Source organism: Klebsiella sp. B345, from assembly GCF_051131735.1.
Lineage (GTDB): Bacteria > Pseudomonadota > Gammaproteobacteria > Enterobacterales > Enterobacteriaceae > Klebsiella.
In genome coordinates this window covers 4,814,251-4,929,593 of record NZ_CP180443.1, presented here as the reverse complement: position 1 = coordinate 4,929,593, position 115,343 = coordinate 4,814,251, and the positions used below count along the sequence as shown (strand labels likewise).

Genomic DNA, 115,343 nt, shown 5'->3' with positions numbered 1-115,343 from the left:
CCACCGCCGGCTACAGTCCACGGCTTTGTAATGAGGATCTGGCGCCGACCCGCGACCAGAACTGGAGCTGGTACAACATATTTTCGTTCTGGATGTCGGACGTCCATAGCATGGGAGGCTACGTCGTGGCGGCGAGCTTCTTTACGCTCGGTCTGGCGAGCTGGCAGGTGCTACTGTGCCTGCTGGTAGGGATTTGTATTGTACAGTTGTGCGCCAACCTGGTGGCAAAGCCGAGCCAGATGGCCGGCGTCCCTTATGCGGTGATCTGCCGTCAGGCTTTTGGCGTCTTTGGCGCTAATATTCCGGCGGTGATCCGCGGCCTGATCGCCTTTGCCTGGTACGGCATTCAGACCTATCTGGCGGCCAACGCGCTGATGCTGGTCATGCTCAAGTTCTGGCCCGCGCTGGCGAGCTTAACCGAGGCTTCCTTCCTTGGCCTGTCGCACCTCGGCTGGCTCTGCTTCGCCACCATGTGGCTGCTGCAGGCGATGGTGTTCTGGCACGGAATGAGCGCCATCAAGCGCTTTATTGATATTGCCGGGCCGGCGGTCTACGTGGTGATGCTGGCGCTGGCGGGATGGATTGTATACAAGACCGGTTTTGACGGTATCTCCTTTACCCTCGCCAGTAAATCGCTGACCACCGGCGAGCAGACCTGGCAGATGATCACCGCCACCGCGCTGGTGGTCTCCTACTTCTCCGGCCCGCTGCTGAACTTCGGCGACTTCTCGCGCTACGGCAAAAGCATGGGCGAGATCCGCCGCGGTAACCGCTGGGGCCTGCCGTTTAACTTCCTGCTGTTCTCTATCGTCACCGTGGTGATTGTCTCCGGCACCCAATCGCTGTTTGGCCGCATGATCACCGACCCGATTGAAACCGTCAGCCGCGTCGGCAACGATCTGGCAGTGGCTATTGGCCTGCTGACGATGATTACCGCCACCATCGGCATTAATATTGTCGCTAACTTCGTCTCTCCGGCGTTCGATTTCTCCAACTGCTCGCCGCAGAAAATCAGCTTCCGTACCGGGGGGATGATCGCGGCGGTCGGCTCGGTTCTGCTGACGCCGTGGAACCTGTTCAACTCGCCGGAGCTGATCCACTACACCCTGGATGTCTTAGGGGCGTTTATTGGCCCGCTGTTCGGCATCCTGATTGTCGACTTCTATTTGATCAAACGCGGGCAGGTTTCCGTCGACGATCTGTTCAACGCGACGCCGAGCGGTCGCTACTGGTATCGCAACGGTTTTAACCCCAAGGCCATTGCCGCGCTGCTGCCGTCCGTGGCGATCGGTCTGGTGATAAGCTTTATCCCGGCGCTGCATGAAGTGGCCAACTTCAGCTGGTTTATCGGCGTGCTGCTGAGCGGTTCGGCCTATCGCTGGATTGCCCGCGACGATCGCGTGAATGTGGCCTCGCACATGACTTCCCTCCCGCTGGCCCAGAAAGAGTAATCCTCCGCCGTTGCCGCGGCTGCACGCCGCGGCGCTTCCTGTCGGGAAAACTGGCATCAATTTTGCTCAACAATTCTGCCCCCTCTATTGTGGATAAAGGAAACGTTGTCTTTATGATTGAATACCACTCCGCCGTGCGCGGCGCTTTTTTCGACATCGCCCAACCCGCCGACAGCGCCGACGATATCGCGCGCCATGGGCGTTATCTTGATGACGGTGTCCTGTTTATCCATGAGGGCAAAATTCAGGCCCTGCTGCCCTGGCAGGAGGGAGAAGCCCACCTCGACGGGCAAAAAGGCTACCTCGACCTCCGTGGACAGCTGCTGCTGCCCGGCTTTGTCGATGCCCACGTGCACTACCCGCAAACCGAGATGATTGGCGCCTTCGGCGAACAGCTGCTGGAGTGGCTGACCACCTACACCTTCCCGGTCGAGAGCCAGTTCAGCGATGAGGAGTACGCCACCGACATCGCGCAGTTTTTTATCAACCAGCTGCTGAGCCACGGCACCACCACCGCGCTGGTGTTTTGTACGCTGCATCCTGAATCGGTCGATGCGCTGTTCACTGAAGCGCTGCGACTGAATATGCGCCTGCTCGCCGGGAAAGTGATGATGGACCGCCACGCGCCGGATTATCTGAGCGAAACGGCGGAACAGAGTTACCAGCAAACCCGTGAGTTGATCCAGCGTTGGCACCATCGCGGCCGCCTCGGTTACGCCATCACCCCGCGCTTTGCGCCAACCTCAACCCCGGAACTGCTGGCGGCGGTTCAGCAACTGCGCGAGGAGTTCCCGGATACCTGGCTGCATACCCACCTCAGCGAAAATCTCACGGAAGTGGCATGGGTGAACAACCTGTGGCCGGAGCACGAGCACTATCTGGACGTCTATCATCACTACGGGCTGACCGGTGAGCGCAGCGTCTTTGCCCACGGGATCCATCTGGCGGAAAAAGAGTGGCAGTGCCTGCACGACACCGGCTCAGCAGTGGCCTTTTGCCCGACCTCCAATCTATTTCTCGGCAGCGGCCTGTTCCGCTTACCCGCCAGCTGGCAACACAAGGTACGTATCGGTATTGGCAGCGACGTGGGTGCCGGCACCACCTTCAGCATGCTGCGTACTCTGGGCGAAGCCTACAAAGTGGCGCAGTTGCAAAGCTATCGCCTGCGCTCGTGCGAAGCCTTTTATCACGCGACGCTGGGAGGCGCTCGCGCGCTGCGTCTCGACGACAAGATTGGCAATTTCCAGCCGGGCAAAGAGGCAGATTTTGTGGCGATAGACCTGACGGTGACCCCGCTGCAGCGGCTGAGAATGTCGCGCTGCCAGGATATTTACGAGCGGCTGTTCGTGCTGATGACGTTGGGCGATGAGCGCAACATTCGCCAGACCTGGGTCAATGGCGAGTGCGTCTGGCACAGCGAGGCGTAGCGAGATAACCAGCCCGGCGGCGCTGCCGGGCCGTGCCGGCTTAACTTCCCCGGTAGGTTGACCAACCGCCCGGGGCAATCACGAACGGTAAATGAAAATGTGTATCCGCCTCGGCGCTAATCGCAAAGTCAATCTGCGCGCGCAGGTACAGCGTTTCGCGGCCGCTGTGGGTAAACCAGTCGCCGATTTCCGCTACCAGACGATAGCGTCCGGCCACCAGCATACCGGGAGCCAGCGTCGCAATGCGGCCATTTTCGTCGGTTATCCCGCTGGCAATAGATTGCCCACCGAGCATCAGATGCACCGCCACCCCTTGTGCCGGCTGGCCGGTAGAAATATCCAGAATATGGGTACTTAACGTATTCATTCGCCAATGACTCCCGTCAGTCTTAAAAGTGTAATCTCGCGCAACTGCGCCAGCGCAACCTGTACTTCCTCTGCCTCGCTGTGGGTCAGGCGCTGCGTGAGCGCCTGCAGGATAGCCTCGCCGCTGCGGCCCTTCGCGCGGATCAGGAAGACCCGACCGAAGCGCGCTTCGTAGCGGGCATTGCCGGCTTTCAAGGCCTCGGCCAGCGTGGCGTCGTTGTCGTTCACCGCCGCCTGCTCCTGCCGGGACAGCGCGGCATGGGCACGCTCCCCGGGGGGCTTCTCACCGATGCGCGGATGGGCGCTCAGCGCCTGATCCAGTTCTGCTTCCCCCCACTGCCCGGCCTGCTGTTCGGCCGCCGCCAGCAGCGCCTGGAGATCGGAATAGGGTCGGGCCTGTACTAGCGCCGCTACCCAGGCGTCGAGGGCAACGCAGGGGGCCAGCAGGTTCGCGGCCTCCTGCGGAGAAAGTTGATTAAATTGGTGAAGCGCAATCATCGTGACTCCTTAACCGCCGCCACAGCGGTCATTATTATTATCGGACATGATCATTCCCGCGGGTTGTTTAAAACGCCGTCTGCACAGTGCACAAAGCAGGCCAGAGTCGCGCTCTCGCCGTCGCCCCGCCTCCCGCACCGCATTACATTTTAATTATCAACACAATAGCGATAAATGTAGCGCAAAAGTCGCTCACACCACCATGGTTGACCGTGAAACATTCGATACCTACAGCGACAATCAGAAATTTTTGATTCAAAAAATGGCAATTGCCACGCAATAACGCACCAGATAAGTGCACTCCCCGGCACAATGCCCCGTCTGCCCCGGCCAGCGTGGGGCTCGTCAAGCTGGTACGCAATTTGCTCAACGCCTTTACGACGCAATAAATGGAGAAGAGCATGAAAGCATTAGTCATCGGCGCCGGTATTGGCGGCCTGAGCGCGGCCGTCGCGCTGAAGAACGCGGGAATTGAGTGCGAAGTGTTTGAGGCGGTCAAAGAGATTAAACCGGTCGGCGCGGCAATCTCTATCTGGCCCAACGGCGTGAAGTGCATGCGAAGCCTGGGGATGGGTGACATCATCGATACCTACGGCGGCCCGATGCACTATCTGGCCTATAACGCCAGTCACGACGGCGAAACCCTGACCCGCTTTAGCCTGGCGCCGCTGGTGGAGCGCACCGGCGGTCGCCCCAGCCCAATTTCCCGCAGCGAATTGCAAGGGGAGATGCTCGACTTCTGGGGCCGCGACGCCGTGCAGTTTGGTAAACGGGTCACCCGGGCCGAAGAACACGCCAGCGGGGTAACGGTCTGGTTTACCGACGGGAGCACGGCCCACGGGGATTTCCTGATCGCCGCCGATGGCAGCCACTCAGCGCTGCGTCCGTACGTGCTGGGCTTTACCCCCGAGCGCCGCTATGCCGGCTACGTGAACTGGAATGGTCTGGTGACGATAGATGAGCAGATTGCCCCGGCCAACCAGTGGACCACCTTCGTCGGCGACGGCAAACGCGTGTCGTTGATGCCGGTGGCAAACGGCCGCTTCTATTTCTTCTTCGATGTGCCGTTGCCGCTGGGGCTGGCCGAAGACCGCGACACCCTGCGAGACGACCTCTCCCGCTACTTCGACGGCTGGGCGCCGCCGGTGCAACGGCTGATTGCGGCACTGGATCCGCACACCACCAACCGTATTGAAATCCATGATATTGAGCCTTTCGACAGCCTGGTGCGCGGCAAGGTGGCGCTGCTCGGCGATGCCGCTCACAGCACGACGCCGGATATTGGTCAGGGCGGTTGCGCGGCGATGGAGGATGCGGTGGTGCTTGGCGACATGTTCCGCACGCACCGCGATATTACCGTGGCGCTTCAGCAGTACGAGGCCCTGCGCTGCGAGCGGGTGCGCGACCTGGTGCTTAAGGCGCGCAAGCGCTGTGATATCACCCACGGCAAAGATATGGCCCTGACCCAGGCATGGTATCAGGAGCTGAAAGAGGAGACCGGCGAGCGGATCATCAACGGTCTGTGCGACACCATTCAGGGCGGTCCGCTGGGCTAGACGGTCTGCATCTCTTCCATCACCGCCGTCAATTTTTGAATCGCCATTTGTGCCGGACGCGACAGCTGGCGCGATGGCGCCGAACACAGCGCCAGCGTCAGGGGACGCAGCAACTTATTGCGCAGCGGGATAAACTGCAGCAGGCCGTTTCTCACCTCGTCCAGCACATCCAGCCGGCTCAGCACCGTCACTCCGCTGCCTTTAAGGACCAGCGACTTAATCAGCCGGATGTCATTACAGCTGATGCTGTTCGCCGGGATAAAATCGTAGTGGCGATACAGCATCCCGACGCGTTCGTGCACAATCAGCGGCGCGCCGGGTACAATATGGCGCTGCTGGCTAAGTTCACCTAATGACAACGCCGCCGCCCCGGCCAGCGGATGGTCCGGGCGCATCACGATCCCCATCTCCAGTTCAACAAACGCCAGGACACTGAGTCCCGCCTGCCCTTCCGGGTCCAGGATCAGGCCAAAATCGAGGTCGGCCTGGCGTATCTTCTCGCTGACCGTATGGCTGTCTGCCACCTGCAGCACCAGCTCCAGCCACTCCCAGTTGCCGATGATATCGGCCAGCGCCGCGGCAAAGCTCCCCTCGGCCAGCGCCTGTACCATGCCGACGCTGACCGTGCCACGCTTAAGCCCCTGTAGCTCATCAAACTTTTGCCGGGTCAGGCGAAACTCTTTTTGCCAGCGCAGCAGATTGTCATACAGCAGTTCGCCGGCGGTGGTCATCCGCAGCCCTTCCGGCAAACGTTCAAACAGCGGAGTGCCGAAGGCCTCCTCGGCCTGCAGGATCTGGCGATTAATCGCCGATGCCGAGATGTGTAGCTTTTCAGCCGCCCGACGCAGGCTTCCGCTGCGGGCCACCTCGGCAAAATAGAGTGCAAAACGCGAAAATGGACTCATGCTTCACCTGTACACTTTTTTGCAACGCATTAGTGAATTAATGCTGATGGATGTCAACACCCTAATATGACAACAATTAACTCACAACAATTAAACAATTCTATTTTTGTGAGCAGGAAGGACAACCATGAACAGACCCACGCCGACCCCACCCGCCCATTGCACGTTTGACCCGCAAGACTGGCTGCGCCTTGCCCGATGCTGGCACCCGGTGGCCCGTGCCGAGGATATTGGCGCCGCGCCGGTAAAAGCCATCCTGCTGGACGAACAATTAGTTATCTACCGCATCAAGGGCCAGGTCGTGGTCGCCCGCGATGTCTGTCCGCATCGCGGCGTGCCGCTGACCCTCGGCTTCCATGATGAAGAAGGGATTGTCTGCCCCTACCACGGTCTGCGCTTTGGCGAGGACGGGCGCTGCAACCGCATTCCCTCCAGCCCCGACCAGCCGATTCCGGCCAAGCTTCATCTCACCAGCTACGCGGTGGAAGAGCGCTATGGCCTTATCTGGACCTGCCTGGCCTTCGACCCGGAAAACCCGATGCCGCTGCCGACGATGCCCCACTGGCACGATGAGGGCTTTCAGCAGATCACCTGCCCGGCCTTCGAGGTCAACGGCTTCGCCGGGCGCCAGGTCGAGGGGTTTCTTGACGTTGCCCACTTCGCCTGGATCCATACCGACACCTTTGCGGATCCGGATAATCAGGTGGTACCAACCTACAACCCGCAGGAGACGCCGTTTGGCTTTATTGCCGATTACTGGAGTTCCGTCGGCAACTACCCGGCCAGCTCTGAGTTTCGCGCACCGGATGGCTTCCAGTGGCTGCGCCATTTCGAGATGCATCTGCCGTTTACCGCCACCCTGACGATCCACTTCCCCGGCGATGCCCGGCTGGTGATCATGAATGCCGCCTCGCCGGTGTCGTCGCGGGTAACCCGGATGTTTGCGCCGATTGCACGCAATTTTGACCTGCACGTGCCGGTGGCCGATGTCCATGCCTTCAACCTGCGGGTGTTCGAAGAGGACCGACTGATGGTCGAGACCCAGCGCCCGGAAAGACTGCCGCTGGACCTGACGCTGGAGGCGCATATTCCTGCCGACCGTAGTTCCATCGCCTATCGCCGCGGCCTGAAGAAAATGGGCTTTGGTGAGTTTTTCCTGGTGTAAGTGGAGGATCATTATGAGTGACGTACTGAAGATGGTGGTGGATGGCCTGTGGCGCCAGGGGGACAAAAGCCTCGCCATCAGGCTGGTGGCGCAGAACCGCCAGCCGCTTCCCGGCTGGCAGCCTGGGGCGCATATCGATGTGCACCTGCCCTGCGGGATTATCCGCCAGTACTCGCTGACCGGTGCGCATAGCGATGGCGTATGCGACAGCTATCTGATCTGCGTGGCGCAGGATAGCGCCTCTCGCGGTGGGTCGCGCTATATCCATGAGACGCTGCGTCCAGGCCAGACGCTGCTGATCTCGCCGCCGCGCAACCTGTTTGCCCTGCAGCCCGCGGGCCGGGTGACGCTGCTGGCGGCGGGGATTGGCATCACCCCGCTGTATACCATGGCGCTGCATCTGCACGCGGCGGGTATCCCTTTTGCACTGCATTACTTTGTGAAAAGTCGCGATCATGCTGCATTTACGACGGAAATGATGGCGACTTTTGGCGATGAACGCTGCACGATCCACTGCTCAGACGAAAGCGAGAGCCCGCGGACCCGCCTCAGCAATATCCTCGGCGAAGGGCACGCCGACCACCATCTGTATCTCTGTGGCCCGGCGGGCTTTATGGCAGCCGCCCGCCAGCATGCGACGGAAAAAAACTGGCCCGAGGCGCAGATCCACAGCGAAGCCTTCCAGCCGCCAGCGCCCGTCGCCGGAGCCGACGGCGACGATACCTTCACCATCACCCTGGCCTCCTCCGGGGAAACATGGCCAGTGCCGGGCCATAAAACTATCGCCCAGGTATTGCAGGACAACGGCGTGGCCGTCCCGCTTTCGTGCGAGATGGGCCTGTGTGGCGCCTGCCTGACGCCGGTGGTGGCGGGCCAGGCCGATCATCGCGATACGGTACAGTCGGACGCCGAGAAATCCGCCAGCGCGCAGCAGATTGCCCTGTGCTGCTCCCGCAGTCGTTCGGCAAATTTAGTGATTGATTTATAACCGACGTTACCGCCCCTGCTTCCCCGCTGCCTGATGACACCGCAGAAAAGTGTCTCAGGCAGCGCCCTGTCTGCGTATCAATCCTTGTAAAATCAAGGTTCTGCAAAATCATTCCATTTATTCATGATTAACATAAAAATTATTCATTTCATTTCTAATCCTGTTACCATCATATTTGTATGATAAATTAACCCTCACTACACAGGCCGGTGTCATCATGATGATAAGTCAAGCACAAGAGATGCAGGTTCAGGCTCAGCGCCTGCAGGAACAGGGATTATTACGGCGCGCGCTGGCGTTGTGGGCCGACATGGCGCGATGCGATGACCACGAGGTCGCCCGCCAGGCCAGGCAAAAGCAGCAGGAGATCGTCGCCTTATTGCAGCAGAAAAAAGACCAGCAAGCGGCCTCGCGCTATAACTGCCGGGCTCATGTTGCGGCCGACCGGGAATTGATCATTGCCTATTTACGCAATGGCATGAAACCGCGGGAGATTGAGGCACTGACCCAGCGTTCCAGCGCCTTTATTTACCACTGTAAAAAGCTATTGCCCGAAGACTAATGGCGGCAATGCCGCATCGCTGACCAGCTTTCTGGATATTGCCGTGCGTGCCGCAGTATCCAGAAAGGTGTTCAGGCACAACGCTGAACATCAAACATAAATGTGTATCTGCACCCTAAATAATTCAGGTTGCATAAAGGCGGCAAAGCCGTGAGTCCCCAGGAGCTTACTGAAGTAAGTGACTGGGGTGAGCGGGTGTAGCCAACGCATATGCAGCTTGAAGTATGACGGGTATATCCGAGTATTTGCCAGCCAGGAATTGGCTGGCTTTTTTTGGTTTATCGCACTGCTCACTTGCGGGGCAGTTTGTCATTCAGCAACGCTTCGATTCTGGCGCGGTTCTCTTCGAGTATAGCTTTAAAATCAACGCGGCTCTGAGGATCCATTTTCGCCAGGGTCGCATCCAGTTCCTGCTGACGGCGAATACTCTCCTGCACCCCTTTCATGGCCGCTTCCATCGCAATCAACTCCGATGACAGCTCTCGTTCCAGCATCGAGCGATACAGAAACTCCCGGGCGATGATCCCAAGGGCGTTGTTGGCCTGATTGACCGCGTTGTGCGTCTGCTTAAGTGACTCGGCCACGGCGGCCAGAATTTTATTTTCACTCATTGGCCATATCCCCTTTCCCCACCAGCGCCAGGCTTTCCGCCAGGCTGCGGTGGAACATCTCGCGCTGTGCCACGGTCATGGCATCCAGCTGTTTTTTTACCGCCGCAACACGTTTAAAGTAGTCCTGCATCACCTCGTCACGGATCGCCCGTTTACGTTCATCGGGGATGTCGGCAAAGGTATCCGCCGCAGTCGTTGCCGGCAGGTTGCTGTCGCCAGTGGGTAGTCGCCTTACCATAATCTCTCCCGCTCTTAGAAAAGACGCATATTGCGCAGATCGCCGTCGCTGGTGTTGTGGATCGTGAACTGTTCGAGCAGCTCGATAAACGCATCGCGCGCCGGGATCGTGGTGGCCAACATCTTGCGTTGCTGCAGCGCACACCAGAGCGCGACAGAATAGGCCTGGCAGTTCACCGACTTCTCTGGATTAAATTCGATATCGGTAAAAGCCGCATATTCCAGCACCTGTTCTTTGCAGGGGGAATGCTGCAGCGCGTTGAGATACAGCCAATCGTAAAAAGCAGTTTTCGGCTCTAGCGGCCAGATGATAGCCTCCCGCGCTTCATTCGGCTGAAATGAAAAGTGGTCCAGCCGGCCCGATGTTTTTAGCACGTCCGCGCGCTTGGCCTCTTTCGGCGACAGGCGCATCAGCTCGCGAAACGGCCCGCGCAGCGTGCCGTTATCGGTAAACACTTTTGATGACTGGAACAGCGATTCGACGCTGATGAACTGCCCGCCGTTGCTTTGAACACCCATATTAAAGGCGCTGAGCTGCACGCCCAGCGTCTCTGGCGATTTGCTGGAGACCTCAAGGATTCTGGCCTCCGGATGATCCATGCGATAGCTTTCGTGCAGCGCAGCGATGGATTTTTGTTTTTGGCTGACCGCAAGGCCTGGCGACCAGCTGAAATCCACATTGACGATCTCCACCAGGGCCGCCCCTGTTGAGGTCGGGATAAATACGGGGCGCACGGCCATAAAGTCACCTAAAAAGCAAAATGTGAAGGGTCAACCACGATCTTCACCGGACAATCGCGTAACCATGAGGGAACATTCTCCGCAGAGTAGAAAATTACCTCGCTAATAAACCACACCGGGATCGCCCCACAATACAAAATTTCCGCCTGGATATCATAGGGCCGATCGCCAGAATCGTCGTTATTGTTGCCGCTAAACATCGCCTGAAAGGCCTGATGTTTCTGACGCTGCTCCACGCTTATCGACCTCACCCCGGTGGAAGCTGCATTACTGTGGCAAAAAACGGTTTGGTTAAGCAACATCTGATGATCGAAAGAAGGTTGGGTTGGCCCGCTAATTAACTCTTTTTTGATTTTCAGGATGACCCAGTTATGGTCCCGCAGTGCCTGGGAATATTTGTAGAGCATTTTTTTATTCACCTGACCTAATGACAGGGAAATAGAATTGCGCATCCCTTCCAGCCGTAATTCGTCGTTATAATGAAAAGTATTTTGGCCTTCATCAAGCTGCTGGCGGGTCATTATTCCTGACTGAAATATATTTTTCAGATTCGTCAGATGACTAAAGTGATAAAGCGCGGCAATATTCCGCCGTTTCACCCCGCTGAAATCAATCGCCCTCGCCCAGTTAAACGCTTGAATCGCATAGAACGGTTTATTCGCCACCAGTTGCATAAATGCATTATGCAGATCTGAGGTATAGGCTGGCGCCAGATGGGTTTCACCGGTTATCGCATAGCGCGTTAGCATATATTCTTTAAAGCCGTTGATATGCATAAGCATATTCAACGCGTCGGTCATCGTAATACAGGGGCCGGCATGATTAACGCCGCTGATTAACGGGCGTGGCGGCTGCGGTTCCCGGGGGTGTTTATCAAACAACGACGGCGTCGCGACCGGCGGCATGACGCGTTCCACCTGACGGCTATGGGCTTTTCTCTTTTCAACATCAACGATCGGTTCTGCCGTCCGGCTACCTGATTTAGTAGCTGGCGTTTCTTTTTTCTTGATTAAATTACCGATAAACGCGAGGACTAAAAAAATGCCAATCACAGTCCACATATGAACCCCTACATTAGAGCCTGTTCCATTAGGCTATTTATTGTGTGTAATAGCATCACACCCCTCAGTTATGAGGGTAAATGAGTATGGTCTTATTGGTTTTGTTGTTATTCAGCAGTCCGAACGGACTGGGCGGCAAATGAATAGCCGGTTCCCCACGATAATCTATCCCCCCAGGGAACTCAAGCAACAGCGCCTGTCACAGACGCCCTGACACAGGATGAGAATCGCGCTTTTTAATCCATAAATAGCGCCTTTCGGTGCCATTGCAACATAAAACAATATCAATCATTTAACCGATGAGCATCGGCAGAATAATTAACCTAAGAAAAATCCTAACGCTATCTGTTGATGAATACCCGGCCTTTACCGGTCACATCAATGCGTACCCGGCAGCCCGGTATCCATTCGGCACGACTGACGGTTTTCAGCTGTAGCGTCTCAGACTGCTGCGCGACCGCCAGCGTCAGTATCGACAGTTGTCCGGAAAAATCGACGTCGAGAATGCGGATGTCGCTGTCATTCATCTGGCAAGGCGTCATGACCAGCTGTTCCGGACGTAGCATGACCCGCCCCGGCCCTCTGGCTATATCATTATCGGTACGCAGTTCACCAATGACGCACTGCGCCCGCCCGTTGTAAAGCTCCGCCGGCAGTATCACCGCATCACCGAGAAACAGCGCTGTGGCTTCATCGGCGGGCCGGGAATAAACCTCAAACGGGCTGCCAACCTGGGTAAAGCGCCCCTGGCGCATCACCGCCACCTGGCTGGCAAATGACAGAGCTTCATTCTGATCGTGCGTCACCAGGATCGCGGCGACGCCTGCTTCGGCGAGCAAATCGGCCGTTGCCTTGCGGGTGGTGGCGCGCAGCCCGGTATCCAGCGCGGAAAAAGGTTCATCCAATAACATCAACGATGGCTGCTGTGCCAGCGCCCTGGCCAGCGCAACGCGCTGCTGCTGGCCACCGGAGATGTGATGCGGCCAGTGCGTTGCCAGCTGTGCGTCCAGCGACACCATCTCCATCAGTGCCGCCACCCGACGGCGCTTTTCCTGCCGGCCGCAATCTAAACCCCAGGCAATGTTGTCCGCGACATTGAGATGGGGAAACAGCGCCCCTTCCTGCGGTACAAACCCAATCCCACGTTGGTGCGCGGGCACAAAGACCCCGTCGCCAGAGAGCGTTCTCCCCTGCATCACGATGCGCCCGGCATCGGGTGTTTCAAACCCGGCCAGGATCCGCAGTAGCGTGGTTTTTCCAGAACCCGACGGGCCCACGATGGCCGTGCGGCTGCCGGCGGCCACCGTCAGAAAAAGGTTATCCAGCACCTGCGCATCGGCAAAAGATTTTGAGACAGCGGTTAATTCCAGCATGTTACAGACCTGCCATTTTTTTCGACTGGTGGTAAAGGAGAGCGGTCAACGGCAGCGAAATCGCAATCATCAGCAGGGCATAGGGTGCCGCCGCGACATAATCGATCTCGCTGGTTAACGCCCAAAACCCGGTGGAGAGCGTGCGGGTTCCCAGCGGGGAAAGCAGCAGCGTGGCGGTCAGTTCATTACTGACGCCAAGGAATACCAACGCTGCACCGGCCGTCGCCCCCGGCGCGGCGAGACGCAGCGTGATGCTCCACAGCGCCCGGGCGGGACTTCTTCCGAGGCTGCGCGCCACATTTTCCAACTCCACCGGCGCCTGGGCGATCCCGGCACGGAGGTTAATCAACGCCCGGGGCATAAACATCAGCAGGTAGGCCAGAAACAGCGTGACCTCGGTTTGATAGATCGGCCGCGCGTAGTGGATAGTGATGGTCACCAGCGCCAGGGCGGTGACAATGCCGGGTAGCGAGCTGGTCAGGTAATTGCAGCCTTCCAGCAGGCGAAACACCCGGCGTGGATAGCGGATCCCCAGCCAGGCAATCGGGATCCCGCAGGCGGTGGTCAAAAGCGCCCCGCTGGCGCCGAGCATCAGCGTCTGGCGGAAGGAAGACCACAGGTCGGCACTCATCCAGTTGGCAATGCCTCCCAGCCACAGCCAACGTCCCAGCACAATCAGCGGCACGCCGAGCGCCAGCAGGACCAGCGCCAGCAGCAGCGCCTGTGCCGCAACGGTGGCCACCAGGTTCAGTTTTTTGCGTTTCTGCTCCCGCGCCGCGCCGGCGCCAATCCGGGCATAACGCGCTTTTCCTCTGGCGGCACTTTCCAGCACCAAAAACGCCAGGCAGCACAGCGCCAACACGCCGGCCAGCATATTCGCCGCCGGACCGCTGAAGGTGGACTGGAACTGGTCATAAATTGCGGTCGTAAAGGTATCGAAGCGGATCATTGCATAAAGGCCGTATTCCGCCAGCAGATGCAGCGCCACCAGCAGCGCGCCGCCACAAATCGCCAGCTTAAGCTGGGGTAATACCACCCGGAAGAAAACCTTCCACGGCGGCGTGCCCAGCGAGGCAGCGACATCTTCAAGGGTCGGGTCCAGGCGACGAAGCACCGCCGCCACCGGCATATAAATAAAAGGATAGTAGGCCAGCACCGAGAGGAATACGCCGGAGGAAAGACCGTGCAGCGATGGCACCGCGCTGATCCAGGCGTAGCTCTGGACAAACGCCGGGATCGCCAACGGCGCAACCGCCAGCGCCGACCATATCTGCCGCCCTGCCAGGGTCGTGCGCTCCGTCAGCCAGGCCAGCGTAACGCCAAGCGCAATGCAGGTCGGGACGGTTAAGACACTTAGCCACAGCGTATTGCCAAGCAGTTCCCCCACGCGCGGACGAAAGACCAGCGCCTTAATGGTGTCCCAGCCGGTATCTATGCCCACAGCGATAACAAAACCTAACGGCAGGAGCGACAACAATGAAATCAGGATTGCTAATGCAACCATCGGAAATGCAGGACGCCTGCGCTCAGGCAGGCGTCGAACTTTATTTCCGAGTGTAAGACTCAGACCAGACATAAGGTATTCACTTCACCGGGGATTACAGCAGGCCAGCTTGCGTCATCAGGTCGATAACTTTTTTACTGTTCAGCGAAGAAGGTTCAACTTTCGGTGCATCCAGCGCGTTCAGCGGCGTCAGTTTCGGGTTCGATGCGGCATTGACGCCCACGGCATATTCAAATGCATTATTGGTTCTCAGCTCATCCTGACCCTGCTTACCGGTGATCCATTTGATAAAGGCCTGAGCCTGCTCTTTGTGTTTGCTGGACGCCAGAACACCACCGCCGGAGATGCTGACAAAGGCACCCGGGTCCTGATGTTTGAAGTAATACAGTTTGGTATTTTTGCTGTTTTCACCGGTTTTTGCCTGATCGACAAAGCGGTAGTAGTGGTAAATCACGCCGCCATCAATCTGCCCGGCGTTCACGGCTTTCATGACCGTGCTGTTGCCTTTATAGGCCACGAAATTCGCTTTCATCGCTTTGAGCCAGTCGAGCGTGGCTTGCTCGCCTTTCAGCGCGAGCATCGCGCTGACGATAGCCTGGAAGTCGGCACCTGATGGAGATGCGGCCCAGCGCCCTTTCCATTCTGGCTTCGCCAGGTCCATCAGCGAATGAGGCAGCTGAGACTCACTGATTTTTTCCGGGTTATAGACAAAAACGGTACTGCGTGCTGCAATGCCAATCCAGCGGCCGTGGGCAGGACGATATTCCGGCGCCACCTGTTTTAAGGTGTCAGCATCAAGAGGGGCAAATAATTTCGCGTTATCGACCAGCACCATCGACGGGGAGTTTTCCGTCAGGAAGACATCGGCCGGCGACGCGCTCCCTTCTTGCACCAGCTGATTTCCCAGCTCGCTGTCGCCACCGTTACGCAGGGTCACTTTAATGCCGGTTTCTTTGGTGAAACCGTCTACCCACGACTTCACCAGGTTTTCATGCTGGGCGTTATACACCACGATGCCTTCAGCGCTGTCAGCCGCCATGGCCTGAGGGGCAAGATATAACGATGAGGCGACAAGCGCGACGGAGCAGTAGGACGACAGGCGAAAATTCATATGCTAATCCTTAGTATGTTTGAATAAATGGCCGCCGATAGCCTGGCCGAAAAGGATTAAAACACAGTGAAATGGGAATGATAATGAAAACAATTCCCATAAAAAGAAAACAGTTAAATATACCGCGCTTAATAATTTGATTATCTGAAAATGCTTTATTTCAAAATAAGAAAAAGGAAAGGTTAAAATAACCTTAAGACGATATTATTTATTATCAGCAGAATGAAAAAATATGATCGCGATAACAATTATGCCGTCCACGCGCGATTCTGCATCGTCCTGTTCCCCTGGAACACGGTGGCGATCGACAGGCCTGGCAGGCAGCCACAGCGCAGGTTCGTTGGCTGGAACCTGTTACAGCTGTCAAAATTGCAGGTATAATCCCCTGCATTATTCAACGGGTTCAGAAGCGACGATGACAAAACTTACCTTACAAGAACAGATGCTCAAAGCAGGATTAGTCACCAGCAAGAAGGCGGCTAAGGTCCAGAGAACGGCGAAAAAATCACGCGTTCAGGCCCGTGAGGCCCGTGCGGCGGTCGCTGAAAATAAGCAGTCGCAACTTGAGCGCGACAAGCTGCTGAGTGAACAACAAAAGCAGGCGACGTTATCGAAAGAGTATAAAGCGCAGGTAAAACAGCTTATTGAAATGAACCGCATCACCGTTTCAAAGGGCAATATTACGTTTAACTTCACCGACGGTAACTTAATCAAGCAGATGATGGTGGACAAACTGACCCAGGCGCAGCTCACCAATGGCCGGCTTGCCATCGCGCGCCTGACCACTGACGCCAATGGCGAGAGCGCATACGCGATTATCCCTGCCAGCGTGGCCGATAAGATTGCCCAGCGTGACGCCAACAGCATTGTGTTCAATAGCGACCTGACTCAGGAAGCACAGGATGAAGACGATCCGTACGCTGATTTTAAAATTCCTGATGATTTGATGTGGTAACAAGCGATGGCTGTGCGCTCTGCCAGCCATATAGCGAGTCCAGCGGGGTAAAATCCACAAAACAACGGCTGGCGGCCCACTCTTCGCCGTTAGCCACTCGCGCAGCACAAATTTATCGTCCAGACTTAAGCCAAAGGCGTGGTCTGCGCAGGCATTGTGCTTTACACTGCGCGCTGCAAAAACTGAGTAGATAAACGATTAAGTAGGCAATAATGGCGATGAATGGCACGATCACAACCTGGTTTAAAGATAAAGGTTTTGGATTTATCAAAGATGAAAACGGTGATAACCGTTATTTTCATGTGATTAAGGTCGCCAACCCTGACCTGATTAAGAAAGATGCGGCGGTGACCTTTGAACCCACCACCAATAATAAAGGCTTGTCCGCTTATGCGGTGAAGGTCGTCCCGGAGAGCAAAAATCTCTATATTGCCGGCGAGCGCCTGAAGATCACCTCGATCAAGTCTTATCTCGTGTACAGCGAAGAAGTCCCGGCCGATGCCTCTGTTGATAAAGAGAATGCGGTACTGTCGGTGGGGATGCTGATGGGGAATATCAGGCCCAAATCCGCCGCGAAGCCGGGCGAGATGCGTTCGCTGAAAAAGCTGGCGATCACCACCTTCCAGAGCACGACCCTTATCTTCTCGGAAGATGAAATTGACATCGAAGAGACGGTCAAACTGCTCAAAAACTTAAACCGTTAATGGTTTCTGTGCCGCCATCCCGGGTGCGTCCTGCACCGGATGGCGACATCACCCGCCCGCAGACACTATGTGTATCTCCACCGCCATGACGGCATGGCCCTTTAGCGCACCTGCAGCAGATCGCTATAGCGAGTAGTGTAGCGCGGGGAAAGCATGTCACGTTTCATCTGCCATCCGGTCTGTATCCCCTGCCCGGCAAAATAGAGCGCACTTCTCCCGTTTTTCGCATTCAGAGCGTCCAGTACCGCCATCAGTTTCTCGCTGTTCTTGCGCGGCGCGTTGTCGTCGAAAAGATTGAGCTGAGCGACCCCCTGGCTGTAAAAATCCCCCAGCATCACCCCGGCTTTCTGATAGCGATGTCCCTCTTTCCAGACCGAGTCCAGCGCGCGAATGGCCGCCGCAATAATATCCCGGCTGTCCTGCGTCGGCGTGAGCAGCTTTACCGACGCGCTGTTACTGTAATGGGGGCTGTTCTGCGCAAAGGGGCTGGTTTTGATAAACATCGAAATAAACCGGCAGTACTGATGCTCGGCGCGGAGTTTCTCTGCGGCACGCGACGCGTAGCTGCATATCGCCTGATGCATCTCGGGATACGCCGTGATATAGCTGCCGAACGATCGGCTGCAGATAATCTCCTGTTTCAGTGGCACAAACTCTTCCAGCGCCAGACAAGGTTCGCCGCACAACTCTCTCACCGTTCGCTCAAGGATCACGTTGAAATGTTTGCGGATAAAACGGATATCGGTATCCGCAAGTTGCAGGACGGTTTTGATCCCCATAGTCTCGAGCTTTGTACTGATGCGGCGGCCGACGCCCCACACATCCCCGACGGGCAGGCGGGCCATCAGCTTTCTCTGCCGCTCCCGGTTCGATAGATCCACCACGCCGCCCGTTTGCTGCTGCCACTGCTTTGCCGCATGGTTGGCCAGCTTGGCCAGGGTTTTCGTCTGGGCGATACCGACGCCGACGGTGAGATGGGTCCTGCGCCCTATCGTTTCACGAATTTCCCGGCCAAAGTCACTCAGCTCGCGGCAGTTACGTACCCCGGTAAGATCGCAGAAGGCCTCATCGATGCTGTAAATTTCACAGCGCGGAGATAGCTCTTCCAGCGTCGTCATGACCCGGTTCGACATGTCCGCGTAGAGCTCATAATTGCTGCTAAAGCAGATAACGCCGTGTCGGCGGAGCTGATCTTTTTGTTTAAAGTACGGCTCGCCCATCTTCACAAATGGCTTCGCTTCGGCAGAGCGGGCGATCACGCAGCCGTCGTTATTCGACAGCACCACCACCGGTCGGCCGCTTAAGTCCGGCCTGAAAACCGTCTCGCAACTGGCATAAAACGCGTTAACATCACAGAGCGCAAACATATTCAGCCTGCGGATTTAATGATGTAGGTGACAACGCCAAAGACATTAAGAGTCTCTTCACTACCCACGAGGATCGGGGAATAAGCGCTGTTCATCGGATTCAGCTGTACCAGCGGCCAGAGCTGCAATTTCTTGACCGTAAACTCTCCGTCCACCGCAGCGATCACTATATCGCCATGTGCGGCCTTGCGTGAGCTGTCGACGATCAGCAGATCGCCCTCTCCGATGCCCCCGTCAATCATGCTGTCCCCTGCGGCTTTCACAAAATAGGTCGCGCTGGGGTGGCTAATCAACAGATCGTTTAAGTCGATGCGTTTTTCGACATAATCCTGCGCCGGGCTGGGAAAGCCGCACTGCACAACGTCACTGAATAAAGGGAGCGGAGCTATCTGGTGCAACTCGGCTGGCGTGTAAAACTTCATGATAAACCCACCATATAAATACTGATTATATATACAGTAGTTTTATCAGGTCGGCAGGTCAATATAGGCTACGGCTATCAATTTCCCAGACAGACGTAACATATTGATGCTATTGGCGAGAAAAATCTTACTGCTGCGCGGATGCCTGTCTGACTGCTGAGGAAGTAAGCGACGAGGGCCGCCAACGCGAATAATCCTGCTAACCGGGTTAGCAGGATTATCGTTATGGTCACGACCAGAAATGATCCCGGGATTCCTGATCTGCCGTCGGCCGCGTCAGCCATGCCAGAAAACCGATCGCCGCCCCCAAAATAAATAGCACCACCGTAATTACCAGCACAATAGAAAGCTCGGTTGAAAACATTTCAATTGACACACCATTATTCATTTCACTAAAAAGGAATACCCCTTCATCCAGGGTGAAATAGATAAACCAGATACAAAATGCAATAAACAGCCATAGAAATATTTTCCCGAGAAGCGTTCTTTTTATCTTCACTTCCTCAGACATGATATTTTCTCAATATACTGGTGATCGTTCGAGTATAAACACTCACGTTAAATACACAGCCGGGATATCACATCCCTGTGTCACCATTCACGGCCACATTTTTTATTGTACCGTGACTCCGGCTAATCTCCCGGAGGTGGTCATATCAAACGCCACCGTGAAGCCTGATTTTTTCCAGCGGGTATGCTCATCATTGACAGAATGCCAGCCTTCCTCTTGCATAAAATCGACGGCCTGCCCCTGATACATCCCGGCAATATTGGCATCGAGATCGTGTGCAATATCTTCAGCCGCCTCGCGTCTGGCGTTGCGCTTAGGGTTGTCCGCGTCCTGATACTGGTGCGAGGCGTGCCCGACATGGCATGTACCATTTGCGTCACTCACTTGTGTACATCCTGAACGTTCCAGCTGTGCGCGATAAGCTTCGCTGATCGCAAATACCGGCTGAAACAATGAGCCAGCAATCAGCGCCACACTAATAATATATTTCACTTTCATTTACTGACCCTTTCAACGGTACCAACAACGCGAGCCATTATCGGCCTGACTGGCATCAGGTAAGGTTTCGCAGTCCGGCAAAGAAACCCCGTCGCGCGTAATCATCTTGTCAGCATGATGGTGACGATGCCCCTCCTTTGCGGGCGCGATGACACACCCCGAAAGAAATAACGAACTGACCATCATCCCCATCACTGCTATTGCTCTCTTTTTCATTTTTAACCCTGTCTTATTTTATTTTTAATCTGACCAGTGCCGTTGCAAACCCGGCAAATTTATTCAACAGACTATGTTGGACAACCGCATCTTATTTGACATAGCAAAACAAGAAAAGAGGTCAGACCTGGCTGAAAACTCTGTTTTAACTCATTGTTTTAAAAGTAGTTAAACCGCACCTCGCATTTTTGTTATTAACTTGATAATATTACATCGATTATTTTGTTATTTTTATTTTAATGCTTTAAATATCTTTCCACGCTGGCGGCCAAAATCATTACATTTTCTTAATAATCCCCGTTAAAAAAGCTCCTCCCTGTATTTGTTTAAGACGAATCCTATGAACGCATGATATTTACCACGCTAATTAAATGCAGCCTATTATTATTCACTGCCACGACCGCTGCTTGGGGTTATTGATATAAGACGATTAAAAACAGGCCAGCACCGCCTACGGCAGTGTGGCCAAAACCGGACAGGTCTGTCCGGAATGAGGGATAAAGATGAAAGGCTAAGGATGAAGCATGAAGGCTAAAATAAATGCAGGCAGATTCACGCCGCCGTTAATAGCTGACGAGGCAACATTTCCCCTCCAGGGACAATTGATATCCCTGTGCCAAAAACGGAATAAAAGCAGACTGCCCGGCAGAGAGCGTGAGCGTTTCACCGCAAGGGTGACACAGGGTCGCCGTGCCTTGTAATACCAGCAGTATTTGCGCGCTGGTGACCGGGATGATTTTTTGCTGGCAGCGGTCGATAATGCTGAACTGAAAATCCTCCACAGGGATCGGGTAGCGATGCGTCACGTCGACGCTCTCGGCGCCCATTTTAAGTCTGTCGGCCTGCGTCTGCGTAAATACCGTGCATTTTACCAGCTCTGCCAGATTGATATTTTTGGGCGTCAACCCGGCCCGGAGCACGTTATCGGAGCAGGCCATCACTTCAACCGCAGTACCGCTCACGTAGGCGTGCAACGTGCCGGCCCACAGGAACATCGCTTCGCCGGGGTTAAGCGTAATGCAGTGCAAAAACAGCGGAGCCAGGGTGCCGATATCGCCTGGATAGTCGCTCTGAAGCCGGGTAATAAACGGAGTCAGATGACTGAGGCCTCCGTTATCAATACATTCGGATAAGCGCGCCAGTACGCTTTCGCGCTGCGCCGGATCCAGCTGCATCAGGCTGAGGAAAAAATGCATCAAGCCGTCAGCGGTCATATTGCTACGCAGTTCGGTCAGCGCGCCGGTCAGCTCGGGCGCATTGAGCCGCAGAAAATGGTTCACAATCTCCTGATACGGGCGAAAGCCATTCATGGCCATAAATGGCGTCAGGGCATACACCAGCTCAGGTTTATGATTGTCGTCATTATAGGCTTCTCCCGGTTGATTCCCCTGCCGGGCAAAACCGGCTTCCGCCTGCCTTTTATTGGGATGCACCTGAATAGACAGCGCGCTGTCGGCGGCAAGGAATTTCAACAAAAAAGGAAGCTGCCCGAAGCGCGTGGCAGCGCGTTCGCCCAGCATAGCGGCCAAATCCTCTGCAATTAAGGTCTGCAGCGACCTGGCGCTTTGCCCACACTCCACCTCAGAGCATCCCGCCGGATGCGTTCCCATCCACATTTCGGCCTGCGGCTGATCGTCAGGGTTCGGCACATGAAACAGTGTATTCAGGGCGGTCCGGCTACCCCAGGCATAGTTCTTAATGTTGTTGCGCAGACGGTAAAATACCTGAGTCATAAGGCCACCTTGAACAATACACCGGGGGTGAAGCGAGGACGGGATGCCCGTTCTGAAAACCAGAACGGGGCGTTATCGTGCAATGGGTACCGGGTCATAGCCCCTCCTGATAAAAAAATGCTGCGCCCAATGGACGCAGCCAAAGCCATTACTCAGCAGTCACGGCAATAGACTGAATAAACATATAGCCCCAGTCGCCCGAAAACTTACCGAAGCTCACCACGTTTTCACCGGCCTTCAGGGTGACAGGCACGACGAGCTGCTGGCCTTTTTCATCCGTCTGCGGGAACTCAATGCCGATCGGCGATCCATCGTTAACCACGAAGGAGTTTTTCTTACCTCCCCACTTCGCATTAAACTTCACATGCAGGGCGTATTTGCCTTCCCAGGGGGCGTTCACCTTCCACGTCACCTTATCGCCATCATTGGCAAAAGGTCCCAGGAAGCCATCGTCAGCAATAGTCAGCTGGTTTTCACTGCTTTTCACGACGTTCAGCTCACCCTGTTTAACATCCAGGACCTCGCTGCCAAATTTGCAATAATCCGCAGGCAGCTTGCCAACAGGTTCACTGACCGACACCTTCACCGTTTTGCTCGCCTTCAGCAGACCATCGTTGGCGGTAAAGGTCAGGTCGTACTCGCCAGGAGCGGAGAACCAGGCCCGGGTTTCGGCTTTGCTGCTGTCACACACATGCGCCTTGTCGTTACCACCGGTACTCCACGCCACCGTGACGTGACGCGCAGGGAGATCGTCGTCAGTCCACGTGGCAACGAGCGGAACGCCTTTATCCTGAGTGGTGGTCAGGGCGTCACTCAACGTCACCACCGGCGCCAGGTTTTGCTGGGTGTGTTTAACGCTGATAACGTTAGAAGGCGCTGATGCACCGCTTTCGTTCTTCGCAATGACGCGGTAGTAGTAGGTTTTCCCTAATTGCAGGCTGCTGTAGTCATCACGGAAGAGCGCCATTTTTGACGGATCCCACTCATTGACCCCATCAGAGACATCCTTCCCGACCACCTTCCACGGCCCTTTGGCGCTGGTGGCTCGCTCGATATCGTAATAACGACCGACCGGCGCCCCCATCCAGTTGATGGCAAAAGGTGAATCCGTCGCTCTCAGCTTCGGTGCTTCCGGTACGGGAAGCGCAGGCGCTGCGCTCAGGCCGGCCATCTGCGCAGACGCATTGCGAACCAGATTGACCACGTCCATTTCCTGGTTAGCGTTACCTTCTACCGGGAAGCCCGGCAGATGGTAGCTATAGTGGCCGGTATACTCTTTGTGCCAGTAGAATCCGCCGTCATGACGATGGCCACGGAATCCCCAGATAAAGCCACCAGCCGCCTGCGCCCCATTAACATCGGTATGCACGATAGACTGCATGATGTTGTTAAGCTCTTTGTGGTCCAGCAGACCAAACTCGCCGACCAGGTAAACCTTTTTACCGCCGATGGCCTCCAGATCTTTGCGTACCTGATCGGGATGGTTGTTGCCCGCGTTGGTGTAATAGTGGTTACTGACAATGTCGACGTTAGGATCGTTGATGGAAAAATCATTAATCTTTTTATAGGTTCCGTCGACAATCAGCTGATGCGGAGCCCATTTGCGGATCCAGGCGGCGGTTTCTTTAAGGAAGCTCGCATTGGTGTCTTCCAGTTCGTTACCCGTCTCCCAGGCCATAATGGCCTTTTCATCGTAATAGTGACGACCCGTAACGCTGTTAACACGCGTAATCACCTGACGAATAATGTCCTGATACGCTTTATAGGTTTTGCTGTCTGTACGATAAAAATCTTCTGGTTTTTCATGGTAAAACGCCGCCAGCTGTTCACGCCCGCCCCACCACCACCAGTGGTCGATAAACGGCAGAATCAGCCTTAAGCCCTGCTTGTCCGCTTCGGCAATCATGTTGTCGTACACTTTCATCGCCGTTTCGTTCAGCCGTGGCATACCGTCAGGCGTTTCGGGGGCAAGGATATGCGTTTCACGACCACAGGCTTTGTCATTTTCCTGCTGCACGGAGAGCACATAAACACGCTGTGCCTTCGCACCCGTTTTTACCATCGCCTTGATCCAGTTTTCCTGCTCGTCAGCGGTGGGCCACTTAAAGTACTGCCCCCATCCCCGGGGGTCAGCTTTACAGGTTCCGCGCGCATCATCTTCGATGCGATGCAGTTCCGGGGCATGGATCCCGGCGAAACGAAAGAGGCTATTACCATCTTTCAGTTGCGCACCATCACGGGTAATAAAGTGCTCAAAATGAGACTGTTCCGCCGCCATTGCGCCAGCACATCCCAGTGCTGACAGCAGTGAAACCAACAGGATTTTTTTTACGGGGATAAACATCGTTCTTCTCCTTAGAACCAGACTTCAGCCTGAATACCAAAATTCAGGGTGTCAGAACTCCCCGAGCGGGTATAACTGCCCGAGGTGATGCTGCCGGTGCTCCAGTCATAGCTACCATCAAGTGCATCAGATACGCCCTTATCCCACTTGGCATAAGTGACGAAGAAGCGCAGCTGCGGACGAGCCCAGAACCCGGAATCAAAGGTCAGCGTTGGCGCGATGGTCACTTTGGTCAGCCCGCCCTTACCTTTACCATCGACCCCCATGTAGTTTTTATCGTCGAGATACTCATAACCCAGCTCGTACTGCATGGCGAAGTTCTTGGTAATCTGGTGATAAGGTCGAATACCGGCGACCCACATGGAGCGCCCCCAGCCATTTTCATCACTGGTCCACCAGCGGTAATTTTTGTCTTTCTGGTAGAACGCGAAGGTGGAGATTTCCAGATCGCCCATCGTCGCCAGGTTATCGAGGACCACACGCCAGGATTGAGTATCTTCAAGGTTCGCCCAGCCCCAGCCGTTTTTACCCAGCGAGTCAGCGGCGGCCAGCCCTTTACCGTACTGGAAGGCAATGCGGGAATACCCGCCGGTCAGGCCATAAAAACCATCAAAGTTGTACACCCCGGTAAAGCCGTAGCCTTTTTCTGCCGCCGTCGGATGGTTTTCGTTGCGGTTCATATGGTGACCGATAAATTCGAGGTCCAGACCGGTGCCACCAATTTTCTTGAACCACAGGTTGAGGGAATAATCGTCCGGGTAGCCCTTGTCGCCCTGATCAACCGGGTAGGCATCCGTTTCATCGGTTGGCGAGAAGGCATAAACCCCGGCATCAAAACGGGCGAACCCGAGGTCCATATTGTCAAAACCACCGCCGGTCCCGTTGTACTGGATGTACTCCCAGTCAAACTGGTGGCTGGAGGTGTTAGAGCTGCTGTAGCGCTTACCGGCCCAAAAGGTGACATCCGGAGCAAAATCGAGGTTGCTGAGTTCAGCAAAACCTTCACGGAACTGAACATCATGACCGTCGTCATCGCGACAGTTCCAGTCGGCGGTACATTTGGTCTGGTGCGTCAGGTTGGCCTGAATACGGGCCACTGCACCGGTATCTGATTTCAGCGTCACCGTTGGAATCAGTTCAATTTTGGTGTCCTCTTCGTTACCAAGACGCCATTTGCCATCCGGCATTAACCCCACGGAGTTGGCACGGTTTCCGTCGCTGTTAGCCAGAATCCCGGAACGCATGTACCCGTGCAGTTGAAAATCGTATTTATCATCTGCGCTGGCGTAGCTGCTCATTACCGTTACGGCGATCAAGGACAGAGGTATTGATTTAATTAGCTTTCTCATATGATCCCTTTGTTTATTATTTGCACTGCTTAACGTTGCAGTGGAAATGTACGGCTCAAAAAAGGAAATGTATATCCCCAAACGGAAAGCGCTTTCCATATTTACCGGTTCAAATCACACATCTGAGATAAAAAAGAATATTTTCGTGATTAAAATCACATAAAAATGCTTACATTCGTTATTAATGGCAGCAAGATGGAATTTTTAAAGGCGCTGAGATGGCAAAACCAAGATGGGAACGGAAATAATATATCCAGGCAATGAAATTGCCGTCATCGCCCATCCACCATTACAAAAACGCTTTTTTATCAGGGACAACATCCCGGAGCACCCGTAAAAGCCAGGGCAGAAAGCCATGAGAGAAAACGACTCAAAGCACTAATAAATAACACAAAATATACCAATCATGACGCAATGGCGCGCTAATTTAAAAAAGAATACGGGCAGCGATAGCGGAAATCCAGCCAACGGAGAAAAGTGAGTAACAACAGAAAAAGGTCAAATAACACCGATGAGACTTCAAACTTTTTTTCGATAACTGCGCATCTTCACCCTGATATCTGCAGCAGACTGTACGCAATTCATTATTTCTGGTGATCTTAATCACAATTAATCCATCCATGAACGGAAAGCGCTTTCCGTTACATCTCGCAATAGCTATAGTCCAGACCAGCCAGTGAAGGCATTGTGATGGAAAAGATCCTGGGGGCTGCTCTACCGGGATACCTGCCAGGCTGCGGGTGAAAAAGGGGTGAAGACATAACGTGATTTGCCCAAACAGAACGATACACAGGGCATCACGGTAGATGCCCATCACATGATGGGTGCTGACAGTCAGAAACGAGGGGCAGTTCTCGGTGATGCCCTGTCCCTGATAGATAACAAATAACAAGGGAAAAGCGATGAGCGCTCTGTATTCGAAACTCATTAACGTCATTGAACAGAAAATTACCCCGATGGCCGGCGCGGTCGGGCAGCAGAAATATGTCACCTCGATCCGCGACGGCTTTATTACTGCCCTGCCGTTTATGATCGTCGGCTCATTTATGCTGGTTTTTATTTTTCCGCCGTTCTCACCGGATACCACCTGGGGATTTGCACAAGCGTGGCTGCAATTTTCTCTGGCCCATCGCGATGCGCTCATGCTGCCGTTTAATTTCAGCATGGGGGTCATGACCCTGTTCATTTCTGTCGGCATTGCCGCCAGCCTGGCAAAACATCATAATCTCGATTCACTGACCGCCGGCATGCTGTCGCTAATGGCCTTCCTGCTGGTGGCAGCCCCACTCAAGGATGGCCATATTTCCACGGCCTACTTTTCGGGCCAGGGGATCTTCACCGCCATCCTGGTGGCGATTTACTCCACCGAGCTGTATGCCTTCCTGAAACGGCATAACATCACCATTCGCCTGCCGCCTGAAGTCCCGGCCGGGGTGGCACGATCGTTCGAAATCCTGATCCCGGTGCTGGCAGTCGTGCTGACCCTGCACCCGCTGAACCTGTTTATCGAAGCACAGTTGGGGATGATTATTCCGGAAGCGATCATGTCGCTGGTGAAACCGCTGGTCGCCGCCTCCGATACGCTGCCGGCCGTTCTGCTCTCGGTGCTGGTCTGCCAGGTACTGTGGTTTGCCGGTATCCACGGTGCCTTAATTGTCACGGGGATCATGAACCCGTTCTGGATGGCGAACCTCTCCGCTAACCAGGCCGCGATGGCGGCAGGTACGGCGATCCCGCACATTTATGTGCAGGGTTTCTGGGATCACTATCTGTTGATTGGCGGAGTGGGATCCACCTTACCGTTAGCGTTCCTGCTGCTGCGCAGCAAGGCTATCCACCTGCGCACGATTGGCCGTATGGGAGTGGTACCGGGCTTATTTAATATCAACGAACCCATTCTGTTTGGTGCGCCGATCATTATGAACCCGCTGTTCTTTCTGCCTTTCGTACTGGTGCCGATGGTCAACGCCACGCTTGCCTGGTTTGCTCTGGACTTCGACTTAGTCAGCCGGGTGGTTTCCATGACGCCATGGACAACGCCAGCCCCAATTGGCGCCTCCTGGGCCGCGAACTGGAGCGTTAGCCCTGTCATTATGTGCCTGATATGTATGGCAACATCGGCCGTCATGTACCTGCCTTTCCTGAAGGCATACGAAAAACAGCTGCTGGCACAAGAGCACAAAAATGCGCTCGCCCAGGCTGAAGCGTCGGCTCAGCGCGCGTAACAAAAGCGGGGTGATGGATGCGACACACAATAGATACCGCCAGCAGCATCCGCTCATCCCGTTCGTCACCCCATTCAAAGAGAGGCATTTTCCTCTCTTTGTTGCAGAACGTGGTCACCCGTTCTGCTCAGCAGTCGTCACACCACCATAAAACCAGATATCCCCTTACACTATGATTATGCAGAAGATCTCAAGATGAGATTGACCTCAGGAGAAAACCGATGAAACCAACGTTAGCAGTGACAACCCTCGCGTTGATTGCAGCGATGTCATGCAATGCCATTGCTCAGGACGTTATTTTGCCACTCAAGGAAGAAGTCCAGACCGATGAGGGTAAAATTTGCATCTATGGTACCGGCGCGCAAAATGAAAAAGTCATTATGCAGGGCACCGACAGCTGTCCACCTACGAAGACGGCTAAACAGCAAAAATGAAAAACATGCCATGTCACAGAGACTGCGCCAGGGGTCACCCGCCCCGCCGCTGAATCGTGGAAACACTGCCCCGCCCGCCAGCATGCCCCCCGTGCCGGAGCGTGCGTCGGGGCAACTATAATTTATTGTCCGCCAGCCCCGCTGCACCGGCCTCACCATCCGACAAAGCAGCAGAACCGCTCTGCCGCTTTGGGGTGAATGCCGCTTAGCTAAGGTCTTCGCCGTGAGAGGCAATACATTTTTGGTACCAGAAGAACGAGTCTTTCTTATAGCGACGCAGGCTGCCGTTACCCTGGTCATCCAGATCGACATAGATGACGCCATAACGTTTTGACATCTCTATCGTGCCGCAGGAGACGATATCAATAATCCCCCACATGGTGTATCCGATCAGCTCGACGCCATCGATCACCGCCTCTTTCATCTGTTGCACGTGCTCGCGCAGATACGCGATACGATACGGGTCATGGATAGCCAGGTCCTGTTCCAGCACATCTTCCGCGCCAATGCCATTCTCGGCAATAAACAGCGGGATACGGTAGCGGTCGTAAAACTGGTTTAAGGTGATACGTAAGCCGATGGGGTCAATTTGCCAGCCCCAGTCGCTCGCCTTCAGGTACGGGTTTTTGTTGCCGCTGACCAGATTGCCGCCGGTGGTTTCCCAGTTTTTGTCGGTGGTTGCCACCATCGACATGTAATAGGAGAAACTGAGGAAATCAATGGTATATGCTTTCAACAGCGCATCATCCCCGGGCGCTTTCTGAATGACGATGCCGTTGTCGTGGAAATAGCGCGCCATATAGGCAGGGTACTCCCCTCGCACCATAATATCGGTGTAGAAATAGTTGGAGTATTGCTCTTTATGCAACGTCTCCAGCACATCTTCCGGTTTACAGGTGGCCGGATAGGTCGTAAAGCGGGCGATCATGCCGCCAATTTTGGCTTCCGGCAGGATCTCGCGGGCCAGTTTGATCGTCAGCGCGTTGGCAATAAACTGGTGATGCAGGCACTGGAAAATCGCCGACTCGTAATCCTCTTCCTGATCCTTAATCAGGCACACACCGTTATAGGGGTTAAATTTCCCAGCATTAATCTCATTGAACGGTAACCAGAAATCGACCCGATCCCCGAGGGATTCAAATAATACCCGGACAAACTTCAGATAGAAGTCCACCACCTTTCTGTTTTTCCAGCCGCCATATTCGGTCACCAGGTTCAGCGGGATATTGTAGTGCAGGATGGTGGCAAACACTTTCATGCCGCGCTGATGGCACTGGTCAAACAGGTCGATATAAAACTGAATCCCTTGGTGGTTAGGCGTTTCGTTATCACCGTCTGGAAAAATACGTGACCAGTCGATAGACGTGCGGAAAACTTTCATCCCCATCTCTTCCATCAACGCCAGATCATCCTGATAACGATGATAAAAATCGATACCGCGGGTAAAAGGATAGTGCCCGGGTTCAATCGCCTTCAGCGCCGCATTGAAACGCGCCGTGGTCATATTAATATTACGGTTATGATCGCGCTCTGCGCGGTTCCACGCGGGGTCAAAATAACGAATATTCTGTGTATCCAGGCCCTTCCCGTCTGCTGTAAATGCCCCATCGGCCTGCGCTGCTGAAATCGCACCACCAAATAAAAAATCCGCGTCAAAACCTGTTTTCACTTAATGTCTCCTGTTTTATGACTTAACTCATATTTCATTAATACGGTGGTTAATAAATACGCTGCGCAGAAGCTGATGGCGGCCCCCATAATGGCGTACACAATATTCATGCTATTGCCAGGGTCAATAAAGACCGGCAGCGTGGTGAGTCCTGTCGGCGCCAGCGTCATCCGCTTAACGCCCATGATGCCCACGAACAGCCCGCCAATTCCCCCGGCGAGTAAGACGGCATAGAAAGGCTTCTTCAGTTTCAAATTGACGCCGTACAGTGCCGGTTCCGTAATCCCTAGTAATGCGGTAAATCCGGCGCCGTTAGCCAGCGCTTTAAAATCTCGATCTGTCGCAAAGCGTGCAGCTGCCAGCGCTGCGGCACCTTGCGCAATATTTGAGACTAAGAAACCCGCGCCAATCATGTCGAAACCATTGGTCGCTAAGGACTGGAAGGTAATCGGCATGGTGACCGCATAGTGCATCCCGGTCATGATAAAAATCGGCGAGAACACCGCCATGATAAAGGGCAGCAGCCAGATGCAGTGGTCGTTGACGTAGGAGATCCCAACCCCCAGCGCTTTACCGATGTAATCACCAAAGGGGGCGATAACCGTTAACGCCAGGGGCACCATGATTAACAGGGTCAGGAACGGTTTCATAAAGAACAGGATCGCGCCCGGAGAGAGTTTTTCAGCCAGCTTTTCCGCCCACGAGGCAATCCATACCACCAGGATGATCGGGATAACCGTGGAGCCGTAATGCACCAGCGATACCGGCACATTGAGGAAACTGATGGGCGTATGCGAGGCCACCAGCGCGGTAAAGGTGGGATGCAGCAGCATGCCGCCCAGCGTCATCGCCACAAACGGGTTCATGCTGAATTTCATCGCTGCGGTATAGGCCAGCATAATCGGCAGAAAGTAGAATGTGGTATCCGCCGCGAAATTCAGCACCATACTGGTTTGTGATGTTTTATCCATCACCCCAAGCATCACCAGAACAATAAGCAATGTTTTTATCATTGCCGCCCCGCTGATGGCAGGGAGAATCGGCGTAAAAATTCCCGAAATAATCCCAAGGAGACTGGATATACCGTTTTCTTTTTTCTTCAGGGCGCTGCTATTAATCGCCACAGGGGGGCTGTCAACCGACAGTTCTGCGGGATTCAGCGTATCTTTTAATTGTGTAATGGCGGAAAAAACATGCCCCACCTGCTGCCCGAGGATCACCTGAAACTGACCGCTACTTTCGACCACACCAAGGACCTCAGGTAACGCCGAAAGCGTTGCTTTATCAACTGGATCCATCGTATTTAGCGTAAAACGCAAACGCGTTGCACAATGGGTTACATCTTTGATGTTATTTAGACCACCGATTCTTTCAATTATATCTTTAGCAAGCTGCTGATAATTCATCGTTGTCTTCCGAATAATATTGTGTTGATGGGCGATATATTTTTCTTATCACTGGCATCCGGCTGTGTTTTAAATTGCTTTTCCCTGAATTATCTTCGATTATATGAATTAACAGGACATAAACAATATTCAAACGGATTGATCATAGTGACAAAAGGTAAGGTAATGTGATGCACAACCACAATCTCGACGCTCAGCTGCGCGAAATCACGAAAAGTGAGCAGTTCTATCTTGATAATCCGGGTACCCTTAGCCACAAATACAAAACTATCAATAAGATAAATATCAATGACCAACAGGTTTACCGCTTTGAACATCCGCGGGTCAGCCAGACCGAGATAGAGATTAGCAAGGATTCACGCTTCACTCAGGTACCACCACACATCCATACCAATGTCAATATGAACTATATCTACTCCGGCTCCTGTACCTATGTGATCGACGGTAAAGAAATAACGCTTAATGAGAATGATGTTTGTATATTTGACACTGACGTAGTGCGCTGTAAAAAAATCACCGGAGAAAATGATATTGTCATCAACATCAGTTTGAGCAACAGTTTCTTTTCAAACTACTTTCTCAGTCGGCTGACTCAGCAGAGTATTCTGACGGGATTTATTCTTAATGCCATATCTAACACCACGACCCACGATAATTACCTTATTTTTAATACACAAAACAGCCAAAAAATTCATGAACTGTTCCTCTACACCATTGAGGAATATGGCAGCAACAGTCTGTATTCACGTGAACTTATCGACTCATACCTGTCGATTATCTTTATTGAGCTGTTACGTATCTTCCATGCCAACAAAGACCGGCAGCTGATTCAGCTTTCCATGGACAAGACCGGGGAAATTATCAGTATCATTAGCTATATCGAGAAGAACCACCTGACCTGCAGCCTGACCACGCTGGCCGAGCACTTCAACTACCACCCAAAATATCTCTCACACCTGATTAAAGAAAAAACTGGAAAAACCTTTAAAGAAATCCAGTTATTGCAGCGCATGAAAGTCGCGGCGACCTATCTGACCAACTCGGCCCATCCAATTCATGACATCGCCGAAATGGTGGGCTTCTACAATAAGAATGCTTTCTATAAAAAATTCAAAGAGCACTTCGCGACCACGCCAAAGCACTATCGTGATCAGCACACCAGCGATGCAAACGCCAAAAAGAGTAGCCAGTATCGCTAGCGGAGCCAACCTGAGCGTAAGGAGCCGACACCGCATGGCCAACGACAACGCCAAAAAGAACATCACCGCACCGCTAGCGAGGTGATGTTCGCACCGTGAACCGGCAGTCCTCATGGGAAAAGCGACGGAGAGAGACGACCTCGCCTGGCGGCGGTTACCAGGAGAGTTCGGTTTGCACCCCCACGCTAAACTGATTGTTTTTATCGTCGTCAAAGGTGTAGTCATCGAGCTGATTGTTGATCACCTTAAGCCAGGTCGCATAGAAGCGAATATCCATATTCGAACTGAAGGTGCTGGTGCCCAGTTTAAGTTCATGGAACAGCGTCACTTTTGCCCCTGACTCCGTCTTATCAACATTGTCGTTTTTATTGGTCTGGGTAAAATACCCCAGCTCAACGCCTGACTGATTATATTTATTAAAGATGTAGGCAGGCCGTACTACGGCACGCAGGCTACGAAATGCGGTATGCGCCCCGGTGTTATAGCTGTAAACATCACTCCCCGACGAGTACAGCAAGGTGTGGGCGACAATAACATCTGGCGTAGGATAAAACTCACCCTGCATCCCCACCCGCCAGGCGATACCATTGGTCTGTTCACCATAATAATAACGGCCGACGCCATAGTTGGCATTCGCGTCATACAACCGTGAAAAACTACTGGCAAACGAGTTATTTGCCACCTGGGCACTTAATTCGGTAAACGCCTTGCGCGGTTGTTGATGATTAATAATGCCGGTCAGGAGCCAGGCATCTTTCATCTTATAATACTCGCCGCTATTTTGGGACTCGCTCTGGCTGTCGCTTTTATTCGCCAGCGCATAGCGGCCATAAATATCATAGGTGGTATTCTGGTTAATCGGATAATTACGGAAGCGGACATCGAGGCTATTGGTATTGACCTCCTGAACGCTGCTCATATCCCTGGAATAATTATCCAGATCTTCCCTTCCCAGTCCCACCGCGAGGGTTCCTCCGCCGAGCGGAATATCTTCCACCCCCACCCCGGAGGCAATCGCCCCTTTGTGGTAGGAGAAGTCGAGCATTTTGTATTCCTGGGCCTTCAGCTTATGGCGCCCGACCCACAGCGTGGCCTCAGGAATAGCCGGAATAAACCCTTTGGTTGTCAGATAGATGTCAGAAAACTGCATCATGTTTTCGCTATCAGAATCAAAGGGTTCTTTCACATAGGCTTCCCCCACGTTGCCGTCCATCATCACCACCGCGCGGGCGCTACGACCATCCTGATCGTACAGCTTTTGCGCGAACATTAAGTCATACCAGCTGCCATGCTCATTGCCAAAGCGGCCTAATGCCCCGACCGCCCAACTCTGCGGGCTGCCGTTGCTCGCCGTCCCCCAACCGGTGCGGAAATAGCCGTGGAAAGAGAAGCCGATATCGTCCTGAATCGCTTTGGCAAGCTCGGCGATATCCATGTCGGCCACTGCTTTCTTGCCCTTATCCTGCGCCACAGGTTTCATAAGGTCGTCCTGGGTTTGCGCCATGCGTTTGGCGACCTGGGCATGACTGTCTACATTAGCGGTGTGAATCGCTTTTTCTTTGGGCATAAATGGCTCGAATGCCGCCTCCTTGCGTTTATATTCAGCCAGTTCTTTTAATGCGTTTTGCAACTCGGATTTAGTCTGTGAAATAACCTTCTGGGACTGCTGCTGGTTTTCTTCCAGAATAGCCAGGCGCTGCTCTACCGTTAATGTATCGGCAACGGCGTGCTCAGACAGCAATATAATAACAAAAGAAGAAAATAATAATTTATTGGTGTAAGACATATAGTTTCCACTGTCAGCTAAGTATGATTATATTTGCCAGCACTGAAAATCAGGCGTAAAAAGACCGCCGCGACAATAAAACCCCACGCGCTACCATCATTGCGGGAAGTTATTATCAGCGGGTAAATAGCAATAATTTGATAGCAATCATACCCGAACACCTTTCGTGTGAATAAAACGGGCCGGATGCGATGCCAGACAGAACAACAATCATCATCTATTCATATGCCATCCTCTTAATATCTGGCGCGCCCGCCATTGCAATAACTTATATTGCAATATTGCCGAGTAAAATTAGGGCGCGACCTTATAAGCCCGAGTATATCTATTGCAAAAGGCGAAACAATACTCAAAGGGCAGCTTTCAATAGCAAAAAGTAAGATCGCGTGATGAGGTATCGACTATTGAAAATGAATTATAAAGTTGCGGTATTGCAAACGCCGTTTATGAATATGATTAATGCAGCGATAACGATAATAAATGGCTGATGCGTGACGGAATGTAATAACAGCATCCGCTGTAGGACGAGGCTTGTCAGAGGATATCTCAGAGGAAATGACCGATAATGACCACCAATAATGGTCGATGAGGCGCGGCGACGTTGCACCGCCACGCCTCGCGGGCGGGTTACTCCCAGCTTCCGCCAAGGGCGGCGATCAGCTTCACGCTTGTGGTCCACTGGGTGCTTTGCAGCGACAACAAGCTTTGCTGCTCGGTCAGGCTGCTGTTCTCGGTAGTGGCAACATCGAGATAGTCGATCATCCCCGCGTCGTACTGGTTGCGGGTGACGCTGGCCGAGGTCTGGGCGGCGGCGGCGGCACGCTGCTGCGAGGCTACCTCCCCCTGCAGGGTATTGAGTTCAACCAAATAGTCTTCCACCTCCTGTAGCCCTTCCAGCACCGTTTGCCGGTAGCTGGCGACTTTTGCATCATAGGCGGCGCGGGCCTGCTCGACTTCCGACGACGTTGCACCGAAGTCCAGCAGCGTACCGCTGAGCGACGGGCCCAGCGACCAGACGCGGTTCGGCAACGACAGCAGGTTTTGCAGCGATGAAGCGCTGACGCCGCCGCTGGCGCTTAAGGAGAGGTCCGGATAATAACCGGCAATCGCCACCCCCACCGCGGCATTGGCTGCCGCGACGTTGCGTTCCGCTTCGGCGATATCCGGACGCCGCTGCAGCAGCTGCGCGGGCATTGCCGATGGGATCGCCGGCAAGGTGGCGTTGAGTTTTGCCACCGGCAGGCTGAACTGAGCCGGGGCAAGCCCCAGCAACAGCGCAATCGCATGTTCCAACTGGGCGCGCTGCCACTGATAATCCTGCATCGAGGCGCGGGCGCTTTCTAACTGCATCTGCGCTTGTGCCTGGGTGGCCCGAGATTCGCTGCCCACCTGGTACTTATTATTTATCACCGTCAGATAGCGTTCGTAGGCGGCGATGCTGCGCTGGCTGAGGGCGATTTTTTCGTCCATGAGCCGCAGCTGGAAATAGTCCTGCGCCAGTTCGGACTGGGCGCTGAGGGTCACGTTGTTAAGCTCAGCGGCGCTGGCCTCGGCGCTGGCACGGTTCTCTTCGACGGTGCGCCGCAGCTTGCCCCACAGATCCAGCTCCCAGCTGGCGCTGAGCTCTGCCTGATGGGTATTGCTGGTGGTTCGTCCCCCGCTGCTGTGGCTGCTGCTCCGGGTAGTGCTGGCATCATAACCGACGGTTGGCATCAGATCGGCCTGCGAGCCGGAAACCAGCGCGTTAGCCTGACGATACAGGGCGGCATAGTTCGCCACGTTCTGGTTAGAAATACTGACCTGACGCAGCAGGCGGTCCAGTTCAGGGTCGTGATATACCGCCCACCACGTGCCTTTGCTGAGATCGTCACGCGGCGTGGCCTGCTGCCAGTGGCGAGCTTCTTTGTAATGCAGCGGCACCGCCATAGTCGGTCGCTGATAATCCGGGCCAACGGTGCAGCCGCTCAGCACCAACAGGCAAAGGGTCGACGTTATCGATAACGACATTTTCATTGTTCAGGATCCTGCATGGCGCACGCGCTGCCACTGACGGCGGGTCGCGCGATTAAGAGTGTCGAGCCAGAGATAAACCACCGGCGTGGTGAACAGGGTCAGCAACTGGCTCAGGGCCAGACCCCCGGCGATCGCCAGGCCCAGCGGGCTGCGCAAGTCGGCATCGCCGCCGCTGCCTAGCGCCAGCGGTAACGCGCCAAAGAAGGCAGCGAGCGTGGTCATCATGATCGGGCGAAAGCGCATCAGGCAGGCCTGCACAATCGCCTGCTGCGGCGTCATGCCTAGTCGCCGCTCCGCATCGAGGGCAAAGTCGACCATCATGATGGCGTTCTTTTTGACGATACCGATCAACAGGATGATGCCGATTAGCGCGATGACCGTCAGTTGGGTATTGGTCAGCAGCAGCAACAGCAGCGCGCCAACGCCCGCCGAAGGCAGCGTGGAGAGAATAGTCAGCGGGTGAATATAGCTTTCATACAGCATTCCCAGCACGATATAAATCGCCGCCAGCGCCGCGACAATCAGCCACGGCATGGTCGCCGCCAGTTCCTCATAGGCTTTGGCGGTTCCCTGGAAGCCGGCCTGGATCGACGAAGGCAGGCCGATTTGGGCCATCGCATGTTTAATTAACGTCTGCGCCTGCTCAAGCGTGACGCCATCGTTGAGGTTAAACGCCACGGTACTGGTCGCCGACTGCCCCTGGTGCGTCACCGACAGCGGCGCATTGCCTCCGCTAAAATCGGCAAACGCCGACAGCGGCACCCGATCGCCATCGTCGTTGATGACGAACAGCTCCTGCAGGATAGCCGGATCGCGGGTGTAGCCGTCGGCCAGGGTCATCACCACGTGGTACTGGTTAAGCGTCTGATACAGCGTAGCGATTTGCCGCTGGCTGAAGGCGTTATTGAGCAGGGTGTCGAGCATGCTGACATTCACGCCCAGGCGGGTCGCGCGGTCGCGGTCAATCTGAATAACCACCTCCTGCCCCCCGGTTTGCGAGTCGGAGTCCACGCTGTTGAACTGCGGGATCGCCGCCAGCGCCGCCTGGACTTTCGGCGTCCACGTGCGCAGCAGGTCGAGATCGTCGGCCTGCAGGCTGTACTGGTAACTAGCGTTAGCGCTACGCCCACCGATGTGCAAATCCTGCGCAGCCATCAGAAACATCTGCGCTCCGGGGGTATGGCTGGCCCGCATGCTCAGTCGGTTGGCCACTTCGGTCGCGGTGGCGTCACGCTGGTTGAAATCCTTGAGCTTGACGAAGAAGTTCGCGGTGTTGCGCGAGCCGAACATGCCGCTGCCCATCGACGACATCACGCTCTCTACCGCCGGGTCGGCGGCGATGATGCTGGCAAACTTCTGCACCTTCGGCGCCATCGCCTGGAAGGAGATATTCTGGTCGGCACGCACCGCCCCCATCAGCAGGCCGGTATCCTGGTTGGGAAAGAACCCTTTTTGCACCACGCCGTAGAGAAAAACGTTGAGGATCACGGTCAGCAGCAGGCTCAGCATCACCAGCTTCTGGTGCCCCATCACCCAGTTCAGCCCGCGCGAATAGCTGCTTAACAGGCGGTTAAGCTGATGCTCACACCACTGGTACAGCGGGTGGCGGCGCTGGCTGACCGCCGGTTTTTTCTTCAGTAACCGCGAGCACAGCATTGGCGTCAGGCTCAGGGAGACGAACAGCGAGATCAGTAACGATACGCTGAGCGTGACCGCAAATTCGCGGAACAGACGCCCGACGATACCGCCCATCAGCAGAATCGGGATAAACACCGCCACCAGCGAGATGGTCATCGAGAAGACGGTGAAGCTCACCTCCCGCGCCCCCCGCAGCGCGGCGCGCACCGGGCTGAGTCCTGCTTCGATATGACGGGCGATATTCTCCAGCACCACGATGGCGTCATCGACCACAAAGCCGGTGGAGATAATCAGCGCCATCAGCGACAGGTTATCGAGGCTATAACCGAGGAGATACATTACCGCGCAGGTACCAATCAGCGACACCGGCAGCGCCAGCGCCGGGATCACCACCGCCTGCACGTTGCGCAAGAAGACGAACACCACCGCAATCACCAGCAGGACGGCAATCAGCAAGGTCTCTTCGGTGTCGTACAGCGAGGCGCGCACGGTCGTTGAACGATCCACAATCACTTCGAGCCGGGTATCGGCGGGCAGGTTCTTCTCCAGCCCCGGCAGCTGCGCTTTAATTGCATCGATGGTGTCGAGCATGTTGGCGCCGGCCTGGCGCATGATGCCGACCATCACCGCCGGACTGCCGTTGAGAAAGCCGGCCTGATACTTATCTTCGACCGAGTCGTAAACGGTGGCGACGTCGCTTAGCCGCAGCGTCTTACCGTCCTGGTAGGCGATTATCAGAGAACGATAGTCAGCGGCCTTGTTGAGCTGACCGTTACTGTCCACCACCCACGACTGGTTGCTGTTTTGCAGCATCCCTTTCGGCAGGTTAGTGGTGCTGTTCGCCACCGCGCTGCGGACGCTATCGAGCGAAATGCCGTAGTGGGTTAACTTCTGCGGCTGCAGGTCGATACGCACGGCGGGCAACGCGCTGCCCATCAATGAAACCTCGCCGACCCCTTTCACCTGCCCCAGCGACGGCTCGATTTTGCTCTCCGCCAGATCGTACAGTTCGCCCGGCGTGCGCGAGGACGAGGTCAGGGCCAGCATCACGATTGGCGCATCGGAGGGGTTGGCTTTGCGATAGGTTGGCAGCGACGCCATGCTGCTCGGCAACAGGCTGCGGGCGGCATTGATTGCCGCCTGCACGTCACGAGCGGCACCGTTAATATCGCGATCCAAATCGAACTGCAAAATAATGCTCGACGACCCTTGCGAGCTGCTGGAGGTCATCTCGGTGATCCCGGCGATCTGTCCAAGGGCGCGCTCCAGCGGCGTGGCGACGGTCGCCGCCATGGTTTCCGGACTGGCACCGGCCAGGCTGGCACTGACCATGATGGTCGGAAAATCGACCTGCGGCAGCGGCGCCACCGGCAGCAGCCGATAGCCCAGCGCCCCCAACAGCAGCACCGACAGGGTCAGAAGCAGCGTGGCTACCGGGCGGAAAATAAACAACCGGGTCATGTTCATCCCTTCATCTGCGCCTGTTGTTTACGTTTCACCCACGCCTGACTGCGGGCGGCGATACCGTCGAATAACAGGTAGATCACCGGGGTGGTAAACAGGGTCAGCAGTTGGCTGACCACCAGACCGCCGACGATAACCAACCCCAGCGGCTGGCGCAACTCCGCGCCGGAGCCGGAGGCCAGCATCAGCGGCAACGCGCCGAGCAGCGCGGCCATGGTGGTCATCATGATCGGCCGAAAGCGCAGCAGGCAGGCCTGGTGAATCGCCTCCCGTGGGCTGAGCCGTTGTTGATATTCCGCCTCCAGCGCGAAGTCGATCATCATGATGGCGTTCTTCTTCACGATCCCGATCAGCAGAATCACCCCGATCAACGCAATCAGACTGAAGTCAGACCCGGCCAGCATCAAGGCCAGCAGTCCCCCCACCGCCGCCGACGGCAGCGTGGACAAAATGGTGATTGGGTGGATAAAGCTTTCATACAAAATGCCCAGCACCACGTACATGGTCAGCAGCGCCGCGAGGATCAGCCACAGGGTATTGCCGCTGGCACTCTGGAACGCCGCGGTCTCCCCCTGATAGCGCAGGGTGATGCTGGACGGCAGTTTCAGTTGCTCGCTCACGTCAGCAATCGCTTTCTGCCCGTCCTCCAGCGAATAGCCGTCGTTGAGGTTGAATGAAACCATCACCGCCGGGAACTGGTTAAGACGCATATGCATCAGCGAACCGGTACGCTGATGAATGGTGGCGATGGCGGTTAATTTCACCATCCCGCTGCTGCCGGAGGCGTCAGAGGAAGACGATGTTGACGACGAAGACGATGAAGACGACGTTGATGATGAAGATGACGACGAGGATGTAGAAGAAGACGTACTGTCGCTGCTCGTCGACGACTGGAGCCAGACATCCTCAAAAGAAGCCGGTGATTGCTGGAACTGCGGCGCCACTTCCAGCACCACTCGGTACTGATTCGCCTGGGTGAAAATAGTCGAAACCAGACGCTGGCCGAAGGCGTTATACAACGCGGTATCGACATCAGACGCGGTGATCCCGAAGCGCGCGGCTTTATCGCGGTCGAGAGCAACATAGGCTACCCGCCCCTGCGATTGCAGATTGCTGACCACCCCATTAAATTCCGGACGCTTTTGCAGTGCGGCGATCAGCTGCGGCGTCCAGTTAAGCAGATTCTCGCTATCGGCATCGTCGAGGGTGAACTGATACTGGCTCGGCGTGACCTGATCGTTCACCGTCAAATCCTGCGCGGGCTGGAGATACAGCTGAATACCGACCACCTGCTTCGCCGCCTGTTGCAGCTGTTGAATAATCGCCGCGGCTTTATCCTCACGCTGGTCGAAAGGCTTCAGGTTGATTTGCAGCCGACCGCTGTTGAGGCTGGTGTTGCTGCCATCAATACCAATGGTTGAAGAGAGGCTCTCCACCGAGGGGTTCTGCAGCATCACCTGCGCCAGCGCCTGCTGGCGCTTCGCCATTTCATCAAATGAAACGTCCTGAGCGGCGAGAGTCACCCCCTGAATCAGACCGGTATCCTGAACCGGGAAGAAGCTTTTGGGGATAAACAGATAGAGGACGGCGGTCAGCACGAAAGTCGCCATCGCCACCAGCAACGTCAGCCGGCGGTGGTTCAGCACCACCGTCAACATACGGTCGTAATAGTGGATCAACGTATCAAACAATTCGCCGCCTTTGCGGGCGAAGCGGGACTGTTTTTCCCGCGGAATATGGTGCAACAAGTAGGCGCAGAGCATCGGCGTCAGGGTCAACGATACCACCATCGACACCAGAATCGACACCGCGAGGGTAATGGCAAATTCGCGGAACAACCGCCCGACGACGTCCCCCATAAACAGCAGCGGGATCAGCACCGCAATCAGCGATAAGGTCAGCGAAATGATGGTAAAGCCAATCTGCTGCGACCCTTTGAGCGCCGCCTGCATCGGAGTTTCACCCTCTTCCAGACGGCGGGAAATATTCTCCACCACCACAATGGCATCGTCGATCACAAAGCCGGTGGCGATGGTCAGCGCCATCAGCGACAGGTTATTGAGGCTGAAGCCGGCGAGATACATCACGCCGAAGGTGCCGACCAGCGACAGCGGCACGGCAATGCTGGGGATCAGCGTTGCCGCTACGCTGCGCAGAAACAGGAAGGTAACCATCACCACCAGCGCGACCGAAAGCATCAGTTCAAACTGTACATCGCTGATTGAATCACGAATGGTCTGGGTGCGATCCGACAGGATCGTCATTTTCACGCCGTCCGGCAGCGCCGCCTGCAGCTGCGGCAGTCGCGCTTTAATCGCGTCCACCACCTGGATAACGTTCGCGCCGGGCTGGCGCTGCACGCCGATCACAATCGCCGGGCTGCGATTGGCCCACGCAGACTGAAACTTGTTTTCCGGCCCCTGCTCGATATGGGCGATATCTTTCAGGCGCAGCGCCGCGCCGTTCTGCCAGGTCAGAATCAGGTTGCCGTACTCTTGCGCGGTGCGCAGCTGATCGTTGGCATCGATGGTGACCGAATGGTACTGACCGTCGAAGCCCCCCTTCGACCCGTTAACGTTGCTGTTACCGATCAGCGTGTTCACGTCTTCCAGCGTCAGACCGTGCGCGGCCAGCGCTTTCGGGTCCATCTGGACGCGGATCGCCGGTTGATGGCCACCCGCCAGGGTCACCATCCCGACGCCGGAAATTTGCGACAGCTTCAGCGCCACTCGGGTATTGACCAGATCCTGGACACGGGTTAACGGCAGGGTATCCGAGCTGACGGCGAGGGTGATCACGTCGTTGTCAGCCGGGTTGACCTTTTTATAGGTCGGGGGATTGGGCAGATCGCTCGGCAACAGACTGTCGGCGGCGTTGATCGCCGCCTGCACTTCCTGCTCGGCTACATCCAGCGACAGGTCGAGGGAAAACTTCAGGGTGATGATCGACGACCCGCCGGAGCTGGTGGAGGTCATCTGGCTCAGACCGGCCATCTGCCCCAGCTGGCGCTCCAGCGGCGAAGTGACCGAGGACGACATCACATCCGGACTGGCGCCGGGGTAAAGCGTGGTCACCTGAATCGTCGGGTAGTCGACCTGCGGTAGCGCCGAGGTCGAGAGAAAATGGTAGGCGAAAATACCGCTCATCAGTACGCCCACCATCAGCAGAATGGTCGCGACCGGACGTTGGATAAAAAGACGAGACGGGTTCATTTCGCGTTGACCGCCGTGTTGCTCTGGCCCTGATGCTCATCGACCACCGACACTTTGCTGCCGTTGTTCAGGCGGTCGATACCTTCAGTCACCAGGCGATCCCCCGGTGCCACGCCGGAGAGAACCACCTGCTGGTTGTTCTGCCAGGTTGGGCCTGGGGTCACCGCTTTGCGGGTTACCGTATTGTCTTTGTTGATCACGTAGACGAAGTTGCCGTCGCTGCTCAACTGCATAGCCTGAGACGGCACCACCGTGGCCTGCTTAAGCGTGCGCAACTGCAGGCGCAGATTAACAAACTGATTGGCATACAGCGTTTCTTGCAGATTAGGGAACATCGCTTTGAGGGTCACGGTGCCGGTGCTGGTATCAATCTGGTTGCTGATAAACTTCACCGTCCCTTCATCCAGCACGCTGCTGCCGTCCTGGTCAAACGCGGTGGCAGGCAGAGTCCGGTCGTTATGCAGCGCCGCCACCAGCTCCGGGATGTGGCTTTGCGGTACGCTGAAGGTCACCGCCGCCGGCTGCATCTGGGTGATCGTCACCAGACCGGTGCTGCTGGAGCTCAGAACCATGTTGCCCGGGTCAACCAGGCGCAGACCCACGCGCCCGGAGACCGGCGCAGTGATCCGCGAGTAGTCGAGATTCAGCTTCGCGCTGGCGATCTGCGCCTCGCTGGAGATCACCGCGCCACGATACTGACCGACGGTGGCAATTTGCGAATCCAGATCCTGGCGCGCCAGGGAGTTCTGCGCATACAGTTTGCGATAGCGCGCCAGCGTTAGCTCGGCGCTTTGCAGCAAGGCCTTATTTTCTGCCAGCGACCCCTGGTACTGGTTCAGCGTCGCCTGAAACGCTCGTGGGTCAATTTGCGCCAGCAGCTGTCCCGCGGTCACCTTTTGCCCTTCGATAAAGTTCACTTTCTCCAGCTGCCCGTCCACCCGACTGGTAACGGTCACCGTCATATTGGGGATAACCGTCCCCAGAACGTTGAGGTAAACCGCAACGTCGGCGACCTGGGCGGTGCCGCTGTGAACGAGGGTCGCCCCGCCGTTCATCATCCCGCCACCTGGGCCTCCCGGGCCACCGGGGAACGGAGGACGACCGCCCCCAGGCGGGCCACCGGCCTGCGGCAGCAAGCGCCATATCACGCCAGCTATCACCAGCGCCACCACCAACAGCAATGACCATTTAATCCAGTTGAAACCAGCCGCCCTGGAAGAGTTTTGTTGTGTCATATTTTTCATTTTTTAAGGGGAATCACCGCGCAACGGAGGCTACGGTCCTGCGACGTGGCGGTATTCGGTAGTGGATAGCGCGCTCGATATTTAACGCCACGGGCGTCAAATGGCTTTTATATTAAAAACAAACCCGGCTGATTTTATTCATCGCCATCTGCTGATGCTGAGTTCTGGTTATTAACCACAGAGATGATAAATCACCATTTCGCAGATATTCCTGGCGTTGAGCAAACAGCGTTCATTAAAAAAATGCCTGAGCATCATATTCAGCAATTATGAGGAGAATATGGCTACATTGTGAAGGTTAGAACTGCGCGGCGGAGCGCACGCGACCCACCGCCAGGCAATAACCACCCGAGCGATCGCAAAATAACCTGTTACGCACACGACAGTGGCACTTAATAGCGTGACAAATATCACGGACCGATAACTTTCATAACATTTTCTCCCACAACTGTGCCAGCATGGAAAGCGCTCTCCATAACGGATCATATTAAATCCAAACATTGATACATCGCCTCTCTGCTCCTGACAAGGAAACATTCATGAAAAAAAGATTAATTGCGTTTTCTGCCGGCGTCCTTGTGCTGAACAGCCTGTACAGCCCTGCCAGCATTGCCGCAGCGCCCGTCGATGTGACGACTACCGCTCAGGGGTTGAGCTATCACTTTGCCCACGGGACGTCGGGATGGAAACAGGAAGGCACCTGGCAAGCACAATGGGGAAGTCCGGCGCTCGAATCCAGCCAGGATACCGGTAAACCGACGCTGAAACTGAACGTTGAATGGGCCGGCCGGCACGACTGGGAAGAGGTGAAAATATACAATGCCGAGATCCCCGACTTTGCGCAGATGCGCAAACTGTCGTTTGATATTTTGCTCCCGGCAGAAAATATCAGCGCGGGCGGGCTTCGCCCGTATGCCGCCCTGCGTGACGGCTGGGTCAAATTAGATCTGGACAAAAATAATCGCGATATCACCGGAATGGAAAAAGTGAATTTATCCGGTAAAGCCTACCTCAAACAGCATGTGGTGATTAATCTCGGCGATGGTTCACACCGCCCGGATGTGGCCATCGGGATTGTCGGGAATAAATTAAAATATAGTGGCCCGGTGTATCTCGACAATATTACCTTTAGCAAATAAGCCTTTATTATTCCGTTGATTTGACCTGCAAAGTATCCCGGTACTTTGCAGGGTCGAGCGTCGCCACTCGCCAGAGAATAAACCGATGTGCCTGAAAAAATATAAAACCTGGTTATCCCTGCCCTGCCTTGCTTTGTCACTACTGCTTCCGCTCAGGGTATGCTCACAGAATCTGCCGATAAGTGAATTTGTTGAGCAGCATGGCAGCCAGTTTACCCTTGGCGGCAAGCCGTTTCGCTTTATGGGAACAAATAACTACTATCTGCACTATAAATCTGACCAGGCGATCGACGATGTGCTGGACAGCGCCGTGGCGATGGATCTGAAAGTCATCCGCATCTGGGGTTTTATGGATGGCGTTGACCGTTCTGCCGGCACACCTTATACCCTGCAGCCGACGTTAGGGGTCTATGCGCCGCCCGCGGGGGTCAACAGCGCGCTGGAAAGGCTCGACTACACCCTCAGCCAGGCAAAGAAAAAGGGCATCAGGATCGTGCTGGTGTTAACCAACAACTGGTCGGATTTTGGCGGGATCCCGCAATATACGGCGTGGATTGGCGCCACGGAACATGATGATTTTTACCGGGATCCGCGGCTGATTACCGCCTATAAGCAGTACGTCAAGTTTCTGCTCACCCACGTCAACCGCTATACCGGGATCCGCTATCAGCAAGAGCCGACTATCATGACGTTTCAGCTCGCCAATGAACCCCGGGCGGCCAGCGATCCCTCGGGTGACCTGCTGGTCAACTGGGCGCGGGAGATGAGTGATTATGTTCGTGAACTGGCGCCCCGCCATCTTATTTCGTTGGGTTCTGAAGGGTTCTTCAACCGTTCTGACACCACGGACTGGACCTATAACGGTAAAGAAGGCGTCGACTGGCAGCGGATCGTGCAGCTCCCCAATATCAACTATGAGCCGATGCATCTCTACACCGACCAGTGGGGCAAAACCAATGCAGAGCAGTGGGGAACGCAGTGGATCCTCGACCACATATCCGCGGCGAAAAAAGCCAATAAGCCGATGGTGCTGGAGGAGTACGGCATTAGCGCTACGTCCCCCTATAACCGGACCTTAATCTACGAGCGCTGGAATCGCATTGCCCTGACACACGGCATGGCGGGCACCATGTTCTGGATCCTCTCTGGAAAAGACCCGCAATCTTCCGGTGGCGTTTACCCGGATTACGATGGTTATCGGATACGCAACGACTACTCCGCCACCGCACAAGTGTTGCGGACCTATGCCAAAGCCTTCGCCGGCGAACACCCGGTGTTTCACGATAAGGTCTACTTCGCCTTTCCGCTGGCGGGGCGCGCCGTTACCACGCGCGAATTGGCCGTCAGCGTCTATCCGATGCTCTATGGCACCCAGCCTCAGAAGGTGGTGCTGACCGTCGATGGTAGGCCGTTCGCCTTAAGCGAGACGCAGCACGAAGGATATTTTACGGTGACTCTCAACACCGCACAGCTCGGCTATGGAGAGAAAACGTTCCATGTTGAGGTGCTGAAAAATGATGGTCAGACGATCGCCGAAACCCTCGAGGTCACCCTGCTCCCGCCCGGGCAGTCTGGTCGGCAGTAAAATACGCTATTGCGGCCCGGGCCATGCGCAGGGCTATAAAGTGGTGCGGTTGCCGCTATTATCCTGCTCGAAGATTTTATGCTGGATAAGGCGATCCCGAAGCCAGTGCAACGATTTGCCCACCCGCTTGTGCTTCGACCACAGTAAATCCACCCCGACCACCCAGTCGGTATGGGGGTACTCCTGCTGTCGCAGCTCAACCAACTGGCCTTCATGAAGCTCTTTTTCGACAAACAGCCGCGGGAGGGAGGCCCAGCCGAGCCCCGCGCTGGCGGCCGCAATCATCGCGTTATAGCTCTCGACGCGCCACAGCATCGGGCTGCCAAGATATTCGGTGGTGGCAATGTGCTGTTGCTGGGGGCCAAAGGTAATATGGCGCCAGCGATGCAGATCGGCGAAAGAGACCGGCCCCTGGCTTGCCAGTGGGTGTGAGGCGCTAACCACGTGCACCATAATGACCTTGCCTAGCTGGACGAACTGCAGCCGATCGCCGTCAATTCTGCGGGAAATCACGATCCCGGCATCCACCTCTCCTCTGCTCACCAGCCCCGTCACATCCCCCTGATGCGGCTCGCGGATATGGATATCAACCTGAGGGAAAGTCATAGCAAATTCATATAAAACCGGGGCGATGGTTGGGTAAGGCACCTCGATCGCCAGGGTGAGGCTGGCTTCCGTTTGCACATTGTACGCACCGACCCGCTGCTCCAGCATGTTGCACTGTTCGAGCACGGTTTTGATGTATTCACGCAATACCGTTCCCTCCCCGGTCAACGTGACCTGGCGCGGCGAGCGCTCGAACAGGCGGACATTAAACTCGTCTTCAAGATTGCTCATCGCCATATTCACCGACGACTGCGATCGCTTCAGTACCCGTGCGGCGGCAGAAAACGAGCCGGAGCGGGCAACCTGCTCGAAGACCATAAGCTGCTCCAATGAATAGCGCATTTTACTCCCCAGATTTCAATAAAACTGAAAACAGCTGACTAACTTATATCACGTTTACCCACATATAGTGGCGACCTCTTCCTTCGCGTAATTTCAGGGGATTACCATGGCTACCGTTGTAGAAAACCACAGCACCACCCAATCGCTTAGCGTAAAACGCATTGCCTCTCTTGGACTCCAGCACGTCCTGGTGATGTATGCCGGCACCGTCACCGTCCCGCTGATTCTGGCAGCCGTGTTGAAGTTGAGCAGCAGCGAAACCATTACCCTGATCAATGCCTGCCTGCTGACCTCGGGGCTGGCCACGCTTTTGCAAGCGATCGGGATTGGGCGTTTCGGCAGTCGCTTGCCGCTGATTCAGGGATGCTCTTTTATCGTACTGGCGCCGATGCTGATGATCGGGCAGCAGTACGGCATCGCCACTATCTTCGGTTCAGTCATCGCCTGCGGTCTGTTCACGCTGCTGGTGGCCCCCGTATTTAGCCGCCTGGTGCGCTTTTTCCCGCCGCTGGTGATTGGCTGCGTCATCGCCCTGATTGGTATTTCACTGATGCCAGCCGCGGCAATCTGGCTGGGAGGAGGGATCCCGGATGCGCCCGATTTTGCCCAGCCGCGTAATTTGTTGCTCGGTTTTGCCACCCTTGTCGTGACCCTGCTGTTTTACTGCAATACCCGCGGCGTGATGCGTAACTTCAGTATCCTGTTCGGGCTGCTGATCGGCACGCTGGGCGCCTGGCTGTGCGGTTTAACCCATTTCGACGCGGTAACGCAGGCCTCCTGGGTGGGCTTCAGCCTGCCGTTCGCCTTTGGGATGCCACAGTTTTCGCTCGCGCCGATTGTGGTGCTGTGCTTGTCGATGTTGATCGTCATGACCGAAACCACGGGCAACATTCTGTTGATAGATAAGCTGATTGGCCAGCCCACCACCTCCCGGCGTCTGGCTGACGCGATCCGCGCCGATGGGCTATCGACCCTGATCGGCGGATGCCTGAACAGTTTCCCCTACAACGCCTTCTCACAAAATGCCGGTCTGCTGATGCTGACCAAAGTCACCAGCCGCAGCGTCCTGATCGCCGCGGGACTGATTCTGGTGGCCCTGGGCCTGTTTCCCAAGCTCGGCGCCATCGTGGCGATCGTTCCCAGCCCGGTGCTTGGCGGCGTGGCGGTACTGATGTTTGGGATGACCCTGGCGGCCGGCGTACGGGAGTTAAAAACCGTCGATTTTGACGATGAGAAAAATATCCTGATCGTCTCGGTATCCATTGCGGTCGGCGTGCTGCCTGTAGCCTTCCCGGCCCTGTTCCAGCACCTTCCACCCTCGGTAAAACTGTTTATGGACAGCGGGATTTTTATCGGCGGCTTCACCGCCGTCCTGCTGAATGCCTTACTTCATCGCCGCCCATCTGACACGGAGACCGCACATTGATTACCCCTGGTGATATTCAGTTTCTCAGACTTTCCAACGAGGTGGGCCGCCGGGCGATTGCCCTCGGCAGACACCCTTTTGGCGCGGTGCTGGTGGCGCCGGATGGCCACACCGTGCTGCTCACCCAGTGCAACATTGATACCGTTAACCATGCGGAATCGACGCTGGCGCGCATCGCCGCCAGCAACTACCCGGCGGAGTATCTCTGGCAATGCACGCTCTACACGGCGGTCGAGCCTTGTTGCATGTGCGCGGGTACCATTTACTGGGCCAATATTGGCCGGGTAGTTTACGGGATGAGTGAAGAACAGCTGCTGGCCTGCACCGGCAGCCACCAGGAAAACCCGACGATGAGCGTTCCGGCGTCCTGGATCTTCAGCCACGGGCAGAAAGCGATTACGCTGCTCGGGCCGGTAGCGGAGATCGAAGAAGAGACCCTGGCCTTACAACGCGAGTTCTGGCTGACGCGCTAAAACACGCCGTCGCCGCAGGCTGCGGCGACGGTTTTGCTTGATGACCCGCTACTCTTCCCCGGCCAGCCGCTGATACTGCGCAAAACGGGCCTGGGCATCCTCTTCGGTTCGGCTAAACAAGGCATCCGCAAGATGCGGCGTGGTCTTGTGCAACGCGGCGTAGCGCACCTCCCCCAGTAGAAAATCACGGAAGCTCGCCTCCGGTGGTTCTGAATCCAGAATGAACGGCGTTTTGCCTTCCGCTTCGCGCTGCGGATGATAGCGCCACAGATGCCAGTACCCGGCCTCGACCGCGCGTTTTGCCTCACGCTGGCTACAGCGCATGCCCGCTTTCAGCCCATGGTTAATACAGGCGGCGTAGGCAATCACCAGCGACGGTCCCGGCCAGGCTTCGGCCTCGGCGATGGCGCGCAGGGTCTGATCTTTATCGGCCCCCATCGCTATCTGGGCCACGTAGACATTACCGTAGCTCATCGCCATCATTCCGAGGTCTTTCTTGCGCGTGCGTTTGCCCTGGGCGGCAAATTTGGCAATCGCCGCCACCGGGGTCGATTTCGACGACTGCCCGCCGGTATTGGAGTACACCTCGGTATCAAACACCAGGATATTGATATCCTCGCCGCTCGCCAGCACGTGATCCAGCCCGCCAAAGCCGATATCGTACGCCCAGCCGTCGCCGCCAAATATCCACTGGGAGCGCCGGGTAAAATAGTCGCGGTTGTGGTAGAGATGTTCCAGCAACGGCGAGGTTTCTTTTTCCAGCGCCAGCCGTTCCGTTAACTGGTCCGCTCTTTCGCGGGTCCCTTCACTCTGATCCTGCAGCGCCAGCCACTGGCGCATTGCGTCGCCGAGGGCGTCGCTGATTGGCAGCGCCAGCGCGGCGGCGATCTGGTCAGCGATTTGTTGGCGAATCGCCTGCCCGCCGAGCATCATGCCGAGGCCAAATTCCGCGTTATCTTCAAACAACGAGTTGGCCCACGCCGGGCCGTGGCCGCGATGGTTGGTTGTCCAGGGAATAGACGGCGCGCTGGCCCCCCAGATAGAAGAACAGCCGGTGGCGTTGGCAATCAGCATCCGGTCGCCGAACAGTTGGGTAACCAGGCGGGCGTAAGGGGTCTCCCCGCAGCCCGCACAGGCGCCGGAAAACTCCAGCAGCGGCGTCTCAAACTGGCTGCCTTTGACCGTCGTTTTACGAAACGGGTTCTGTTTTGGCGCCAACGCGAGCGCAAAGTCCCAAACCGGGGCCATATGGCGCTGGCTATCAAGGGGCTGCATCTTCAGCGCCTTGCCACGCGAAGGGCAAACATCCACGCAGTTACCACAGCCGGAGCAGTCCAGCGGCGACACCGCCAGGTGGTAGTGATAGGACTTTGCCCCCTGCGCGGGCTTGCTCAGCAGCGCGGCCGGAGCCGCCACCTGTTCGTCATTATCCAGCAACGCCGGGCGGATCGCCGCGTGCGGGCAGATAAAGGCGCACTGGTTACACTGGGTGCAGCCGTCGGGCTGCCAGACCGGCACCTCCAGGGCGATGCCGCGTTTTTCCCAGGCGGCGGTGCCCGACGGGAAAGTGCCATCTTCCATGCCAACAAAGGCGCTGACCGGCAGTTGGTCGCCGCACTGGCGGTTCATCGGCTGCAGAATATCGCGAATAAAATCCGGCATCATGGCGGACGATGGTGCCGCAGGGTCGTTCAGGGTAGCCCAATGGGGCGGCACCGTCACCTGATGCAGCGAGGTCATGCCCAGGGCGATCGCCCGCTGGTTCATCTCAATCACCGCCGCCCCTTTGCTGCCATAGCTTTTTTCGACCGCCTGTTTGAGGTACTCCGCGGCGGTGTGCGGGTCAATAATCCCCGCCAGCTTGAAGAACGCCGCCTGCATCAACATATTAAAGCGCCCACCCAGCCCAAGCTCCCGAGCAATATCCACGGCGTTGAGGGTATAGAACTGGATATGCTCCCGCGCCAGATAGCGCTTCACGCTGGCGGGCAGATGCTGCTCCAACTCGGCATCGGACCAGCAGCAGTTGAGCAAAAACGTCCCCCCATTCTTTAAGCCATCCAGCAGGTCGTAGCGCGCCACGTAGGATTGCTGCGAACAGGAGATAAAGTCCGCCCGATGAATCAGATAAGGCGAAGTAATAGGCCGGTCGCCGAAGCGCAGATGCGACACGGTAATCCCGCCGGATTTTTTCGAGTCATAGGAGAAATAGGCCTGAGCATACAGCGGGGTTTTATCGCCGATGATTTTAATCGCGCTTTTGTTCGCCCCCACGGTGCCATCCGAGCCCATCCCCCAAAATTTGCAGGCGGTGATCCCCGCGTGCGACACCGTCAGCGCCGCCTGGCGTGGCGGCAATGAGGTAAAGGTGACATCATCGACAATCCCCAGAGTGAAGCCATCCTTCGGCAGCGGCTGCTTCAGGTTATCAAATACTGCGGCGATATCATTGGGCAGCACATCTTTGCCACCGAGGGCGTAGCGGCCGCCAACAATCAACGGTGCATTGTCGTGATGATAGAAGGCATTTTTGACGTCCAGGCACAGCGGCTCCGCCTGAGCGCCAGGCTCTTTGGTGCGGTCAAGGACGGCAATGCGTTGCACGGTTTTCGGCAACCGGGCGAAAAAGTGCGCCAGCGAAAAGGGTCGAAACAGATGGACACTAAGCAACCCGACCTTCTCGCCCGCCGCATTCAGCGTCTCCACCACCTCCTGAATGGTGTCGCAGACCGACCCCATAGCAATAATCAGCCGTTCGGCATCCGCCGCGCCGGAATAGTTGAACAGATGATATTCCCGTCCGGTGAGGGCGCTGATTTGCGCCATATAGCTTTCCACCAGCTCAGGGAGCGCCTGGTAAAAACGGTTGCCCGCCTCACGCTCCTGAAAATAGATATCCGGGTTTTGCGCGGTGCCGCGAATAACCGGATGATCCGGATTCAGCGCCTGACGGCGAAACTGGTCCAGCGCCGGCCGGTCCAGCAGGGTCGCCAGTTGCTCATACTCCAGCACCTCGATTTTTTGAATTTCATGGGAGGTGCGAAACCCATCGAAAAAGTTAACAAACGGGATACGACCTTTGATCGCCGCCAGATGCGCAACGGCAGACAAATCCATCACCTGCTGGACGTTATTCTCCGCCAGCATGGCGCAGCCGGTCTGGCGCACCGCCATCACGTCCTGGTGATCGCCAAAAATATTCAGCGAATTGGTCGCCAGCGCCCGGGCGCTGACATGAAAAACCCCCGGCAGCAGCTCGCCGGCAATTTTATAGAGGTTAGGGATCATCAACAGCAGCCCCTGTGAGGCCGTATAGGTGGTGGTGAGCGCGCCGGTCTGGAGCGCGCCGTGTACCGCCCCTGCAGCCCCGGCTTCTGACTGCATCTCCATCAGACGCACCGGCTGGCCAAACAGGTTCTTTTTCCCCTGCGCGGCCCACTCATCAACGTTTTCCGCCATCGGCGTGGAAGGGGTAATCGGGTAGATGGCCGCCACATCGGTAAAGGCGTAGGAGATCCAGGCCGCTGCCGTGTTGCCATCCATTGTTTTCATTGTTCCGGACATCGTTCAATCCTCGAAGGTAAGAGGCCACTTCGCCGCGTCGTCAACGCACGGCAAACCCTGCCCCTGCCTCAAGCACAGCCTGTGCCAGCTCGCGGATGAAAAAATAGTTCGTGTTAATTCAATACGTTGTTCAGAAATGGCGCCGCTATAACCCAGATAAATTGCGCGGAATAAGACACAGAGGACGACAAGCTGTTGAACAGGCGACAATTCAGCCGCGACGCTGCCCGACGGCGCGAATTGTTCTGTTTCTCACATTTGGTCGCCTTATTGTGCCGTTTTGTTTTACCCCTGCGGCAACACTCCATCACTAATTCCATAAAAATCATGCAATTGAACACCCCGGCACGGCTGGTATGCTCCCTGCACTTCTCTGCTGGCAACCACTCAACAACAGGAGAAGTCACCATGACCATGCGTCAATGCGCTATCTACGGTAAAGGCGGTATCGGCAAATCCACCACCACGCAGAACCTCGTCGCCGCGCTGGCGGAGATGGGTAAGAAAGTGATGATCGTCGGCTGCGATCCCAAGGCGGACTCCACCCGACTGATTCTGCATGCCAAAGCACAGAACACCATTATGGAAATGGCCGCGGAAGTCGGCTCGGTTGAGGACCTTGAACTCGAAGATGTCCTGCAAATCGGCTACGGCGATGTGCGCTGTGCGGAATCCGGCGGCCCGGAGCCGGGCGTCGGCTGTGCCGGTCGGGGCGTGATCACCGCCATCAACTTCCTGGAGGAAGAAGGCGCCTACGAGGACGATCTCGATTTCGTGTTCTATGACGTGCTCGGCGACGTGGTCTGCGGAGGCTTCGCGATGCCGATCCGCGAAAACAAAGCCCAGGAGATCTACATCGTCTGCTCCGGCGAAATGATGGCGATGTACGCCGCCAACAATATCTCTAAGGGGATCGTCAAATACGCCAAATCTGGCAAGGTGCGCCTTGGCGGACTGATCTGTAACTCCCGCCAGACCGACCGCGAAGATGAGCTGATTATTGCGCTGGCGGAAAAGCTCGGTACCCAGATGATTCACTTTGTGCCACGCGACAACATCGTGCAGCGCGCGGAGATCCGCCGGATGACGGTTATCGAGTATGACCCTGCCTGCAAACAGGCCAATGAGTACCGCACCCTGGCGCAGAAAATCGTCAATAACACCATGAAGGTGGTGCCGACTCCCTGCACCATGGATGAGCTGGAATCGCTGCTGATGGAATTCGGCATCATGGAAGAAGAAGACACCAGCATCATTGGTAAAACCGCCGCTGAAGAAAACGCGGCCTGAACACAGGATACCGATCATGACCAACGCAACGGGTGAACGTAATCTGGCGCTGATCCAGGAAGTCCTGGAGGTATTTCCAGAAACCACGCGCAAAGAGCGCAGAAAGCACATGATGGTCAGCGATCCGCAGATGGAGAGCGTCGGCAAGTGCATTATCTCTAACCGTAAATCCCAGCCTGGGGTGATGACCGTGCGCGGCTGCGCCTACGCCGGCTCCAAAGGGGTGGTCTTTGGGCCGATCAAAGATATGGCCCATATCTCGCACGGGCCGGTCGGCTGCGGCCAGTACTCACGCGCCGGGCGCCGTAACTACTACACCGGGTTCAGCGGCATCGACAGCTTCGGCACGCTGAATTTCACCTCGGACTTTCAGGAGCGCGATATCGTCTTTGGCGGCGATAAAAAACTCAGCAAGCTGATTGAAGAGATGGAGCAGCTGTTTCCGCTCACTAAGGGGATAACGATTCAGTCGGAATGCCCGGTGGGGCTAATCGGCGATGATATCAGCGCGGTGGCGAACGCCAGCAGCAAAGCGCTGAATAAACCGGTGATCCCGGTGCGCTGTGAAGGCTTTCGCGGCGTATCGCAATCGCTGGGACACCATATCGCCAACGACGTGGTGCGCGACTGGGTTCTCAATAATCGCGAAGGGCAGCCGTTTGCCTCCACCCCTTACGACGTGGCGATCATCGGCGACTATAACATCGGCGGCGACGCCTGGGCTTCGCGGATCCTGCTCGAAGAGATGGGGCTGCGGGTGGTGGCGCAGTGGTCTGGCGACGGCACGCTGGTGGAGATGGAGAACACCCCATTCGTTAAACTGAACCTGGTTCACTGCTACCGCTCGATGAACTACATCGCCCGGCACATGGAGGAGAAACACCAGATCCCGTGGATGGAGTACAACTTCTTCGGCCCGACCAAAATTGCCGAATCACTGCGCAAAATAGCCGACCAGTTTGACGACACCATTCGCGCCAACGCCGAAGCGGTGATCGCCAAATATGAGGCGCAAATGGCGTCAATAATTGCCAAGTATCGCCCGCGGCTGGAGGGGCGCAAGGTTCTGCTCTACATGGGCGGCCTTCGACCACGCCACGTTATTGGCGCCTATGAGGATCTCGGCATGGAGATCATCGCCGCCGGGTATGAGTTTGCCCATAACGATGATTACGACCGCACCCTGCCGGACCTGAAAGAGGGAACCCTGCTGTTCGATGACGCCAGCAGCTATGAGCTGGAAGCATTCGTCAAAGCGCTGAAACCCGACCTGATCGGCTCCGGCATCAAGGAAAAATATATCTTCCAAAAGATGGGGGTCCCCTTCCGCCAGATGCACTCATGGGACTATTCCGGCCCGTACCACGGCTACGATGGTTTCGCCATTTTCGCCCGCGATATGGATATGACCCTTAACAACCCGGCGTGGAACGAGCTGACCGCCCCGTGGCTGAAGTCTGCGTGATTGCCCACTCACTGTCCCGCTTGTTCACCGATTTGTGGCGCGGGAGGAGAACACCATGAGCCAAACGATTGATAAGATTAATAGCTGTTATCCGCTGTTCGAACAGGATGAGTACCAGGCGCTGTTTCGCAGCAAGCGAGAACGGGAAGAGGCCCACGATGCGCAGCGCGTGCAGGAGGTCTTTACCTGGACCACCACCGCCGAATACGAAGCGCTGAATTTCCAACGTGAGGCGCTGACGGTTGACCCGGCGAAAGCCTGCCAGCCACTGGGGGCGGTGCTTTGCGCACTAGGGTTTGCCAACACCCTGCCCTACGTGCACGGCTCTCAGGGGTGCGTGGCCTATTTTCGCACCTATTTTAACCGCCATTTCAAAGAGCCAATTGCCTGTGTCTCAGATTCGATGACCGAAGATGCGGCGGTGTTCGGCGGCAACAACAATATGAATCTCGGCCTGCAGAACGCCAGCACGCTCTACAAACCAGAGATCATTGCGGTCTCCACCACCTGTATGGCGGAAGTCATCGGCGATGACCTGCAGGCGTTTATTGCCAACGCCAAAAAAGATGGTTTTGTCGACAGCAATATCGCCGTGCCCCATGCCCACACGCCGAGCTTTATCGGCAGCCACGTTACCGGCTGGGACAACATGTTCGAAGGGTTCGCCAAAACCTTTACCGCGGACTACGAGGGACAGCCCGGCAAACGACAGAAACTCAATCTGGTCACCGGCTTTGAAACCTATCTCGGCAACTTCCGCGTCTTAAAACGGATGATGGCGCAGATGGCGGTACCGTGCAGCCTGCTCTCCGATCCGTCGGAGGTCCTCGATACCCCCGCCGATGGGCACTATCGGATGTATGCTGGCGGCACCACCCAGCAGGAGATGAAAGAGGCACCGGACGCCATCGATACGTTGCTCCTGCAACCGTGGCAGCTGCTGAAAAGCAAAAAAGTGGTCCAGGAGATGTGGCATCAGCCCGCCAGCGAGGTCGCTATCCCGTTGGGACTGGCCGCCACCGACGCACTGCTGATGACCGTCAGCCAGCTGAGCGGCCAGCCAATCGGCGATGAGCTGACCCTCGAGCGCGGACGGCTGGTGGACATGATGCTCGACTCCCACACCTGGCTGCATGGCAAGAAGTTTGGCCTGTATGGCGACCCGGATTTCGTGATGGGGCTGACCCGCTTCCTGCTGGAGCTGGGCTGCGAGCCGACGGTGATCCTGAGCCATAACGCCAATAAACGCTGGCTGAAGGCGATGAAGAAAATGCTGGATGCCTCGCCATACGGGCGCGACAGCGAAGTGTTTATCAACTGCGATTTATGGCACTTCCGTTCGCTGATGTTTACCCGTCAGCCGGACTTTATGATCGGCAACTCCTACGGCAAATTTATCCAGCGCGATACCCTGGCGAAGGGTAAAGCCTTTGAAGTGCCGCTGATCCGTCTCGGTTTTCCGCTGTTCGACCGCCACCACCTGCACCGCCAGACCACCTGGGGCTATGAAGGCGCGATGAATATCGTCACCACCCTGGTCAACGCCGTGCTGGAGAAACTGGATAGCGATACCAGTCAGGCAGGCAAAACCGACTACAGCTTCGACCTCGTTCGTTAACCATCAGGAGCCCCGCGTAACGCGGGGTCAGGAGCGACTATGCCCATCGTGATTTTTCGTGAACGCGGCCCGGACCTGTACGCCTATATCGCCAAACAGGATCTGGAAGCGCGAGTAATACAGATTGAGCATGACAATGCGGAGCGCTGGGGTGGCGCAATTTCACTGGAGGGAGGCCGCCGCTACTACGTTAATCCGCAGCCGGGGCGTCCCGCCTTTCCGATTAGCCTGCGCGCGACACGTAACACGTTGATATAAGGAGCGGGAGATGAGCGATAGCGATACCCTTTTCTGGCGCCTGCTGGCGCTGTTTCAGACCCTGCCGGACCTGCAACCGGCACAAATCCTCGACTGGCTGGCGCAGGAGAGCGGCGAGACGCTGACCCCCACGCGGCTGGCCAGCCTGACCCAACCGCAACTGGTCGCCAGCTTTCCTTCGGTGACCGCCGTGATGTCCCCTGCACGCTGGTCGCGGGTGATGGCGAGCCTGCAGGGCGCCCTGCCCGCCCATTTGCGCATTACCCGTCCCGCCGCGCGCACGCCGCAGCTGCTGGCGGCATTCTGCTCCCAGGATGGGCTGGTGATTAACGGGCATTTCGGTCAAGGGCGGCTGTTTTTTATCTATGCCTTCGATGATCAAGGCGGCTGGCTGTACGATCTGCGCCGCTATTCGTCGGCTCCCCATCAACTGGAGGCCAACGAGGTGCGCGCCCGGCTGCTGGATGATTGTCAGTTGCTGTTTTGTCAGGAGATTGGCGGGCCCGCCGCCGCGCGCCTGATTCGCCACCAGATCCACCCGATGAAAGCGCAGCCCGGTACCACTATTCAGGCCCAGTGCGAGGCGATCGTGACGCTTCTCGCCGGGCGTTTGCCGCCATGGCTGGCGAAGCGTCTCAACCGGGAGAATCCTCTGGAGGAGCGCGTTTTTTAGCGCCTGTGGTATGCCTGTTGCCCGCTGACCCCGCGGGCTTTTTTCTTCCCCAGCTACACCCCACAATATTCCCGCCCGATTGTTGGCTTTGTCGTAAAACCAACAACACTTTTCCCTTAAAAATCAACGCTAATTATCTGGAGCGTGAATTGCATTACCCCTTCATCCCCTACCGTCAACGAGGTCACTATGAAGGGAAATGAAATTCTGGCACTGCTGGATGAACCCGCCTGCGAACACAACCACAAGCAGAAATCCGGTTGTAGCGCCCCCAAACCCGGCGCCACGGCGGGCGGCTGCGCCTTCGACGGCGCGCAGATAACCCTGCTGCCCATTGCCGATGTCGCGCATCTGGTCCATGGCCCCATCGGCTGCGCGGGTAGCTCATGGGATAACCGCGGCAGCATCAGCTCCGGCCCCGCCCTTAACCGGCTCGGCTTCACCACCGACCTCAACGAACAGGACGTGATCATGGGCCGTGGCGAACGTCGCCTGTTTCACGCGGTTCGCCATATCGTTACCCGTTACCATCCGGCGGCGGTCTTTATCTACAACACCTGCGTGCCGGCAATGGAGGGTGATGACCTGGAAGCGGTATGCCAGGCCGCACAAACCGCCACCGGTGTACCGGTCATCGCCATTGACGCCGCCGGATTCTACGGCAGCAAAAACCTCGGCAACCGGCTGGCGGGCGACGTCATGGTGAAACAGGTGATTGGTCAGCGTGAACCTGCACCCTGGCCTGCTGCCTCGCCGTTTGCCCCGGAGCACCGGCATGACATTGGCCTGATTGGCGAATTCAACATCGCCGGCGAGTTCTGGCATATTCAGCCGCTACTCGATGAGCTGGGTATCCGCGTGCTCGGCAGCCTCTCCGGCGACGGGCGCTTTACCGAAATCCAGACCATGCACCGGGCACAGGCCAATATGCTGGTCTGTTCCCGGGCATTAATTAATGTCGCCAGAGCGCTGGAGCGGCGCTACGGCACGCCGTGGTTCGAAGGCAGTTTTTACGGCATTCGCGCCACCTCCGACGCCCTGCGCCAGCTGGCGGCCCTGCTGAATGACGACGACCTATGCCGCCGCACCGACGCGCTGATAGCCCGCGAGGAACAGGCCGCCGAGCTTGCGCTCGCCCCGTGGCGCGAACAGCTGCGAGGTCGCAAAGTGCTGCTCTACACCGGCGGCGTCAAATCCTGGTCGGTGGTGTCGGCCCTGCAGGATTTGGGCATGACCGTGGTCGCCACCGGCACGCGTAAATCCACCGAAGAAGACAAACAGCGGATCCGTGAGCTAATGGGTGACGAGGCGGTGATGCTGGAAGAGGGCAACGCCCGTACCCTGCTGGACGTGGTCTATCGCTATCAGGCCGATCTGATGATTGCCGGCGGGCGCAATATGTACACCGCCTATAAGGCCCGGCTGCCGTTTCTCGATATCAATCAGGAACGCGAACATGCTTTCGCCGGCTATCGGGGCATCGTCACCCTCGCCCGCCAGCTCTGTCAGACCATCAACAGCCCCATCTGGCCGCAAACCCATGCCCGTGCCCCCTGGCACTAAGGAATCCACCATGGCAGACATTTTCCGCACTGATAAACCGCTGGCGGTCAGCCCGATCAAAACCGGCCAGCCGCTCGGCGCGATCCTCGCCAGCCTTGGGATCGCCCATAGCATCCCGTTGGTTCACGGCGCGCAAGGGTGCAGCGCCTTCGCCAAAGTCTTTTTTATTCAACACTTCCACGACCCGGTGCCTTTGCAGTCAACGGCGATGGACCCGACCTCCACGATCATGGGGGCGGATGGCAATATCTTTACCGCGCTGGATACCCTGTGCCAGCGTAACAATCCTCAAGCCATCGTACTGCTGAGCACCGGGCTGTCGGAGGCCCAGGGCAGCGATATTTCCCGCGTGGTCCGCCAGTTTCGCGAGGAGTATTCCCGCCACAAGGGGGTCGCTATCTTAACGGTCAACAGCCCCGATTTTTATGGTTCGATGGAAAACGGCTTTAGCGCAGTGCTGGAGAGCGTCATCGAGCAGTGGGTCGCCCCCACACCACGCCCCGGTCAGCGCAATCGTCGGGTCAACCTGCTGGTCAGCCACCTCTGTTCACCGGGGGATATCGAATGGCTACGCCGCTGCGTCGAGGCCTTTGGCCTGCAGCCGGTGATCCTGCCGGACCTCGGACAATCGATGGACGGACACCTCGCGCAGGGGGACTTCTCGCCGCTGACCCAAGGGGGAACGCCGCTGCGCCTGATTGAACAGATGGGACAAAGCCTGTGCAGCATCGCCATCGGCGTCTCCCTGCATCGGGCATCCTCGCTGCTGGCCCAGCGCAGCCGTGGCGAGGTCATCGCCCTGCCGCATCTGATGACGCTGGAGCGCTGCGACAGTTTTATTCATCAACTGGCGAAAATCTCCGGACGCGCTGTGCCGGAGTGGCTTGAACGCCAGCGCGGCCAGCTACAGGATGCGATGATCGACTGCCATATGTGGCTTCAGGACCAGCGTATGGCAATTGCAGCGGAAGGCGATCTACTGGCGGCATGGTGTGATTTCGCCCACAGCCAGGGAATGCAGCCCGGCCCGCTGGTTGCCCCTACCGGCCACCCCAGCCTGCGCCAGCTGCCGGTTGAACGCGTGGTTCCGGGCGATCTTGAAGATCTGCAAACCCTGCTGTGTTCACAGCCCGCTGACCTGCTGGTCGCCAATTCCCACGCCTGTGACCTGGCGGAGCAGTTTGCACTGCCGCTAGTGCGTGCCGGCTTTCCGATCTTTGACCGCCTTGGCGAGTTCCGCCGGGTGCGCCAGGGATACGTCGGGATGCGCGATACGCTGTTTGAACTGGCAAACCTGATGCGCGAACGGCATCACCACATCGCCCTCTATCGCTCTCCGCTTCGGCAAAACGCGCAAACCCCACTCGCCACAGGAGCCGCTTATGTCGCCCATTAACCGTCAGTTTGACATGGTCCATTCCGACGACTGGTCGATGAAGGTCGCCTTCGCCAGCTCCGACTATCGCCATGTCGATCAGCACTTCGGCGCCACGCCACGACTGGTGGTCTACGGGGTCAAGGCCGATCGGGTCACGCTCATCCGGGTGGTAGATTTCTCGGTAGAGGACGGGCACCAGGCGGAGAAAATTGCCCGACGGATCCACGCCCTCGAGGATTGCGTCACCCTGTTCTGCGTGGCGATTGGCGAGACGGTTTTTCGCCAGCTGTTGCAGGTTGGCGTCCGCGCCGAACGCGTGCCCACCGATACCCCGATAGTCGGCCTGCTGCAGGAGATCCAGCTCTACTGGTACGACAAAGAGCAGCGCAAAAGCGCACGCCAGCGCGACCCGGAGCGCTTTACCCACCTGCTACAGGAGCAGGAGTGGCGCGAGGAGCGAGACCCGCCGCGCTAAGCCTGTCGTTTCTGTGACAAACCCCACAATAAATCACGACACTGTCGGCCATTCATTGTCAGGGAAGGATGGCAAGCCTTTAAAAATTAACGACTTTATTGATTGGTACTGCATTTGCTTGTGGGTTATCACCACCGTTTTCTACGGTAAACCGCGCCCCGGCGTGTTCCGTCATCATCCCTGGAGCTGACAGCATGTGGAATTACTCCGAGAAAGTGAAAGACCATTTTTTTAATCCCCGCAACGCGCGCGTGGTGGACAACGCCAATGCCGTCGGCGATGTGGGCTCTTTAAGCTGCGGCGATGCGCTGCGCCTGATGCTGCGCGTGGACCCGCAAACCGAAATTATCGAGGAGGCCGGCTTCCAGACCTTCGGCTGCGGCAGCGCCATCGCCTCCTCATCGGCCCTGACGGAACTGATTATCGGCCACACCCTGACCGAGGCCGGGCAGGTCACCAACCAGCAGATCGCCGATTATCTCGACGGCCTGCCGCCGCAGAAAATGCACTGTTCGGTCATGGGCCAGGAGGCTCTGCGTGCGGCCATCGCCCACTTTCGCGGCGAAAGCCTTGAGGAGGAACATGAAGAGGGCAAGCTGATCTGTCAATGCTTCGGGGTCGATGAAGGGCAAATCCGCCGCGCGGTGGTCAATAACGGCCTGACCTCGCTGGAAGAGGTGATCAACTACACCAAAGCCGGCGGCGGCTGCACCTCCTGTCATGAAAAAATCGAGCTGGCGCTGGCGGAGATCCTCGCCGCGCAGCCGCAGCCCCTGCAACCAGCGGCCAGCGGCAAAGACCCGCACTGGCAGAGCGTCGTCGACACTATCGCCGAGCTGCGCCCGCACATTCAGGCGGACGGCGGCGATATGTCGCTGCTCAACGTGGCGAATCACCAGGTCACCGTCAGCCTTTCCGGCAGCTGCAGCGGCTGCATGATGACCGATATGACCCTCGCCTGGCTGCAGCAAAAACTGATGGAGCGTACCGGTTGTTATATGGAAGTGGTGGCGGCATAAGCCGCGGTTAACTGACCCAAGGGGAACACGATGAAACAGGTTTATCTCGATAACAACGCCACCACCCGCCTCGACCCAATGGTTCTGGAAGCGATGATGCCCTTTTTGACCGATTTTTACGGTAACCCGTCATCGATACATGATTTTGGCATTCCGGCTCAGGCGGCACTGGAACGCGCGCATCAGCAGGTGGCGGCACTGCTGGGGGCAGAGTATTCCAGCGAGATTATCTTTACCTCCTGCGCCACCGAGGCAACCGCCAGCGCCATCGCGTCGGCGGTCGCCCTGATGCCGGAGCGCCGGGAGATCGTCACCAGTGCGGTCGAGCATCCGGCCACGCTGGCAGCATGCGAACAGCTGGAGCGTCAGGGCTACCTGATCCACCGTATTGCAGTCGATGGCGATGGCGCACTGGATATGGTGCAGTTCCGGGCGGCGCTCAGCCCGCGCGTCGCGCTGGTTAGCATGATGTGGGCCAATAACGAAACCGGGGTGATCTTCCCGGTGGTCGAAATGGCGGAACTGGCCCACGAACAGGGGGCGTTGTTTCACTGTGATGCGGTACAGGTGGTGGGCAAAATGCCGATCGCGCTCGCCGGGACCCGCATTGATATGCTCTCCTGCTCGGCGCACAAGTTCCACGGGCCCAAAGGGGTCGGCTGCCTCTATCTACGACGCGGCACCCGCTATCGCCCGCTGCTGCGCGGCGGCCATCAGGAGTACGGCCGCCGGGCTGGAACGGAAAATATCACCGGAATCGTCGGCATGGGCGCCGCCTGCGAACTGGCGCAGATTCATCTGCCGGGGATGGTGCATATCGGCCAGCTGCGAGACCGGCTGGAGCAGCGCCTGCTGACCCGCGTTCCCTCAGTGATGGTAATGGGCGGCAGCCAGCCGCGCGTGCCCGGTACCGTCAATCTGGCCTTCGAGTTTATAGAAGGTGAAGCCATTTTACTGCTGTTAAACCAGGCCGGGATCGCCGCCTCCAGCGGCAGCGCCTGTACCTCAGGTTCGCTGGAGCCTTCCCACGTGATGCGGGCGATGCACATTCCCTACACCGCGGCCCACGGGACCATCCGCTTTTCCCTCTCTCGCTACACCCGGGAGAAAGAGATTGATGAGGTTATTGCCACGCTGCCGTCGATTATCAACCGGCTGCGCGCGCTGTCACCCTACTGGCAGAACGACAGGCCATGCGCCGGGGAAGCCACATTCACGCCGGTTTATGGCTAAGGGAGGCCGCGGTCATGGGACGGGTGCTGATTAACGATACCACCCTGCGCGATGGTGAACAGAGCCCCGGCGTCGCCTTTCGCGCCAGCGAAAAAGTGGCGATTGCCGAAGCGCTGTATGCCGCGGGGATCGCCGCGATAGAGGTGGGCACGCCGGCGATGGGGGATGAGGAGATCGCGCGCATTCAGCTGGTACGCCGCCAGCTTCCTCACGCGACGCTGATGACCTGGTGTCGGATGAACGCCCTGGAAATCCGCCAGAGCGCCGATCTGGGCATCGACTGGGTGGATATCTCGATACCGGCGTCGGATAAGCTGCGGCAGTACAAACTGCGCGAGCCGCTGGAGGTGCTGCTGGAGCGGCTGGCGACCTTTATCCAGCTCGCGCATACCCTCGGTCTGAAGGTATGCATCGGCTGCGAGGATGCCTCGCGGGCCAGCAGACAAACCCTGCACCAGATAGCCCAGGTGGCCCGGCAATCCGGCGCCAGCCGCCTGCGCTTTGCCGATACCGTCGGCCTGCTCGACCCGTTTACCACCGCCAGCCACATCACGGCCCTGCGCGAAGTCTGGCCCGGCGAAATCGAAATGCACGCCCACAACGATCTTGGCCTGGCCACCGCCAATACCCTTGCAGCGGTACGCGCCGGGGCAACCAGCGTCAACACCACGGTCCTCGGACTCGGCGAACGGGCGGGTAACGCCGCGCTGGAGACCGTGGCCCTTGCGCTGGAGCGCTGCCTGGGCGTCGATACCGGCGTGCAGTTTTCAGCACTCCCAGCCCTGTGCCAGAAGGTGGCGGAGGCCGCGCTGCGTCCCATTGATCCGCAGCAACCGCTGGTGGGCGACCGGGTCTTTACCCATGAGTCCGGGGTTCACGTCGCGGCGCTGCTGCGCGATAGCGAGAGCTACCAGTCCATTGATCCGGCGCTGCTGGGCCGCAGCTATCGGCTGGTGCTGGGAAAACACTCCGGACGCCAGGCGGTCAACGGCGTATTTGACCAGATGGGCTATCACCTGACGTCAGCACAAATTAATCAGCTACTGCCCGCTATCCGCCGCTTTGCCGAAAACTGGAAGCGCAGCCCGAAGGATTACGAGCTGGTGGCCATTTATGAAGAGTTATGTGGCGAAGCCGCGCTGCGAGCGAGGGGGTAAGCATGGAGTGGTTTTATGACATTCCCGGCGTGGACGAACTCAGCTCCGCCGAATCATTTTTTCAGTTTTTCGCAGTGCCCTATCAGCCTGAACAACTTGGTCGCTGCTGCCTACCGGTGCTGGCCGCGTTTCACCGCAAACTGCGCGCCGAAGTGCCGTTGCAAAACCGGCTGGAGGAGAACCCGCGGGCCCCGTGGCTGCTGGCGCGACGGCTGCTGGCGGAGAGCTATCAGCAACAGTTTATGGAGCACGACAGATGAGACCGATATTCACTTTTAGCGAAGAGGTCCGGGTGGTACGCGCGATTCGTAACGATGGAACCGTCGCGGGCTTCGCACCCGGCGCATTGCTGGTCAGGCGCGGCAGTACCGGGTTTGTGCGCGACTGGGGCGTCTTTTTGCAGGATCAGATTATCTACCAGATCCACTTTCCGGACAGCGATCGGATCATCGGCTGTCGCGAGCAGGAGCTGATCCCTATCGCCCACCCCTGGTTGGCCGGGAATTTGCAGTATGGCGATACCGTCACCAGCCAGATGGCGCTGTCGGTCAAGGGCGATGTGGTGGTCAACATCGGTCAACAGGGGCGCATTGAGGGCACCGGTCAGGGGGAATCAGGTGATTGCTACACCGTCGACTTCGCCGGCCGTTGGCTGGTGGTTCCGCAGCAGGTCCTGGCCTTATCAGAGGAGAAAGAATCATGAATGCATGGGAACGTTTTGGCCGGCAGCGGCTGGCGCGCAGCCGCTGGAACGGCGATCCGGCAACCCTCAGCGCGGCCGATGAGCAGGCTTTTGAGCAGGCCTGGCAGCACCAGTCACGGATGGAACAGGCAATCGTCGGGCAGGTCCCGGAAAGCGCTATTTCCGCCGCACTACAGGAGACCATCGCCGCCTCCCTGGCGCGCTGGCTTGATGACGGCGGGTTTACTCCAGCAGAACGCGCGGCCGTTGTGCAGCATCATGCCCGGCTGGAAATCGCCTTTGCCGATATTGCCTGCCAGGCGCCGCAGCCGGATATCTCGACGGTTCAGGCCTGGTATCTGCACCATCGGGCGCAGTTTATGCGCCCGGAACAGCGCCTGACCCGTCATCTGCTGCTGACCGTCGATAACGACCAGCAGGCGGTCCATCAGCAAATCCTGCAACTGCACCAGCAAATCGACGCCTCCCGCGACGCCTTTGCCACGCTGGCCCAGCGTTATTCCCAGTGCCCGAGCGCGTTGGAAGGTGGGCGTTTAGGCTGGATTAGCCGGGGATTGCTCTACCCACAGCTGGAAAGCGCGCTGTTTGCGCTGACGGAAAACGCGCTCACGCCTCCTGTCGCCAGCGAACTGGGATGGCATCTGTTGTGGTGTGAAGCGATTCGTCCCGCCGAACCCATGGCGCAGCAGCAGGCGCTGGAGAGTGCCCGTGAGTACCTCTGGCAGCAGAGCCAGCAGCGCCACCAGCGTCAGTGGCTGGCGCAGATGATCGCCAGGCAGCCGGGGTTATGCGGGTAGCCAGAGCGGCTACCCATCCACGTTTACAGTACGGTGCTTTTGATCTCCTCAAGCCAGGCCGTCAGCCGCGCTTCGGTCTGGTCGAACTGGTTATCCTGATCGAGTACCAGCCCCACAAAGCGCTCCCCTTCCAGCGCCGACGAGGCGCTGAATTCGTAGCCTTCATTCGGCCAACTGCCGATGATCTGCGCGCCGCGGGCGCGAAGTGCGTCGTACAGCGGGCGCATCCCGCTGACAAAATTGTCGGGGTAGCCCCGCTGGTCGCCCAGGCCAAACAGCGCCACGGTTTTGCCAATCAGGCTGGTATCGTCAAGGCCGCTGATAAATTCACTCCATGATTCACTTTCACAGCCGGCCTCAAGGCCCGGCAGTTGGCCGTCGCCCAGCGTCGGGGTCCCCAGCAGCAGGACCGGATAGGCCATAAAGTCATCGAGCGTGGTGCGATTGATGTTGACCGGGGCATCCGCGACCCCGTCCAACTGCTTGTGGATCATTTTCGCGATTTTGCGGGTTTTGCCGGTATCGGTGCCAAAGAAAATGCCAATGTTCGCCATGTTGCGCTCCTGTCAGGAAGAATGATTGAAAACCGGAGATATCGCAGGGGTATTGCGAAGGCTGTGCCAGGTTGCGATGCACTACGACGGTACACGCGTGCCCCATGACGATCGCTTTTGCCCCCTGCCGCCGCATGTGGCGGGCATGGCAAGGCGGGAAAAACGCCCAAAATGCCGGGTTTCCCCCTGCCGGATCAATGTTTATGCAGGTCGCGCCGAGAAAGGCTTACTGTTTGCATGGCTATAAGAGTCAGGATAATACCGCGGCTTCCGTGTCGCGGTGTCGGACAAATTGTCATAACTGCGACACAGGAGTTTGCGATGACCCTGAATATGATCCGCGATAACACCGTGCCGGAGGCGATTGCCGGCGCGCTGACGCAACAACATCCGGGGCTGTTTTTTACCATGGTGGAACAGGCATCGGTGGCGATATCTCTCACCGATGCCCGCGCGAATATCATTTACGCTAACCCAGCGTTTTGCCGTCAGACCGGCTATTCGCTGGCACAATTGTTAAACCAGAACCCACGATTGCTCGCCAGCAAACAGACGCCGCGCGAGATCTACCAGGACATGTGGCAAACCCTGCTCCAGCGCCGCCCGTGGCGCGGCCAACTGATCAACCAGCGCCGCTGCGGCGAGCTGTTCCTGGTGGACATCGACATCACACCGGTGCTGAGCCCGCAGGGGGAACTGGAGCATTATCTGGCGATGCAGCGGGATATCAGCGTCAGCTACACCATGGAGCAGCGGCTGCGCAACCATATGACCCTCGTGGAGGCGGTACTCAATAATATCCCCGCCGCCGTGGTGGTAGTGGACGAGCAGGATCGGGTGGTAATGGATAACCTTGCCTATAAAACCTTCTGCGCCGACTGCGGTGGGAAAGAGTTGCTGGTGGAACTGCAGGTTTCACCGCGCAGCATGGGGGCCGGCGTCGAGCAGGTCCTGCCGGTGGTAGTACGCGGTGCGGTGCGCTGGCTGTCGGTCACCTGCTGGGCGCTGCCTGGCGTTAGCGAAGAGGCCAGCCGCTATTTTGTCGACAGCGCCCCGGCGCGAACGCTGGTGGTGATAGCCGACTGTACCCAGCAGCGTCAGCAGCAGGAACAGGGGCGCCTCGACCGCCTGAAACAGCAGATGACCGCCGGTAAACTGTTGGCCGCCATCCGCGAGTCGCTGGATGCAGCGCTGATTCAGCTCAACTGCCCAATCAACATGCTGGCGGCCGCGCGTCGGCTGAATGGCGAGGGCAGCGGCAACGTGGCGCTGGAGTCGGCGTGGCGCGAAGGGGAAGAGGCCATGGCGCGCCTGCAACGTTGCCGCCCTTCCCTTGAGCTGGAGAGCAATGCCGCCTGGCCGCTTCAACCCTTCTTTGACGACCTGTGCGCCCTGTACCGTACCCGCTTTGACGACCGCGCGCTGCTGCAGATCGACATGGCATCACCGCATCTGATCGGCTTTGGACAACGTACCCAGTTGCTGGCGTGCTTAAGTTTATGGCTCGACCGCACGCTGGCCCTCGCCGCCGAGCTGCCCTCCGTGCCGCTGGAGATGCAGCTGTATGCCGAGGAGGAGGACGGCTGGCTGTCGTTGTATCTCAACGACAATGTGCCGCTGCTGCAGGTGCGTTACGCCCACTCTCCCGATGCCTTAAATGCCCCCGGCAAAGGGATGGAGCTGCGGTTGATCCAGACCCTGGTGGCCCACCACCGCGGCGCTATCGAACTTTCGTCCCGCCCGCAAGGGGGAACCTGTCTGACCCTGCGTTTTCCACTCTTCAATGCCCTGACCGGAGGTGAAAAATGATCCACAAATCCGACCCGGATACCACCGTCAGGCGTTTTGACCTTTCCCAGCAGTTCACCGCCATGCAGCGGATTAGCGTGATACTGAGCCGCGCCACCGAGGCGAGCAAAACGCTGCAGGAGGTGCTGAGCGTGTTGCACAACGATGCGTTTATGCAGCACGGGATGATCTGCCTGTACGACAGCCAACAGGAGATATTGAGTATCGAAGCGCTACAGCAAAACGGGCAGCAGACACTGCCCGGCAGTACCCAGATTCGCTACCGCCCCGGCGAAGGGCTGGTCGGCACCGTACTGGCGCAGGGTCAGTCGCTGGTGCTGCCGCGCGTCGCCGACGACCAGCGCTTTCTCGACCGTCTGAGCCTGTACGATTACGACCTGCCGTTTATCGCCGTGCCGCTGATGGGCCCCCACTCGCGACCCATTGGCGTGCTGGCAGCGCAGCCGATGGCGCGTCAGGAAGAGCGGCTGCCGGCCTGTACGCGGTTTCTCGAAACCGTCGCCAACCTGATAGCCCAGACCATACGGCTGATGATCCTGCCGGCCTCCGCCGCCCAGCCCCCGCAGCAGGCCCCCCGAGTGGAGCGACCGCGGAGCTGCGCGCCAGGCCGCGGTTTTGGTCTGGAGAATATGGTCGGCAAAAGCCCGGCGATGCGGCAGATCATGGAGATTATTCGCCAGGTCTCGCGCTGGGATACCACTGTGCTGGTGCGCGGCGAGAGCGGCACCGGCAAGGAACTGATCGCGAATGCTATCCACCATAATTCACCGCGCGCTGCCTCCGCCTTTGTGAAGTTCAACTGCGCGGCGCTGCCGGATACGCTGCTGGAGAGCGAGCTGTTTGGCCATGAAAAAGGGGCCTTCACCGGCGCGGTGCGCCAGCGTAAAGGCCGCTTTGAGCTGGCGGACGGCGGCACCCTGTTTCTCGATGAAATTGGCGAAAGCAGCGCCTCGTTTCAGGCCAAACTGCTGCGGATCCTGCAGGAAGGCGAAATGGAGCGCGTCGGCGGCGATGAAACCCTGCGCGTCAACGTGCGTATTATCGCGGCGACCAACCGCCATCTTGAGGAGGAAGTACGGCTGGGGAATTTCCGCGAGGATCTTTACTATCGTCTGAACGTGATGCCCATTGCCCTGCCCCCCCTACGCGAACGGCAGGAAGATATTGCCGAGCTAGCGCACTTTCTGGTGCGTAAAATCGCGCAGCATCAGGGAAGAGCGCTGCGCATCAGCGATGGCGCCATCCGTCTGCTGATGGAGTACAGCTGGCCGGGCAACGTTCGCGAGCTGGAAAACTGCCTTGAACGTTCGGCGGTGATGTCGGAGAGCGGGCTGATCGACCGGGATGTGATTCTGTTCAACCATCGCGATCATCCGCCTAAAGCTATCCCCACCGGCAGCCCGGCGGAAGATGGCTGGCTGGACAATAGCCTCGATGAACGCCAGCGGCTGATTGCGGCACTGGAAAAAGCGGGTTGGGTGCAGGCCAAAGCGGCACGGCTGCTCGGGATGACGCCGCGTCAGGTCGCCTATCGGATTCAGATCATGGACATCACCATGCCGCGGCTCTGAGGTGCTGTGTGAGGTTCAGGACATTGTCGCCGCGTCGGCGGGATTGCGACAATTCCCTCTGGCACCTCACTTTCTTAAACTGATACTTTTCAGTGAATTACAAAAATAGCGTCTGGTATAGCATTTGCAGCAGGAAGGTATCGCCCAACCATGAAGGTACGACCATGACTTCCTGCTCTTCTTTACCTGGCGCCTCCGCCTGCCACACGGCGGACGCTTCTCCGTTGACGCCGCTGGTGGCCGCTAAAGTCGCCGCCCACCCCTGCTATTCTCGTCATGGGCATCACCGTTTTGCGCGGATGCATCTGCCGGTCGCCCCCGCCTGCAATTTGCAGTGCAACTACTGTAATCGCAAATTTGATTGCAGCAATGAGTCCCGCCCCGGGGTGTCGTCGACGCTGCTGACCCCCGAGCAAGCGGTGTTAAAAGTACGCCAGGTTGCGCAGGCCATCCCGCAGCTATCGGTTGTCGGCATCGCCGGTCCCGGCGATCCGCTGGCGAACATCGCCCACACCTTCCGTACGCTGGAGCTGATCCGCGAGCAACTGCCGGACCTGAAATTGTGCCTGTCGACCAACGGCCTGATGCTGCCCGACGCAGTGGATCGCCTGCTGGAGGTCGGGGTTGACCACGTGACGGTCACCATCAATACGCTGGATGCCGATATTGCCGCGCAAATCTACGCCTGGCTGTGGCTGGACGGCGAGCGCTACAGCGGGCGTGAAGCCGGAGAGATATTGATCGCCCGGCAGCTGGAGGGGGTGCGCAGGCTGACCGCCAGCGGCGTACTGGTCAAGATCAATTCGGTGCTGATCCCTGGCATTAATGACGGCGGCATGGCCGACGTCAGCCGTCAGCTGCAGGCCAGCGGTGCCTTTATCCATAATATTATGCCGCTGATTGCCAGGCCGGAGCACGGTACGGTGTTTGGCCTTAACGGCCAGCCGGAGCCGGACGCCGATATGCTCGCCGCGATCCGTAGCCGCTGTGCAGAAGTGATGCCGCAGATGACCCACTGCCACCAGTGCCGCGCCGATGCTATCGGGATGCTCGGCGAGGACCGTAGCCAGCAGTTTACCCAACTGCCGGCCCCGGCGAGCCTGCCAGCCTGGTTGCCGATCCTCCACCAGCGTGCGCAGCTGCACGCCAGTATTGCCACTCACGGTGAATCCGACGCCGATGACGCCTGTCTGGTCGCCGTGGCGTCAGGCCGTGGGGAGGTGATTGATTGCCACTTTGGTCACACCGAGCGGTTTTATATTTACAGCCTGTCGGCCGCCGGTATGGTACTGGTTAACGAACGGTTTACCCCAAAATATTGCCAGGGACGCGATGAGTGCGCGCCGCAGGATAGCGAGGCCCGCTTCGCGGCGATCCTCGAACTGCTGGCGGACGTGAAAGCGGTATTCTGCGCGCGTATCGGCCATCTGCCGTGGCAAAAGCTGGAACAGGCAGGTATCGAGCCGTGCATTGACGGCGCGTGGCGGCCGGTGTCGGAGGTATTGCCTGACTGGTGGCAACAGCGTCGGGGGAACTGGTCCACGTCCCAGAGCCGTCAGGGGGTCGCCTGATGTCGCCGGACGACTGGTTAAGGCGGTTATGGCTGCTGTATCACGCGGGCCAGGGCAGCTTTGCGTTGCGGATGGGGCTTACCCCTCAGGCGTGGCAGGCATTGCAGCAGCGTCTCGGCGAGGCCGAAACGCTGCTGGATGGCGAGACGCTGGCCAGCCGCCGCCTGATGACTGAGCTAAACGCCACCCGCACGGAGGAGCGCCAGCAACTGAACCTGTGGCTGGCGAGCTGGATGGCGCCGGAGGCCGCACCGATGGCGCAGATTATTGCCGAGGTGTCGCTGGCGTTTAACCATCTCTGGCAGGATCTGGGGCTGGCGTCACGGGCCGAGCTGCGCCTGCTGATGGGCGACTGTTTTCCGCAGCTGGTAGTGATGAACGAGCACAATATGCGCTGGAAAAAGTTCTTTTATCGTCAACGCTGCTTGTTGCAGCAAGGGGAAGTCGTCTGCCGCTCGCCAAGCTGCGACGAGTGTTGGGAGCGGGCGGCGTGCTTTGAATGACAACCGGGGCATATCAGAAGGTGACGGGGGTATTGACCCACAGAACTTTCGCCACCACAGTGCCCACGTTACGGTATCCGTGGGGAACCTGGCTTGGAAAATAGAAGGAATCCCCCGGCGTCAGGCGCCATACGTCGTCGCCGAGCCGCAGCTCCACTTCGCCTTCCAGCACATAGCCCATCTCTTCACCATGGTGCTCAATCAGGCCATCGCTCTCCACGCCGGGCTCAATAATATGAATATTGCCCTGCAGCAGCCCACCTTTGTGGTGCCAGGTGAGGTTTTCCAGCTCAATTCCGCCCTTTTTATTCCGTTGCAGGAAGCGCTTACGCTGGCGCTGTTCGGGCTTCAGGATCGGCGCATCAGCCACCCAGTCTTCCGCCATCAGATCGGCAATGCTGGTGTCCAGCGCTTTGGCTAACCGATGCAGCATCGCCAGCGACGGGCTTGCTGCTTCATTCTCCAGCTTTGACAGCAAACTTTCCGAGCACCCCACCTTCTGCGCCAGCTGTTTAAGCGTCATTTCCTGCACCAGCCTGGCATGACGCAAGCGCATGCCGAGACGCGTTCCCGAAGATTTCAGTTCAGTCGTATTTTTCATGTATGAGTTTCATTCAATCCAGCAACAGGCCCGCACGCCGCGGGCCTGGACATTATCCATCACGCCATTACGATGAACTGGACCTCTTGTGGCGAACAGCCGTTAATCGGCACGATATCCTGAGGGCACGCGGACATCACCGCCACGCAATCCAGTTCAGCACGAATCTCTACATAATCACCCGCTTTACTGACCGTAGGCAACCAGGAAATGGTGTAGTCCGGATTGACCGGCGTATTCATCCACAGGTTCAGCGGCTGGGGTACTTCTCGGGCGCGTAACCCAATGGCCTGCAGCGCCATCCGCAGGTTGTCGGCGCAGCTATCGTGGTACTCCGTGATCCCCATATTGCTGTAACGGTAGAGATCGCAGGCGGCGATCATGGTGTCATGCACGCCCGGCGACGTATCGGTCAGCAGGGTGGCAATGGCCCGGCGGTGGTTGGTCGCCAGCACATCGCCAGGCTGGGGGATGATTTTGTCGATAAACGCACGGGTATGCTCCATCGAGGCGAACTCGCTCAGATCGGCGTGATTAAAAAACCAGGTATCGCACACCTGGCTCCCCGGGGTGTTGATGATGCGGATCACCTGACCTTTTTTCAGCAGCACCGCACGACCGCAGCGCGGTGGGATGGTGTAGAGCTCGTTAATAACCGGCGTGCCATCCGGCGAAATGGGGGATGTCGCCGTCGGGTTTACGCCAAGGGCGTCGCCATTGTCGTGGTCACAGCAAGCGGGGTAATGGGAAGTGATGGTCATGGATAAACTCCTTCAAAAGTAGCGGAAAGCTCGGTCAGGACGCAGGCTAATGTGCAAGCGCCAGCGGCCAACGAGCGTGGTTCGGTAAATTCAGCCGGGTTATGGCTAATGCCTTGATGGCTGGGGACAAATAACATGCTGGTGGGACAGTGTTCCGCCAGATACATCGCGTCATGAAAGGCCCCGGACAGCAGCGCCATATGGGCAATATCCAGCGCATTTGCAGCGTTCGTTAACACCTGATTGATTGACGGGTCAAAAACCACCGGCGCTTTGGCTAACAGCGTGTCGACGGTCACCCGTTCGCTTGCCAGCCCGGTCATCAGGGCATCAAGTCGGGCCAGGGTCTCATCCGCGGGATGGCGAAAATCCAGGGTAAAGCTCACCTGAGAGGGAATGGTGTTGATCGCGTTAGGGGTGACCTGCCAGCGGCCGAAGGTCATGCGCAGCTGCGCATCGTCGGTATCGCCCATCGTCCGTTCAATGTGGTTCACCAGCTCCCGCGCGAGGTTCATCGCGTCCTGACGCAGGCCCATCGGCGTCGTTCCCGCATGTGCCGATACGCCCTGACAGGTCACCTGATACCAGCGCACGCCCTGAATACCCTGCACCACCGCCAGCGACAAATCATGAGCTTCCAGAACCGGTCCCTGTTCGATATGCAGTTCCACAAAACAGGCCAGCTGACGATCTGGCCGCGGCGGTATCTCCGGGAAGCGCTGCCGATGGCGCGCTAACGCCTCGTTAAAGGGCACGCCGTCTTCCCCAATAGCCGCCAGATAGCCAGCAAGCCGCGCGGGTTCGACAAAAACACTGGATCCCATCGCGCCGGGCGCGAAGCGGGTTCCCTCTTCGTTGGTCCAGATAACCACCTCGACCGGGCGTTCGGTGACCACCTGAGCGTCATTCAGCGCTTTCAGACATGCCAGCCCGGCAATCACCCCGTAGCAACCATCGTAGTTGCCGCCGCAGGGCTGGGTATCGATATGGCTGCCGGTGCCGACCGGTGGCAACGCCCTGCGTCCTGGGCGGCGGAAAAACAGGTTTGCCGCCGCGTCGCAGTAGATCTCGCAGCCGAGTTCACGCGCGAGGCCGATAAGCCAGGCCCGCGCATCAAGTTCCACATCGCTCAGCGCCTGGCGGTCCACGCCGCCGTTGGCCAGTTTGCCAAACCCGGCGAGCTCCGCCAGCTGCTGTTGCAGCCACGCGTCATCGAGATGCTGAGCGACCTGTAAGCTGGCTTCCATCATGCTAATTTCTCCAGCTCTTCGGTTTGTAAGGGACGGCGAAACAGCGGCGCAAGGAAGCTACGCAACCGCTCGCTCTGGGGGCGAGTGAACATCTGCCGCGGCGTCCCGCTTTCAATAATCTGTCCGTCGGCCATAAACACCAGTCGCGAAGAGATATGCGCGGCAAAGGCCATTTCATGGGTCACCATCACCATGGTCATCCCCTGCCCGGCCAAATCGCGAATGACGTCGAGCACCTCTTCGACACGTTCCGGGTCGAGCGCCGAGGTAGGCTCATCCAGCAGCAGCAGTTCCGGGTTCAGCGCCAGCGCACGGGCGATGCCGACCCGCTGCTGCTGCCCGCCGGACAGGCGTACCGGCCAGTCGCCGGCTTTTTGCGCCATCCCCACCCGGGCAAGCGCGGCTAAGGCTGCCTGCTTTGCCTCATGGCGGGGCATTTTTTTCCCCAGCACTAACGGCGCGGTGACGTTTTCCAGCACCGTCATATGCGGCCAGAGATTGAACTGCTGAAAGACCATGGCCAGCGGCTTACGGACTTCCGCAATCAGGCTGGCGCTGTCAATGCAGGACGGGCCGCGCTGGGTGCCGGAATAACCAAGGAGCTGTCCTTTGATCAGCACCTCCCCGCGATCGTAGGCTTCGAGAAAATTCATGCAGCGCAGGGCAGTCGTCTTGCCGGAACCCGAGGGGCCGATCAGCGTGACGATCTCCCCGTGGTGGACGCTCAGGTTGAAATCATGCAGAACCACATGGTCGGCGAATGACTTGCCTACATGTCGCATTTCAAGTACAGGTGCGGATGTATTGCTCACGTTATTCTCCGGTTCTCAGGACGTGGCTTAACGTTCTGACGCTCAGGCTGACTCCCTGGGCCAGCAGCCAGTAACTGATAATCAGCAGGGTGTAAGGCAGAACGTAGCTATAGGTATTGGCGACAATCTGACTCGTGGTCATGGTCAATTCCGGTACCGTAATGACCGAGGCGATCGCGCTCTCTTTGATGGTCAAAATAAACTGATTACCGAGCAGCGGCAGGGCAAAGCGCAGGGCCTGCGGCGTCTGGATATGCCAGAAGCAGCGCAACGAAGAGATATTGTTCGCCAGCGCCGCTTCCCGCTGTCCGGGCGGGATGCTGTTCCACGCCGCCCGAAAGATTTCGCTAAAATAGGCTGCGCTATAGAGCAGCAGCGAGAGGATCGTCGCCTCGACGGCGCTAAGCATGATGCCGACTGACGGTAGCCCAAAATAGATAACCGCCAGCTGCGCCAGGAACGGCGTGCCGCGAATGACCCAGACGTAGGTGCGCCACAGGCGAAAGGCCAGCGCATGGTGACGGCACAGGCTGTGCATCATAAATCCGACCACCATGCCGCCGCAGGCGGCGCACAGGCTCAGCCACAACGTGACGCCGAGGGCCTGCAGATACGCGGGCAGATACTGCATCAATTCACTCATCGTTGTTCCCTCTGCCAGTGACGCTCCGCCTGACGCCCGAGCAGGGCCAGCAGGCTGGTAAGCAGCAGATAGACCAGCGCGACGGCGAGGTACACCTGCAGCGGCTGGTAGGTCGAAGAAGCCAGCTGCTGCCCCACGCGCATCAGGTCAGTCAAGGCAATCACCGACACCACCGCCGAGGCCTTCACCACATCAATCAGTTCAGAGATCAATGAAGGCAACGTGGTGCGCACCACCTGCGGTATCTGAATGCGCCATAGAATTTGCGCCGGCGTGAGGCCGCAGATAGCCGCCGCCTCCAGCTGGCCTGGGGCCAGGCTGGCAAAGCCGCTTTTCAGGATCTGCGACTGGTAGGCGGCCGTATTGAGCGTCAGAGCAAGCGCCGCCGCCACAAAACCAGGAATATCCAGCCCGAACCAGGAAGGCAGATAAAAGCACAGCAGCAGCTGAGCCAGCACCGGCGTGCCGCGGAACAAGCTGACCCAGCCATGGGCCACACAGCGATACAGCCGTGACGGACTTATCGACAGGCGCCAGACGCCCGTCCCCACTAAAAATCCGGCCGCCATCGCCGTCAGGCACAGCGTTGCCGTCGTTAATGCCCCCTCCAGCAGTACCGGGAGCCAGCGGACAAAGCTGGTGATGAAATCCGTCATCGTCAATGACTCACAGCGCCGGGGCCGGCATGTCGCTTGCCGGAATGGTCATGGTGAAACCGAACCATTTTTGTTGTAGCGCTTTCATCGTACCGTCTCGATTGGCCTCTATGATCCCGTCGCTGATCGCTTTCACCAGCGAGGCGCTATCCGCGTCTTTGCGCCCTACCCAGCCGAAGTAGGTCTGTGGGCCGATCATCTCCGGTAAGGTGGCGAAGACCCCAGGGCGCGTTTTGATCAGCGGCCCAAGGTTAGAGAGGGACTGAGCGACGCCGTCCAGACGATGAGATGCAAGGTCAGCGTAAGCTTCATCGAAAGCGACGTACTGTTTGATCTCTTTAATGCCTGGTTTGCCTTGCGCCCGCAGCGCGCTGTCGAAGGACTGCAATACCTGGAGCTGGCCCGAACCGGCCTGGGAGCCAATCACTTTGCCGCTGAGGTCTGCCGGGGTCTTAATGGCGCTATCATCGGCCCGTTTCAGCAGCGCAACCGTGGATTCCGCAATCGGGGCCGTAAAGGCAAAGTGCCCCATCCGCTGCTTGTTTACGGTTACCGCCGTGACGACAAAATCGAACTTCCCGGCATCCAGGCCCGGGAGAATGCCCTGGAAAGGCAGATCCAGCTGTTTAACCTTCACCCCAGGTAGCGACTTTTCAAGGATATGGTTCATCAAATCCACGTCGTACCCGACGATTTTGCCGTTATCAACATATTCAAACGGGGCATATCGCGCTTCGGTCGCCACGGTGATGACTTTCGCCTCCTTCACGCGTTGCAGAAGATCGGCGCTAAAGGCGGCAGACGAAAACAGGCTGGCGGATAGCAACATTGCCCCACAGGCAGATACGGAAAAACGGATCGGTTTCATGGTTCGCTCTCTGAAAGTTGTTTGAACGTTAGTCAAGTAACTTGAACAGAATGATAAGAGCATGAAACATGCCAATGAGGGACATTGGTCGGTTAAAAAAATAACAGTTTGATAACCAACAAGAAAAATGAGGATGGGCAGGAATGAAAAAACGGGCGCACAGCAACGCTCTGCACACATTCAATGCTGAGGTTGCACGCTAACAGTGCAGTTGCACAGGTCTAAGCCGCCGACGAGGATCGAACCAATGCCTCCAGAAAGCGCGCACGGCCTTAATCCCGAGCGCTTTTGATCCCTGGATGGGCTGATATCAGCGGTGCTGGCAGGCCGGGTTCGTGGCGGCGGCGGCCAGATTACGGCGCCAGACGCCCGGCGCCTGGCCGTACTGACGCTTGAAGCTGCGGTTGAAGGATTGCTGGGAGTCAAAGCCCAGCGCGATGGCCACGTTCAGGATTGGCTCGTCGCTGTCGGTTAAGCGCTCCAGCGATTTTTGTAGCTTGCGGGCGCGGATGTATTCGGCAATGGCGTGGCCGGTATGCGCTTTGAAGATCCGCTGCAGGTGCCATTTTGAGTACCCTGCCCGCCTGGAGACCGTGTCAATATCGAGACGGCTTTCAAGGTGGTTATCAATCCAGTCGAGTAAATCGTGCATAAAAGTGCCGGTGCTCATGTTGGGTCCCCCTGTGCACAGCATAAAAGTATTTCTATTTGTTGCATTTAAAAGTGGCTGTTTTTTGTATTAATTGCAAGTTTTATTGTTGCACTAAAATCCCCTTCCTGCCGATGTGTGACAAACCTGACAGCGTCGGCAAAAAAACAGCACTTAAAGTGAAACAATTATTATTGCACTTAGTCTGGCACCTTCCTACAATCGCCGTGATAGTGTATTCGTAACTGTTACAGTTTTGTGGCGATGAACGGCACAAATGACCTCAGGCCGACCGGACACAGGAAGTGGCGTAGCGTGCTTCACTACGTCTTGCCCGGCGGCAATAATCACCGGAATAAAAATAATGAGCCTGCAAAAAAACTGGGTTAACTTTCCTCTGCGTTTAACAGGGGGCGCACTCATCGCGCTGCTGCTTGCCAGCTGCGACAACAGCGTCGCACAGAACGCCGCCCCCGCGGCCCCTGTGGTCAGCGCCGCCGACGTGGTGGTGAAGTCCATTAGCCAATGGGATAGTTTTAACGGGCGGATTGAAGCGGTGGAGAGCGTGCAGCTTCGTCCGCGCGTCTCCGGCTACATCGAGAAAGTGAACTACACCGACGGCCAGGAAGTAAAAAAAGGCGAAGTGCTGTTCACTATCGATGACCGCACCTACCGCGCCGCGCTGGAGCAGGCCCAGGCCACGCTGGCCAGAGCCAAAACCCAGGCCAGCCTGGCACGCAGCGAGGCCAATCGTACCGACAAATTAATCAATACTAACGTGGTATCCCGCGAAGAGTGGGAGCAACGCCGTTCGGCCGCCACCCAGGCCCAGGCTGATATTCGCGCCGCACAGGCGGCAGTGGATGCTGCCCAGTTGAACCTGGACTTCACCAGGGTGACCGCCCCCATCGATGGCCGGGCCAGCCGGGCGCTGATTACCAGCGGTAACCTGGTGACGGCGGGCGACAGCGCCAGCGTACTCACGACCGTCGTCTCGCAGAAGACGGTCTACGTCTACTTTGACGTGGACGAGTCGACCTTTCTTCACTATCAAAACCTCGCCCGTAGCGGTCAGGGTGCCGCCAGCAACCATCTGGCGCTGCCGGTGGAGATTGGCCTGGTTGGCGAGGACGGTTACCCCCATCAGGGAAAAGTCGACTTTCTTGATAATCAGTTAACGCCGAGCACCGGCACGATCCGCATGCGCGCGCTGCTGGATAACGCCCAACGGCTTTTCACCCCGGGATTGTTTGCCCGCGTGCGTCTGCCGGGCAGCGCCGAATTCAAAGCCACGCTGATAGACGACAAAGCGGTGCTGACCGATCAGGATCGCAAATACGTTTACATCGTGGATAAAGAGGGCAAAGCACAGCGCCGCGATATTAAGCCAGGTCGCCTGGCTGCCGGGTTACGCATCGTCCAGCAGGGGCTGAACCCGGGCGATAAAGTCATCGTCGACGGCCTGCAAAAAGTGTTTATGCCGGGCATGCCGGTGGACGCAAAAACCGTGGCCATGACCACCAGCCCAGCCCTTAACTGATCCCTTACCAGAGAATCCAACGCATGGACTTTTCCCGCTTTTTTATCGACAGGCCGATTTTTGCCGCGGTGCTGTCGATTTTGATTTTTATTACCGGGCTCATTGCGATTCCACTGCTGCCGGTCAGTGAATACCCTGACGTCGTGCCGCCCAGCGTGCAGGTGCGCGCCGAATACCCCGGCGCCAACCCGAAAGTGATCGCCGAAACCGTGGCGACGCCGCTGGAAGAAGCAATCAACGGCGTCGAAAACATGATGTACATGAAATCCGTCGCCGGCTCCGATGGCGTGCTGGTCACCACCGTGACCTTCCGTCCGGGTACCGACCCTGACCAGGCGCAGGTTCAGGTGCAGAACCGGGTGTCGCAGGCCGAAGCGCGCCTGCCGGAAGATGTGCGCCGTCTGGGGATAACCACCCAGAAACAGTCGCCGACGCTGACCCTGGTGGTCCATCTGTTCTCGCCAAACGGCAAGTACGACTCGCTGTATATGCGCAACTACGCCACGCTGAAGGTGAAAGATGAGCTGGCGCGCCTGCCTGGCGTCGGGCAGATCCAGATTTTCGGCTCCGGCGAATACGCCATGCGCGTGTGGTTAGATCCCAATAAAGTGGCAGCCCGTGGGCTGACCGCCTCGGACGTGGTCACCGCGATGCAGGAACAAAACGTTCAGGTATCCGCCGGACAGTTGGGTGCCGAGCCGCTGCCGAAAGAGAGCGATTTCCTGATCTCTATTAATGCCCAGGGCCGTCTGCATACTGAAGAAGAGTTCGGCAACATTATTCTTAAAACGGCCCAGGACGGTTCGCTGGTGCGTCTGCGCGATGTCGCGCGCATCGAAATGGGATCGGGCAGCTACGCCCTGCGCTCCCAGCTGAATAATAAAGACGCGGTCGGGATCGGTATTTTCCAGTCGCCGGGGGCCAACGCCATCGACTTATCTAATGCGGTACGCGCCAAAATGGACGAGCTGTCCACGCGCTTCCCGGAGGATATGAAATGGGCCGCCCCGTATGACCCCACCGTGTTCGTCCGCGATTCAATTCGTGCAGTGGTGCAAACCCTGCTCGAAGCGGTGGTGCTGGTGGTACTGGTGGTGATCCTGTTCCTGCAAACCTGGCGGGCATCGATTATCCCGCTGATTGCGGTACCGGTGTCGGTGGTCGGGACGTTCAGCGTGCTCTATCTGCTTGGCTTCTCGCTTAACACGCTGAGTCTGTTCGGGCTGGTCCTCGCCATTGGGATCGTGGTGGACGATGCGATTGTGGTGGTGGAAAACGTCGAGCGTAATATCGAAGAGGGGCTGGCCCCGCTGCAGGCGGCGCACCAGGCGATGCGTGAGGTCTCCGGGCCGATTATCGCTATCGCGCTGGTGCTGTGCGCGGTGTTCGTGCCGATGGCGTTTCTCTCCGGCGTGACCGGGCAGTTCTATAAGCAGTTTGCGGTGACCATCGCCATTTCGACGGTGATCTCTGCCATCAACTCGCTGACGCTCTCCCCGGCGCTGGCCGCCCTGCTGCTGAAACCGCACGGGGCGCCGAAGGACCTCCCTACCCGGCTGATCGACCATCTGCTCGGCTGGCTGTTCCGCCCGTTCAACCGTTTCTTCCAGCGCAGTTCACACGGCTACCAGGCGCTGGTGGGTAAAACCCTGGGGCGTCGTGGCGCGGTGTTTGTCGTGTATGTGCTGCTGCTGTGCGCCGCCGGCGTGATGTTTAAAGCCGTCCCCGGCGGCTTTATTCCGACCCAGGATAAGCTCTACCTGATTGGCGGTGTCAAAATGCCGGAAGGATCGTCGCTGTCGCGCACCGACGCGGTGATCCGCCAGATGAGCGAAATCGGGATGAATACCGAAGGCGTGGATTACGCGGTGGCGTTTCCCGGGCTGAACGCGCTGCAGTTCACCAATACCCCGAACACCGGCACGGTATTTTTTGGCCTGAAGCCATTCGATCAGCGTAAACATACGGCGGCGGAGATTAACGCCGAGATCAATGCCAAAATCGCGCAGATCCAGCAGGGCTTTGGCTTCTCGATCCTGCCGCCGCCGATTCTGGGGCTGGGCCAGGGTTCCGGTTACTCGCTCTACATTCAGGATCGCGGCGGTTTAGGCTACGGTACCCTGCAAACGGCGGTGAACACTCTGTCCGGGGCGATCATGCAGACGCCGGGAATGCACTTCCCGATTTCAACCTATCAGGCCAACGTGCCGCAGCTAGAGGTGCAGGTCGATCGTGATAAAGCCAAAGCCCAGGGGGTGTCGCTGACCGATCTGTTCGGCACGCTGCAAACCTATCTGGGATCGTCCTATGTGAACGATTTTAACCAGTTTGGCCGCACCTGGCGCGTGATGGCTCAGGCCGACGGGCCGTTCCGCGACAGCGTGGAGGATATTGCAAACCTGCGCACGCGCAATAGCCAGGGCGAAATGGTGCCGATTGGCAGTATGGTCAATATCAGCACCACCTACGGACCAGACCCGGTGATCCGTTATAACGGCTATCCGGCGGCGGATCTGATTGGCGATGCCGACCCTCGCGTGCTCTCATCAGCCCAGGCGATGACGCAGGTAGCCGAGATGTCGAAACAGCTGCTGCCAAACGGGATGAACATTGAATGGACCGATCTGAGCTTCCAGCAGGCGACCCAGGGAAACACCGCGCTGATTGTCTTCCCGGTGGCGGTACTGCTGGCCTTCCTGGTTCTGGCGGCGCTGTATGAGAGCTGGACCCTGCCGCTGGCGGTGATCCTCATCGTGCCGATGACCCTGCTCTCTGCCCTGTTTGGCGTGTGGTTAACCGGGGGCGATAACAACGTCTTCGTGCAGGTCGGGCTGGTGGTGTTGATGGGGCTGGCCTGTAAAAACGCGATTCTGATCGTTGAGTTTGCGCGTGAGCTGGAAATCCAGGGGAAAGGCATTATGGAGTCGGCGCTGGAGGCCTGTCGCCTGCGTTTGCGCCCGATTGTAATGACCTCTATCGCCTTTATTGCCGGGACCATTCCGCTGATCCTCGGCCACGGCGCCGGAGCCGAGGTGCGCGGCGTGACCGGGATCACGGTGTTCTCCGGGATGCTTGGGGTAACGCTGTTTGGTCTGTTCCTGACCCCGGTATTTTACGTCGCGCTGCGCAAGCTCGTCGCGCGTAGAAAACCCGATGCCGGGATTTTGCCGGGTTAACCCCCGCAGGCAATAAAAAACCGCCTTCAGGCATGTGCTGAAGGCGGTTTTTTTACGCTAAAGCCACGCTAGCGGGCTTTTTTATCGCGGGTATCCAGTTCAGGCACCGCGAGGCATCCGCTGGTATCGCCCTTTTTGACTTTTGCCAGCGCGCTGGCCACGGTATGGCGGGCCAGCACATCCAGCGAGGCTTGCTCGGCTTCATCGGCAATAGATTTGAAATACCAGCAGGCGTTGGCGCTCACCACGCAACGTGCCGGCACATCGGGCCGGGATGCCCACAGTTTTTTATCTTCGATGACCGAGATGTAGATATCGCGCAGGGTAATGCTTTCTGCCGGGCGACCAAGATGGATGGAACCGTTACGGCCCAGCGTGGAGACAATAATTCCGTCACGGGTCAGCGGTACCATGAGTTTGCGGATTAAGCTCGGGTTGGCTTCCAGACCATAGGCCAGGATCGAACTTGTCGAACGTTCACCCATTTCCTCCGCCATCGCTACGCTAAGAACCATCTGCAACGCTGTCGGGAAGCGGTAATCTAACATGTTATCTTCCTGGGTCGCGGTGAATCTTGTTCTTTTTGGCACCGCAGAGGTGAATAATCAATAAGCAACAATATAACAAACATGGTCATTATTTTGAAGCTATCTACTGCGAGGATGCGGCGTAAAACAAGCTTTCCGTGCCATATTTGTGACCACTCAGGGTATTCCTTAGCCGCGATGGCGCGCTAAAGCTGCTTCCAGTCCGGCAGGTTGTTCGCACGTTTACGCCAGGCATGGAATAGCGCCATAAAAAAGCCGAATAACATCCCGGAACAGGCGCTGAGGAACAGGGCATAAGCCACGCTATGACCCTGATCTCGCCAGTTGCTAAACCACATCAGAAGTCCCCATAACGGGCCAAACCAGCCAGCAAAAAACACCATGTTCAGCCAGAACGGCGCAAACGGTGGCGGCGGCATTTTCCATCCGGCATTCCACAACAGACGCAACAGCGGCGGCGCATAGTTGCTGCGCCACATATTTTTCTCTTGCATCAACGTCATTGCTTTTTGCTTCTTCTCTTCAAAGGCCATGTTTTGCATCCTTTCCTGTCACCGGCAATGAAATGATCATCGCGGAATCATCATGAACGTTAGATATTAACGCTTAAGAAATTTCTTTTCCCTGTTTAACCAGGTGTTTAATCGTCGCGTAATCATATTCACCAACGACGGTAGTCTATACCGTCGCCTGAACGCGACGGCGGTGCTGATGGCAATGCACCGCGGCCAGAACCCCGCCCAGTAACAGCAGAATGGCGGCACTTTCCAGCAGGTCCGGAAAACGCCGAAGATAGATGAAACCATATAACAGCGCGAAAAGGGTTTCAAAGACCACCATCTGCCCTGTCAACGATACCGGAAGACGCCGGGAACAGAGATTCCACGCCAGATACCCCAGCCATGAAGAGACCACGGCCAGCACCACGTTCATCGCCCAGAAGAGCGTTTGTGCCTCCTTCGGTAACGATAAATCAACACTGGAAAACCCACAAATACTGACGATGAGCCACAGCAATAGCGAGAGGCTTCCGGTACACAAGCCAATCAGCAGCGACCACTGGTTGTTGTTGTAAGGGAGCGTTTTCAGACTGCGGGAGTTCTCGACTGCGTAACGGCTCCAGCACAGCAATGCGGCGAAGGCGCAAAGCATCCCCAGCATCGGCTGTTTCCCACCCGTTATTGGGTGTGCGGACGACAGTTGCGCATGCAGATTAATCAGCACCACTCCGGCGACGATCGCCGCCATTGGCAGCATTAATTGCCGGAATGGCGGCGCATGCTGGTCTCTGCGGCTAAGCAACGGAACCATCACCGGTATCAAGCCAATCACTAACGAGGTCGCAGCGATGCCAACCTGCTGTACGGCCGCCGCGACCAGCAGAAAATAAAGCACATTGCTCAGTAGTGAAAGACGGATCAGCGTCAGCAGATCGCGATGATGCCAGACGCGGGCAATGCTGCGCCATTGCGGAATAAGTAAAATTGCCGCCAGTACGCCGTAGGTTGCAAAACGTCCGCAGGTTAGCAGCAGCGGTGACACCTCGGGTAACAGCATCGGTGGCAGGAAAATGAATCCCCAGCATGCACCTGCCAGTGCGCCGCAAGCAATCCCCTGCTTCATGCTGACTCCTGCAACGCCGTTTCAGGCAATCTCGCCCCCGACTGGCGTTCACTCCACGACGACAAAAAATACTGCAGCCGCGGGCTTTTTGGCTGATGGAACAGTTGCGCTGGCGGTCCCTGCTCTTCAATGCAGCCATCGGCAAGAAACAGCACCCGATCGGAGACTTTAGCGGCAAACCCCATCTCATGGGTCACAATCATCATGGTCATACCATCATCGGCAAGATTGCGGATGACCTTTAGCACCTCCCCGACCAGCTCCGGATCAAGCGCTGAAGTCGGTTCATCGAACAGCATAATGGCGGGTTTCATGGTCAATGCCCGGGCGATGGCAACGCGCTGCTGCTGACCACCGGATAACATCGCGGGCCAGCTATCGGCTTTGTCTGCCAGACCAACCCGTGCCAGTTGCGTTTTCGCTTCGGCGTAGGCTGCTTCACGGGAGACCTTTTTAACCCGCCGCAACGGCGTGGCTACGTTATCGAGTACCGTCATATGCGGCCACAGATTAAACTGCTGAAAGACCATACAGACGTCGCGTAACGCCTGACGATTTTCCTTGTCGCTTAAACGCCGGCGTTTTTCGCCGCCGAGAGATTCATAGCCAACGCACTCGCCATTCACCACAATGCCGCCGGAGCTATAATCCTCCAAAAAGTTAATACAGCGTAACAGCGTAGATTTACCCGACCCTGAGCCGCCAATCACGCAAATGACTTCTCCGGGAGTAATGCTGACATCGATACCACGTAAAACATGGTTTTCGCCATAATGTTTATTGAGATTGTTAATCTCAATGGCGTAATCACGCATAGTATTAACCTCGGCTTAATTGAGAATAAGAATAATGGCGCTCTATTTTATTACCCAAACGGGAGATACCGACCGCGATCCCCCAATAGACAATGGCCATTAAGGCGTAGATTTCAACCATCGCATAGGTCTGGTTGGCAATGGTCATGGCGGTATTGGTAAGTTCACCGACCGTAATAATGGATAGCACCGACGACTCTTTTACCAGAATAACGCTCTGACCAATCAATGGCTGAATAATTCTCGCGAGCATTTGCGGCCAGATAATAAAATAAAATATCTGCCACGGACTTAAACCCAGGTCTGCTGCCGCTTCCACTTGCCCGCCAGAGACAGCATTACGGCCCGCACGGAATATTTCCGCAAAATAAGCGGAACCATAACATCCCAGGCACAGTACCCCGACCTGTTGCGCCTCGAGATTAATACCAATATAGGGGCCACCATAAAAGACTAAAAAGAGCTGAACCAGTAACGGCGTGCCGCGGAAAATATTAATCCATGCATGATATATCACATTGAATAACGCCGGTTTTTGTCTTTCGAGAAGAAAAAAACACAGCCCGATCGCCAGCCCCAGCAGGATGCCGCCGAGACTCATTTTTAGGGTCATTAAAATACCGGCGGCAATGGCATCTTTATAGGTAAAAAGTATTTCAACATTCATTGTGCTAATACCCTTTGAGCCGAAGATGAGCGTTTTTTCTCTAACCTGGCGCCAACAATACTCAGCCCCCACGAGGTCAGAAAATAAAGGAGCCCGCATGCCGTATAAAACTCCAGCGGCCGATAGGTGGTTGAGGCCAGCGTTTGAGTCACTCTCATCAACTCATGGACCGCCACCACCGAGACCAATGCCGAATTTTTGATAATATCGATGGTTTCATTAATCAAAGCCGGCATCATGGTGCGCAACACCTGCGGCATCTGAATATAAAACAGCGTTTGCGCCGCTGAAAAACCAAAATCTCGTGCCGCCTCCAGTTGGCCTTTGGGCAACATTTTAAAGCCGGCCCGAAGAATCTCTCCTTGAAAGGCAGCGGTATTTAATGAGAGAGCCACAACCGCTGCCAGCCATGGTGAAAGGGTGATCCCTACGGCGGGCAAAGCATAAAATATTAATATCAACTGAACCAATAGCGGTGTGCCACGATAAAAACTGACATAGGTTTTGCAAAAACAGCGCACGAGACGTCGCGGAGAGTTTAACCCCAGACAAATTAACCAACCGAGAATCAATCCTATGACAATCGCGCTCAGCGATACCGCCAGAGTACTGAGCACGCCGATTAATAGCTGAGGGAAATAGGGAAACACCACTGAAATATCAAACATATTGCCCTCCAGTATCCATCAAATTAATTTGCCGGGGTCGGCACTTGCTCAGGAACGGCCATAGAAAAACCCAGCCACTTCGTTTGTAGCTGCGCCAGTTTTCCCGATTTATTCAACTGCACAATGCCGTCGCTGATAAATTTGACCAGTGAGGCGCTATCCGCATCCTTTCTTCCAGCCCATGCATACCAGGTCGCCGGGCCAAACGGCGGACGTACAATTTCAAACGTATCACCACGGGTCTTCACCAACGGCGCGAGGTTCGGCAACGATTGTACAACCGCATCAACACGGTGCGCCGCTAATGCCGCGTAGGCTTCGTTATAATCAATAAAGGCTTTTATTTCTTTAACGCCGTGACCGGTGGTGGGTTTAAGTACCGATGTTTCATATTCTTTTAGCACCGCAATTTGCGGCGCCCCGGCCTGGCTGGCGACAATCATGCCCTGGAGATCTTTGGCGCTATTAATGCGGCTATCCCCTTTGCGTTTCAGAATGGCCACGCTGGCGTCAGAAAAGGGAGCGGTAAAGGCGAATTTTGCTTCACGATCGCGGGTGATGGTTAAAGAAGTTGCCACAAAATCGAATCGCTTGCTTTCCAGACCGGGTAAAATCCCCTGAAATGGAATATCCAGCTGAACCACTTTCACCCCGGGTAAGCCTTTCATCACTTCCGTGAGAATATCTTTTCCCAGACCGACTATTTTGCCATCTTCAAGCATTTCAAAAGGGGCATAGCGTGCTTCGGTGGCAATCACTATTTCTTTTTTTGCTTAATATCATCCAGTAAATCAGCCTGGGCCGTAGATATCAATAATGGCGAAAGTTGTAAGACAGACATTGAAAGTAACAGCCACAGTTTATTTTTCATCAGAGTTTCTCCGCGAGTTTGAATGACGCTGATAATATTTATTCATTCGTTTAGCGGCGACAAACGGTGGTTTCTAACTGATAACTATTAGCACGGCTAATGATGCTTTTGGCATGAATAGTGCTTATTGCAGGTTATTTAGCAACAGGGAAACCGATGATGCAACGTAAACCAGGTTTGCCGTCCCTCGACGGTTTGCGCTACTTTGATGCCGCAGCGCGTAATCTCAGTTTTACCCGTGCCGCACAGGATCTTTTTCTTACTCAGAGTGCAGTAAGCCAGAAAATTCAATCGCTTGAGCAACAGCTTGGCTACCTGGTCTTTCACCGCACGCCCTCAGGGCTACGCTTAACTCCGCAGGGTGAACAGCTGTTTATCGGGGTGCGCCAGGCCTTTGCCATCCTCGAAACTACGCTGCACCAAACCGGTGAAGAAACCCTTGAGGGCACCATAAAGATTCGGGTTATGCCGTCCTTTGCCACCAAATGGCTGCTTCCCCGATTGCATCAGTTTTATGAGCAATACCCTATCAGCCTGGAAATTGATGCCGATATGACGCCCGCCAATTTTAAATCTGACGCGGTCGATATCGCCATTACCCCTTTTTGGGTTGATGATAAAAATCTAATTCAACGGCATCTGTTCAACGATGTGATCTATCCCGTGATCAGCCCGGATTTGTTGAAAACCCGGCATCTGCACAGTTACAGCGAACTCTGTGGTTTGCGCTTACTGCATGATTCCATGCCGCAAAATGCCTATAGCACCCATTGGCGCTCCTATTTTGCCCGTCTCGGGCTGTATGACCTGAATGTCGAGGCAGGAACCGGCTTTTCCCGCGCCGACCTCGTGCTCCAGGCCGCCTGCGCCGGCCAAGGAATCGCCTTAAGCCGTCACTCTTTGTGTGCGACGGAAGTGAGCAATGGCGCACTGATTCGCCCTTTTACCGATATCGTCGAAGACGGGCAGGTGTGGTTAACCTGCCCGCGTAATAATGAGAAACGGCCACGCGTTCAGGCGTTGATTAACTGGCTGACAGAAGAAACCGCACATCATATTGCAGAGCGAACGCAAATTCTCGGTGAATATACGCTGCATAAGGCCGGCTAATGACGGCAAATTAATAATCTCCGTTTGTCGCAAGATATCGTTTTCCAGATGATGGCAACACGCCATTATCAACGACGGAGTTTATTATGAGCATGCCAGATATTATTGAATTAGCTAATGGACAAAAAGTTAAGGGAACCTTCAGCACCCATGAAATGCAGCGCCGACTATCGGGATTACGCGCCATCATGGAAGCAGACAGTATTGATGCAGTTATTTTAACCTCGATTCATAATATTAATTACTACGGCGACTTTTTATATTGTAGTTTTGGCCGCCAGTATGCCCTGGTGGTGACGCCGAGCCAGTCATTTTTAATTACCACCAATATTGACGGAGGTCAGGGATGGCGCCGTAGCTACGGTGCAAATATCGTTTACACAGACTGGCAACGTGATAATTATTACCGGGCAGTGCGTAAAGTGGTTCCTGAAGATAGCCGGAGGATTGCCCTTGAAGGCGATCATGTGACAATCGAACAGCGCGCTAAATTTTGCCATTACTTATCCCAGGCAGAGTTTATGGATATTGCCCCGGCGACGATGCGGATGCGGATGATTAAGTCCGCAGAAGAGATTGCACTGATTAAAATTGGTGCTCAGGTCGCCGACCTCGGCGGCGCAGCATGCGTCGCAGCGATTGCCGAGGACGTTCCGGAGTATGAAGTTGCCCTGGCGGCCACCTCGGCGATGACCCGGGAAATAGCGAAACGCCTGCCACATATTGAATTACGCGATACCTGGACGTGGTTTCAGTCTGGCCTGAATACCGACGGCGCCCACCATCCGGTGACTACCCGTCGCCTGAAGCAAGGAGATATTTTATCGCTGAACTGTTTTCCAATGATTGCCGGCTACTATACCGCGCTGGAGCGTACGCTGTTCCTCGGTCAGCCCAGCGATGAGCAATTGCGTCACTGGGAGATCAACTGCGAAGTACACCGCCGTGGTCAGGAACTTATCCGCCCAGGCGCCCGTTGTTGCGATATCGCCGCCTCGCTCAATGAGATTTATCGCGAGCATGACCTGCTGCAGTATCGGACTTTTGGCTATGGCCACTCCTTCGGCGTACTGAGCCACTATTATGGCCGCGAAGCCGGTTTAGAATTACGCGAGGATATTGAAACCATTTTGGCACCGGGGATGGTTGTCTCGATGGAACCGATGATCATGTTGCCAGAGAGCATGCCGGGACACGGCGGTTATCGTGAACACGATATCCTGGTTGTCACCGAAACAGCGGCAGATAACATCACCCAGTTCCCCTATGGCCCAGAGCACAACATTATCACCGTCAATCAATAAACATGCCGGATGACGCCTGCGCCGCCTCTTAATAAAAAAATTCAGGGGCGGCTGCTTCTTAATAATCCTTGCCAATCAATATTCACTATGTGCAGTCACGACAGGTGACTAGCGCCTGTGCGATAGTTCGCCCCGCCCTTCACTACAGACCATTACTCACTCTCTACCTTCATTCCAGACGGAATAGTTTCAGCAAACAATTAAGTTGACACGCTTATGCATGCGATCAAAACTAAACCGTACAGTTCACATAAGAGTGAACATGATGGTGTCTATTGCGGGCTTGTCGGTTCACGCGGCCCTTAACCACAACGAAAGGATCTGCACATGAAGACGTTAAGGCAAATCGGTGGGCTGGCGGCTGTCGCTGTCCCCCTGCTGTTGGTGGGGTGCGCTGGTAAGGAGCCCGTGCGTTACAGCGGCATCGATTCGGCGTCGAAGTTAACCGCAAACACCGATGATAATGCCGATCGCATGCCCTATCGTTATTCGCCTCTCGTCGACTGGCGCAAGTACGACAGCATTATTATTGACCCGGTAAAAATTTATCAGGGCCACGATGGACAGTTTGATGATATGGCGCAGGCCGATCGCCAGTTGCTCGCCACCCACATGCAGGAGCAGTTCCGCAAAGCATTAAGCCCTCGCTTTAAAGAGGTCTCCACCCCTGCTGCCAACACCCTGCGGCTAAAGTTGACTTTGACGGGCGCCGACACCACGCCGCAGGTGGTGGGCACCTTTACTAAATTCGATCTGGCGGGCGGGCCTTATAACATCGTGCAATCGATACGCGGAGGCCAGGGGCTAATGAGCGGTTCGGTGGATTATGCCGTCGAAATTTATGACGCGAACAGCCACGATCTGTTGAAAGCGTACGTCGCCCGGCAGTATCCGAATGCCATGAACGTCTCTGCCAGTATCGGCTCGCTGAGCGCTGCTGAAGTGGGGATTGAAAAAGGGGCGGAAGAGTTGGCGGAATTGCTCCAGTAGCCTCCCAGACCGTGCATGCAGCCGGAAACGCTCAGGTGAAACCGGCTGCCATTTTCCCTATGAATCCTCTCCTGGCGACCCGCTGCTATGAAGACATTCCTGCATCTGACTATCTGCCCGCATTGCGATAGCGTCTACCAGACATTGCCCTGCGTATCGGGCGAAATTGCGCTCTGCCAGCGTTGTCACGCCGTGTTATGGCGTGGTCGCCGGCGTGTGCCTGGCCATCTGCTGCCGCTGATGATAACGGCGGCCGTGTCTTTGGCGATCGCCGCCCTTTTCCCGGTGATCTCCGTCGGGTTTCACGGGATGGTGAACGATGCCACGCTGTGGAATGTGGCCTGGGCGCTGACTGTCGGTGACAGCCATCTCGTGATGGCAGTCGGCACCCTTTTTCTTCTGCTGGTCGCGCCCTTCTTACAGGTAATGCTGATGGCATGGCTGCTGAGCTTTGCGCATTTCTCCCGCCCGGCACCGGCGTTTGTCGGCACCATGCGGGTGCTCAAATGGCTGCATCCCTGGAGCATGGTGGAAGTTGGCATGCTGGGGTTTCTGATTGCCGGGATCAAGCTGTCATCACTGCTGGATGTCTCCGTAGGGCCGGGCGGTTGGGCACTGGCCCTCTCCTGTGTGCTGGTGGTCTTCATCAACAGCCACGATCTGCATCCACTGTGGGATCTGCTGTCGTTCGAGGAGCAAAACCATGACCATTAAGCCCCCTTTTGCCCGCCAGATGCAACTGTGTCGCTGCACGCTCTGTGGGCTGGTGTGTGCTGACGACATGGCCCCCGACGAGGACAAAAAATGTCCTCGCTGTCAGACGACGTTGCCCAACCACCGGCCAGCACGCCGACATCTGAGCTGGGCGCTGCTGTTAACCTCGGTGATCCTGTACCTGCCCGCCAATATTTTGCCGGTGATGTACACCACGCTGCTCGGCCATGGCAGCGAAAGCACCATCCTTTCCGGAATTATCGCCTTCTGGCACAGCGGATCATGGGGTATCGCGGCGATCATCTTTATTGCCAGCGTGATGGTGCCGTGTCTGAAATTTTTGTCATTGGGTGTCTTGTTGATCTCAGCGTCCCGCCGGAGTGGCTGGGCCAGACGCGAACGGACCTGGCTTTACCGGCTGACCGAGTGGATTGGCTGTTGGTCAATGCTGGATGTGGTTGTCGTTGCCGTGGTGTGTTGCCTGCTGCGGTTTCGTCCGCTGAGTGAAGCCGAACCTCGTGTCGGGATCCTGTTTTTCGCCCTGGTGGTCGTCCTGACCATGCTGTGTGCGCTGAGTTTTGAACCAAAAACGCTATGGGAAGACAAGCAATGAAGCGTCCTGTTTCGGGTACTCCTCTTTTTTATTACGGGCGCTGGCGCAATGCCCTGATCTGGTTGCTCCCCGTTGTCGCGTTTGTTGTCGCGATATCGATGGTTATCCAGGCGCGCTTAACCATCGGGCCTGATGTTGTGATTGCCTTTCGTAGCGCTGCCGGTCTCGAAGCCGGTAAAACTGCGGTGAAATATAAAGATGTCACCGTCGGGATAGTTAAGGAGATAACCCTCAGCCCCGATAACAGCCAGGTGCTGGTGCGGGTCACTCTCGCACGAAACGCGCTGAATCTGGCGCGCGCCGACACCCGATTCTGGGTGGTGAGGCCACGGGTCGGAATCAGCGGTGTTAGCGGCATTGATACCCTGTTGTCCGGGGCTTATATCGGCGCGGACAGAGGGAAATCCGCAGAGAGCAGATACCGGTTCACCGGCATGGAAACGCCTCCGGCTATCGTCAACGACATGGCGGGCAGCCAGTTTATGCTGGAAGCGGACGACCTTGGCTCGCTGGATATTAACGCGCCGGTCTACTATCGCCGCATTCCGGTCGGGCGGATAACCTCCTACCAGCTGCGTAAAGACGGTAAAGGGATCGATCTCAACGTCTTTATTGATGCTCCCTATGACCGCCTGGTCACCGCGGATTCGCGCTTCTGGAATGCCAGCGGCGTGGATCTGTCGGTTGGCAGCGACGGTTTTCAGCTTAAAACCCAGACCGTTGCCGCCATCATGGCCGGGGGCATCGCCTTCTCCAGTCCGGATAACCCCACCCAGGGCGTGCTCCACAAGCAAACCCGTTACAAACTGGCTGCGGATGAGCAAACCGCAATGGCACCTGCGGACGGGCCGCCAGTGCGTTTTCAGCTGCGTTTTGAGCACACCTTACATGGCCTGAACGTGGGGGCGCCGGTTGAGTTTTCCAGCGTGCGGATCGGACGCGTTACCTCCGTTGAACTCGACTATAACCCCGAGGGATACCGCTTTCCGACCATCGTGGATATTGAGGTCTATCCCTCGCGGATGGGCCATGTGCTCGAGAAGCTCCCCGAACCAACGGGCGACACTGACCTCAATACTGTCATTTTCACCCGCGAGATGATCGCGCATGGGCTGCGGGCGCAGGCCACCTCCAGCAGTCTGCTGACGGGGCAACTTTATATCTCACTCGATTTCATACCAGATGCACCGAAAGTGAAGTTTGACGCGACAAAGCGTCCGGTTGAACTGCCTACCGTCAATGGCGGGCTGACCATCCTGCAGGATCAGCTCACGGATATCGCCAGGAAGATCAACAAAATGCCGCTGGACCAAATCGGAAATAACATGAACAACACGCTGGTAGAACTGAATAAAACATTGCGCATGGTGAACAACCAGTCTCTTCCTGCCGCCAACCGCCTGATGCAACAAACACAGCGCACGACGCAAGGCGTGCAGAACCTGCTGGCGGAAGATTCGCCCTTGATGATTAACCTGCTGCAGTCCTTGCAGGAAACTACGCGCACGCTACGGGCGGTGCGCAGCCTGACAAACCAGCTGGACCGTCATCCAGAGTCGATATTGCAAGGCCGCGCGCCAGACGCGCCGCTGGACACTCGCCATTCACTCAAAGCAGGAGAGCAGCCATGAGAACGGTTTTATATCTGGTGATCGGCATCATCTGCGCGCTGGCTGGCTGTTCATCTCCCCAGGTGCGTTACCACACCCTGGTCAGCCCTGCCCCCGTTTCCCGCGTTGCCGCCCCGTCAGGGTTTGCGATTGCGGTGCTGCCCGTCGGCGTTCCGGCCCAGTTGGATAGCCAACAGGTAGTGGTCCGCCAGAGCGACAGTCGCGTGGTAGTGCTGGACAACGATCGCTGGTTAAGTCCGTTGGGCGATGAGCTACAGACGGCGCTGTCCCTCGCCATGACGCAGCAGCTCAACACCGAGGATGTGGCAGGGATCGCACGCGATAACAGCAAACCGGTGGTGCGGGTGCTGTTGCAGATTCGTCGTTTTGACAGCTGGCCCGGCAATGCCGTCAGTCTGGATGCTGACTGGAGCCTGTCGACATCGCAAGGGAGTGAAAATCGTCGGCTGGTATGCCGAAGCCATCTTTCGCAAAGCGTCTCCGGCGATCCAGCACAAATGTTTGCCGCATGGCAAGGTGTGGTTGAGCGCCTGGCAACTCAGACCGCAGAGACCGCAGCCCAATGGATGGCAACCGGCAGCGCCGCCTGTCGCCGTAGTTAGCGAGCGTCGACCGGGTTCGGGGCCGTGAACCCGGTCAACATATGCCGGTTACTCCGGCGTTTTAACGGCGCCATCAAGAAACAGCCGCACGCCATTCATGACCATATCACTGACTTTTTCTTGCGTGAAATCCGGCATCTGGCGCATGAAAAACAGGATCTCGCTTTCCGCTTTAATCAGTGAAGTAAACTGGACAGCGCGCAGCATCGGGTCCGATGGCGCCAGTTCACCTCGTTCCATTGCCGCTTTCATTTCCTGAGCCAGCGCCTCCATGCTTTGGCGGATACCGGATTCCAGAAACAGTTGTCCGATATCGGAATGCGCGGCTTCGCCCATCACGACACGATAGATTTGCAGGGCCTGGTTATCGCACGTCACCACCCGCAGCATATCTTCGCCAAAGCGGATGAGCTTCTGTTCCAGAGATAAGTGCTGGTTTTCCGGTTGAGTCAGCCCGTTTGCCGCTTCGGTAAGAAAACGGGCGCTGCAGTTGCGCACGACCGTTTCAAACAACGCCTCTTTTGAGGGGAAGTATTTATAGAGCGTGGCCTTGGAGCCACCGGCACGTCTGGCCACTTCATCCATGGAAGCGCGTTCGTAACCAATCTCCGTAAACACCTCCGCGGCGGCGGCCACGATCCCCTGGCGGCGCGCTTGCGTCAGTACCTTCATGTTGAACCCTTAGCTGGTTTTAAAGCGATGCGTAAACATAACTACACCGTACAGTATGGGTTTATTATGCCATGCCGGGACGTAAAATACCCCGCAGAGGGGCCGTAGTGTGACCTGTGGACAGGCAATGATGTATCAGGATATGAATCGGGCCTACGCCAGGCGGACAATCTGCTGGCAACCCATTGCCAACAATGAAGCACGGGGTTGCGATTTTAGTGTCTAGTTCTCGCTTACCGAACGGATCTTTAAAAGGTCTTCAACCAACCCTGGGCCCACAGGTTGCCATCCCAGGCGTTCTCTGGTCAGAGTACTGGCAGCAGACATATCATGTTCAATCAGCATGCTCATCCAGCCAAAATGCGCACTGGCGTCCTGAGCGGCGATACGCTTAACGGGCACATTAAGAATATAACCAATCACTTCCGCAATGGTGCGCATCGGGATCCCTTCTTCTGCCACCGCGTGATAACGCGCGTCAGGAATATTTTTCTCCAGCGCACGTACATAGACCTGCGCCACATCGCTGACGGATACCGCCGACCACCGGTTTTGCCCGTCTTCCACATACCCGGAAACCCCTTTCTGGCGGGCCAGTTCGATCAGTGGCGTGATTAAGCCTTGTTTCTTTGTGTCATGAACCTGCGGCAGACGTACCACCGAGACGCTGACACCACGTTGTGCAACGGCAAGCCCGGCTAACTCTGACGCCCGGCGCGGGTTAGGATTTTCTGGATTAAAGCACGCTTCTGTCGCCACGGCATGCTGGCCGGTCGACCCCATCGCCACGCCGGAGGTAATAACCAACGGTTTCTGCGTGCCTGCCAGCGCTGCGCCCATGGCCTCGATCGCCCGCTGGTCATTTTCGCAGTTGGCGACAAAGGTAGAAAAATCATGATTAAAGGCGGTATGAATCACGCCATCTGCCAGACTGGCTCCACGCTGCAGGCTAGCCAGATCGTCTATGTTGCCAAAATGCGCCTCGGCGCCGATGGCCGTCAGCTGTTTAGCCCCTTCAGCGCTTCGTGTTAAACCGAGCACCTGATGCCCTGCCGCCATAAGCGCGCGGGCAACGTTTGCGCCAATAAATCCGGTCGCGCCGGTAAGAAAAATACGCATAGGTAAACACCTCAGGTCAGATAAGGCTTCGCGCCCATTGACAACGACTATAGGGCCCGGCGTTAATACGATCTATGCTTGAAAGTCGCTATTAATCGTCCGATCGTCTCGAGGTAGTATGGACCCGCTCTCAGAACTCTTATCGTTGCTCAAGCCTCAGAGTTACGCTTCAGGCGGGCTTGCGCTAACCCAAAACATGGCCATTGCCTGGCCTTACCATGAGGGCATCAAGTGTTATACCGTGGTGTCCGGTCAGTGCTGGTTGTCCGTCGAGGGCGTCGCTGACAACGTGTTGCTCACCGCCGGCGATTGCTACCTTTTGCCTCCCGGTCCTTCGTTTACCCTTGCCACCAGCCTGTCGGTTGAGCCTGTAGACTTTGCCACTATTCTTGCTGAAAAGCGGCTGGGCAATCCGGCCGATTGCGGTGGGCAGGACGGCTGCTTTGTCGTTGGCGGCCATTTTGTTCTCGGCGGACATCATGCCAGTATGCTGTTAGGGGCGCTGCCGCCGATTGTGCATATTCAGAAAGAGGCCGATAAGGCAGCGATGCGCTGGTCGCTTGAGCAGATGGCAGCAGAAGTGCTTAACCCGCAGCCTGGTAGTGCGCTGATCGTCCAGCAGATGGCGTACACCATGTTGATACAGGCGCTGCGTTTGCATCTGTACGATGAAAACAGTCGCAAAGTGGGCTGGCTTTTTGTGCTGGCGGACAAGCCATTGAGCACCGCCATCAGCTGTATGCACAACGACCCGAGCCACCCCTGGACGCTGCAAATGCTTGCCGAAAAAGTCGGCATGTCGCGCTCAACCTTTGCCAGGCACTTCAAAGATAAAGTCGGCAGCGCACCGATGGAATACCTTACCCACTGGCGAATGTTGCTGGCCTGCGATCGCCTGAAAAATACCAAAGATTCGGTCACGCAGATTGCCAACGCGCTGGGCTACGAGTCTGAAAGCGCTTTTGGTAAAGCCTTTAAACGCGTGATGGGCTGCTCTCCCAGGCAGCATCGTTAAAAAAAATTATTTTCCCGACAATATTTCCGCACCTCATTCGTCTACCTCAGCAGAAGCTATTTTTTAGTGATTCACTGAGGAGTGAAAGCCATGAGAGATTTTGATATGCGTAGACAGGGTTGGGGGCACGGTCGCGGGTTTGGCGGTCGCCATATTGCGAAGCCGATAGTGATTGGCGTGGTGCTGGTGGTGGCACTGGGGTTACTGGTGATGTCCCTGTGGAACGCGGTGCTTCCTGCACTGATTGGCGTCAAAAGTATTGGTTTCTGGCAGGGGCTGGGTCTGCTGGTGCTGTGCCGGATCTTATTTGGCGGGCTGGGCATGCGCCCGGGAATGTTTGGCGCCCGTCGGCGGATGCATGAACGCTGGATGCAGATGACCCCGGAACAGCGCGAGCAGTTTATGCAGCATCGTCGCGCCGCTGGTTGTCATCATGAGCACCGCTGGCACGGCTTCGCGCGTCATCGCGACGGACAGTGCGCACGGGACGGCCAGCCTGAGTCTCAGGACGCTAAACCCACCGCTCAGCCGCAGCCGGAAGAGACAAACGCGCAGAAACCCGCAGGAACCGAGTAAGCGGCATGAGCGCTGAAAAAGCGAAAGACACTCCGCTGCTCTCGGCCCTTGCCGCCTGCAGAGCTAAGCTATCGGCGTTTATACGCGGCCGGACGGCGGTACGCGATGATGCGGACGATATTCTGCAGGAAGTCACGTATCAACTGATGAAAGTGGAACAGCCGGTGGAGAACGTCGCCGCCTGGCTATTCCGCGCCGCGCGCAATGAGATGACCGACCGATCGCGGAAAAAGCGTGAACTCCCGCTGTCGGCCTGGTTTACCGATGGCGAAGACGAGGCGTCGTTTCCCGAGGACGAACTGGCGGAGACCCTGTTTGGGGTCCCACAGTCGCCGGAAGAGGCCTGGCTGAGCGAAATGATTTGGGCAGAACTGAATAAGGCGCTGTCGGAACTGCCCGCAGCCCAACGAGAGGTATTCGAGAAAACCGAACTGGACGGCTACAGCTTTAAAGCACTGGCGGAGGAAACCGGCGTTAGCGTTCAGGCGCTGCTGTCGCGTAAACACAAAGCCGTGCTCTATCTGCGCACTCGCCTGCGTGCGCTTTATGATGAGCTCATCGGGGAGTAAACCCCGGATCACGCCGGCACGCGCTCTCAAGGAATAACCCGCGCGGCCCTCATCTGCGTAAACAGCGCAAAGAACATCTCATCGGTGGCCTGCATCCGGGTGAAGCCCGCCCGACGCAGTTTGCTGCCGTCGCCAAACATGTCGTAATGCCAGCCAAAGACAAAATCAGCAAACGTCCCGTCGCTCAGCCGCAGGATCTCCGCTTCCACCAGCCCCCTTTCCCCGGCAAGATCGCGCCATTCTGCCCGGTAGTCGTGAAACAACTGCTGAAAGGACAGCCTGACCGGCGGCGCACTCTCCAGCTCAAACCAGCGGGCAATGAGCGGCCACAGCTCGCTCCAGCGCCACAGATCGCCGTTATTGACGTTGAAGGCCTGATTCTCAGCGTTCTGCGCGGTAGCCGCCCACAGCGTCGCCTCGGCCAGCAACCCGCCATCCGTATAATCAACCATGCTGTGCCAGCTGTCTTCCGGGCCGGGAAAACGCAGCGGTAACCCCTGCGCTTTACACAGCGAGGCGTACAGGGCGATGCTCAGCGCGAGATTCATGGTATTGCCCGGCACCGCGCTGCCCACCACACCCGGCCTGATGGCATTCCAGTGCCACGGTTTTCCCCGCTGAAACTCGCTGAGCCAGCTGAGCTGGGCGGCGTTAAATTCCGCACCGGGGACCCCGGGATCGCTTTCACGCGCCGGCGTTTTGAACGGCCCCAGATGGGCGCCATAGACTTTGTAGCCCTGCATTAAGCTTACCGTCTGCAGCGGCGAGGTTTTCTCTATATTGCTGACCAGATTGCGCAGCATGGTGACGTTCGGTTCCACCATCTCGGTCCAGTTGGCGGCGTTCACCCAGGCACTGTAAAAAATATGGCTGACGTTATTCAGCGGTTGCAGCATCTGCGCGCTGTGCTGTGCATCCAGCAAATCGACGTTAACCAACGGAATATTATCGGGATGAGAGGCCCCCTGGCGGCTCAGGCCGATAACCTGCCACTGATGGCGCAGCAGCATGTTGACTAACTGTCGTCCGACAATACCGCTGGCACCGGCAACCAGCGCAACGTTTTGTGGCAGCATCTTATTCATGGTGACTCTCCAGAAAGGGTGACAGACACAGTGTGATCTATTATTTTTTCTACAGATATCCCATGAAACTGATGGCACTTATAAGCAGAATCATTAAATGAATAATAAGCTCAACGCCATTGCCACCTTCTTACGCGTTGCCGAAGCGGGCTCGTTTTCTGCCGCTGCCCGCCAGAGCGGTATCAAGCAGTCTGCCGTCAGTCAGCAAATCGCCGCGCTTGAGGAGGAACTGGGCGTGGTCCTGCTGCACCGGACCACGCGGGCGATGGCGCTGACGGCGCAAGGGGAAAGCTATCGCCGCGATATGACCCTGCTGCTGGACGCCATGCGGGAAGCAGAAAGGCGCCTGAACCCTGCCGACCCACAATGGCAAGGCACGGTTCACCTGCAGCTCCCCAGCGGCCTGGGTCAGATCTGGTTGCCGCACCTGCTGACGTTGCAGCAGATGCACCCGGGTTTACACCTGACGCTTTCGCTGGACGACCGCATTGCCGATCTGGTCACCGAAGGCGTCGATGTTGCGCTACGGCTCAGCCATGAACCTCCGCAAACGCATGCAGCGCGGGCATTGGCGCGTATCGAAACCCCGCTATATGCCGCCCCTGGTTGTAAACCGGTTCATTCGGTCAGCGAACTGGCGATACATCCACACGTGCGCTTCAGCGGCATCGCGCAGGAGGCACCGCTGCGGTTAGTGTCGGGCGATGAAACCCTCGAGGTGAGCGTGAATACCGTGTTTCGGGCCAACACCAGCGATGCGCTGTTGCAGGCGATTGAGGCTGGTATCGGCATCGGCGGCATGCAGCGGCCCCTCGCCGCCAGGGCGTTGCAGGCCGGCAGGCTGGTTCCGGTTCTCCCCGCCTACCGGCTACCCGATCGCTTCCTCTACGCGGTCTATCCCGACGCCCGTTTTATCCCCCAGAGGGTCAGGAGCATTATCAGCGTGATTGAAGGCGTGCTGGCGGGCATAATCAGCATGTCAGAAGAACGCTAAACTTTAATGATCCAGTCAGGTGGGGTTGTCACAAAACGCGCCTTTAAATCAACAAAACTTAACACCTCCCCCTGGCACTTTTACAATAGTTAATGCTGCAAGGTATAAATATAAGTTTTGCCATTGGTCTTTGTTTTTGAACTGTATATTTTGATTAGGAACTTCTTTTAAAAGAAAAGAATTGCGGATAGATTATTAGTCTCTGGTGCATCGTGATAAAAGTCAAAAAAAACATGAAACGCAGGCACCAATTAATTTCAGCATATTCATTGGCGTGTGATTTTAAGAAATCCTCCACATGATAACCATTTAATTAATTTAATATCAATTATGAATAATAAGATCATAGTTCCTGTGTTCCTGGTAGCGATGTTAACTTTTATAAAGCCGCTCCATTCCGCACCCCGGGTTATTGTGGCTGATGCCTTTATGGTCGACAAACACTCTGTTCTGTCGAACCTGTCTGTGACCTGGGCCACAATAGAATCTGGTGCTGCTTACCCAACGAGTTTACATCCCTACGACGACGGGTATCGATATTATGGACCTGCGATACAGGGCCGCGAATACGGTGATGCTCAAGAAACCTCTTATCGGGACTACTGGGATACAATGTATGGCGGTGGTCGAACTATGATACGGATAAAACCAGAGGATACGTGGGTTACGCTGGCACAAGAATATGGCAAAACTGCTGGTGTAAATGGCACAGGAATATGGGTGCATTATACACCAGCCTCTTATTATACATTGATGAAATCGTGCACCGTGGTATCCCGAGTGGCAACACTGACTACGTATATCGAAACCGACGTTATGCCAGATCCGTTATCTTGCAGTAATATCCCACAAATACCTGACCCGGCTAAATGCGATCTCGACATAATAGGCTCAAGCACCATAGACCATGGAACATTGGTCGATGTGGAAGTCAACGGGAACATTAAAACGACGACCGTTGCCCTCAAATGCACAAAGCCAGCGGCAGTGGAATTCAGGCTTCTGAATCATCCGGTAGAACTTGGTAATGGTATAACCTCGACAATCACCATTGATGGTAGTTTATCTCCGGTTATTCATGTTGATGACTTCAAGAATGTCACTATTGCGTCGACATTATCAGCCTCAAATCCGACAGCAGGGCCTTTTTCTGGAAATATTATTGTTGTTGCCAATGTCAAATAGATATTTAGTCGAGAGTGAAACGATAAATCAAAGAAGGACAATTAGAGCCTATCCCAGTAGGCGTAGATTGATGCGGCCAGTTTGGCCACGGACAGCGCGGAACCACCGGAGCGTACACGCAGTACGTGAGGATGGTGAGCACTGCCCAGGGCCAAAATGGCAAATAAAATAGCCTAATGGGATAGGCTCCTAGAGGATAACATCACCTCCTGCCATCTGAAGCAGTCTTTGCTCAGCGGTGTCGTATTCATCCGCAAATCGCCACCAACCGGGTGGCGGTTAACACCGACCCACCCCAGGATTTTCCAGTGCGACATGCTGGCCCGCACCGGACAATCCCCTCACCAAAGCACTCAGGCGTCTCTTCCCCTCTATACACTGACAAATGTCGGCGGGTCGAAGGCGGTCACCGGCGGCAGCGCCTCGCGCCACAGCTCAATCTCCACCCAGCAGCTTTGCGCGCTACAGCCCTGACCCAGCCGCGAACTGCCGCGATCCTCGGTTAATACGTTAGGATTGCCATGCTTATCCAGCGACCCCTTTTCATTCGGGTCCTGAGGGTCATACCAGGCACCGGTCGACATTTGCACCACGCCCGGCAAAATCTGTTCGCTCAGGTGTACGCCAGCCAGAATCGCGCCGCGCGCGTTATACACTTTCACCACGCTGCCTTCGCCGATCTCCCTCGCCTGCGCATCCTGTGGATGCATCCACAGCGGCTCGCGGCCCTGAATTTTGGTTGCCCGGCTGACGCTGCCGTGATCGTACTGGCTATGCAGGCGGGTGCGCGGCTGGCTGGAGAGCAGATGCAGCGGCCAACGCGCCGCTTCCTGCCGTTGCCAGGCCGCCTCCTGTTCATCCCACCATGGGTGGCCGGGACATTCACGATAGCCAAATCCGGCAATCGTTTCGGAGAACAACTCAATCTTGCCGGACGGCGTGGAGAGCGGATAGCGCTGCGGATCGGCACGGAAATCCGCCAGAAAGACCTGGGGTTGCTCCGGCGCGCTGTACTCCAGTACCCCTTGCTGCCAGAACGCCTCAAACGATGGCAGCTCAATCCCCTCTTCCCGCGCCCGCGGTCGCGACTCTTCGTAGATCTGTCGCAGCCACTGCCCGGCATCACGACCTTCGCTAAAGCACTCGCCGCAGCCCAGCCGTTCGGCCAGGTCGCAAAAAATCGCATAATCATCGCGCGCTTCGCCCACCGGCGGGATTTGCGCGCTCATGGCAATCATAAACCCGTCGTGGCCGCCGCTGCCGATATCTTCCCGCTCAAGCGAGGTGGTAACCGGCAGAACGATATCGGAAAATTTGGCCTGTGCGGTCCAGTACTGTTCGTGCACCACCACCGTTTCCGGTCGCCGCCAGGCTTCACACAGGCGGTTGATATCCTGATGGTGATGAAATGCGTTACCGCCCGCCCAGTAGACCAGGCGAATATCGGGATAGCGCAGATGCTGGCCGTCAAACTGATAGGCTTCGCCCGGATGCAGCAGCATATCGGAAAGCCTCGCCACCGGGATCACACTGTTCACCGCGTTTTTACCGGCAGGCAGCCGCGGCCCGGAAAAGGCCTTACGCGCCGCTCCTGCCAGATTGGTACAGGCATAGCCAAACCCCAGACCGCCGCCCGGCGTACCGATTTGCCCCAGCAACGCGGTAAGCGCCACCGTCGCCCAGTAAGCCTGCTCGCCCTGGCGCGCGCGCTGTATCGACCACGAAATATTCACCATGGTGCGCTGGCTGGCCATTTCACGCGCCAGCGCGGTAATCTGCTGCGCGTCAATCCCGGTAATTGCCGCCGCCCACGCCGGCGTTTTTGCCACGCCGTCGCTATCTCCCATCAGGTAGGCACGATACGGTGCAAAACCCACCGTGTGGCTGGCGACAAAGTCGCTGTCGTACAGGGATTCGTTAATCAGAACGTAGCAGAGCGCCAGCAACAGCGCAGTATCCGTCCCCGGACGCACGGCAAGCCACTCGGCGCTCTCGACGGCACTCAGATCGTTACGCACCGGACTGATATTCACAAAACGCGTCCCCTGCTCCTGCATCTTCTCCAGCCAGTACTTCAGCATATGGTCGTTGGCGCCGCCACCGTTGACCTGCGAATTACGCAGCGGCAGTCCGCCAATCGCCACAAACAGCTGGCACTCCCGCGCCAGTTCGGAGAAATGGGTATGCTGACGATGCAGCGGGCTTAGCGGCCCAAGGACATGCGGAAGAATGCGCTCACCCGCGGCGCTGCTGTACGTATTGGTGCTGGCGGTATAGCCGCCGAAGGACTTGAGAAACCGGTGCAGCTGGCTTTGGGCATGGTGAAAACGCCCGGCGCTGGCCCAACCGTAGGAGCCGCCGAAAATCGCCTCATTGCCGCAGCGCGTTTTGACCGAATTCAGCTCGCGGGCCAGCAGGTCGAGCGCCACCTCCCAGCTCACTTCAACAAACGGCTCTTTGCCGCGCCCCTCGCGCGAAGCCGGGCCATGTTGCAAATAGCCGGCACGCACCGCCGGACGGCGAATTCGCGTCTTGCTGGTGACCGCGTCGGGGAGCGACTGACCGATACGTGAGGGGTTTTTATCCCACGGCACCGGCGTCACTGCGTCAATGTTGCCGTCACGGGTCTGGACCTGCCAGGTTCCCCAATGCATCACGGTCAGGTTGTGTTGTTTTCTCATAGTGCCTGTGTTCTTTTTCGCCCGATAACGGTCGCCATAATAAAGGGGGATAATCGATGTATCACCCTATAATCTGCTACACCGGAAGGATTATTCACGCAGAACAACTCTACATTATTCCTGAGTGCGATATATTACAGCGACAGAATAATTATAATTAAAACGTAATTTTTATTTGAATTAATAAGGCATGCAAGCAATTTAAATCCACAAAATAAAAATGGATTAACCCGCATCATGAAATATTTTCAGGTTACAGGTGACAAATTTAAGTTTTCCTCAGACAATTCTTCGATATACCATTGTTGATATAGCTTATATATTTTTTGTATTTGAGGTTGAGTGGTGATTATTGTCATGCTACTGCTCCGCTGCCTCCTCCATCACAGGACCATAATAAGAATGTCGCAGAAAATGAAATTATTGCCCATCGCGCTGGGTCTGCTCTCGCTCGCCTCCGTAAACGCCCTGGCGGCAGAAGCCTTATCACTTCAGGGAAAAACCATCGGCGTCGCCGTTGTCGGCACTCAGCACTTCTGGGATCGTGAAGCCTATAAAGGCGCTACCGAAGAAGTCGAGAAACTGGGTGGCAAAGTGATCGGCGTCGACGGCGGTCGTGATAACCAGGTTCATGCTAACAACCATGATATTTTACTGTCACGTAAAGTCGATGCGGTAATTAGCATCCTGGGCGATAGCGCCGTTGAACCTAAATTCAAAGCGCTGCGCGATGCGGGCATTCCGGTATTTACCGTTGACCATGTATCAAAATACTCCGTCAATAACACCACTTCCGATAACTACACTCTGGGGTCAACCATTGGTCGTTATATGGCTGATGAGTTAGGCGGCAAAGGTAACGTTGCTGTATTTAACGCGTTCTCCAGCTCTCTGCGTATTTGCGGCATTCGTTACGATCAGTGGAAATATGTCCTTAAGGATTACCCGGATATTCATATTATTCAACCGGAGCTGGCGGAACAATTTGCCAACTCGCCGGAAGATGCACGTAAGAAAACCCTCGAACTGCTGAGCCAGTACCCGAAAGGTAAACTCGACGCCATCCACGTTGCCTGCTGGGATCAGCCGGCCATCGGCATTGTCCAGGCACTGGAAGAGACTGGGCGCGATAAAGACGTCAAGGTCACCGCCATTGATGCCGGTCCTGAAACGCTGGAAATCATGGCCGAGCCGGGCAGCCCGTTCGTCGCCAACGTCGCCCAGCAGCCGCACCTGATTGGCCAGACCTCGGCTGATAACGTCGCCCGCTACTTCGACAAACAGAAGCTGCCGGTGCAGACCTTTATTCCGGTTGTTCCGGTGAAAGGTCCGCAGGAAGCGAAAGCGGTCTACAAACAGCTGGGATATGGCGAACTGCAGTGATAACTCAATCCTCCGGCGGGACCCATCCCGCCGCTGGTCTGGCGATGAACCAGATCAGCAAAACCTTCGCCAACGTGACTGCATTAAATGCGGTCACGCTGCTTCTGAACCCCGGTGAAATTCACGGCCTGATCGGCGAGAACGGCGCGGGAAAATCCACGCTCATTAAGATCCTCGCCGGCGTGTACCAGGCCGATAGCGGCAACGCCACCCTCGACGGAGTACCTCTGCCGCTCGGCAATCCTGCGGCGATTGAAGCGCTGGGCATCCGCGTTATTCACCAGGAGCTTAACCTGATCCCGCACTTTACCGTCGCGGAATCGGTGTTTCTGGGTCAGGAGTACCGCACCCGCTGGGGCGCGCTGGACCGGCGGCGCATGAATGCCGCTACCGAGACGTTTTTCCGCGACAGCTGGCAGCTGGACATCAACCCGCGCCGCCTGATCCGCGACCTCAGCCTCGCCGAACGCAAACTGGTGCAGATAGCCAGGGCGTTGATCGATGGCGCCGCAAAGCTGGTGGTGTTCGATGAGCCCACCGCGCCGCTGGAAGCCCAGGAAGCCAGTCTGGTCTCCTCGGCGATCCTGCGCCTGCGGGAACAGGGGATCGCGATCCTCTATATTTCTCACTATCTCAACGAAATCGCTGCCCTGTGCGATCGCGGCACGGTGCTGCGTAACGGCGAGGTCGTCGGCTATCCTGACCAGCAGCTCCTGCAAAATACCGATGCGCTGATAAAAATGATGGTCGGTCGCGATATCGAGCAGCTGTATACCCCGCGCCAGAGCAGCGCTCAGGAAGTCGATGCCGCCGCCCCGGTGCTTTCCGTGCGCCATCTTAGCGACGGCCAGCAATTAAACGATATTACCTTTGATATTCAGCCCGGTGAGATTGTCGGCGTGGCCGGGCTGCTGGGTGCAGGGCGCGACGTGCTGGTCGATCTCCTTTACGGGCTACGCCGCCCTCGTAGCGGCACGATCAGCATCGACGGCCAGCTGAAACGACTGCGAACGCCCTATCAGGCCACCCGCGCCGGGCTGGCGCTGGTCCCCCGCGACCGCCGTCATCAGGGACTGATCCTCCCCTTTTCCACCGCCGATAATATTAATCTGGCCTCGCTGCCGGACACCGCCACCTTCGGCTGGGAACGTCGAGGCCGAGCGCTGGAAAAAGCGCGCAGCTGGATCGAGCAACTTTCCATCCGCCCCGGCCGCCCGGAACTGCCGGTGCGCTTGATGAGCGGCGGCAACCAACAAAAGGCGATTCTCGCCCGCTGGCTGGGCACCGACGCACGGCTGTTCATTCTCGATGAACCGACCCTCGGGGTGGATATCGGGGCACGCAGCGATATTTATCAGCGCACCCGTGAACTGGCGGATCGCGGTCGCGGCGTGCTGGTTTCTTCCAGCGACGCACCAGAACTATTGGGCCTTTGTGACCGCATCCTGGTGATGTGGCGCGGCGAGCTGGTCGCCAATCTCCCGACCCAGGGGCTGACGCTGGACGCGTTACTGGTGACGATTAACGGTGGACAGGAACAACAGGTATGAGCGCAAGCATCCAGCGTCGCCCCCTTCCGGGCATCACGACGCTTATCGAAAAATTCCCCCTGATTCTCTTTTTTGCGCTGCTGGTGTGGCTCAGCCTCCAGTCGCCGTTCTTTTTAAGCTGGCAAAATATCAGCATGATGCTGGTGCAGAGCGTACCGCTGGCGATCCTCTGCTTCGGCCTGGTGTGCGTGATAGCCGTCGGCGGCGATGATGTGGTCTCCGGCGGGATTGACCTGTCGCTTCCCGCCATTGCGGTGCTCGGCGTGGCGCTGCTCAGCCTTGGCATGGCGGAGTGGAACACCCCTTACCTGCTGCTGTTATTACTGCTGATTGCCGTCAGTCTGGCCTGCGGGGCGGTCAACGCCACGCTGGTGCTGGCGGCGGGTCTGCCGCCGCTGCTGGCGACGTTGTCGACCTCGGTGGCCTTCACCGGGCTGACCGACCTGCTGACCGGCCAGCGGCGCATCGCGGTCAATGACCCGCTGATGGTGGCCTTTCGCGATAACGATCTGTTCGGTATTCCGTGGCCGCTGATCTACCTGCTGGCGGTCTTCGCGCTGTTTCAGTTTCTGCTGCATCACTCCCGCTTCGGCCAGCATTTACAGGCGGTTGGCGGCAACCGCGATATGGCGCAGATGAGCGGGCTCAACGTGCGCCGTTTGACCATTATTGTCTGGCTGCTGGCGGGGGTCGCCGCCGGACTGGCGATTATGCCGCTGCTCAGCCAGGGCTCCGGCAGCTCCAGCGGCACGGCAACGCCATTGCTGCTGGAAACCGTTCTCGCCACCTTTATCGGCGCGGCGTTCTCGCGGCGTCGCGTGGTCACCATTTGGGGCGCGCTGCTCGGTGCGGTGCTGGTCAACGCACTCTCTAACGGGCTGGGCCTGCTGGGGGTGAATATTTTCTGGATGGGGGCGATCAAAGGCGGCCTGATCCTCGTGGTGCTGGCGGCGTCGGCGGTCAGACATAAAGGAGGCAACTGATGAGCCAGTTGACGCTCAAAACCCCATCAACGGGGCAAACCGGCAGCAGCCCGCTGGCATGGCTGTCGCGGGCAGGATTCGGCGTCATTACCCTGCTGGCGATTGCCCTGTTCGGCTGGGCCAACCCGGTATTTTTGACCTTCGATAACTGGGCCAACCTGCTACAGGGCAGCGCCATTTTGCTGATCGTAGCGATGGCGATGACCCTTATCGTCAGCGCCGGAGCAATTGACCTCTCCGTTGGCGTGGCGCTGGATTTCGGCGCGGCCTTTGCGCTGGTGGCGCTCAAAACCTGGCACCTGCCGTGGCAAGCTGCGGTCGGCTGCGCGCTGCTCGGCGGGGTGATTATCGGCCTGCTGAACGCCTTCCTGATCCTTATCTGCCAGATTCGCCCGTTCCTTGCCACCCTTGGCACCTGGTTTATCGCCAGCAGCGCCGAGCGCATCTACACCGACGGCGGCGGCTCTATCTCTTTCCGTCGGATGGCGCCGGAGTATCACGATCTGGCAGTCGGCAATATCGCCGGTATTCCTACACCGGTGGTGATTGTTCTGGTGCTGTGGCTGGCGGCCTGGCTGATAACCGAACGAACGTTGTTTGGCAAATACGTTCGCGCGATCGGCCAGAACGGCGAAGCGGCGCGAATCGCCGGGATCCGCGACCGCCGGACCATGCTGTGGGTGCTGGTGGCGGCCTCCGCCCTGTGCGCCGTTGGCGGCGTGATCCTCTCCGCCAACCTGCGGCAGTTTACGCCGCTGGCCGGCCAGGCCTATCTAATGGACGCTATCGCCGCGGTATTTATCGGCACCGCCTTCAACCGGCTGGGCCGGGTCAGCATTGCCGGCACCCTCGGCGGCGTGCTGTTCCTCGCGATTATTGATAACGGCCTGAATCTGATGGGGCTGAACTACCTCGTGAAAGATGCACTGGTGGGCGTGATTCTGGTGGTGGCGCTGGCCCTCTCCTTCTGGCAGGCGCGCCTGCGTCAAACGCATCGTTAAGTGGAGCACGTATGGCAACTTTTGACGCCGTCTTTGTCGGCCTGACTATTCTTGATATCGCCGGTCGCCCGGTTCGCGACATCCCGCCGCGCGGCGGGGTGGCCTTTATCGAACAGATCCGCCTTAACCCCGCCGGTACCGCCGCCGGGGCCAATATCAATGCGGCAAAGCTGGGGATCCGTACCGCCGCGGTGGCCTGCCTGGGCGAAGACGAAAAAGCCGATTTTATCCTCGCCAGCTATGCCCGGCTGGGTATCGACTGCTCGCTGATCCAGCGCACGACGCTGAAGGAAACCTCAGCGACGATCCTGCCCATTCGTCCCAACGGCGAGCGCCCGGCGCTGCACTGCCGGGGGGCTTCCGATGCCCTTTTCGTCAGCGAAGACCAGTTCGCCGATATTCTTGATTGCCGCTTCCTGCACCACGGCGGTACCGGCCTGCTGGCCGCGATGGACAGCGGGCAAAGCGCGCAGCTGCTACAGGCGGCGAAAGCCCGCGGCGTGACCACCAGCTTCGATTTAATTGCCCCCGACGAGCACACCCTGGATCTGCTGCGCCCGCTGCTGCCATCGGTGGACTTCTTTATGCCTTCCCTTGAAGAGGCCGCGTATCTCTCCGGGCAGACGCAACCGGAAGCAATCGCCCGTTTCTTCTTCGGGCTTGGCGTCGGGACCTGCATTTTGAAAGATGGCGAGAACGGCTCCTGGCTACTGACCCGCGATGGCGCCATTGAACATATTGCGCCGTTCCGGGTTGATGCTGTCGACACCACCGGCTGCGGCGACAGCTACTGCGGCGGCTTTATTGCCGCCCTGGCCCGTGGGTTAAGCGTCAACGCGGCGTGTGAAGTGGCGTCTGCCGTCGCCGCGTTGGTGGCGACCGGGATGGGTTCGGATGCGGGGGTGGTTGACTGGGAACAGACGCAGGCGTTTATGGTGGCAAACCGCGGCTGACAAACAGCATCGCCGCCGCATCATGCGGCGGCACAAGCAGCTTAGCGCCACTGGTAGAGCAGCGGCTCCCCGGCGACATAGCGCTGGAGGTCGGCGGCAATCATCGCCGTATGCTTCGCGATGCTCTCCCGCGTCGCCCCGGCAATATGCGGGGTGATAATCACGTTATCAAACTCGGTGACAAACGGGTGGTCGCGCCACAGTGGTTCCCGGTGATACACATCCAGCGCCGCGCCGCCCAGCGGGCCGTGGCGCAGCGCGTTAATTAACGCCTCTTCATTCACTACTGCAGCACGAGAAGTATTAATCAGCAGCGCGCCCGGCTTCATGCTATTGAGCAATGGCGCGTTGACCAGGCCATCGCTGTGCGGGCCGCTGCTCAGATGCAGGCTGACGATGTCTGCTTCACGGAACAGCGCCTCAAGCGTCGTTTTCTGTAATCCCGGCTCGTTGATATCCTCGGCGGCGACAAACGGATCCACCACCAGCACCGCCATACCAAAGGCACGGGCAATGCGCGCCACCCGGCGGCCAATATTGCCGTAGCCGATCAGCCCCAGGGTTTTATTGCGCAGCTCGCTGCCTTTAAACACTTCATAAGGGCTTTCCGGGCTGACGTCCCACACCACATCACGGCGCAGCCCGTTCTGGGTGGCCTGCGCGGCATTCTCAGCGTTAGTGAACTCACCGCGTTTCAGCGCCGCGTGCGATTGCGGAATGTGTCGCGCCAGGCCCAGCATCAGCCCCAGCGTCAATTCTGCGGCGGCGTCAGCATTGCGGCCCGGCGTATAAAGTACCCGGATATCGCGCGCCTGGGCGGCCTTGGTATCAATATTCACCGGATTGGCACGGGTGCAGGCGATGACCTTCAGACGTGGGCAGGCGGCTATCACCTCTTCCGTCACATCATCGTAGCTGGTCACCAGCACGTCAGCGTCGTGAGCCAGCTCGATCAGCTGGCCAGCGCTTAGCTTCGGCTTGCCCAGCGCCCACCCTTCAACCCGCAGTTCGCCAAGTTGCTGAAATGCACTGAGATCGCCGGCGTGTTCGGCGGTAAAAGCAATTTTCATATGCGTTGTTCCTGAGAAAGAGCGTGAAGCGCCTCGCGGCGGGCCTGCCAGACCGGGAGCATCTGCTCGCGCAGCAGGCGATAAACCGGGTATAGCGCGGCGTAACGGTGATGCGCTTGCGGATTGGGCTGATAGCGGGTCTGCTCCAGCACCGGGTAATGGCTCAGGGCATCGACGCTGCGCGCTGCCAGAATCGCCGCACCGCGCGCGCTCAGCTCGTTGAACGCGCTGGAGACCACCGTTCTGCCGGTACAGTCGGCAATGATTTGCAGCCAGGTGGCTGAAGCCGCGCCGCCGCCGGTCAGATACAGTTCACCGCCCTGCGGGTAGCCCTGAAGCGAGTCGACGATGGCGTAAGCCAGCCCTTCAAACACCGCCCGCTGTAGCTCTGCGCGGGTGGTGTGCTGGCTGATACCGAAATAACCAGCCCTCGCCTCGGGGCTAAAGAACGGTGCGCGTTCGCCGTTAAGATAGGGCTGCCAGAACACCCCGCCGCTGCCCGGCTCAACGCTGGCGATGCTCTGTTCCAACTGCTGTAAATCCGGGTTCAGCGAAATCTGCTGCTGGAGCCAATCGATATTCGGTGTGCCAGCCTGCATCGGAAACAGATTAATGAAGCGGCCTGATTCGGCATGGGTGACGTAACGTGTCCCCTCGTTGACCGTCTGACGACCATGGCAGACGATGCCGGTGCAGCAGGTGGTGCCAAGAATGGTGTAGATGTCACCGTCGTTCACCGCGCCGCAGCCAAGCGCTGCGCTGCACACGTCGAGCGCACCAGCGGCTACCGGCGTGGCAACGGGAAGCCCGGTCAGCAAGGCGACCTCTTCTCGCAGCGTACCGGCCGGAGCATCCGGCGCCAGCAGCGGCGGGAACAGATGCGCTAAATCCGCCAGCCCCATCTCATTCAGCACCACCGTGGATAACGTCCCGCTGTGCTGATTAAGCAAAGAGGTGCTGGCGTCGGTGAGATCCAGCGCCGCGACACCGGTGAGGCGAAAGCGGATCCAGTCCTTCGCAAAAAACAGATAACGGGCCGCCGCCAGCCGCTCCGGCTGATGATGTTTAAGCCAGTACAGCTGCATACTGGTGTTGCAGGGTTGCAGGTGGGTGCCGGTATCGTCGAAGAAACGGCGGTCAAAACCGGGGCGCCTGAGCAGTTCGCTCATCAGCTCGCGGCTGCGGGTATCGCTCCACAAGATCCCCGGCCCAACCGGTTCGCCTTCGGCATCGCTGAGCCAGACACCTTCGCCCTGCCCGGCCAGACCAATCGCGCGTAAACGCCCGTTTTGCAGCGCCGGATGCTGGGCAATATCGCGCAGGATCGCCACCACCGACTGCCACAGCTGGGCCATGTCCTGTTCGGCATAGCCGTTAGCCGACAGCCGCGGGCCGGTATTCTGCGCCGCGCTGGCGCACGCCTGAAAATATTCATCAAACAGCACCGCTTTAACGCGTGAGGTGCCGATATCGATTCCGAGATAAAAATCCATGCCTGACCCGTTGGTGGAGAGAGATTTAGAACCTAATAGTGCTGGCTCTGGTCACGGCTCGTAGCGGCGACGCATCAGCTCGCACTCGAACAAAAACTCCAGCCCTTCCAGCTGGCGACGGGCCTCGTTAATATCTTTGCCCCAGCAGGTCAAGCCGTGGCCGCGCAGCAGGAAGCCGTAACGCAGCGGGTTGGTCTGGGCGTAATCTTCAATGCGCGCCGCCAGGGCGTCTATGTCCTGGTCGTTATCGAAAATCGCCACCGGTACGGTATCGAGATGGCTGTGCTGGCCGGTCAGGGTTTTCTGCATTTCATAGCCCTGCAGCGCCAGGGTGCCGCTTTTTTCAATACGCGACAGCACGGTGGCGTTGACGGTATGAACGTGTAGCACCACGTTGGCCTCCGGGAACAGGCGATATACCAGGGTATGCAGGCCGGTTTCAGCGGAAGGTTTACGCCCGGAAGGGGCTTTATTGCTGGCGATCTCAACCTGGAGGAAATCTTCCGTCGTCAGGCTGCCCTTATCGCGTCCTGACTCGCTGAGCCAGCACCAGGTCTCATCCTGGCGCACCGACATATTGCCGCCGGTAGCCGGTGCCCAGCCTTTCGCGCCGATCCAATGACAGGTGGTGACCAGTTGCGCGAGTCTTTCTTGCCACATAGCAGTTCCTTAGTTAGCGATGTTGATTTGAGAACCTTTACGGTCAGGCGCTATGGTTGCAGGCAGTTTGGACACCGACAGCGCACGGCCCTGGTCCAAAATGGCCAATGAAATAGCCTGATGAAAGGTTCTTTAGCCGTCTAAATGGCTATTTATCCGATACTAACACCGCTCGCTGACGTGAACAATATTTCAGGAAAGGCTGACATTGATAATGGTTATATCAGAAATGCATATGAAATTAGCAATTTCAACAACGATACAACCAGTCGGTTTCATGGAGCCAACATTACCCGCTATCAGTGACCGGAAACCATGGAGGATCGTTCTGCAAGAAAGAAGCTGGATGCGCCCGCAGAAATCGGGCGCAGTCGCGGTTAGAGCGCCGTGGCGGTCATATCAATCACAAAGCGGTATTTCACCTCCCCTTTCAGCATCCGGCTGAACGCCGCTTCAACCTCTTCGCCGCGAATCATCTCGATGTCCGCGGTAATGTTGTGCTGGCCGCAGAAATCCAGCATCTGC

At 57.0% G+C, this 115,343-nt stretch carries 103 protein-coding genes and 1 pseudogene (2 of these 104 only partly in view); 52 read left to right on the top strand and 52 right to left on the bottom strand.

Going from position 1 to position 115,343, the window contains the following annotated elements; all coding sequences use genetic code 11:
• A protein-coding gene (locus ACMYSO_RS23065) for an NCS1 family nucleobase:cation symporter-1 (RefSeq protein WP_434668277.1) crosses the window boundary here: on the top strand, positions 1–1,451 show its 3' portion. Its footprint begins 43 nt before the window's first position; 1,451 of the gene's 1,494 nt are visible here — the last part of the coding sequence; the start codon falls outside the window, past its left edge; it ends in the stop codon at positions 1,449–1,451.
• A gap of 113 nt (positions 1,452–1,564) precedes the next feature.
• The gene (gene guaD / locus ACMYSO_RS23060; protein WP_434668274.1) at positions 1,565–2,878 is read left to right on the top strand and encodes a guanine deaminase; all 1,314 of its coding nucleotides are present in this window, start codon (positions 1,565–1,567) and stop codon (positions 2,876–2,878) included.
• A 40-nt stretch (positions 2,879–2,918) separates the two neighbouring features.
• Here the strand turns inward: guaD and uraH are convergent, their stop codons facing one another.
• Both uraH and uraD read right to left on the bottom strand, forming a co-directional pair.
• Entirely contained in the window at positions 2,919–3,245 is a 327-nt protein-coding gene (gene uraH / locus ACMYSO_RS23055) for a hydroxyisourate hydrolase (RefSeq protein ID WP_434585599.1), read from the bottom strand.
• Positions 3,242–3,742, bottom strand: a complete 501-nt coding sequence (gene uraD / locus ACMYSO_RS23050; RefSeq protein ID WP_434668271.1) for a 2-oxo-4-hydroxy-4-carboxy-5-ureidoimidazoline decarboxylase — start codon at positions 3,740–3,742, stop codon at positions 3,242–3,244. Before uraD ends, uraH begins: the two co-directional genes overlap by 4 nt.
• A gap of 401 nt (positions 3,743–4,143) precedes the next feature.
• Here uraD and hpxO point away from each other — a divergent pair, with 401 nt between their 5' ends.
• Entirely contained in the window at positions 4,144–5,298 is a 1,155-nt protein-coding gene (gene hpxO / locus ACMYSO_RS23045; RefSeq protein ID WP_434668268.1) for an FAD-dependent urate hydroxylase HpxO, read from the top strand.
• Here hpxO and hpxR read toward each other — a convergent pair.
• On the bottom strand, positions 5,295–6,203 hold the full coding sequence (gene hpxR / locus ACMYSO_RS23040) for a LysR family hpxDE operon transcriptional regulator HpxR (protein ID WP_434668265.1): 909 nt from the start codon (positions 6,201–6,203) through the stop codon (positions 5,295–5,297). The two genes, hpxO and hpxR, sit on opposite strands and share 4 nt — an antisense overlap.
• 127 nt (positions 6,204–6,330) lie before the next feature.
• Between hpxR and hpxD the strand changes: the two genes are divergently transcribed.
• From hpxD to ACMYSO_RS23025, 3 genes are all read left to right on the top strand, one after another.
• Entirely contained in the window at positions 6,331–7,368 is a 1,038-nt protein-coding gene (hpxD, locus tag ACMYSO_RS23035) for a molybdenum cofactor-independent xanthine hydroxylase subunit HpxD (RefSeq protein WP_123753723.1), read from the top strand.
• A 13-nt stretch (positions 7,369–7,381) separates the two neighbouring features.
• Positions 7,382–8,356 carry a PDR/VanB family oxidoreductase gene (locus ACMYSO_RS23030; RefSeq protein WP_434668262.1) on the top strand — a complete coding sequence of 325 codons (975 nt, stop codon included), beginning with the start codon at positions 7,382–7,384 and terminating at the stop codon, positions 8,354–8,356.
• Positions 8,357–8,573: 217 nt separating this feature from the next.
• On the top strand, positions 8,574–8,918 hold the full coding sequence (locus ACMYSO_RS23025) for a hypothetical protein (RefSeq protein WP_434668260.1): 345 nt from the start codon (positions 8,574–8,576) through the stop codon (positions 8,916–8,918).
• Between the two features lie 290 nt (positions 8,919–9,208).
• On the opposite strand, the gene ACMYSO_RS23020 is transcribed toward ACMYSO_RS23025, so the two are convergent.
• The 7 genes from ACMYSO_RS23020 to ACMYSO_RS22990 form a co-directional block, all read right to left on the bottom strand.
• On the bottom strand, positions 9,209–9,529 hold the full coding sequence (locus ACMYSO_RS23020; protein WP_434668257.1) for a hypothetical protein: 321 nt from the start codon (positions 9,527–9,529) through the stop codon (positions 9,209–9,211).
• Positions 9,522–9,767, bottom strand: a complete 246-nt coding sequence (locus tag ACMYSO_RS23015; protein WP_434668255.1) for a hypothetical protein — start codon at positions 9,765–9,767, stop codon at positions 9,522–9,524. The genes ACMYSO_RS23020 and ACMYSO_RS23015 overlap by 8 nt, the downstream gene beginning before the upstream one ends.
• A gap of 14 nt (positions 9,768–9,781) precedes the next feature.
• Positions 9,782–10,507: a DarT1-associated NADAR antitoxin family protein gene (locus ACMYSO_RS23010; RefSeq protein WP_434668253.1), complete on the bottom strand. Its 726-nt coding sequence runs from the start codon at positions 10,505–10,507 to the stop codon at positions 9,782–9,784.
• An 8-nt stretch (positions 10,508–10,515) separates the two neighbouring features.
• Positions 10,516–11,568, bottom strand: coding sequence for a DarT ssDNA thymidine ADP-ribosyltransferase family protein (locus ACMYSO_RS23005; RefSeq protein WP_434668250.1), 1,053 nt, complete (start codon positions 11,566–11,568; stop codon positions 10,516–10,518).
• Positions 11,569–11,909: 341 nt separating this feature from the next.
• Positions 11,910–12,941, bottom strand: coding sequence for an ABC transporter ATP-binding protein (locus ACMYSO_RS23000; protein ID WP_434668247.1), 1,032 nt, complete (start codon positions 12,939–12,941; stop codon positions 11,910–11,912).
• A 1-nt stretch (position 12,942) separates the two neighbouring features.
• Positions 12,943–14,517 (bottom strand): ABC transporter permease, encoded by a 1,575-nt coding sequence (locus ACMYSO_RS22995; protein WP_434668244.1) that lies wholly within the window; start codon positions 14,515–14,517, stop codon positions 12,943–12,945.
• 22 nt (positions 14,518–14,539) lie between these two features.
• Positions 14,540–15,556 carry an iron ABC transporter substrate-binding protein gene (locus ACMYSO_RS22990; RefSeq protein ID WP_434668241.1) on the bottom strand — a complete coding sequence of 339 codons (1,017 nt, stop codon included), beginning with the start codon at positions 15,554–15,556 and terminating at the stop codon, positions 14,540–14,542.
• A 415-nt stretch (positions 15,557–15,971) separates the two neighbouring features.
• Between ACMYSO_RS22990 and ACMYSO_RS22985 the strand changes: the two genes are divergently transcribed.
• Both ACMYSO_RS22985 and ACMYSO_RS22980 read left to right on the top strand, forming a co-directional pair.
• Positions 15,972–16,511, top strand: a complete 540-nt coding sequence (locus tag ACMYSO_RS22985) for a DUF2058 domain-containing protein (protein ID WP_434585612.1) — start codon at positions 15,972–15,974, stop codon at positions 16,509–16,511.
• A 212-nt stretch (positions 16,512–16,723) separates the two neighbouring features.
• A complete protein-coding gene (locus tag ACMYSO_RS22980; protein ID WP_434668238.1) occupies positions 16,724–17,215 on the top strand; it encodes a cold-shock protein in 492 nt (163 codons plus the stop codon).
• 101 nt (positions 17,216–17,316) lie between these two features.
• Here ACMYSO_RS22980 and ACMYSO_RS22975 read toward each other — a convergent pair whose 3' ends face one another.
• The 8 genes from ACMYSO_RS22975 to ACMYSO_RS22940 all read right to left on the bottom strand — a co-directional run bounded on the left by ACMYSO_RS22975 (position 17,317) and on the right by ACMYSO_RS22940 (position 25,655).
• A complete protein-coding gene (locus tag ACMYSO_RS22975) occupies positions 17,317–18,582 on the bottom strand; it encodes a Y-family DNA polymerase (protein ID WP_434668235.1) in 1,266 nt (421 codons plus the stop codon).
• Between the two features lie 2 nt (positions 18,583–18,584).
• Positions 18,585–19,004, bottom strand: a complete 420-nt coding sequence (locus tag ACMYSO_RS22970) for a translesion error-prone DNA polymerase V autoproteolytic subunit (protein WP_434585614.1) — start codon at positions 19,002–19,004, stop codon at positions 18,585–18,587.
• A gap of 229 nt (positions 19,005–19,233) precedes the next feature.
• Complete coding sequence (locus ACMYSO_RS22965; RefSeq protein WP_123753707.1) at positions 19,234–19,515, bottom strand: hypothetical protein; 282 nt, start codon at positions 19,513–19,515, stop codon at positions 19,234–19,236.
• Positions 19,516–19,617: 102 nt separating this feature from the next.
• Positions 19,618–20,013: a hypothetical protein gene (locus ACMYSO_RS22960; protein ID WP_434668232.1), complete on the bottom strand. Its 396-nt coding sequence runs from the start codon at positions 20,011–20,013 to the stop codon at positions 19,618–19,620.
• A gap of 12 nt (positions 20,014–20,025) precedes the next feature.
• A complete protein-coding gene (locus ACMYSO_RS22955; protein ID WP_434668229.1) occupies positions 20,026–20,229 on the bottom strand; it encodes a hypothetical protein in 204 nt (67 codons plus the stop codon).
• Positions 20,230–20,792: 563 nt separating this feature from the next.
• Positions 20,793–21,962 (bottom strand): mannose-6-phosphate isomerase, class I, encoded by a 1,170-nt coding sequence (gene manA / locus ACMYSO_RS22950; protein WP_434668226.1) that lies wholly within the window; start codon positions 21,960–21,962, stop codon positions 20,793–20,795.
• Positions 21,963–22,110: 148 nt separating this feature from the next.
• Positions 22,111–24,306, bottom strand: a complete 2,196-nt coding sequence (locus ACMYSO_RS22945; RefSeq protein ID WP_434668223.1) for a CBM35 domain-containing protein — start codon at positions 24,304–24,306, stop codon at positions 22,111–22,113.
• 11 nt (positions 24,307–24,317) lie between these two features.
• Entirely contained in the window at positions 24,318–25,655 is a 1,338-nt protein-coding gene (locus ACMYSO_RS22940) for a maltoporin (RefSeq protein WP_434585619.1), read from the bottom strand.
• A 902-nt stretch (positions 25,656–26,557) separates the two neighbouring features.
• Between ACMYSO_RS22940 and ACMYSO_RS22935 the strand changes: the two genes are divergently transcribed.
• Positions 26,558–27,880 carry a PTS sugar transporter subunit IIC gene (locus ACMYSO_RS22935; protein WP_434668220.1) on the top strand — a complete coding sequence of 441 codons (1,323 nt, stop codon included), beginning with the start codon at positions 26,558–26,560 and terminating at the stop codon, positions 27,878–27,880.
• A 221-nt stretch (positions 27,881–28,101) separates the two neighbouring features.
• On the top strand, positions 28,102–28,314 hold the full coding sequence (locus tag ACMYSO_RS22930; protein ID WP_434668218.1) for a hypothetical protein: 213 nt from the start codon (positions 28,102–28,104) through the stop codon (positions 28,312–28,314).
• Positions 28,315–28,519: 205 nt separating this feature from the next.
• On the opposite strand, the gene ACMYSO_RS22925 is transcribed toward ACMYSO_RS22930, so the two are convergent.
• The 3 genes and pseudogenes from ACMYSO_RS22925 to ACMYSO_RS22915 all read right to left on the bottom strand — a co-directional run.
• Positions 28,520–29,983, bottom strand: coding sequence for a glycoside hydrolase family 1 protein (locus ACMYSO_RS22925; protein WP_434668215.1), 1,464 nt, complete (start codon positions 29,981–29,983; stop codon positions 28,520–28,522).
• Complete coding sequence (locus ACMYSO_RS22920) at positions 29,980–31,281, bottom strand: PTS transporter subunit EIIC (RefSeq protein ID WP_434670862.1); 1,302 nt, start codon at positions 31,279–31,281, stop codon at positions 29,980–29,982. The genes ACMYSO_RS22925 and ACMYSO_RS22920 overlap by 4 nt, the downstream gene beginning before the upstream one ends.
• 33 nt (positions 31,282–31,314) lie before the next feature.
• Positions 31,315–31,389: pseudogene (locus ACMYSO_RS22915) on the bottom strand (hypothetical protein); the annotation flags it as partial.
• A 170-nt stretch (positions 31,390–31,559) separates the two neighbouring features.
• On the opposite strand from ACMYSO_RS22915, the gene ACMYSO_RS22910 reads away from it, so the two are divergent.
• Positions 31,560–32,588 (top strand): AraC family transcriptional regulator, encoded by a 1,029-nt coding sequence (locus ACMYSO_RS22910; RefSeq protein ID WP_434668212.1) that lies wholly within the window; start codon positions 31,560–31,562, stop codon positions 32,586–32,588.
• 154 nt (positions 32,589–32,742) lie between these two features.
• Here the strand turns inward: ACMYSO_RS22910 and ACMYSO_RS22905 are convergent, their stop codons facing one another.
• The 5 genes from ACMYSO_RS22905 to ACMYSO_RS22885 form a co-directional block, all read right to left on the bottom strand.
• On the bottom strand, positions 32,743–34,374 hold the full coding sequence (locus ACMYSO_RS22905) for a carbohydrate porin (RefSeq protein WP_434668209.1): 1,632 nt from the start codon (positions 34,372–34,374) through the stop codon (positions 32,743–32,745).
• Positions 34,375–35,001: 627 nt separating this feature from the next.
• Positions 35,002–36,387 (bottom strand): efflux transporter outer membrane subunit, encoded by a 1,386-nt coding sequence (locus ACMYSO_RS22900; RefSeq protein ID WP_434668206.1) that lies wholly within the window; start codon positions 36,385–36,387, stop codon positions 35,002–35,004.
• Positions 36,388–36,390: 3 nt separating this feature from the next.
• Positions 36,391–39,492, bottom strand: a complete 3,102-nt coding sequence (locus ACMYSO_RS22895) for a multidrug efflux RND transporter permease subunit (RefSeq protein ID WP_434668204.1) — start codon at positions 39,490–39,492, stop codon at positions 36,391–36,393.
• Complete coding sequence (locus ACMYSO_RS22890) at positions 39,489–42,701, bottom strand: efflux RND transporter permease subunit (protein WP_434668201.1); 3,213 nt, start codon at positions 42,699–42,701, stop codon at positions 39,489–39,491. Before ACMYSO_RS22890 ends, ACMYSO_RS22895 begins: the two co-directional genes overlap by 4 nt.
• Positions 42,698–43,936: an efflux RND transporter periplasmic adaptor subunit gene (locus tag ACMYSO_RS22885; protein WP_434668198.1), complete on the bottom strand. Its 1,239-nt coding sequence runs from the start codon at positions 43,934–43,936 to the stop codon at positions 42,698–42,700. Before ACMYSO_RS22885 ends, ACMYSO_RS22890 begins: the two co-directional genes overlap by 4 nt.
• A 548-nt stretch (positions 43,937–44,484) precedes the next feature.
• Between ACMYSO_RS22885 and ACMYSO_RS22880 the strand changes: the two genes are divergently transcribed.
• Together ACMYSO_RS22880 and ACMYSO_RS22875 are read left to right on the top strand one after the other, a co-directional pair.
• Complete coding sequence (locus ACMYSO_RS22880) at positions 44,485–45,084, top strand: hypothetical protein (RefSeq protein ID WP_434668195.1); 600 nt, start codon at positions 44,485–44,487, stop codon at positions 45,082–45,084.
• A gap of 85 nt (positions 45,085–45,169) precedes the next feature.
• Positions 45,170–46,669, top strand: a complete 1,500-nt coding sequence (locus ACMYSO_RS22875; protein ID WP_434668192.1) for a glycoside hydrolase 5 family protein — start codon at positions 45,170–45,172, stop codon at positions 46,667–46,669.
• 33 nt (positions 46,670–46,702) lie between these two features.
• Here ACMYSO_RS22875 and ACMYSO_RS22870 read toward each other — a convergent pair whose 3' ends face one another.
• Entirely contained in the window at positions 46,703–47,617 is a 915-nt protein-coding gene (locus ACMYSO_RS22870; protein WP_434668189.1) for a LysR family transcriptional regulator, read from the bottom strand.
• A gap of 106 nt (positions 47,618–47,723) precedes the next feature.
• On the opposite strand from ACMYSO_RS22870, the gene ACMYSO_RS22865 reads away from it, so the two are divergent.
• Both ACMYSO_RS22865 and ACMYSO_RS22860 read left to right on the top strand, forming a co-directional pair.
• Positions 47,724–49,043: a nucleobase:cation symporter-2 family protein gene (locus tag ACMYSO_RS22865; protein WP_434668186.1), complete on the top strand. Its 1,320-nt coding sequence runs from the start codon at positions 47,724–47,726 to the stop codon at positions 49,041–49,043.
• Positions 49,040–49,516 (top strand): nucleoside deaminase, encoded by a 477-nt coding sequence (locus ACMYSO_RS22860; RefSeq protein WP_434668183.1) that lies wholly within the window; start codon positions 49,040–49,042, stop codon positions 49,514–49,516. The genes ACMYSO_RS22865 and ACMYSO_RS22860 overlap by 4 nt, the downstream gene beginning before the upstream one ends.
• Before the next feature lie 48 nt (positions 49,517–49,564).
• Here the strand turns inward: ACMYSO_RS22860 and nifJ are convergent, their stop codons facing one another.
• On the bottom strand, positions 49,565–53,080 hold the full coding sequence (gene nifJ, locus ACMYSO_RS22855; protein WP_434668180.1) for a pyruvate:ferredoxin (flavodoxin) oxidoreductase: 3,516 nt from the start codon (positions 53,078–53,080) through the stop codon (positions 49,565–49,567).
• Positions 53,081–53,488: 408 nt separating this feature from the next.
• Here nifJ and nifH point away from each other — a divergent pair, with 408 nt between their 5' ends.
• The 14 genes from nifH to nifM all read left to right on the top strand — a co-directional run bounded on the left by nifH (position 53,489) and on the right by nifM (position 66,709).
• Positions 53,489–54,370, top strand: coding sequence for a nitrogenase iron protein (gene nifH / locus ACMYSO_RS22850; protein ID WP_004122384.1), 882 nt, complete (start codon positions 53,489–53,491; stop codon positions 54,368–54,370).
• A gap of 16 nt (positions 54,371–54,386) precedes the next feature.
• Complete coding sequence (gene nifD / locus ACMYSO_RS22845; protein WP_434668178.1) at positions 54,387–55,835, top strand: nitrogenase molybdenum-iron protein alpha chain; 1,449 nt, start codon at positions 54,387–54,389, stop codon at positions 55,833–55,835.
• Positions 55,836–55,890: 55 nt separating this feature from the next.
• Positions 55,891–57,453: a nitrogenase molybdenum-iron protein subunit beta gene (gene nifK / locus ACMYSO_RS22840; protein WP_434668175.1), complete on the top strand. Its 1,563-nt coding sequence runs from the start codon at positions 55,891–55,893 to the stop codon at positions 57,451–57,453.
• A gap of 39 nt (positions 57,454–57,492) precedes the next feature.
• Positions 57,493–57,711, top strand: a complete 219-nt coding sequence (nifT, locus tag ACMYSO_RS22835; RefSeq protein ID WP_418343638.1) for a putative nitrogen fixation protein NifT — start codon at positions 57,493–57,495, stop codon at positions 57,709–57,711.
• A 10-nt stretch (positions 57,712–57,721) separates the two neighbouring features.
• The gene (locus ACMYSO_RS22830) at positions 57,722–58,384 is read left to right on the top strand and encodes a NifB/NifX family molybdenum-iron cluster-binding protein (protein ID WP_434668172.1); all 663 of its coding nucleotides are present in this window, start codon (positions 57,722–57,724) and stop codon (positions 58,382–58,384) included.
• A 189-nt stretch (positions 58,385–58,573) separates the two neighbouring features.
• Entirely contained in the window at positions 58,574–59,947 is a 1,374-nt protein-coding gene (gene nifE, locus ACMYSO_RS22825) for a nitrogenase iron-molybdenum cofactor biosynthesis protein NifE (RefSeq protein WP_418343640.1), read from the top strand.
• Between the two features lie 10 nt (positions 59,948–59,957).
• Entirely contained in the window at positions 59,958–61,343 is a 1,386-nt protein-coding gene (nifN, locus tag ACMYSO_RS22820; RefSeq protein ID WP_434668168.1) for a nitrogenase iron-molybdenum cofactor biosynthesis protein NifN, read from the top strand.
• A complete protein-coding gene (locus ACMYSO_RS22815; RefSeq protein WP_434668165.1) occupies positions 61,330–61,800 on the top strand; it encodes a NifB/NifX family molybdenum-iron cluster-binding protein in 471 nt (156 codons plus the stop codon). Before nifN ends, ACMYSO_RS22815 begins: the two co-directional genes overlap by 14 nt.
• 194 nt (positions 61,801–61,994) lie before the next feature.
• A complete protein-coding gene (nifU, locus tag ACMYSO_RS22810) occupies positions 61,995–62,819 on the top strand; it encodes a Fe-S cluster assembly protein NifU (protein WP_434668162.1) in 825 nt (274 codons plus the stop codon).
• A 30-nt stretch (positions 62,820–62,849) separates the two neighbouring features.
• Positions 62,850–64,052 (top strand): cysteine desulfurase NifS, encoded by a 1,203-nt coding sequence (gene nifS, locus ACMYSO_RS22805; protein WP_418343644.1) that lies wholly within the window; start codon positions 62,850–62,852, stop codon positions 64,050–64,052.
• 14 nt (positions 64,053–64,066) lie between these two features.
• Positions 64,067–65,209: a homocitrate synthase gene (gene nifV / locus ACMYSO_RS22800; protein ID WP_434668158.1), complete on the top strand. Its 1,143-nt coding sequence runs from the start codon at positions 64,067–64,069 to the stop codon at positions 65,207–65,209.
• A gap of 2 nt (positions 65,210–65,211) precedes the next feature.
• The gene (locus tag ACMYSO_RS22795; RefSeq protein WP_418343646.1) at positions 65,212–65,469 is read left to right on the top strand and encodes a nitrogenase-stabilizing/protective protein NifW; all 258 of its coding nucleotides are present in this window, start codon (positions 65,212–65,214) and stop codon (positions 65,467–65,469) included.
• A complete protein-coding gene (locus tag ACMYSO_RS22790) occupies positions 65,466–65,912 on the top strand; it encodes a nitrogen fixation protein NifZ (protein WP_434668155.1) in 447 nt (148 codons plus the stop codon). Before ACMYSO_RS22795 ends, ACMYSO_RS22790 begins: the two co-directional genes overlap by 4 nt.
• Positions 65,909–66,709 (top strand): nitrogen fixation protein NifM, encoded by an 801-nt coding sequence (nifM, locus tag ACMYSO_RS22785; RefSeq protein WP_434668152.1) that lies wholly within the window; start codon positions 65,909–65,911, stop codon positions 66,707–66,709. Before ACMYSO_RS22790 ends, nifM begins: the two co-directional genes overlap by 4 nt.
• Positions 66,710–66,732: 23 nt before the next feature.
• On the opposite strand, the gene ACMYSO_RS22780 is transcribed toward nifM, so the two are convergent.
• Positions 66,733–67,263, bottom strand: coding sequence for a flavodoxin (locus ACMYSO_RS22780; RefSeq protein ID WP_434668149.1), 531 nt, complete (start codon positions 67,261–67,263; stop codon positions 66,733–66,735).
• Between the two features lie 321 nt (positions 67,264–67,584).
• On the opposite strand from ACMYSO_RS22780, the gene nifL reads away from it, so the two are divergent.
• The 4 genes from nifL (at position 67,585) to ACMYSO_RS22760 (ending at position 72,717) form a co-directional block, all read left to right on the top strand.
• A complete protein-coding gene (gene nifL, locus ACMYSO_RS22775) occupies positions 67,585–69,072 on the top strand; it encodes a nitrogen fixation negative regulator NifL (RefSeq protein ID WP_434668146.1) in 1,488 nt (495 codons plus the stop codon).
• Positions 69,069–70,643, top strand: a complete 1,575-nt coding sequence (gene nifA, locus ACMYSO_RS22770) for a nif-specific transcriptional activator NifA (protein WP_434668144.1) — start codon at positions 69,069–69,071, stop codon at positions 70,641–70,643. The genes nifL and nifA overlap by 4 nt, the downstream gene beginning before the upstream one ends.
• Positions 70,644–70,807: 164 nt before the next feature.
• Complete coding sequence (gene nifB, locus ACMYSO_RS22765; protein ID WP_434668141.1) at positions 70,808–72,214, top strand: nitrogenase cofactor biosynthesis protein NifB; 1,407 nt, start codon at positions 70,808–70,810, stop codon at positions 72,212–72,214.
• Positions 72,214–72,717, top strand: a complete 504-nt coding sequence (locus ACMYSO_RS22760; protein WP_434668138.1) for a nitrogen fixation protein NifQ — start codon at positions 72,214–72,216, stop codon at positions 72,715–72,717. The genes nifB and ACMYSO_RS22760 overlap by 1 nt, the downstream gene beginning before the upstream one ends.
• Before the next feature lie 13 nt (positions 72,718–72,730).
• On the opposite strand, the gene ACMYSO_RS22755 is transcribed toward ACMYSO_RS22760, so the two are convergent.
• The 8 genes from ACMYSO_RS22755 to ACMYSO_RS22720 form a co-directional block, all read right to left on the bottom strand.
• Positions 72,731–73,318, bottom strand: coding sequence for a cupin domain-containing protein (locus tag ACMYSO_RS22755; RefSeq protein WP_434668135.1), 588 nt, complete (start codon positions 73,316–73,318; stop codon positions 72,731–72,733).
• A gap of 59 nt (positions 73,319–73,377) precedes the next feature.
• Positions 73,378–74,079, bottom strand: coding sequence for a DUF1989 domain-containing protein (locus ACMYSO_RS22750; protein ID WP_434668133.1), 702 nt, complete (start codon positions 74,077–74,079; stop codon positions 73,378–73,380).
• Entirely contained in the window at positions 74,076–75,329 is a 1,254-nt protein-coding gene (locus ACMYSO_RS22745) for a M20 family metallo-hydrolase (protein WP_434668131.1), read from the bottom strand. Before ACMYSO_RS22745 ends, ACMYSO_RS22750 begins: the two co-directional genes overlap by 4 nt.
• Positions 75,326–76,111: an amino acid ABC transporter ATP-binding protein gene (locus tag ACMYSO_RS22740; protein WP_123753695.1), complete on the bottom strand. Its 786-nt coding sequence runs from the start codon at positions 76,109–76,111 to the stop codon at positions 75,326–75,328. The genes ACMYSO_RS22745 and ACMYSO_RS22740 overlap by 4 nt, the downstream gene beginning before the upstream one ends.
• A 31-nt stretch (positions 76,112–76,142) precedes the next feature.
• Complete coding sequence (locus tag ACMYSO_RS22735; RefSeq protein WP_434668128.1) at positions 76,143–76,784, bottom strand: amino acid ABC transporter permease; 642 nt, start codon at positions 76,782–76,784, stop codon at positions 76,143–76,145.
• Positions 76,781–77,440, bottom strand: a complete 660-nt coding sequence (locus ACMYSO_RS22730) for an amino acid ABC transporter permease (protein ID WP_434668126.1) — start codon at positions 77,438–77,440, stop codon at positions 76,781–76,783. Before ACMYSO_RS22730 ends, ACMYSO_RS22735 begins: the two co-directional genes overlap by 4 nt.
• 10 nt (positions 77,441–77,450) lie before the next feature.
• Positions 77,451–78,308 carry a transporter substrate-binding domain-containing protein gene (locus tag ACMYSO_RS22725; protein ID WP_434668124.1) on the bottom strand — a complete coding sequence of 286 codons (858 nt, stop codon included), beginning with the start codon at positions 78,306–78,308 and terminating at the stop codon, positions 77,451–77,453.
• Between the two features lie 310 nt (positions 78,309–78,618).
• A complete protein-coding gene (locus ACMYSO_RS22720) occupies positions 78,619–78,978 on the bottom strand; it encodes a helix-turn-helix domain-containing protein (protein WP_123753691.1) in 360 nt (119 codons plus the stop codon).
• 343 nt (positions 78,979–79,321) lie between these two features.
• Here ACMYSO_RS22720 and ACMYSO_RS22715 point away from each other — a divergent pair, with 343 nt between their 5' ends.
• Both ACMYSO_RS22715 and oqxB read left to right on the top strand, forming a co-directional pair.
• On the top strand, positions 79,322–80,497 hold the full coding sequence (locus tag ACMYSO_RS22715) for an efflux RND transporter periplasmic adaptor subunit (RefSeq protein WP_434668121.1): 1,176 nt from the start codon (positions 79,322–79,324) through the stop codon (positions 80,495–80,497).
• Between the two features lie 23 nt (positions 80,498–80,520).
• Positions 80,521–83,673 carry a multidrug efflux RND transporter permease subunit OqxB gene (gene oqxB / locus ACMYSO_RS22710; protein WP_434668118.1) on the top strand — a complete coding sequence of 1,051 codons (3,153 nt, stop codon included), beginning with the start codon at positions 80,521–80,523 and terminating at the stop codon, positions 83,671–83,673.
• Positions 83,674–83,741: 68 nt separating this feature from the next.
• Here oqxB and ACMYSO_RS22705 read toward each other — a convergent pair whose 3' ends face one another.
• The 7 genes from ACMYSO_RS22705 to ACMYSO_RS22675 form a co-directional block, all read right to left on the bottom strand.
• Positions 83,742–84,221, bottom strand: coding sequence for an RrF2 family transcriptional regulator (locus tag ACMYSO_RS22705; RefSeq protein WP_434668115.1), 480 nt, complete (start codon positions 84,219–84,221; stop codon positions 83,742–83,744).
• Positions 84,222–84,406: 185 nt separating this feature from the next.
• Positions 84,407–84,754: a DUF6404 family protein gene (locus ACMYSO_RS22700; protein WP_434670861.1), complete on the bottom strand. Its 348-nt coding sequence runs from the start codon at positions 84,752–84,754 to the stop codon at positions 84,407–84,409.
• Positions 84,755–84,899: 145 nt separating this feature from the next.
• Entirely contained in the window at positions 84,900–85,844 is a 945-nt protein-coding gene (locus ACMYSO_RS22695) for a DMT family transporter (protein WP_434668112.1), read from the bottom strand.
• Positions 85,841–86,659, bottom strand: coding sequence for an amino acid ABC transporter ATP-binding protein (locus ACMYSO_RS22690; protein ID WP_014837252.1), 819 nt, complete (start codon positions 86,657–86,659; stop codon positions 85,841–85,843). Before ACMYSO_RS22690 ends, ACMYSO_RS22695 begins: the two co-directional genes overlap by 4 nt.
• Positions 86,660–86,663: 4 nt before the next feature.
• On the bottom strand, positions 86,664–87,326 hold the full coding sequence (locus ACMYSO_RS22685; protein WP_434668108.1) for an amino acid ABC transporter permease: 663 nt from the start codon (positions 87,324–87,326) through the stop codon (positions 86,664–86,666).
• Positions 87,323–87,994: an amino acid ABC transporter permease gene (locus ACMYSO_RS22680; protein WP_174508555.1), complete on the bottom strand. Its 672-nt coding sequence runs from the start codon at positions 87,992–87,994 to the stop codon at positions 87,323–87,325. Before ACMYSO_RS22680 ends, ACMYSO_RS22685 begins: the two co-directional genes overlap by 4 nt.
• A 23-nt stretch (positions 87,995–88,017) precedes the next feature.
• The gene (locus ACMYSO_RS22675; protein WP_434668105.1) at positions 88,018–88,752 is read right to left on the bottom strand and encodes a transporter substrate-binding domain-containing protein; all 735 of its coding nucleotides are present in this window, start codon (positions 88,750–88,752) and stop codon (positions 88,018–88,020) included.
• Positions 88,753–89,021: 269 nt separating this feature from the next.
• On the opposite strand from ACMYSO_RS22675, the gene ACMYSO_RS22670 reads away from it, so the two are divergent.
• The 7 genes from ACMYSO_RS22670 (at position 89,022) to ACMYSO_RS22640 (ending at position 95,829) form a co-directional block, all read left to right on the top strand.
• Complete coding sequence (locus tag ACMYSO_RS22670; RefSeq protein ID WP_434668102.1) at positions 89,022–89,975, top strand: LysR substrate-binding domain-containing protein; 954 nt, start codon at positions 89,022–89,024, stop codon at positions 89,973–89,975.
• Between the two features lie 86 nt (positions 89,976–90,061).
• On the top strand, positions 90,062–91,279 hold the full coding sequence (locus ACMYSO_RS22665; protein ID WP_434668099.1) for a M24 family metallopeptidase: 1,218 nt from the start codon (positions 90,062–90,064) through the stop codon (positions 91,277–91,279).
• A 327-nt stretch (positions 91,280–91,606) separates the two neighbouring features.
• Positions 91,607–92,269, top strand: a complete 663-nt coding sequence (locus ACMYSO_RS22660; protein ID WP_434668097.1) for a DUF3313 domain-containing protein — start codon at positions 91,607–91,609, stop codon at positions 92,267–92,269.
• A gap of 87 nt (positions 92,270–92,356) precedes the next feature.
• Positions 92,357–92,983 carry a paraquat-inducible protein A gene (locus ACMYSO_RS22655; protein WP_434668094.1) on the top strand — a complete coding sequence of 209 codons (627 nt, stop codon included), beginning with the start codon at positions 92,357–92,359 and terminating at the stop codon, positions 92,981–92,983.
• Positions 92,973–93,596 (top strand): paraquat-inducible protein A, encoded by a 624-nt coding sequence (locus ACMYSO_RS22650; protein WP_434668091.1) that lies wholly within the window; start codon positions 92,973–92,975, stop codon positions 93,594–93,596. Before ACMYSO_RS22655 ends, ACMYSO_RS22650 begins: the two co-directional genes overlap by 11 nt.
• Positions 93,593–95,227, top strand: a complete 1,635-nt coding sequence (locus ACMYSO_RS22645) for an intermembrane transport protein PqiB (RefSeq protein WP_434668088.1) — start codon at positions 93,593–93,595, stop codon at positions 95,225–95,227. Before ACMYSO_RS22650 ends, ACMYSO_RS22645 begins: the two co-directional genes overlap by 4 nt.
• The gene (locus ACMYSO_RS22640) at positions 95,224–95,829 is read left to right on the top strand and encodes a PqiC family protein (RefSeq protein WP_434668085.1); all 606 of its coding nucleotides are present in this window, start codon (positions 95,224–95,226) and stop codon (positions 95,827–95,829) included. Before ACMYSO_RS22645 ends, ACMYSO_RS22640 begins: the two co-directional genes overlap by 4 nt.
• Before the next feature lie 48 nt (positions 95,830–95,877).
• Here ACMYSO_RS22640 and ACMYSO_RS22635 read toward each other — a convergent pair whose 3' ends face one another.
• Both ACMYSO_RS22635 and ACMYSO_RS22630 read right to left on the bottom strand, forming a co-directional pair.
• Entirely contained in the window at positions 95,878–96,501 is a 624-nt protein-coding gene (locus tag ACMYSO_RS22635) for a TetR/AcrR family transcriptional regulator (protein ID WP_434668082.1), read from the bottom strand.
• 222 nt (positions 96,502–96,723) lie between these two features.
• Positions 96,724–97,620, bottom strand: coding sequence for an SDR family oxidoreductase (locus ACMYSO_RS22630; protein ID WP_434668079.1), 897 nt, complete (start codon positions 97,618–97,620; stop codon positions 96,724–96,726).
• 118 nt (positions 97,621–97,738) lie between these two features.
• On the opposite strand from ACMYSO_RS22630, the gene ACMYSO_RS22625 reads away from it, so the two are divergent.
• The 3 genes from ACMYSO_RS22625 to ACMYSO_RS22615 all read left to right on the top strand — a co-directional run bounded on the left by ACMYSO_RS22625 (position 97,739) and on the right by ACMYSO_RS22615 (position 99,780).
• Complete coding sequence (locus tag ACMYSO_RS22625) at positions 97,739–98,635, top strand: AraC family transcriptional regulator (protein ID WP_434668076.1); 897 nt, start codon at positions 97,739–97,741, stop codon at positions 98,633–98,635.
• Between the two features lie 90 nt (positions 98,636–98,725).
• Positions 98,726–99,211 carry a hypothetical protein gene (locus tag ACMYSO_RS22620; RefSeq protein WP_434668074.1) on the top strand — a complete coding sequence of 162 codons (486 nt, stop codon included), beginning with the start codon at positions 98,726–98,728 and terminating at the stop codon, positions 99,209–99,211.
• Between the two features lie 5 nt (positions 99,212–99,216).
• Positions 99,217–99,780, top strand: a complete 564-nt coding sequence (locus ACMYSO_RS22615) for an RNA polymerase sigma factor (RefSeq protein WP_434668071.1) — start codon at positions 99,217–99,219, stop codon at positions 99,778–99,780.
• Positions 99,781–99,806: 26 nt separating this feature from the next.
• On the opposite strand, the gene ACMYSO_RS22610 is transcribed toward ACMYSO_RS22615, so the two are convergent.
• Complete coding sequence (locus ACMYSO_RS22610) at positions 99,807–100,865, bottom strand: SDR family oxidoreductase (RefSeq protein WP_434668068.1); 1,059 nt, start codon at positions 100,863–100,865, stop codon at positions 99,807–99,809.
• Between the two features lie 97 nt (positions 100,866–100,962).
• On the opposite strand from ACMYSO_RS22610, the gene ACMYSO_RS22605 reads away from it, so the two are divergent.
• Entirely contained in the window at positions 100,963–101,859 is an 897-nt protein-coding gene (locus ACMYSO_RS22605; protein ID WP_434668065.1) for a LysR family transcriptional regulator, read from the top strand.
• A 369-nt stretch (positions 101,860–102,228) separates the two neighbouring features.
• Positions 102,229–103,044 (top strand): hypothetical protein, encoded by an 816-nt coding sequence (locus tag ACMYSO_RS22600; protein ID WP_434668062.1) that lies wholly within the window; start codon positions 102,229–102,231, stop codon positions 103,042–103,044.
• Positions 103,045–103,415: 371 nt separating this feature from the next.
• On the opposite strand, the gene ACMYSO_RS22595 is transcribed toward ACMYSO_RS22600, so the two are convergent.
• Positions 103,416–105,725, bottom strand: a complete 2,310-nt coding sequence (locus ACMYSO_RS22595) for a molybdopterin-dependent oxidoreductase (protein ID WP_434668059.1) — start codon at positions 105,723–105,725, stop codon at positions 103,416–103,418.
• 402 nt (positions 105,726–106,127) lie between these two features.
• Between ACMYSO_RS22595 and ACMYSO_RS22590 the strand changes: the two genes are divergently transcribed.
• From ACMYSO_RS22590 to ACMYSO_RS22570, 5 genes are read left to right on the top strand one after another with little or no spacing between them, the layout of a single operon-like run.
• Positions 106,128–107,108, top strand: coding sequence for a sugar ABC transporter substrate-binding protein (locus ACMYSO_RS22590; protein WP_123753673.1), 981 nt, complete (start codon positions 106,128–106,130; stop codon positions 107,106–107,108).
• A gap of 44 nt (positions 107,109–107,152) precedes the next feature.
• Complete coding sequence (locus ACMYSO_RS22585) at positions 107,153–108,658, top strand: sugar ABC transporter ATP-binding protein (protein WP_434670860.1); 1,506 nt, start codon at positions 107,153–107,155, stop codon at positions 108,656–108,658.
• Positions 108,655–109,641: an ABC transporter permease gene (locus ACMYSO_RS22580; RefSeq protein WP_434668055.1), complete on the top strand. Its 987-nt coding sequence runs from the start codon at positions 108,655–108,657 to the stop codon at positions 109,639–109,641. The genes ACMYSO_RS22585 and ACMYSO_RS22580 overlap by 4 nt, the downstream gene beginning before the upstream one ends.
• Positions 109,641–110,642 carry an ABC transporter permease gene (locus tag ACMYSO_RS22575; RefSeq protein WP_434585670.1) on the top strand — a complete coding sequence of 334 codons (1,002 nt, stop codon included), beginning with the start codon at positions 109,641–109,643 and terminating at the stop codon, positions 110,640–110,642. Before ACMYSO_RS22580 ends, ACMYSO_RS22575 begins: the two co-directional genes overlap by 1 nt.
• A gap of 11 nt (positions 110,643–110,653) precedes the next feature.
• The gene (locus ACMYSO_RS22570) at positions 110,654–111,595 is read left to right on the top strand and encodes a carbohydrate kinase family protein (protein ID WP_434668052.1); all 942 of its coding nucleotides are present in this window, start codon (positions 110,654–110,656) and stop codon (positions 111,593–111,595) included.
• Positions 111,596–111,636: 41 nt separating this feature from the next.
• Here the strand turns inward: ACMYSO_RS22570 and ACMYSO_RS22565 are convergent, their stop codons facing one another.
• From ACMYSO_RS22565 to ACMYSO_RS22550, 4 genes are all read right to left on the bottom strand, one after another.
• Positions 111,637–112,665 carry a 2-hydroxyacid dehydrogenase gene (locus ACMYSO_RS22565; protein WP_434668049.1) on the bottom strand — a complete coding sequence of 343 codons (1,029 nt, stop codon included), beginning with the start codon at positions 112,663–112,665 and terminating at the stop codon, positions 111,637–111,639.
• Positions 112,662–114,158 carry an FGGY-family carbohydrate kinase gene (locus tag ACMYSO_RS22560; RefSeq protein WP_434668046.1) on the bottom strand — a complete coding sequence of 499 codons (1,497 nt, stop codon included), beginning with the start codon at positions 114,156–114,158 and terminating at the stop codon, positions 112,662–112,664. Before ACMYSO_RS22560 ends, ACMYSO_RS22565 begins: the two co-directional genes overlap by 4 nt.
• Positions 114,159–114,209: 51 nt before the next feature.
• Complete coding sequence (locus tag ACMYSO_RS22555; protein ID WP_434585674.1) at positions 114,210–114,818, bottom strand: methylthioribulose 1-phosphate dehydratase; 609 nt, start codon at positions 114,816–114,818, stop codon at positions 114,210–114,212.
• Positions 114,819–115,195: 377 nt separating this feature from the next.
• Positions 115,196–115,343, bottom strand: partial view of an NAD(P)-dependent alcohol dehydrogenase gene (locus ACMYSO_RS22550; RefSeq protein WP_434668043.1) — the final stretch only. 902 nt of this gene lie beyond the right edge of the window; 148 of the gene's 1,050 nt are visible here — the last part of the coding sequence; the start codon falls outside the window, past its right edge; its stop codon occupies positions 115,196–115,198.

Bases quoted from the DNA above. Each gene is read 5' to 3' on its own strand.
- ACMYSO_RS22665 (WP_434668099.1), top strand. From the start codon at position 90,062: ATGAGCATGCCAGATATTATTGAATTAGCTAATGGACAAAAAGTTAAG.
- ACMYSO_RS22960 (WP_434668232.1), bottom strand. From the start codon at position 20,013: ATGAAAGTGAAATATATTATTAGTGTGGCGCTGATTGCTGGCTCATTG.
- ACMYSO_RS22900 (WP_434668206.1), bottom strand. From the start codon at position 36,387: ATGAAAATGTCGTTATCGATAACGTCGACCCTTTGCCTGTTGGTGCTG.
- ACMYSO_RS22685 (WP_434668108.1), bottom strand. From the start codon at position 87,326: ATGAATGTTGAAATACTTTTTACCTATAAAGATGCCATTGCCGCCGGT.
- nifJ (WP_434668180.1), bottom strand. From the start codon at position 53,080: ATGTCCGGAACAATGAAAACAATGGATGGCAACACGGCAGCGGCCTGG.
- hpxR (WP_434668265.1), bottom strand. From the start codon at position 6,203: ATGAGTCCATTTTCGCGTTTTGCACTCTATTTTGCCGAGGTGGCCCGC.
- ACMYSO_RS22585 (WP_434670860.1), top strand. From the start codon at position 107,153: ATGAACCAGATCAGCAAAACCTTCGCCAACGTGACTGCATTAAATGCG.
- nifD (WP_434668178.1), top strand. From the start codon at position 54,387: ATGACCAACGCAACGGGTGAACGTAATCTGGCGCTGATCCAGGAAGTC.
- ACMYSO_RS22975 (WP_434668235.1), bottom strand. From the start codon at position 18,582: ATGTTTGCGCTCTGTGATGTTAACGCGTTTTATGCCAGTTGCGAGACG.
- ACMYSO_RS22720 (WP_123753691.1), bottom strand. From the start codon at position 78,978: ATGAGCACCGGCACTTTTATGCACGATTTACTCGACTGGATTGATAAC.
- ACMYSO_RS22645 (WP_434668088.1), top strand. From the start codon at position 93,593: ATGAAGCGTCCTGTTTCGGGTACTCCTCTTTTTTATTACGGGCGCTGG.
- ACMYSO_RS23020 (WP_434668257.1), bottom strand. From the start codon at position 9,529: ATGAGTGAAAATAAAATTCTGGCCGCCGTGGCCGAGTCACTTAAGCAG.
- ACMYSO_RS22905 (WP_434668209.1), bottom strand. From the start codon at position 34,374: ATGTCTTACACCAATAAATTATTATTTTCTTCTTTTGTTATTATATTG.
- ACMYSO_RS22815 (WP_434668165.1), top strand. From the start codon at position 61,330: ATGTCGCCCATTAACCGTCAGTTTGACATGGTCCATTCCGACGACTGG.
- ACMYSO_RS22795 (WP_418343646.1), top strand. From the start codon at position 65,212: ATGGAGTGGTTTTATGACATTCCCGGCGTGGACGAACTCAGCTCCGCC.
- ACMYSO_RS22750 (WP_434668133.1), bottom strand. From the start codon at position 74,079: ATGACCATCACTTCCCATTACCCCGCTTGCTGTGACCACGACAATGGC.
- nifA (WP_434668144.1), top strand. From the start codon at position 69,069: ATGATCCACAAATCCGACCCGGATACCACCGTCAGGCGTTTTGACCTT.
- nifK (WP_434668175.1), top strand. From the start codon at position 55,891: ATGAGCCAAACGATTGATAAGATTAATAGCTGTTATCCGCTGTTCGAA.
- ACMYSO_RS22935 (WP_434668220.1), top strand. From the start codon at position 26,558: ATGAGCGCTCTGTATTCGAAACTCATTAACGTCATTGAACAGAAAATT.
- ACMYSO_RS22865 (WP_434668186.1), top strand. From the start codon at position 47,724: ATGGCTACCGTTGTAGAAAACCACAGCACCACCCAATCGCTTAGCGTA.
- ACMYSO_RS22590 (WP_123753673.1), top strand. From the start codon at position 106,128: ATGTCGCAGAAAATGAAATTATTGCCCATCGCGCTGGGTCTGCTCTCG.
- ACMYSO_RS23030 (WP_434668262.1), top strand. From the start codon at position 7,382: ATGAGTGACGTACTGAAGATGGTGGTGGATGGCCTGTGGCGCCAGGGG.
- oqxB (WP_434668118.1), top strand. From the start codon at position 80,521: ATGGACTTTTCCCGCTTTTTTATCGACAGGCCGATTTTTGCCGCGGTG.
- nifS (WP_418343644.1), top strand. From the start codon at position 62,850: ATGAAACAGGTTTATCTCGATAACAACGCCACCACCCGCCTCGACCCA.
- ACMYSO_RS22635 (WP_434668082.1), bottom strand. From the start codon at position 96,501: ATGAAGGTACTGACGCAAGCGCGCCGCCAGGGGATCGTGGCCGCCGCC.
- ACMYSO_RS22880 (WP_434668195.1), top strand. From the start codon at position 44,485: ATGAAAAAAAGATTAATTGCGTTTTCTGCCGGCGTCCTTGTGCTGAAC.
- ACMYSO_RS22755 (WP_434668135.1), bottom strand. From the start codon at position 73,318: ATGAAAAATACGACTGAACTGAAATCTTCGGGAACGCGTCTCGGCATG.
- ACMYSO_RS23025 (WP_434668260.1), top strand. From the start codon at position 8,574: ATGATGATAAGTCAAGCACAAGAGATGCAGGTTCAGGCTCAGCGCCTG.
- ACMYSO_RS22790 (WP_434668155.1), top strand. From the start codon at position 65,466: ATGAGACCGATATTCACTTTTAGCGAAGAGGTCCGGGTGGTACGCGCG.
- ACMYSO_RS22565 (WP_434668049.1), bottom strand. From the start codon at position 112,665: ATGAAAATTGCTTTTACCGCCGAACACGCCGGCGATCTCAGTGCATTT.
- ACMYSO_RS22660 (WP_434668097.1), top strand. From the start codon at position 91,607: ATGAAGACGTTAAGGCAAATCGGTGGGCTGGCGGCTGTCGCTGTCCCC.
- guaD (WP_434668274.1), top strand. From the start codon at position 1,565: ATGATTGAATACCACTCCGCCGTGCGCGGCGCTTTTTTCGACATCGCC.
- ACMYSO_RS22870 (WP_434668189.1), bottom strand. From the start codon at position 47,617: ATGCGCTATTCATTGGAGCAGCTTATGGTCTTCGAGCAGGTTGCCCGC.
- ACMYSO_RS23010 (WP_434668253.1), bottom strand. From the start codon at position 10,507: ATGGCCGTGCGCCCCGTATTTATCCCGACCTCAACAGGGGCGGCCCTG.
- ACMYSO_RS22715 (WP_434668121.1), top strand. From the start codon at position 79,322: ATGAGCCTGCAAAAAAACTGGGTTAACTTTCCTCTGCGTTTAACAGGG.
- ACMYSO_RS22885 (WP_434668198.1), bottom strand. From the start codon at position 43,936: ATGACACAACAAAACTCTTCCAGGGCGGCTGGTTTCAACTGGATTAAA.
- ACMYSO_RS22695 (WP_434668112.1), bottom strand. From the start codon at position 85,844: ATGAAGCAGGGGATTGCTTGCGGCGCACTGGCAGGTGCATGCTGGGGA.
- ACMYSO_RS22940 (WP_434585619.1), bottom strand. From the start codon at position 25,655: ATGAGAAAGCTAATTAAATCAATACCTCTGTCCTTGATCGCCGTAACG.
- ACMYSO_RS22680 (WP_174508555.1), bottom strand. From the start codon at position 87,994: ATGTTTGATATTTCAGTGGTGTTTCCCTATTTCCCTCAGCTATTAATC.
- ACMYSO_RS22570 (WP_434668052.1), top strand. From the start codon at position 110,654: ATGGCAACTTTTGACGCCGTCTTTGTCGGCCTGACTATTCTTGATATC.
- nifM (WP_434668152.1), top strand. From the start codon at position 65,909: ATGAATGCATGGGAACGTTTTGGCCGGCAGCGGCTGGCGCGCAGCCGC.
- ACMYSO_RS22995 (WP_434668244.1), bottom strand. From the start codon at position 14,517: ATGTCTGGTCTGAGTCTTACACTCGGAAATAAAGTTCGACGCCTGCCT.
- ACMYSO_RS22945 (WP_434668223.1), bottom strand. From the start codon at position 24,306: ATGTTTATCCCCGTAAAAAAAATCCTGTTGGTTTCACTGCTGTCAGCA.
- hpxD (WP_123753723.1), top strand. From the start codon at position 6,331: ATGAACAGACCCACGCCGACCCCACCCGCCCATTGCACGTTTGACCCG.
- ACMYSO_RS22705 (WP_434668115.1), bottom strand. From the start codon at position 84,221: ATGTTAGATTACCGCTTCCCGACAGCGTTGCAGATGGTTCTTAGCGTA.
- ACMYSO_RS22670 (WP_434668102.1), top strand. From the start codon at position 89,022: ATGATGCAACGTAAACCAGGTTTGCCGTCCCTCGACGGTTTGCGCTAC.
- ACMYSO_RS22575 (WP_434585670.1), top strand. From the start codon at position 109,641: ATGAGCCAGTTGACGCTCAAAACCCCATCAACGGGGCAAACCGGCAGC.
- ACMYSO_RS22955 (WP_434668229.1), bottom strand. From the start codon at position 20,229: ATGAAAAAGAGAGCAATAGCAGTGATGGGGATGATGGTCAGTTCGTTA.
- ACMYSO_RS23015 (WP_434668255.1), bottom strand. From the start codon at position 9,767: ATGGTAAGGCGACTACCCACTGGCGACAGCAACCTGCCGGCAACGACT.
- ACMYSO_RS22970 (WP_434585614.1), bottom strand. From the start codon at position 19,004: ATGAAGTTTTACACGCCAGCCGAGTTGCACCAGATAGCTCCGCTCCCT.
- ACMYSO_RS22595 (WP_434668059.1), bottom strand. From the start codon at position 105,725: ATGAGAAAACAACACAACCTGACCGTGATGCATTGGGGAACCTGGCAG.
- ACMYSO_RS22985 (WP_434585612.1), top strand. From the start codon at position 15,972: ATGACAAAACTTACCTTACAAGAACAGATGCTCAAAGCAGGATTAGTC.
- ACMYSO_RS22650 (WP_434668091.1), top strand. From the start codon at position 92,973: ATGACCATTAAGCCCCCTTTTGCCCGCCAGATGCAACTGTGTCGCTGC.
- ACMYSO_RS22920 (WP_434670862.1), bottom strand. From the start codon at position 31,281: ATGGATCCAGTTGATAAAGCAACGCTTTCGGCGTTACCTGAGGTCCTT.
- uraD (WP_434668271.1), bottom strand. From the start codon at position 3,742: ATGATTGCGCTTCACCAATTTAATCAACTTTCTCCGCAGGAGGCCGCG.
- ACMYSO_RS22625 (WP_434668076.1), top strand. From the start codon at position 97,739: ATGGACCCGCTCTCAGAACTCTTATCGTTGCTCAAGCCTCAGAGTTAC.
- hpxO (WP_434668268.1), top strand. From the start codon at position 4,144: ATGAAAGCATTAGTCATCGGCGCCGGTATTGGCGGCCTGAGCGCGGCC.
- ACMYSO_RS22605 (WP_434668065.1), top strand. From the start codon at position 100,963: ATGAATAATAAGCTCAACGCCATTGCCACCTTCTTACGCGTTGCCGAA.
- ACMYSO_RS22615 (WP_434668071.1), top strand. From the start codon at position 99,217: ATGAGCGCTGAAAAAGCGAAAGACACTCCGCTGCTCTCGGCCCTTGCC.
- ACMYSO_RS22735 (WP_434668128.1), bottom strand. From the start codon at position 76,784: ATGAGTGAATTGATGCAGTATCTGCCCGCGTATCTGCAGGCCCTCGGC.
- ACMYSO_RS22965 (WP_123753707.1), bottom strand. From the start codon at position 19,515: ATGTCTGAGGAAGTGAAGATAAAAAGAACGCTTCTCGGGAAAATATTT.
- ACMYSO_RS22655 (WP_434668094.1), top strand. From the start codon at position 92,357: ATGAAGACATTCCTGCATCTGACTATCTGCCCGCATTGCGATAGCGTC.
- ACMYSO_RS22780 (WP_434668149.1), bottom strand. From the start codon at position 67,263: ATGGCGAACATTGGCATTTTCTTTGGCACCGATACCGGCAAAACCCGC.
- ACMYSO_RS23005 (WP_434668250.1), bottom strand. From the start codon at position 11,568: ATGTGGACTGTGATTGGCATTTTTTTAGTCCTCGCGTTTATCGGTAAT.
- ACMYSO_RS22930 (WP_434668218.1), top strand. From the start codon at position 28,102: ATGAAACCAACGTTAGCAGTGACAACCCTCGCGTTGATTGCAGCGATG.
- nifT (WP_418343638.1), top strand. From the start codon at position 57,493: ATGCCCATCGTGATTTTTCGTGAACGCGGCCCGGACCTGTACGCCTAT.
- ACMYSO_RS22600 (WP_434668062.1), top strand. From the start codon at position 102,229: ATGTTAACTTTTATAAAGCCGCTCCATTCCGCACCCCGGGTTATTGTG.
- nifV (WP_434668158.1), top strand. From the start codon at position 64,067: ATGGGACGGGTGCTGATTAACGATACCACCCTGCGCGATGGTGAACAG.
- ACMYSO_RS22890 (WP_434668201.1), bottom strand. From the start codon at position 42,701: ATGAACCCGTCTCGTCTTTTTATCCAACGTCCGGTCGCGACCATTCTG.
- ACMYSO_RS22990 (WP_434668241.1), bottom strand. From the start codon at position 15,556: ATGAATTTTCGCCTGTCGTCCTACTGCTCCGTCGCGCTTGTCGCCTCA.
- nifB (WP_434668141.1), top strand. From the start codon at position 70,808: ATGACTTCCTGCTCTTCTTTACCTGGCGCCTCCGCCTGCCACACGGCG.
- ACMYSO_RS22700 (WP_434670861.1), bottom strand. From the start codon at position 84,754: ATGGCCTTTGAAGAGAAGAAGCAAAAAGCAATGACGTTGATGCAAGAG.
- ACMYSO_RS22620 (WP_434668074.1), top strand. From the start codon at position 98,726: ATGAGAGATTTTGATATGCGTAGACAGGGTTGGGGGCACGGTCGCGGG.
- ACMYSO_RS22555 (WP_434585674.1), bottom strand. From the start codon at position 114,818: ATGTGGCAAGAAAGACTCGCGCAACTGGTCACCACCTGTCATTGGATC.
- ACMYSO_RS22760 (WP_434668138.1), top strand. From the start codon at position 72,214: ATGTCGCCGGACGACTGGTTAAGGCGGTTATGGCTGCTGTATCACGCG.
- nifE (WP_418343640.1), top strand. From the start codon at position 58,574: ATGAAGGGAAATGAAATTCTGGCACTGCTGGATGAACCCGCCTGCGAA.
- ACMYSO_RS22875 (WP_434668192.1), top strand. From the start codon at position 45,170: ATGTGCCTGAAAAAATATAAAACCTGGTTATCCCTGCCCTGCCTTGCT.
- ACMYSO_RS22895 (WP_434668204.1), bottom strand. From the start codon at position 39,492: ATGAACATGACCCGGTTGTTTATTTTCCGCCCGGTAGCCACGCTGCTT.
- ACMYSO_RS22730 (WP_434668126.1), bottom strand. From the start codon at position 77,440: ATGACGGATTTCATCACCAGCTTTGTCCGCTGGCTCCCGGTACTGCTG.
- ACMYSO_RS22630 (WP_434668079.1), bottom strand. From the start codon at position 97,620: ATGCGTATTTTTCTTACCGGCGCGACCGGATTTATTGGCGCAAACGTT.
- nifH (WP_004122384.1), top strand. From the start codon at position 53,489: ATGACCATGCGTCAATGCGCTATCTACGGTAAAGGCGGTATCGGCAAA.
- ACMYSO_RS22830 (WP_434668172.1), top strand. From the start codon at position 57,722: ATGAGCGATAGCGATACCCTTTTCTGGCGCCTGCTGGCGCTGTTTCAG.
- ACMYSO_RS22910 (WP_434668212.1), top strand. From the start codon at position 31,560: ATGCACAACCACAATCTCGACGCTCAGCTGCGCGAAATCACGAAAAGT.
- ACMYSO_RS22745 (WP_434668131.1), bottom strand. From the start codon at position 75,329: ATGATGGAAGCCAGCTTACAGGTCGCTCAGCATCTCGATGACGCGTGG.
- manA (WP_434668226.1), bottom strand. From the start codon at position 21,962: ATGACTCAGGTATTTTACCGTCTGCGCAACAACATTAAGAACTATGCC.
- nifN (WP_434668168.1), top strand. From the start codon at position 59,958: ATGGCAGACATTTTCCGCACTGATAAACCGCTGGCGGTCAGCCCGATC.
- nifL (WP_434668146.1), top strand. From the start codon at position 67,585: ATGACCCTGAATATGATCCGCGATAACACCGTGCCGGAGGCGATTGCC.
- ACMYSO_RS22690 (WP_014837252.1), bottom strand. From the start codon at position 86,659: ATGCGTGATTACGCCATTGAGATTAACAATCTCAATAAACATTATGGC.
- uraH (WP_434585599.1), bottom strand. From the start codon at position 3,245: ATGAATACGTTAAGTACCCATATTCTGGATATTTCTACCGGCCAGCCG.
- ACMYSO_RS22610 (WP_434668068.1), bottom strand. From the start codon at position 100,865: ATGAATAAGATGCTGCCACAAAACGTTGCGCTGGTTGCCGGTGCCAGC.
- ACMYSO_RS22580 (WP_434668055.1), top strand. From the start codon at position 108,655: ATGAGCGCAAGCATCCAGCGTCGCCCCCTTCCGGGCATCACGACGCTT.
- ACMYSO_RS22725 (WP_434668124.1), bottom strand. From the start codon at position 78,308: ATGAAACCGATCCGTTTTTCCGTATCTGCCTGTGGGGCAATGTTGCTA.
- ACMYSO_RS22640 (WP_434668085.1), top strand. From the start codon at position 95,224: ATGAGAACGGTTTTATATCTGGTGATCGGCATCATCTGCGCGCTGGCT.
- ACMYSO_RS22980 (WP_434668238.1), top strand. From the start codon at position 16,724: ATGGCGATGAATGGCACGATCACAACCTGGTTTAAAGATAAAGGTTTT.
- ACMYSO_RS22740 (WP_123753695.1), bottom strand. From the start codon at position 76,111: ATGCGACATGTAGGCAAGTCATTCGCCGACCATGTGGTTCTGCATGAT.
- nifU (WP_434668162.1), top strand. From the start codon at position 61,995: ATGTGGAATTACTCCGAGAAAGTGAAAGACCATTTTTTTAATCCCCGC.
- ACMYSO_RS23000 (WP_434668247.1), bottom strand. From the start codon at position 12,941: ATGCTGGAATTAACCGCTGTCTCAAAATCTTTTGCCGATGCGCAGGTG.
- ACMYSO_RS22560 (WP_434668046.1), bottom strand. From the start codon at position 114,158: ATGGATTTTTATCTCGGAATCGATATCGGCACCTCACGCGTTAAAGCG.